The organism is Paraburkholderia sp. J10-1 (genome assembly GCF_905220165.1).
GTDB lineage: Bacteria > Pseudomonadota > Gammaproteobacteria > Burkholderiales > Burkholderiaceae > Paraburkholderia.
Window position 1 is genome coordinate 170,273 of sequence record NZ_CAJMYW010000004.1, and the last position, 115,068, is coordinate 285,340.

The 115,068-nt window shown below is 65.1% G+C and carries 100 protein-coding genes, 1 tRNA gene and 2 pseudogenes (2 of these 103 only partly in view); 54 read left to right on the forward strand and 49 right to left on the reverse strand.

Annotation, left to right across the window (positions count from 1 at the left end; translation table 11 throughout):
• The 5 genes from metX to argB all read right to left on the reverse strand — a co-directional run.
• Positions 1-445, reverse strand: partial view of a homoserine O-succinyltransferase MetX gene (metX, locus tag U5A65_RS15920; RefSeq protein WP_321907337.1) — the 5' portion only. It extends 701 nt beyond the left edge of the window; only the first 445 of its 1,146 coding nucleotides appear in the window; it begins with the start codon at positions 443-445; the stop codon falls past the left edge of the window.
• A 312-nt stretch (positions 446-757) separates the two neighbouring features.
• Entirely contained in the window at positions 758-1,348 is a 591-nt protein-coding gene (locus tag U5A65_RS15925; RefSeq protein WP_321907339.1) for an HdeD family acid-resistance protein, read from the reverse strand.
• Positions 1,349-1,408: 60 nt separating this feature from the next.
• On the reverse strand, positions 1,409-2,095 hold the full coding sequence (gene slmA / locus U5A65_RS15930) for a nucleoid occlusion factor SlmA (protein ID WP_321907341.1): 687 nt from the start codon (positions 2,093-2,095) through the stop codon (positions 1,409-1,411).
• Positions 2,096-2,125: 30 nt separating this feature from the next.
• Entirely contained in the window at positions 2,126-2,926 is an 801-nt protein-coding gene (locus U5A65_RS15935) for a pyrimidine 5'-nucleotidase (RefSeq protein ID WP_321946784.1), read from the reverse strand.
• A gap of 52 nt (positions 2,927-2,978) precedes the next feature.
• Positions 2,979-3,878 carry an acetylglutamate kinase gene (argB, locus tag U5A65_RS15940; protein WP_233878880.1) on the reverse strand — a complete coding sequence of 300 codons (900 nt, stop codon included), beginning with the start codon at positions 3,876-3,878 and terminating at the stop codon, positions 2,979-2,981.
• A gap of 334 nt (positions 3,879-4,212) precedes the next feature.
• On the opposite strand from argB, the gene U5A65_RS15945 reads away from it, so the two are divergent.
• Complete coding sequence (locus U5A65_RS15945) at positions 4,213-4,449, forward strand: cysteine-rich CWC family protein (protein WP_415764966.1); 237 nt, start codon at positions 4,213-4,215, stop codon at positions 4,447-4,449.
• Here the strand turns inward: U5A65_RS15945 and U5A65_RS15950 are convergent.
• Entirely contained in the window at positions 4,439-6,112 is a 1,674-nt protein-coding gene (locus U5A65_RS15950; protein ID WP_321946785.1) for a hypothetical protein, read from the reverse strand. The genes U5A65_RS15945 and U5A65_RS15950 overlap by 11 nt on opposite strands.
• Before the next feature lie 117 nt (positions 6,113-6,229).
• Between U5A65_RS15950 and U5A65_RS15955 the strand changes: the two genes are divergently transcribed.
• Together U5A65_RS15955 and U5A65_RS15960 are read left to right on the forward strand one after the other, a co-directional pair.
• On the forward strand, positions 6,230-7,675 hold the full coding sequence (locus U5A65_RS15955) for an ATP-binding protein (protein ID WP_321907346.1): 1,446 nt from the start codon (positions 6,230-6,232) through the stop codon (positions 7,673-7,675).
• A gap of 18 nt (positions 7,676-7,693) precedes the next feature.
• Positions 7,694-8,236: a response regulator transcription factor gene (locus U5A65_RS15960; protein WP_321907348.1), complete on the forward strand. Its 543-nt coding sequence runs from the start codon at positions 7,694-7,696 to the stop codon at positions 8,234-8,236.
• Between the two features lie 67 nt (positions 8,237-8,303).
• On the opposite strand, the gene hslU is transcribed toward U5A65_RS15960, so the two are convergent.
• From hslU to U5A65_RS16005, 9 genes are all read right to left on the reverse strand, one after another.
• Positions 8,304-9,653 carry an ATP-dependent protease ATPase subunit HslU gene (hslU, locus tag U5A65_RS15965; RefSeq protein ID WP_321907350.1) on the reverse strand — a complete coding sequence of 450 codons (1,350 nt, stop codon included), beginning with the start codon at positions 9,651-9,653 and terminating at the stop codon, positions 8,304-8,306.
• A gap of 36 nt (positions 9,654-9,689) precedes the next feature.
• Positions 9,690-10,226 (reverse strand): ATP-dependent protease subunit HslV, encoded by a 537-nt coding sequence (gene hslV, locus U5A65_RS15970; protein ID WP_321907352.1) that lies wholly within the window; start codon positions 10,224-10,226, stop codon positions 9,690-9,692.
• A 378-nt stretch (positions 10,227-10,604) separates the two neighbouring features.
• Positions 10,605-11,024 carry an RNA polymerase-binding protein DksA gene (gene dksA, locus U5A65_RS15975; RefSeq protein WP_028203189.1) on the reverse strand — a complete coding sequence of 140 codons (420 nt, stop codon included), beginning with the start codon at positions 11,022-11,024 and terminating at the stop codon, positions 10,605-10,607.
• A gap of 604 nt (positions 11,025-11,628) precedes the next feature.
• Positions 11,629-12,723 (reverse strand): GTP-binding protein, encoded by a 1,095-nt coding sequence (locus U5A65_RS15980; protein WP_321946874.1) that lies wholly within the window; start codon positions 12,721-12,723, stop codon positions 11,629-11,631.
• A 230-nt stretch (positions 12,724-12,953) separates the two neighbouring features.
• The gene (locus tag U5A65_RS15985; RefSeq protein WP_321946786.1) at positions 12,954-14,156 is read right to left on the reverse strand and encodes a class I SAM-dependent rRNA methyltransferase; all 1,203 of its coding nucleotides are present in this window, start codon (positions 14,154-14,156) and stop codon (positions 12,954-12,956) included.
• A 75-nt stretch (positions 14,157-14,231) separates the two neighbouring features.
• Positions 14,232-15,134, reverse strand: coding sequence for a tyrosine recombinase XerC (gene xerC / locus U5A65_RS15990; protein WP_321907808.1), 903 nt, complete (start codon positions 15,132-15,134; stop codon positions 14,232-14,234).
• Positions 15,135-15,191: 57 nt separating this feature from the next.
• Positions 15,192-15,875 carry a DUF484 family protein gene (locus U5A65_RS15995; protein ID WP_321907356.1) on the reverse strand — a complete coding sequence of 228 codons (684 nt, stop codon included), beginning with the start codon at positions 15,873-15,875 and terminating at the stop codon, positions 15,192-15,194.
• 116 nt (positions 15,876-15,991) lie between these two features.
• The gene (gene dapF / locus U5A65_RS16000; protein ID WP_321946787.1) at positions 15,992-16,858 is read right to left on the reverse strand and encodes a diaminopimelate epimerase; all 867 of its coding nucleotides are present in this window, start codon (positions 16,856-16,858) and stop codon (positions 15,992-15,994) included.
• Positions 16,859-16,928: 70 nt separating this feature from the next.
• Positions 16,929-17,816, reverse strand: a complete 888-nt coding sequence (locus U5A65_RS16005; protein WP_321907360.1) for a lipid A biosynthesis lauroyl acyltransferase — start codon at positions 17,814-17,816, stop codon at positions 16,929-16,931.
• A gap of 262 nt (positions 17,817-18,078) precedes the next feature.
• Between U5A65_RS16005 and metK the strand changes: the two genes are divergently transcribed.
• Positions 18,079-19,269: a methionine adenosyltransferase gene (gene metK / locus U5A65_RS16010; RefSeq protein WP_321907362.1), complete on the forward strand. Its 1,191-nt coding sequence runs from the start codon at positions 18,079-18,081 to the stop codon at positions 19,267-19,269.
• 152 nt (positions 19,270-19,421) lie between these two features.
• On the opposite strand, the gene U5A65_RS16015 is transcribed toward metK, so the two are convergent.
• On the reverse strand, positions 19,422-19,790 hold the full coding sequence (locus U5A65_RS16015) for a hypothetical protein (protein ID WP_321907364.1): 369 nt from the start codon (positions 19,788-19,790) through the stop codon (positions 19,422-19,424).
• 539 nt (positions 19,791-20,329) lie between these two features.
• Here U5A65_RS16015 and U5A65_RS16020 point away from each other — a divergent pair.
• Complete coding sequence (locus U5A65_RS16020) at positions 20,330-21,091, forward strand: phytanoyl-CoA dioxygenase family protein (RefSeq protein WP_321946788.1); 762 nt, start codon at positions 20,330-20,332, stop codon at positions 21,089-21,091.
• 34 nt (positions 21,092-21,125) lie between these two features.
• On the opposite strand, the gene U5A65_RS16025 is transcribed toward U5A65_RS16020, so the two are convergent.
• Positions 21,126-21,332 carry a DUF3185 family protein gene (locus U5A65_RS16025; RefSeq protein ID WP_201698297.1) on the reverse strand — a complete coding sequence of 69 codons (207 nt, stop codon included), beginning with the start codon at positions 21,330-21,332 and terminating at the stop codon, positions 21,126-21,128.
• A 241-nt stretch (positions 21,333-21,573) separates the two neighbouring features.
• Between U5A65_RS16025 and mgrA the strand changes: the two genes are divergently transcribed.
• Positions 21,574-22,617: an L-glyceraldehyde 3-phosphate reductase gene (gene mgrA, locus U5A65_RS16030; protein ID WP_321907368.1), complete on the forward strand. Its 1,044-nt coding sequence runs from the start codon at positions 21,574-21,576 to the stop codon at positions 22,615-22,617.
• A 160-nt stretch (positions 22,618-22,777) separates the two neighbouring features.
• Positions 22,778-23,815 carry a fatty acid desaturase family protein gene (locus tag U5A65_RS16035; protein WP_321946789.1) on the forward strand — a complete coding sequence of 346 codons (1,038 nt, stop codon included), beginning with the start codon at positions 22,778-22,780 and terminating at the stop codon, positions 23,813-23,815.
• An 86-nt stretch (positions 23,816-23,901) separates the two neighbouring features.
• Here U5A65_RS16035 and U5A65_RS16040 read toward each other — a convergent pair whose 3' ends face one another.
• The 5 genes from U5A65_RS16040 to U5A65_RS16060 form a co-directional block, all read right to left on the reverse strand.
• Positions 23,902-24,087, reverse strand: coding sequence for a hypothetical protein (locus U5A65_RS16040; RefSeq protein ID WP_028203177.1), 186 nt, complete (start codon positions 24,085-24,087; stop codon positions 23,902-23,904).
• A 333-nt stretch (positions 24,088-24,420) separates the two neighbouring features.
• A complete protein-coding gene (locus U5A65_RS16045; RefSeq protein ID WP_321946790.1) occupies positions 24,421-25,662 on the reverse strand; it encodes an MFS transporter in 1,242 nt (413 codons plus the stop codon).
• Positions 25,663-25,755: 93 nt separating this feature from the next.
• A complete protein-coding gene (locus U5A65_RS16050) occupies positions 25,756-27,321 on the reverse strand; it encodes an efflux transporter outer membrane subunit (protein WP_321946791.1) in 1,566 nt (521 codons plus the stop codon).
• Positions 27,318-28,556, reverse strand: a complete 1,239-nt coding sequence (locus U5A65_RS16055; RefSeq protein ID WP_321946792.1) for an efflux RND transporter periplasmic adaptor subunit — start codon at positions 28,554-28,556, stop codon at positions 27,318-27,320. Before U5A65_RS16055 ends, U5A65_RS16050 begins: the two co-directional genes overlap by 4 nt.
• A gap of 10 nt (positions 28,557-28,566) precedes the next feature.
• Entirely contained in the window at positions 28,567-31,740 is a 3,174-nt protein-coding gene (locus U5A65_RS16060) for an efflux RND transporter permease subunit (protein ID WP_321946793.1), read from the reverse strand.
• 547 nt (positions 31,741-32,287) lie between these two features.
• Between U5A65_RS16060 and U5A65_RS16065 the strand changes: the two genes are divergently transcribed.
• Positions 32,288-32,500 (forward strand): hypothetical protein, encoded by a 213-nt coding sequence (locus U5A65_RS16065; RefSeq protein WP_321907377.1) that lies wholly within the window; start codon positions 32,288-32,290, stop codon positions 32,498-32,500.
• Between the two features lie 126 nt (positions 32,501-32,626).
• A complete protein-coding gene (locus tag U5A65_RS16070; RefSeq protein ID WP_415765062.1) occupies positions 32,627-33,688 on the forward strand; it encodes a serine/threonine protein kinase in 1,062 nt (353 codons plus the stop codon).
• Positions 33,689-33,710: 22 nt separating this feature from the next.
• On the opposite strand, the gene U5A65_RS16075 is transcribed toward U5A65_RS16070, so the two are convergent.
• The gene (locus U5A65_RS16075) at positions 33,711-35,669 is read right to left on the reverse strand and encodes a DUF3857 and transglutaminase domain-containing protein (protein WP_321946794.1); all 1,959 of its coding nucleotides are present in this window, start codon (positions 35,667-35,669) and stop codon (positions 33,711-33,713) included.
• A gap of 449 nt (positions 35,670-36,118) precedes the next feature.
• On the opposite strand from U5A65_RS16075, the gene U5A65_RS16080 reads away from it, so the two are divergent.
• From U5A65_RS16080 to U5A65_RS16090, 3 genes are all read left to right on the forward strand, one after another.
• Positions 36,119-37,519 (forward strand): OFA family MFS transporter, encoded by a 1,401-nt coding sequence (locus tag U5A65_RS16080; RefSeq protein WP_321907384.1) that lies wholly within the window; start codon positions 36,119-36,121, stop codon positions 37,517-37,519.
• 13 nt (positions 37,520-37,532) lie between these two features.
• The gene (locus U5A65_RS16085) at positions 37,533-37,661 is read left to right on the forward strand and encodes an MFS transporter small subunit (protein WP_321907385.1); all 129 of its coding nucleotides are present in this window, start codon (positions 37,533-37,535) and stop codon (positions 37,659-37,661) included.
• 185 nt (positions 37,662-37,846) lie between these two features.
• Entirely contained in the window at positions 37,847-39,253 is a 1,407-nt protein-coding gene (locus U5A65_RS16090) for a DUF308 domain-containing protein (RefSeq protein WP_321946795.1), read from the forward strand.
• Between the two features lie 19 nt (positions 39,254-39,272).
• Here the strand turns inward: U5A65_RS16090 and U5A65_RS16095 are convergent, their stop codons facing one another.
• The 14 genes from U5A65_RS16095 to U5A65_RS16160 form a co-directional block, all read right to left on the reverse strand.
• Positions 39,273-40,295: an XdhC family protein gene (locus U5A65_RS16095; RefSeq protein ID WP_321907387.1), complete on the reverse strand. Its 1,023-nt coding sequence runs from the start codon at positions 40,293-40,295 to the stop codon at positions 39,273-39,275.
• Positions 40,268-40,840: a carbon monoxide dehydrogenase subunit G gene (locus U5A65_RS16100; RefSeq protein WP_321907389.1), complete on the reverse strand. Its 573-nt coding sequence runs from the start codon at positions 40,838-40,840 to the stop codon at positions 40,268-40,270. Before U5A65_RS16100 ends, U5A65_RS16095 begins: the two co-directional genes overlap by 28 nt.
• Positions 40,831-42,063, reverse strand: a complete 1,233-nt coding sequence (locus U5A65_RS16105; RefSeq protein ID WP_321946796.1) for a VWA domain-containing protein — start codon at positions 42,061-42,063, stop codon at positions 40,831-40,833. Before U5A65_RS16105 ends, U5A65_RS16100 begins: the two co-directional genes overlap by 10 nt.
• A gap of 5 nt (positions 42,064-42,068) precedes the next feature.
• Entirely contained in the window at positions 42,069-42,956 is an 888-nt protein-coding gene (locus U5A65_RS16110) for a MoxR family ATPase (RefSeq protein ID WP_321946797.1), read from the reverse strand.
• A 78-nt stretch (positions 42,957-43,034) separates the two neighbouring features.
• Positions 43,035-43,832, reverse strand: coding sequence for a xanthine dehydrogenase family protein subunit M (locus tag U5A65_RS16115; protein WP_321946798.1), 798 nt, complete (start codon positions 43,830-43,832; stop codon positions 43,035-43,037).
• Positions 43,833-43,845: 13 nt separating this feature from the next.
• Entirely contained in the window at positions 43,846-46,236 is a 2,391-nt protein-coding gene (locus U5A65_RS16120) for a xanthine dehydrogenase family protein molybdopterin-binding subunit (protein ID WP_321907395.1), read from the reverse strand.
• Positions 46,237-46,250: 14 nt separating this feature from the next.
• Positions 46,251-46,748, reverse strand: coding sequence for a (2Fe-2S)-binding protein (locus U5A65_RS16125; RefSeq protein ID WP_321907397.1), 498 nt, complete (start codon positions 46,746-46,748; stop codon positions 46,251-46,253).
• A gap of 436 nt (positions 46,749-47,184) precedes the next feature.
• Complete coding sequence (locus tag U5A65_RS16130; RefSeq protein ID WP_321907399.1) at positions 47,185-48,603, reverse strand: amino acid permease; 1,419 nt, start codon at positions 48,601-48,603, stop codon at positions 47,185-47,187.
• A gap of 300 nt (positions 48,604-48,903) precedes the next feature.
• Positions 48,904-49,560 carry a response regulator transcription factor RqpR gene (gene rqpR, locus U5A65_RS16135; RefSeq protein WP_321907401.1) on the reverse strand — a complete coding sequence of 219 codons (657 nt, stop codon included), beginning with the start codon at positions 49,558-49,560 and terminating at the stop codon, positions 48,904-48,906.
• Positions 49,557-50,522, reverse strand: a complete 966-nt coding sequence (locus tag U5A65_RS16140) for a sensor histidine kinase (RefSeq protein ID WP_321934432.1) — start codon at positions 50,520-50,522, stop codon at positions 49,557-49,559. Before U5A65_RS16140 ends, rqpR begins: the two co-directional genes overlap by 4 nt.
• A 417-nt stretch (positions 50,523-50,939) precedes the next feature.
• Positions 50,940-51,710 carry a ferredoxin--NADP reductase gene (locus tag U5A65_RS16145; RefSeq protein ID WP_321907404.1) on the reverse strand — a complete coding sequence of 257 codons (771 nt, stop codon included), beginning with the start codon at positions 51,708-51,710 and terminating at the stop codon, positions 50,940-50,942.
• 660 nt (positions 51,711-52,370) lie between these two features.
• Positions 52,371-53,015, reverse strand: coding sequence for a LysE family translocator (locus tag U5A65_RS16150; protein WP_158756696.1), 645 nt, complete (start codon positions 53,013-53,015; stop codon positions 52,371-52,373).
• Positions 53,016-53,147: 132 nt separating this feature from the next.
• Positions 53,148-53,948 (reverse strand): endonuclease/exonuclease/phosphatase family protein, encoded by an 801-nt coding sequence (locus U5A65_RS16155; protein WP_321907407.1) that lies wholly within the window; start codon positions 53,946-53,948, stop codon positions 53,148-53,150.
• Positions 53,949-54,016: 68 nt separating this feature from the next.
• The gene (locus tag U5A65_RS16160; RefSeq protein ID WP_415765063.1) at positions 54,017-54,604 is read right to left on the reverse strand and encodes a hypothetical protein; all 588 of its coding nucleotides are present in this window, start codon (positions 54,602-54,604) and stop codon (positions 54,017-54,019) included.
• Positions 54,605-54,996: 392 nt separating this feature from the next.
• Here U5A65_RS16160 and U5A65_RS16165 point away from each other — a divergent pair, with 392 nt between their 5' ends.
• The 3 genes from U5A65_RS16165 to U5A65_RS16175 all read left to right on the forward strand — a co-directional run bounded on the left by U5A65_RS16165 (position 54,997) and on the right by U5A65_RS16175 (position 57,127).
• Complete coding sequence (locus U5A65_RS16165) at positions 54,997-55,314, forward strand: DUF4148 domain-containing protein (protein ID WP_321946799.1); 318 nt, start codon at positions 54,997-54,999, stop codon at positions 55,312-55,314.
• Between the two features lie 189 nt (positions 55,315-55,503).
• Complete coding sequence (locus U5A65_RS16170; RefSeq protein ID WP_321934429.1) at positions 55,504-56,610, forward strand: NAD(P)/FAD-dependent oxidoreductase; 1,107 nt, start codon at positions 55,504-55,506, stop codon at positions 56,608-56,610.
• 205 nt (positions 56,611-56,815) lie between these two features.
• Complete coding sequence (locus tag U5A65_RS16175) at positions 56,816-57,127, forward strand: high-potential iron-sulfur protein (protein ID WP_028203157.1); 312 nt, start codon at positions 56,816-56,818, stop codon at positions 57,125-57,127.
• Positions 57,128-57,197: 70 nt separating this feature from the next.
• Here the strand turns inward: U5A65_RS16175 and U5A65_RS16180 are convergent, their stop codons facing one another.
• Positions 57,198-58,712 (reverse strand): amidase, encoded by a 1,515-nt coding sequence (locus U5A65_RS16180; RefSeq protein WP_321946800.1) that lies wholly within the window; start codon positions 58,710-58,712, stop codon positions 57,198-57,200.
• A gap of 182 nt (positions 58,713-58,894) precedes the next feature.
• The gene (locus U5A65_RS16185; protein ID WP_321907414.1) at positions 58,895-59,593 is read right to left on the reverse strand and encodes a dienelactone hydrolase family protein; all 699 of its coding nucleotides are present in this window, start codon (positions 59,591-59,593) and stop codon (positions 58,895-58,897) included.
• A 266-nt stretch (positions 59,594-59,859) separates the two neighbouring features.
• Here U5A65_RS16185 and U5A65_RS16190 point away from each other — a divergent pair, with 266 nt between their 5' ends.
• Together U5A65_RS16190 and U5A65_RS16195 are read left to right on the forward strand one after the other, a co-directional pair.
• Positions 59,860-61,026, forward strand: coding sequence for a nitronate monooxygenase (locus U5A65_RS16190; RefSeq protein WP_321946801.1), 1,167 nt, complete (start codon positions 59,860-59,862; stop codon positions 61,024-61,026).
• Between the two features lie 569 nt (positions 61,027-61,595).
• Positions 61,596-62,741, forward strand: coding sequence for a branched-chain amino acid ABC transporter substrate-binding protein (locus U5A65_RS16195; protein WP_321907416.1), 1,146 nt, complete (start codon positions 61,596-61,598; stop codon positions 62,739-62,741).
• A 110-nt stretch (positions 62,742-62,851) separates the two neighbouring features.
• Here the strand turns inward: U5A65_RS16195 and U5A65_RS16200 are convergent, their stop codons facing one another.
• Complete coding sequence (locus U5A65_RS16200) at positions 62,852-64,072, reverse strand: MFS transporter (RefSeq protein WP_321934427.1); 1,221 nt, start codon at positions 64,070-64,072, stop codon at positions 62,852-62,854.
• A gap of 149 nt (positions 64,073-64,221) precedes the next feature.
• On the opposite strand from U5A65_RS16200, the gene U5A65_RS16205 reads away from it, so the two are divergent.
• The 3 genes from U5A65_RS16205 to U5A65_RS16215 all read left to right on the forward strand — a co-directional run bounded on the left by U5A65_RS16205 (position 64,222) and on the right by U5A65_RS16215 (position 67,098).
• Entirely contained in the window at positions 64,222-64,899 is a 678-nt protein-coding gene (locus U5A65_RS16205) for a HugZ family protein (protein WP_321946802.1), read from the forward strand.
• Positions 64,900-65,313: 414 nt separating this feature from the next.
• Positions 65,314-65,622, forward strand: a complete 309-nt coding sequence (locus U5A65_RS16210) for an H-NS family nucleoid-associated regulatory protein (RefSeq protein ID WP_069265202.1) — start codon at positions 65,314-65,316, stop codon at positions 65,620-65,622.
• Between the two features lie 294 nt (positions 65,623-65,916).
• Positions 65,917-67,098, forward strand: coding sequence for a cation diffusion facilitator family transporter (locus U5A65_RS16215; RefSeq protein WP_321946803.1), 1,182 nt, complete (start codon positions 65,917-65,919; stop codon positions 67,096-67,098).
• Positions 67,099-67,155: 57 nt separating this feature from the next.
• Here U5A65_RS16215 and U5A65_RS16220 read toward each other — a convergent pair whose 3' ends face one another.
• From U5A65_RS16220 to U5A65_RS16230, 3 genes are all read right to left on the reverse strand, one after another.
• Complete coding sequence (locus U5A65_RS16220) at positions 67,156-67,626, reverse strand: Lrp/AsnC family transcriptional regulator (protein ID WP_174479506.1); 471 nt, start codon at positions 67,624-67,626, stop codon at positions 67,156-67,158.
• Positions 67,627-67,703: 77 nt separating this feature from the next.
• Positions 67,704-68,336 (reverse strand): exonuclease, encoded by a 633-nt coding sequence (locus U5A65_RS16225; RefSeq protein ID WP_321907423.1) that lies wholly within the window; start codon positions 68,334-68,336, stop codon positions 67,704-67,706.
• A 14-nt stretch (positions 68,337-68,350) separates the two neighbouring features.
• Positions 68,351-68,995, reverse strand: a complete 645-nt coding sequence (locus U5A65_RS16230; RefSeq protein ID WP_158756708.1) for an MBL fold metallo-hydrolase — start codon at positions 68,993-68,995, stop codon at positions 68,351-68,353.
• A gap of 785 nt (positions 68,996-69,780) precedes the next feature.
• On the opposite strand from U5A65_RS16230, the gene U5A65_RS16235 reads away from it, so the two are divergent.
• The gene (locus U5A65_RS16235) at positions 69,781-70,380 is read left to right on the forward strand and encodes a septal ring lytic transglycosylase RlpA family protein (RefSeq protein ID WP_321934425.1); all 600 of its coding nucleotides are present in this window, start codon (positions 69,781-69,783) and stop codon (positions 70,378-70,380) included.
• A gap of 154 nt (positions 70,381-70,534) precedes the next feature.
• Here U5A65_RS16235 and rsmI read toward each other — a convergent pair whose 3' ends face one another.
• Entirely contained in the window at positions 70,535-71,437 is a 903-nt protein-coding gene (rsmI, locus tag U5A65_RS16240) for a 16S rRNA (cytidine(1402)-2'-O)-methyltransferase (RefSeq protein ID WP_321946804.1), read from the reverse strand.
• 37 nt (positions 71,438-71,474) lie between these two features.
• Here rsmI and U5A65_RS16245 point away from each other — a divergent pair, with 37 nt between their 5' ends.
• The 19 genes and pseudogenes from U5A65_RS16245 to U5A65_RS16335 all read left to right on the forward strand — a co-directional run bounded on the left by U5A65_RS16245 (position 71,475) and on the right by U5A65_RS16335 (position 93,639).
• The gene (locus U5A65_RS16245; RefSeq protein ID WP_415765065.1) at positions 71,475-71,951 is read left to right on the forward strand and encodes a YraN family protein; all 477 of its coding nucleotides are present in this window, start codon (positions 71,475-71,477) and stop codon (positions 71,949-71,951) included.
• A gap of 113 nt (positions 71,952-72,064) precedes the next feature.
• The gene (locus U5A65_RS16250) at positions 72,065-72,652 is read left to right on the forward strand and encodes a phosphoheptose isomerase (RefSeq protein ID WP_233878971.1); all 588 of its coding nucleotides are present in this window, start codon (positions 72,065-72,067) and stop codon (positions 72,650-72,652) included.
• Between the two features lie 28 nt (positions 72,653-72,680).
• Positions 72,681-73,460, forward strand: a complete 780-nt coding sequence (locus U5A65_RS16255; RefSeq protein WP_321907435.1) for a BON domain-containing protein — start codon at positions 72,681-72,683, stop codon at positions 73,458-73,460.
• Complete coding sequence (locus U5A65_RS16260; RefSeq protein ID WP_321946805.1) at positions 73,460-73,807, forward strand: c-type cytochrome; 348 nt, start codon at positions 73,460-73,462, stop codon at positions 73,805-73,807. Before U5A65_RS16255 ends, U5A65_RS16260 begins: the two co-directional genes overlap by 1 nt.
• A gap of 67 nt (positions 73,808-73,874) precedes the next feature.
• Positions 73,875-73,950, forward strand: a tRNA-Ala gene (locus U5A65_RS16265).
• A 177-nt stretch (positions 73,951-74,127) separates the two neighbouring features.
• Positions 74,128-74,292, forward strand: a pseudogene (locus U5A65_RS16270) (Arm DNA-binding domain-containing protein); the annotation flags it as partial.
• Positions 74,293-75,534: 1,242 nt separating this feature from the next.
• The gene (locus tag U5A65_RS16275) at positions 75,535-75,837 is read left to right on the forward strand and encodes a hypothetical protein (protein WP_321946806.1); all 303 of its coding nucleotides are present in this window, start codon (positions 75,535-75,537) and stop codon (positions 75,835-75,837) included.
• Between the two features lie 417 nt (positions 75,838-76,254).
• Positions 76,255-77,469, forward strand: a complete 1,215-nt coding sequence (locus tag U5A65_RS16280; RefSeq protein ID WP_321946807.1) for a hypothetical protein — start codon at positions 76,255-76,257, stop codon at positions 77,467-77,469.
• Between the two features lie 47 nt (positions 77,470-77,516).
• Entirely contained in the window at positions 77,517-77,846 is a 330-nt protein-coding gene (locus U5A65_RS16285) for a hypothetical protein (protein ID WP_321946808.1), read from the forward strand.
• Between the two features lie 16 nt (positions 77,847-77,862).
• On the forward strand, positions 77,863-79,935 hold the full coding sequence (locus tag U5A65_RS16290; RefSeq protein ID WP_321946809.1) for a class I SAM-dependent DNA methyltransferase: 2,073 nt from the start codon (positions 77,863-77,865) through the stop codon (positions 79,933-79,935).
• A gap of 203 nt (positions 79,936-80,138) precedes the next feature.
• Entirely contained in the window at positions 80,139-81,470 is a 1,332-nt protein-coding gene (locus tag U5A65_RS16295) for a hypothetical protein (RefSeq protein WP_321946810.1), read from the forward strand.
• Positions 81,467-82,648 (forward strand): hypothetical protein, encoded by a 1,182-nt coding sequence (locus U5A65_RS16300; RefSeq protein WP_321946811.1) that lies wholly within the window; start codon positions 81,467-81,469, stop codon positions 82,646-82,648. Before U5A65_RS16295 ends, U5A65_RS16300 begins: the two co-directional genes overlap by 4 nt.
• Positions 82,645-83,712, forward strand: coding sequence for a hypothetical protein (locus U5A65_RS16305; RefSeq protein WP_321946812.1), 1,068 nt, complete (start codon positions 82,645-82,647; stop codon positions 83,710-83,712). The genes U5A65_RS16300 and U5A65_RS16305 overlap by 4 nt, the downstream gene beginning before the upstream one ends.
• Positions 83,709-87,953, forward strand: coding sequence for a hypothetical protein (locus U5A65_RS16310; RefSeq protein ID WP_321946813.1), 4,245 nt, complete (start codon positions 83,709-83,711; stop codon positions 87,951-87,953). Before U5A65_RS16305 ends, U5A65_RS16310 begins: the two co-directional genes overlap by 4 nt.
• Positions 87,950-88,768: a hypothetical protein gene (locus U5A65_RS16315; protein WP_321946814.1), complete on the forward strand. Its 819-nt coding sequence runs from the start codon at positions 87,950-87,952 to the stop codon at positions 88,766-88,768. The genes U5A65_RS16310 and U5A65_RS16315 overlap by 4 nt, the downstream gene beginning before the upstream one ends.
• On the forward strand, positions 88,765-89,913 hold the full coding sequence (locus U5A65_RS16320) for a hypothetical protein (RefSeq protein ID WP_321946815.1): 1,149 nt from the start codon (positions 88,765-88,767) through the stop codon (positions 89,911-89,913). Before U5A65_RS16315 ends, U5A65_RS16320 begins: the two co-directional genes overlap by 4 nt.
• A gap of 12 nt (positions 89,914-89,925) precedes the next feature.
• Positions 89,926-91,611 (forward strand): ATP-binding protein, encoded by a 1,686-nt coding sequence (locus U5A65_RS16325; protein ID WP_321946816.1) that lies wholly within the window; start codon positions 89,926-89,928, stop codon positions 91,609-91,611.
• 1 nt (position 91,612) lies between these two features.
• Complete coding sequence (locus U5A65_RS16330) at positions 91,613-92,185, forward strand: hypothetical protein (protein WP_321946817.1); 573 nt, start codon at positions 91,613-91,615, stop codon at positions 92,183-92,185.
• Complete coding sequence (locus U5A65_RS16335) at positions 92,182-93,639, forward strand: protein kinase domain-containing protein (protein WP_321946818.1); 1,458 nt, start codon at positions 92,182-92,184, stop codon at positions 93,637-93,639. The genes U5A65_RS16330 and U5A65_RS16335 overlap by 4 nt, the downstream gene beginning before the upstream one ends.
• Positions 93,640-93,965: 326 nt before the next feature.
• On the opposite strand, the pseudogene U5A65_RS16340 reads toward U5A65_RS16335, so the two are convergent.
• Positions 93,966-94,382: pseudogene (locus U5A65_RS16340) on the reverse strand (Kiwa anti-phage protein KwaB-like domain-containing protein); the annotation flags it as partial.
• A 542-nt stretch (positions 94,383-94,924) separates the two neighbouring features.
• Here U5A65_RS16340 and U5A65_RS16345 point away from each other — a divergent pair.
• From U5A65_RS16345 to ggt, 5 genes are all read left to right on the forward strand, one after another.
• Positions 94,925-95,608 (forward strand): GntR family transcriptional regulator, encoded by a 684-nt coding sequence (locus tag U5A65_RS16345; protein ID WP_321946819.1) that lies wholly within the window; start codon positions 94,925-94,927, stop codon positions 95,606-95,608.
• Positions 95,609-95,670: 62 nt separating this feature from the next.
• Entirely contained in the window at positions 95,671-96,489 is an 819-nt protein-coding gene (locus U5A65_RS16350) for an ABC transporter substrate-binding protein (protein ID WP_321907453.1), read from the forward strand.
• Positions 96,490-96,504: 15 nt separating this feature from the next.
• Positions 96,505-97,272 (forward strand): amino acid ABC transporter permease, encoded by a 768-nt coding sequence (locus tag U5A65_RS16355; protein ID WP_321907456.1) that lies wholly within the window; start codon positions 96,505-96,507, stop codon positions 97,270-97,272.
• A gap of 13 nt (positions 97,273-97,285) precedes the next feature.
• Positions 97,286-98,086 carry an amino acid ABC transporter ATP-binding protein gene (locus U5A65_RS16360; protein WP_321907459.1) on the forward strand — a complete coding sequence of 267 codons (801 nt, stop codon included), beginning with the start codon at positions 97,286-97,288 and terminating at the stop codon, positions 98,084-98,086.
• A 70-nt stretch (positions 98,087-98,156) separates the two neighbouring features.
• Positions 98,157-99,749 (forward strand): gamma-glutamyltransferase, encoded by a 1,593-nt coding sequence (ggt, locus tag U5A65_RS16365; RefSeq protein WP_321946820.1) that lies wholly within the window; start codon positions 98,157-98,159, stop codon positions 99,747-99,749.
• A 46-nt stretch (positions 99,750-99,795) separates the two neighbouring features.
• Here the strand turns inward: ggt and U5A65_RS16370 are convergent, their stop codons facing one another.
• On the reverse strand, positions 99,796-100,242 hold the full coding sequence (locus U5A65_RS16370; protein WP_158756736.1) for an SRPBCC family protein: 447 nt from the start codon (positions 100,240-100,242) through the stop codon (positions 99,796-99,798).
• A 149-nt stretch (positions 100,243-100,391) separates the two neighbouring features.
• Here U5A65_RS16370 and U5A65_RS16375 point away from each other — a divergent pair, with 149 nt between their 5' ends.
• The gene (locus U5A65_RS16375) at positions 100,392-100,685 is read left to right on the forward strand and encodes a hypothetical protein (RefSeq protein WP_158756737.1); all 294 of its coding nucleotides are present in this window, start codon (positions 100,392-100,394) and stop codon (positions 100,683-100,685) included.
• A 253-nt stretch (positions 100,686-100,938) separates the two neighbouring features.
• Here the strand turns inward: U5A65_RS16375 and U5A65_RS16380 are convergent, their stop codons facing one another.
• On the reverse strand, positions 100,939-101,247 hold the full coding sequence (locus U5A65_RS16380) for a DUF4148 domain-containing protein (protein WP_233879016.1): 309 nt from the start codon (positions 101,245-101,247) through the stop codon (positions 100,939-100,941).
• Positions 101,248-101,520: 273 nt separating this feature from the next.
• On the opposite strand from U5A65_RS16380, the gene U5A65_RS16385 reads away from it, so the two are divergent.
• The 6 genes from U5A65_RS16385 to U5A65_RS16410 all read left to right on the forward strand — a co-directional run bounded on the left by U5A65_RS16385 (position 101,521) and on the right by U5A65_RS16410 (position 107,705).
• Positions 101,521-101,775, forward strand: coding sequence for a DUF2282 domain-containing protein (locus U5A65_RS16385; protein WP_321907464.1), 255 nt, complete (start codon positions 101,521-101,523; stop codon positions 101,773-101,775).
• A 19-nt stretch (positions 101,776-101,794) separates the two neighbouring features.
• Complete coding sequence (locus U5A65_RS16390) at positions 101,795-102,664, forward strand: DUF692 domain-containing protein (RefSeq protein WP_321934401.1); 870 nt, start codon at positions 101,795-101,797, stop codon at positions 102,662-102,664.
• Entirely contained in the window at positions 102,661-103,440 is a 780-nt protein-coding gene (locus U5A65_RS16395) for a putative DNA-binding domain-containing protein (protein ID WP_321934400.1), read from the forward strand. The genes U5A65_RS16390 and U5A65_RS16395 overlap by 4 nt, the downstream gene beginning before the upstream one ends.
• Before the next feature lie 335 nt (positions 103,441-103,775).
• A complete protein-coding gene (locus tag U5A65_RS16400) occupies positions 103,776-105,290 on the forward strand; it encodes a sensor domain-containing diguanylate cyclase (RefSeq protein ID WP_321946821.1) in 1,515 nt (504 codons plus the stop codon).
• 91 nt (positions 105,291-105,381) lie between these two features.
• The gene (locus U5A65_RS16405; protein WP_321934398.1) at positions 105,382-106,005 is read left to right on the forward strand and encodes a DUF2239 family protein; all 624 of its coding nucleotides are present in this window, start codon (positions 105,382-105,384) and stop codon (positions 106,003-106,005) included.
• A 395-nt stretch (positions 106,006-106,400) separates the two neighbouring features.
• Positions 106,401-107,705, forward strand: a complete 1,305-nt coding sequence (locus U5A65_RS16410; RefSeq protein ID WP_321907472.1) for a solute carrier family 23 protein — start codon at positions 106,401-106,403, stop codon at positions 107,703-107,705.
• Positions 107,706-107,780: 75 nt separating this feature from the next.
• Here the strand turns inward: U5A65_RS16410 and U5A65_RS16415 are convergent, their stop codons facing one another.
• Complete coding sequence (locus tag U5A65_RS16415; protein ID WP_321907473.1) at positions 107,781-109,448, reverse strand: Na+/H+ antiporter; 1,668 nt, start codon at positions 109,446-109,448, stop codon at positions 107,781-107,783.
• A gap of 545 nt (positions 109,449-109,993) precedes the next feature.
• On the opposite strand from U5A65_RS16415, the gene U5A65_RS16420 reads away from it, so the two are divergent.
• Together U5A65_RS16420 and U5A65_RS16425 are read left to right on the forward strand one after the other, a co-directional pair.
• Positions 109,994-111,259, forward strand: a complete 1,266-nt coding sequence (locus U5A65_RS16420; RefSeq protein ID WP_321907476.1) for an EAL domain-containing protein — start codon at positions 109,994-109,996, stop codon at positions 111,257-111,259.
• A 48-nt stretch (positions 111,260-111,307) separates the two neighbouring features.
• Positions 111,308-112,021 carry a copper homeostasis protein CutC gene (locus U5A65_RS16425; RefSeq protein WP_321934397.1) on the forward strand — a complete coding sequence of 238 codons (714 nt, stop codon included), beginning with the start codon at positions 111,308-111,310 and terminating at the stop codon, positions 112,019-112,021.
• 63 nt (positions 112,022-112,084) lie between these two features.
• Here U5A65_RS16425 and U5A65_RS16430 read toward each other — a convergent pair whose 3' ends face one another.
• Positions 112,085-115,068 carry the 3' portion of an indolepyruvate ferredoxin oxidoreductase family protein gene (locus U5A65_RS16430; protein WP_321934396.1) on the reverse strand. Its footprint extends 622 nt past the window's final position, so only the last 2,984 of its 3,606 coding nucleotides appear in the window; the start codon falls outside the window, past its right edge; its stop codon occupies positions 112,085-112,087.

A 115,068-nucleotide genomic window follows, 5' to 3' on the forward strand; every position in this document is an offset into this window, starting at 1 on the left:
CCATGACCGCGGCGAACTTGTCAATGCCGAAGCGATCGGCCACGCGCGCCTGGGCGTCCACCCAGTCTTCGACGGTCACGACCGGAAACTTCGCGCCATAGGGCTGGCCGGTAGCCGGGTCGATGCTCATCGGGCCGGTCGAGCCAAAGCACGAGCCGAGGTTGTTCACACCGATCACGAAGAAGCGGTTGGTGTCGAGCGGCTTGCCCGGGCCGACCATGTTGTCCCACCAGCCCACATTTTTGGGATCGTCCTCATAGACGCCCGCCACGTGGTGCGAGGCGTTGAGCGCGTGACAGACGAGCACCGCGTTGCTGCGCGCGGCGTTGAGCGTGCCGTAGGTCTCGACCACGAGGTCGTACCCGGCCAGCGCCGTGCCGTTCTGCAGTTGCAGGGGCTCGTCGAAATGCAGTGTTTGAGGAGCGACGATGCCGATCGATTCCATTCGTTCCGCCTTGGTTGTTCGGGCGGCTAAACGGTGTCGGCGGGCGCGGAGTGCGAAAGGGTTGGCGCAGCTGACGACCTCTTTAGCCGCATTTATATCGAACTCCAGGCCAGAGGCTCTGGGAGTTCACGCGCCCGCAATCGAGTCAGCAAATCGGCGCGTGGGTATTGCATAAGGAACGCAGAGTATATCGGAAAAAGTGCAAAGCGACGCGCGGCGCACAGGAAGGCGCGCCGGGCGGCGTGGTCTCGCCCGTCGCAGTTGCGTCTGCCCTTCACGTGTCCGCGCGCCGCGCGAGGCTGCGAAGCCTTATCACGTCTTCGGCGCGGAAGGATGTGCGTTGCGCCAGCGGCGCAGCTGCAAGGCCGCGATGATCATCAGGAGGCCGTAGAGTACCGCGTAAGCGGCGATCACCCAGATCAGCGAGAGCGCGCCCGCGCCGGGGAACATCGCGAAGAAAAAGCCCACCGTGGCCGAGAGCAGCCCCGAGATCCCGACCGCCCACGGATGGGCAATGGCGTGCCGGTACTGGATCGCGTAGACGATTTCGAAGATGCCCGTGAAGAACGCCCACACGCCGATGATCATTACGAGGACGATGGCGGTCTCGCCGGGCCAGAAGAACGCGACGAGCCCGGCGATCACGCCGATCAGACCGATGATGACGTAGGTCCAGCGCCGCGTGCCGCCGCCGCGCGCACCGTAGATGAGCGCGAACGCGCCGTCGACGATGGCGTAGGCGCCCCAGACGATGGCAAGCGTGAGCACGGTGAGCCCGGGCAGCGAGAAGGCGAGCACGCCAAAGACGATGGCGGCGATGCCGCGTGCGATGAGCCAGCCCCAATGGGCGGAGAGGCTCGTGAGGATGGGCGGCAGGCCGAAGGGAGGAACGGGACGGTTCATGCGGCGGTTCTCCTTGTAGCGACGCGAGCAGCCGCCACGGAAAAACGCCGCGCGGCCGCGCTATTGAAGAATGATGCGGATCTGCTCTTCGGCGTGCTCGCTCGGCGAACGCGTGAAACCGCTTTGCGCATAGCGATGCCAGCAGCCGATCACATAACGCACGACCAGATTCGCACGTACGGTTGGATCGTATCCCTTGGCGGCGGGCTTCGCGTTGACATGGTCAGACCCCGAGATCGCTTTACGCTCCGCCTCTTGTGCGAGGTCAACGCGCAGGCACTGGCGCAGCGACGCCTCGACGCGATCGAGCATCTGGTTCACGCGCTCGGCGAGGCGCTCGTGCTCGCCCACGAGGGCCTCGCAGGTCAGCACGCGGGTCATGCCCGCATTGCGCGTGGAAAAGTTGACGAGCATGAGAGCGATCGCGCGCGCCTGCAGGACGCCGCTCGGCTCTTTTTCGACGATCTGGTTGATGAGCCCGAAGAGCGTCTGCTCGATGAAATCGATCAGGCCCTCGTACATCTGGGCCTTGCTCGCGAAATGGCGATACAGCGCGGCTTCGGAAACGCCGAGGCGCGCGGCGAGTGCCGCCGTGGTGATTTTCTCGCCGCGCGGCGCCTCGAGCATGGTGGCGAGCGTCTGGAGAATGTGGATACGGCGTTCGCCCGGTTTCGGGCGGGGGGCGCGGCGGGCCGCGCCCGGCGATTCTGCTGCTTCGACTGCTTCACGCGTTTCTGTCGGCTGCATGGATATCGTCCCTGGCGTTGGCCCCTGGGCTTACGCTCCCCCGTTTGACTTCGAGCGTCCCGACTGCAGGCCTGGTTTCAGGGATTTTAGCGAACGAATGCGACGATCGACATAGTGAGGCCTGCCGGTGCCCGGCAGATGCGCCGGCAAATGCCCGGTGATCCAGACGGTGCGGATGCCAAGGCGCCGGTAACGCTTGAGGTGGCTGCGCGTGTCTTCGACCAGGATGGCGTCCGCGAGCGCCACGCCCGCGCGGCGCAGCGTGCCGCGCAACATCCCGCAGTCGGGCTTGGCGCGCCAGTGGCTGCGCGAGCGCATGCCTTCGATGGCGATCACACGTTCGAAGAGCCGCTCGATGCCGAGCGCTGCGAGCACCGCGTGCGCGTAGTCTTCGGGGCCGTTGGTGAGGACGATCTTGCGCCCGGGCAGCGCGGCGAGCGTGCGCGCGAGCCCGCGCTCGGCGTGCAGCATGCCGTGCAGGTCGTCGAACGTGTGCACGACCTTGAGAAAGTCGTGCGGGTCGATCGGATGGTGGCGCGTGAGGCCGAGCAGCGTCGCACCGTAGCGGCGCGTGTAGCTCGTGCGCAGGTGATTGGCTTCGTCGCGGCTCACGCCGAGTGCGTCGACGATGTACTGCGTCATCCCGGCGTTGATGGCTGGGAAGATCGCGCGCGACGCGTTGTGCAGCGTGTTGTCGAGATCGAAGAGCCAGACCGGGCCGCGAGAGGTGGGGGCGCCGTAGACCGGGCCGCGAGAGGCGACGCCCGGCGTGCGGGCGACGCGGCGCGGCCGATGCCGGACACGCCTGGCATGAAGGCTGGAGTCGGTCATCTCGTGCGTGAGACGCGACGGCGGCACGCAGCCGCCGCCGGTGGGCGCTCGCTTAATGCGAGCGGATCATCGTGCCGAACGGCTGTTCGGTCAGGATTTCCAGCAGCACCGAGTGCTCGATGCGGCCGTCGATGATGTGAACCGAGCGCACGCCGCTCTTGGCCGCGTCGAGCGCGGACGAGATCTTCGGCAGCATGCCGCCCGAGATCGTGCCGTCTTCGAACAGGGCGTCGATCTCGCGGGCCGAGAGGTCGGTGAGCAGATTGCCCGCCTTGTCCATCACGCCGGGGATGTTCGTCATCATCACGAGCTTTTCGGCGTTGAGCACCACCGCGAGCTTGCCCGCCACGAGGTCGGCGTTGATGTTGTACGAGAGGCCGTCTTCGCCGAAACCGATCGGCGAGATCACCGGAATGAACGCGTCGTCCTGCAGCGCCTTCACGACTGCCGGGTTGATCGCCTCGACTTCGCCCACCTGGCCGATGTCGATGTACTGACCGGGGTTGTCGCGGTCCGGCATCATCAGCTTGCGTGCGTGGATCAGGCCGCCGTCCTTGCCGGTCAGGCCGACCGCGTGGCCGCCGAAGTGGTTGATGAGCGTGACGATGTCCTGCTGCACCTCGCCGCCGAGCACCCACTCGACGACTTCCATGGTTTCCTCGTCGGTCACGCGCATGCCCTGGATGAACGTGCCTTGCTTGCCGATCTTCTTGAGCGCCGTGTCGATCTGCGGGCCGCCGCCGTGCACGATGACCGGATTGATGCCCACGAGCTTGAGCAGGATGACGTCGCGCGCGAAGCCCTGCTTGAGACGCTCTTCGGTCATGGCGTTGCCGCCGTACTTGATGACGACGGTTTTACCGTGGTACTGACGGATGTAAGGCAGCGCTTCGGCCAGAATTTCGGCTTTCAGGGTGGGTGCGATCTGCGAAAGGTCGAGAGGCTCGGACATGGCGGCGGAGACTGGACGAAAAACGGACGAAACTCGCGGACGAAGATCCGCGGACGAAAAACGCGGCCGCAAAACGGTCGAAACAGGCCGGATTGTACAGGACTGGCGCGGTGCAACAGGGAAAACGGCGGGGAAACGACGCACGTCGGACGGGCGGCGCGGCGCGTGCGCAACATGGACGCCATCGCGCCGGCAGCGCGGTAAAACGGGGCGAAATCGGGAGAAAGCGGCGGGTGGCGAAGGCGGCCCGTGGCGAACCCGGCGAAGGGCAAGCGCGCGGGCTGTGGCATCATCTCTGTGTCGCCAACCCATGGCTTCGAGAGGAGTGCGCGCCATGACCGCCTCCGCCGTGTCCGCCACAGGCATGAAAAGCGCCCGCTGCCCGCGCTGCGGGAAAAGCTTCGACTGCGGCAGGAACACCGAACCCTTCGATTGCTGGTGCAAGTCGCTGCCCGCCTTGCCTGTGAGCGAACTCGACCCGCGCGGGCGGTGCCTCTGCCCCGAATGCCTCGCGGCGGCGGCAGCTCCGGCCTTGGGAGCCGCGCCGAAGGGCAGGCGCGCTATGCCTTGACCCGCGCACCCGCTTGCGCACTGCGTTGCGAACCACGCGCAAGCGCCGCGAGATCGGCGCTGACCTCGTCGAGCACGGGCTCCCACTGTTTGAAGGTCTTTTGCCGGTACAGCCGGGTATTCGGATACCACGGGCTGTCGCTGCGATCGAGCAGCCAGACCCAATGCGGATTCACGTCGAGCAACACCCAGGTGCGCTTGCCGAGCGCGCCCGCGAGGTGGGCGCTCGACGTGCACACGGAAATCACCAGATCGAGCGAGTCGATGAACGCTGCGGTGTCGTCGAAGGTTTTCCACTGCGCGCTGAAGTCGTCCACCTCGAAGCCGGCATGGCGTGCCGCGGCGATGTCTTCCTCTGCGCCGGGCTGCAGCGAGTAGAACGCCACGCCCTCGATGCCTGCGAAATGCCGGGCATACCGGTCGAGCCCGACGCGACGAAACGGATTGCGTTTGTGCGTGAGGCTGCCTGTCCACGCAAGCCCGACCTTCAGGCGCTTTTCGCCCGCCAGGCGTTCGCGCCAGTGCGCCGCCGCCTCGGGGTCGGCCTTGAGGTAACCGGTGGGTCCGGGGATCGTCGCTTCCTGAGTGCCGAAGATGAGCGGCAGGCTCAGCAGCGAGACTTCGCAATCGTACGGCGGCAGGTTTTCGACGGGGCCGCCCACGCTGTACAGGTCGCAATGACTGCCCAGGCTGCGCTCGAGCAGCGCACCCATCTGCGGGAACGAATTCCAGACGAGCCGGCCGCCTTCGCGATGCACGCGCTCGGCGAGCATGGGCACGTAGCGGCAGAACTGCAGCAGGTCGCCCATGCCCTGTTCGCCCCATACCAGCAACGTGCGTCCCGCGAGTGGCTCGCCGCGCCACTCAGGCTTCGGAAAGACCGGGCGGCCCGCGGCCAGTTCGCTCGCCCCGCTCCAGCGCAACTCATGTCCGGGCCAGCCTTGCGCATAGTTGCCCCTTAGAAGCTGGGTCATCGACAGGTTCACGCGTAGCGATGCGTCGTTGGGCGCATACTGGCAACCGGCGCGCGCGGCGCGTTCGGCCTCGTCCCATTGCCGGGCTTCCTTGCAGGCCATCGCGTAGTTGTTCAGGGCAAGCGGGCTCTGAGGCGCGAGTTCGAGCGCCCGTCGGCTGGCTTCGATCGAACGCGCCGGGTCGCTATCCGTTGGGAATACGCGCGCAAGGTTGATCCAGGCATTGGCGTCACCGGGCGCTTCGGCAACCGTTTCTTCCAGCAGCGGCAGAATCTGGGCATCTCCAAAATTGATCTGCATCAAAGCCGTTGCAAGATTGTTGCGCAGATTTGGAAACGTACGCGCGATCGCCAGCGCGTGACGGTAAGGTTCTACCGCTTCGGCATGACGGTTTGCAAACTGCAGCGCGAGGCCCGCGGCGAACCACGCGGCGGCCCGCTCCGGCGCGAGCCGGGCGAGCGCGGTACTCACGCGCACGGCTTCTTCCGCCAAGGCGCTATCCTGTGCGCGGGCCGCGATGAGCATGAGCGTGTCGTCGTCGAAGCCACGCATCAAGGTGCGCGCGGCGGCCAGCAATTCGTGTGCGGACGCATCGGTTGCCTGCGCGGTCGCACCGGCGGCGGCCGCGTCGATGAAATCGAGAAAGAGACTGCGCACAGGTTGGAGCACGTCAGGAAGCGAGGTCTGCATGATTCGTTCTTGCTTGTCAGAAAGCGCCGACGCAAATGTCGTCGGCGGATGACATAGATTGAAGCAAACCTTTTCAAGATGATGAATCAGACAAGTCTTAACCGGTAAACTGACAGCATGCATCGCATAACCGTCAGTGCTCGTGTCAATCTCAGCCATCTGTTCTGGCTGCGCAGTCTCGCCATCATCGGCCAGCTCTGCACGATCGCGTTCGTGCAGCTCTTCATCGGCGTGCAGTTGCCGCTGCCCGCCATGCTGTTCGTGATCGCCATGGAAGTGGCGTTCAACGGCGTGACCTGGCTGCGCGTCACGCAGGATCGGCCCGAGTCGAATCTCGAGTTGTTCGGCCAGCTTTGGGTCGATCTCGGCGCGCTTTCCGCGCTGCTCTTCCTTTCCGGCGGCACGACCAATCCGTTCGTCTCGCTTTATCTGCCTTCGCTCGCCATCGCGGCCGCCGTGCTGCCGTGGTATCTGACCGCGTGGCTCGCGGCCTTCGCCGTGGCCTGCTACGTGCTGCTCGGCTTCGACAACGTGCCGCTCAATCTCGACAATCCCGCCAACCTGTTCGACTACTATCGCGCGGGCATGTGGGTGAACTTCATGGTGAGCGTGTGCCTGATCGTGTGGTTCGTCGCGCGTATGTCGCGCGCGCTGCGTCAACGTGACACAGCGCTTGGCGACGCGCAGCAGCGCCTGTTGCGCGACGAGCGCGCCGTGGCGCTGGGCGTGCAGGCCGCCACCGTGGCGCACGAGATCGGCACGCCGCTGTCGACCATCGCCATGCTCACCGAGGAACTGCGCGATGTCGCGCGCACCGACAAGGGCCTCGCGCCGTATTGCGCCGACCTCGAACTGCTCGACAAGCAGATCTCGCTTTGCACCTCGGCGCTCGCACGGCTCAGAAGCCGCGCTTCGTCCACGGGCGCGCGCCAGCTCGTGAGCGAATGGCTCGGGCCGTTCGTCGAGCAATGGCGCCTGCGCCATCCGCATGTGAAGTTCGAACTCCTCGACAATGGACCGGGCGACTTTGCGCTCGACGATACCGTCGCCGTTGGGCAGATTCTCACCATCCTGCTCGACAATGCCGCACGCGCCAGCCGCGATTTCGTGACCTTGCGCGCCTATGCGGCCGCGCGAGCCGGCTACGTCGATTTCGAAGTCTGCGATGCGGGGCCCGGCATTCCGTCATCGCTGCGCGCATCGCTTGGCGCCGCGCCTGTAGATAGCACCCAGGGCGGTCACGGCGTCGGACTGTATCTGGCGTTTTCGTCTGCGGCGCGGCTTGGCGGCTCGATCGAGCTCAACGATGTCACGTCGCCCGGCAGCGCGTCGGGCGACGTGAGCGGCGCAGACGACGAGACGCCGGCCGGCGCCGCGACCGGCAGCGGCATGCGCACGCGCCGCGCGCGCGGCACCCGTGCGGTGCTGCGCTTGCCGGCAAAGCAGGTCAAGGCGGGTGAGGCGGGTCAGGCGAACCCGGCAGCGGCGGCGCGAGAAGGCGCAGCGTCCGCGGGTTTGGAGATTGGATCAGGCGAGGGGCCTAGCCGGCCCGACGCCGCGTAACAACACGGAGAATTAGGCATGAGCGAAATGAGTTTTCTGGTCATCGACGACGACGAAGTGTTCTCGGACATCCTCACGCGCGGCCTCACGCGGCGCGGCTTCGAGGTGAAGCAGGCACACAATGCGGAAGAGGCGATTCGTTTCGCCAACCAGCAAAAGTTCTCGCAGATCACCGTGGACCTGCATCTCGGCAACGATTCAGGCCTGTCGCTCATCGCGCCGCTGCGCGAACTGCAGCCGGACTCGCGCATGCTCGTGCTCACGGGTTACGCGAGCATCGCCACGGCGGTGCAAGCCGTGAAGGACGGTGCGGACAACTATCTCGCCAAGCCCGCGAACGTCGAGATGATTCTCTCGGCACTCCAAAGCGATGCGAGCGCCATGCAGGCCGAAGAAGCCATCGAGCACCCCGCGCCGCTCTCGGTGGCGCGCCTCGAATGGGAGCACATCCAGCGCGTGCTGGCCGAGCACAACGGCAACATCTCGGCCACGGCGCGCGCGCTCAACATGCACCGCCGCACGCTGCAGCGCAAGCTCGCAAAGCGCCCGGTGCGCCAGTAAGCACGCCAGACGCGGCAAAAGAAAAGGGACCCCGCGGGGTCCCTTTTTCATGCGTCATGTTTCGCGCTTAGAGCACGTAGCGCGACAGGTCTTCGTCCTGCGCCACTTCGCCGAGCGCCTTGTCGACATAGGCCGCGTCGATCGTCACGCTCTTGCCCGCGTGATTGCCCGCTGCGAACGACACGTCTTCCAGCAGCTTTTCGATCACCGTGTACAGACGGCGCGCGCCGATATTCTCGGTCTTCTCGTTCACGGAGTAGGCGATCTCCGCGAGGCGGCGAATACCGTCTTCGGCGAAATCGAGCTGCACGTCCTCGGTTGCGAGCAGCGCCTGATACTGCTTGACGAGGCTCGCATCCGTCGCGACCAGGATCGCTTCGAAGTCCTTCACGGAGAGCGAGTCGAGTTCCACGCGAATCGGGAAACGGCCCTGCAGTTCGGGGATCAGATCGCTCGGCTTCGCGAGGTGGAATGCGCCACTCGCAATGAACAGGATGTGATCGGTCTTCACCATCCCGTACTTCGTGTTGATGGTCGTGCCTTCCACGAGCGGCAGCAGATCGCGCTGCACGCCCTGGCGCGAAACCTCACCGCCGCTGCCTTCGTTGTTGCGCGAGGCGATCTTGTCGATTTCGTCGAGGAACACGATGCCGTTCTGCTCGACGTTCTGCACGGCCTTGGTCTTGACCTCTTCGTCGTTGAGCATCTTCGACGCTTCTTCGTCGGTCAGGACCTTGAGCGCTTCCTTCACCTTGAGCTTGCGCCGCGTTTTCTTGCCGCCGCCGAGGTTGGCGAACATCGAGCGGATCTGCTCGGTCATGTCTTCCATGCCCGGCGGCCCCATGATGTCCATGCCCACTTGCGGCTGCTCGACATCGAGCTCGATTTCCTTGTCGTCGAGCTGGCCTTCGCGCAGGCGCTTGCGGAAGGTCTGACGTGTGGCATTGTCGCTGCCTTCGGCGTGGCTCGTTGCGTCGGACGAACCGAAGCCTACCGGGCGCGCGCTCGGCAGCAAGATGTCGAGGATGCGGTCTTCGGCCTGGTCGGTGGCCTTGCTGCGCACCTTGCGCATTTCCGTTTCGCGCGTCTGCTTCACCGAAATCTCGATGAGATCGCGCACGATGCTGTCCACGTCGCGGCCCACGTAGCCCACTTCAGTGAACTTGGTCGCTTCGATCTTGATGAACGGCGCATCGGCGAGTTTCGCGAGGCGTCGCGCGATCTCGGTCTTGCCGACGCCCGTCGGCCCGATCATGAGGATGTTCTTCGGCGTGATTTCCTGGCGCAGCGGGTCGGCGACCTGCTGGCGGCGCCAGCGGTTGCGCAGCGCGACGGCCACGGCCTTCTTCGCGTTCGCCTGGCCGATGATGTGCTTGTCGAGTTCCGAGACGATCTCGGCGGGGGTCATGGTGCTCATCCTGATTCCTTCTCGTCTGTCCGGCGGTTTCGCGAGTTATTCGATGGTTTCGATCACGCGGTTGTGATTCGTGTAGATACACATGTCGCCCGCGATTTCGAGCGACTTTTCGACGATCTCGCGCGGCGAGAGTTCGGTGTTGTCCACGAGCGCGCGTGCCGCGGCCTGCGCATACGCGCCGCCCGAGCCGATCGCGCAGATGCCTTCTTCGGGGTCGAGCACGTCGCCGTTGCCGGTAATCACGAGCGTCGTGGTCGCGTCGGCGGCGATCAGCATGGCTTCGAGGCGGCGCAGCATGCGGTCGGTGCGCCAGTCCTTGGCGAGTTCGACAGCGGCGCGCGTGAGGTTGCCCTGATGCTTTTCGAGCTTGGCTTCGAAGCGGTCGAGCAGCGAGAACGCGTCGGCGGTGCCGCCGGCGAAGCCGACCATGACCTTGCCGCCGTAAATGCGCCGGACCTTCTTCGCGCCACCCTTCATGACGATGTTGCCGAGCGTGACCTGGCCGTCGCCGCCGAGCGCGACCTTGTCGCCGCGCCGCACGGATACGATCGTCGTGCCGTGAAATTGCTCCATGTGCGTTCCTTTTTACCGTTGATGCCGGGTTGGATGCGTAGGTGGAATGCCTGCCGCTTTCGGTGGGCGCAGCGGCGCTCGCGCGTTTTGCATTAGGGCGCCACTGCCCTGAATCCGGGTGCGCCGCGCGCGCCTGTGGCGCGCTGCGAGCGCATATCACCTGGAGTTTAGGGCGGCGCTGGGCATATCAAGGGCTGCGGGCGCAGAAAACGGCGCGGTGGCCTTGTGTGCAACGGCGCGGGCACGCACGCGCAACGGGCGGCGACGGCCGAAGAAAAACGCGCGCGCAAAAGAAAAAAGCGCACGGGGCTCCGTGCGCTTCGACAGGGAAGGCAAGTCGCTAGCCGCGCAAGCAGCGCTTCGCGGCCAGAAAAAAGCTCAATCGCCGAACAGCTTCTGGCGCAGTTCGCGCCGCTCCTGCGCTTCGAGCGAGAGCGTGGCGGTCGGGCGCGCGAGCAGACGCGGGATGCCGATCGGCTCGCCCGTTTCTTCGCACCAGCCGTAGTCGCCGGAATCGATGCGCGCGAGCGATTGCTGCACCTTCTTGAGCAGCTTGCGTTCGCGGTCGCGCGTGCGCAGCTCGAGCGCATGCTCTTCTTCGATCGTCGCGCGGTCGGCCGGATCGGGAACGATCACGGTTTCGCGCAGATTCTCAGTGGTCTGGCCCGCATTGCGGAGGATTTCCGCCTGCAGCTGTTCGAGCCGGTTCTTGAAGAAGGCGAGCTGATCCTCGTTCATGTAATCCTTGTCGCTCATCTTCAGGATTTCGGCTTCGGTCAAGAGTCGTTTCGTCGTCATCTGGCTTGCTTCTTCAATGAGTGAGGCAAAACTGGCACATCTTGCCTGCACTTTTGTGTTGCCCGCAGTGGCCGCGGTGGCCGTTACCAACCTTTACCACTTTGCCAGGCGCAGTTACCGCGCCGTTATTGCGCGCTGGCGGGCACGGACGATGAACTGTCGTGACGCCCGAAGCGCCGCTGCGGGGCCGAACTCCTCTGGAAACCGGTCTTCAGATGCTCCTGAGGCATATATCGTACCGACTGCGCGCTGCGACGCGATGCGCTGCCGGCGGGGCGTCCCTCGGCAGAAAACCGGGGCACCTCTCTTCCAGTGGGGCCGTATTGTAACCGAACCGCAAACTTGCGCCGCAAGCGGGAAATCCCTGCAGTGGCCCGCCTGTCACCAGGCCGTTTGCGGACCGGTCGATATCCAGAAAATATAACGCGCCAATCGTGAAAAAGCGATGGTCGGGTACGTTATTTGGCGCACGAAGCGGGAAGAGATCGTTGCGCAGGCCGCAGACGCAGCGCTAGCGCCACGTTGCGGCGCGCAAAATCCAGACGAAAACGCCCGGCTGTGGGCCGGGCGTATCTGAAAAAGCCTGGAAAACGGGAAGATTCCGTCAGGCGAGGCAGGCGTCGAGCCCGTCGGTGATGAGGTCCTGCGGCAGCTCGATGCCGATGAACACCATCTTGCTGCTTTTCTTCTCGATCGGCAGCCACTTGGCGGCCAGGTCGCTGCCCATCATCTGGTGCACGCCCTGGAACACCACCTTGCGGTCCACGCCCTTCATGTAGAGCACGCCCTTGTAGCGCAGGAGGCGCTCGCCGTAGATCTGCAGGATGCCGCCGAGGAAGTCCTCCAGGCGGTTCGGATCGAACGGGCGGTCGCTGCGGTAGACGAACGACTTGATCTTGTCGTCGTGGTGCGCGTGATGGTGGTGGCCGTGGTCGTGGCCTTCGTGGCTGCACTGGCCGTGATCGTGGTCGCAGTCGGCGTGATCGTGATCATGCGCGTGATCATGCGCGTGCGCGTGCGCGTGCGCGTGACCGTGGTCGTGATCGTCTTCGGCGAGGAAGTCCGGGTCGATTTCGAGCTTGGCGTTCAGGTTGAAGCCGCGCAGGTCGAACACTTCCTTGATGTCGGCCTCGCCGAAATTCACCTGGCGGATCTGCGCCTTCGGGTTCATGTGCAGCACACGATGACGCAGGTCGGCGAGTTCCTGTTCGTCGACGAGGTCGGCCTTCGTGATGAACAGGCGGTCGGCGAAACCGACCTGGCGCTGCACCACTTCGTGTTCGTCGAGCTGATGGTTGCCGTGCTTGGCATCCACGAGCGTGATGATCGCGTCGAGCAGGAATTCGTCGGCGATCTCGTTGTCCATGAAGAACGTCTGTGCGACCGGGCCCGGATTCGCGAGGCCCGTGGTTTCGATCACCACACGGTCGAAGTCCAGCTTGCCGTCGCGCTTTTGCTGCGCGAGGTCGCCGAGCACGCGCGAGAGATCGCCGCGGATCGTGCAGCAGATGCAGCCGTTGCTCATCTGGATGATCTGCTCGGTGCTGTCCTGCACGAGGATTTCGTTGTCGATATTCTCTTCGCCGAACTCGTTCTCGATCACGGCGATCTTCATGCCGTGCTTCTCGTTCAGGATGCGCTTGAGCAGCGTGGTTTTGCCGCTGCCGAGAAAGCCGGTCAGGATGGTGACGGGAATCATGCTGGTTGCCATGCTGTCTGCCTGGTAGGTGTTCGGGGTACGTTCGGGCGCGCCGCTTCATGCTGTCGCGGCCTTCGAGTGTTACAACATAACTTCCTATTGAAACATATCTGCGCCGCGCCCGCATGCGGCGGCCGGGTGCGAGACCGGCGAGCGCCATTCGGGGCGGGAACAGACGCCGTGAAAGCGGCGCTGCGGCGCGCCGCCGAAAGGGCTCAAATAAGGCCGCTTCAGGCGATTTGCAACAGCAGGCCCTTCAGATATTCGCCTTCCGGAAACGCCGTGAGCAGCGGGTGATCCACGCCGGCGCCCAGGCGCTTGAGGATGCGCGCGTCCACTCGGGCGTCGGCGGCGGCGCCCGCCACGATCTTCTGGAACAGCGCCGAATCGATCGCGCCCGAGCACGAATAGGTGAACAACAGACCGCCTGGACGCAGCAGCTTGAAACCCGTGAGATTGATGTCCTTGTAGGCGCGCGCGGCGCGGTCCACGTGCTCGCGCGAGGCCGCGAACTTGGGCGGATCGAGCACCACGAGATCGAAGCGCTCGCCTTCGTCGTAGAGGCGGCGCAGCGTCTTGAAGGCGTCGGCGTCGAGCCAGGTGGCGAGCGCCGCATCGAAGCCGTTCGCCTCGACGTTTTTCTGCGCCGTGGTGAGCGCTTCGCCCGACGAGTCGATCGACACCACGCGTTTTGCGCCGCCCTTCATGGCCGCGAGCGAGAAGCCGCCGGTATAGCAGAAGCAGTTGAGCACCTCGCGCTCGCGCGCGTAGGTCTGCACGAGCGCGCGGTTGTCGCGCTGGTCCACGTAGAAGCCGGTCTTGTGGCCGTTGCGCACGTCCACGTGATAGCGCACGCCGTTCTCGCTCGTGATGATCGTTTCAGGCGGCTCGCTGCCGGCGAGCAGGCCGGTGATCTGTTCGAGCCCTTCCTTTTCGCGGATCGACACGTCCGAGCGCTCGTACACGTTCGGGCAGCCCGTTGCCGAGGTGAGCGCCGCCACGATCGCTTCCTTCCACGCCTCGACGCCCGCCGCCATGAACTGGCACACGAGCTGGCCGCGGCTCTCACCGCCGTCTTCGATGTAGTAATCGACGATCAGCCCCGGCAGGCCGTCGGCCTCGCCGAAGATGAGGCGCACCGCGCCCGTGCCGCTCACCATTGCGCGGCGGTCGGCCACGGCGCGCTGCACGCGGCGCTTGAAGAACGCATGGTCGATCGGCTCGCTTTCGTCGAAGCTCCACACGCGCGCGCGGATCTGCGAATGCGGGCTGTAGGCGGCGCGCCCGAGAAAGCGGCCGTCGGCCGCGCGCACGATGACGGTCGCGCCGGGCGCGGGCTTGCCTTCCACGCGCTCGATCGCGTTCGCGTAGACCCACGGATGGCGGCGCAGCAGGGATTTTTCTTTGGACGGCTTGAGGGTGACGATATTCATGATGGCTTCAATGCTGGGTGACGGAGCATGCGCCGCGTGGCGTTGCAAGCCACGTGGCGCGAACTCCGACGCGCTTTAATCGCGCTTCTTGGCGCGCGGATGCGCGGTGTCGTAGACCTTCGCGAGGTGCTGAAAGTCGAGCGACGTGTAGACCTGGGTGGCCGCGATGCTCGCGTGGCCGAGCAGTTCCTGCACGGCGCGCAGGTCGCCGCTCGACTGCAGCAGATGCGTGGCGAACGAGTGGCGCAGCACGTGCGGGTGCACGTTCGCCGGAATGCCCGCCGCGATGGCGGCGCGCTTCACGCGCTCGCGCACCACGCCCGGCGCCATGCGGTTGCCGCGCACGGAGAGAAAGAGCGGGGCGTCGTCGTGCTTCACGAAGGCGCTGCGGGCGGCGAGCCAGGCGTCGAGCGCGTCGAGCGCCTTGCGCCCGACCGGTACCATGCGGTGACGGTTGCCCTTGCCCAGCACCTCGACTTCGGCGGCGTCGCGCTTGAGCCAACCCGCCGATTCGTAGCCGTCGCGCTTCACGTAATGCACATCGAGCCCCACGAGTTCCGCGAGACGCAGCCCCGACGAGTAGAACAGCTCGAGCATGGCGCGGTCGCGCAACGCCTCGGGGCCGCCTGCTTCCACGCCGGCGATGGCGGGCGCTTCCATGAGATGCGTGGCATCGTCGACGGAAAGCGCCTTCGGCAGCGTTTTGGCGCGTTTGGGCGCACGCACGGCGGCCACGGGATTGGCGTCGATTTCGATGCGGCCCGCGAGCCAGCGATAGAAGGCGCGCCAGGCCGACAACCGGTGCGCGATGGAGCGCGCCGAAAGGCCACCCGCATGCGCGCGCGCCACCGCGCCGCGCACTTGCGCGGGCGTGACCGATTCGAGCGGCTTGCCGCCCGCGAGCTTCTTCAGCTCGTCGAGTTCATGCGTGTAGCCGCGCAGCGTGTGCTCCGAGAGCCGCCGCTCGTGTTCGAGCATCGCGAGGTAGTCGGCGATCGGATCGGTCGGGTTCACGTTGGGCGGCCTGGATGAGCGTCAGTGCGGCAGCAGGCGCGAGAGCGCCGCGCTCGCGAGTGCGCCGATCTGCGTGAGAAAGTCCGTAGCCATGCCGTCGTGGAAGCGGCGCGGGTCGGGCGAGCCCATCACCAGCAGGCCGAAGGCTTCGCCCGCTGGCGCATCGTTCGAGGCAACGGCGGGTACGCGCAGCGCGATGATCGCGACCGATTCAGCGGTGCCGTCGGTCGAGTCGAGCCATTGCGCGGCCTCGAAGCCGGTGTTCGCGCCGCAGTACGGCGTTTCGAGGCTGTTCGCGAAGATGCGCACTTCCTCGCCGGTCTGGCGCGCGAAATCGGCCTGCCCGTAGGCCTCCGCCACGTCCCACAGGCGCAGCGCGGCCTGCGGCATGTCGAACACGTCGCGCAGATTCTGCGTGATGGAGCGCGGCAGCGCGTGCGGGTCGCGCTCGGCGATCATGCGCGTGGTCCAGCGGTTGAACTTCGCGGCGATCGAATCGTTCTCGTGGCCGTAGCGCAGCAGTTCCGAAAGACGGCGCTCGAGATGCTTGTTCTTCTCGCGCAGCATTTCCATCTGGCGTTCCTGCAGCGAAACGGCAGCCTTGCCGTGCGGATTGCCTAGCTTGATCGTCGCGAGCAGTTCGGCGTGCTCAACGAAAAAATCGGGGTGGGCGAGCAGATAGTCGGCAACTTCGCGATCGTTCATGTTGTGGACGCGTTGTAGTTGTAAGGCGCGCACGGTGGCGCGCAGTCTGTCATGCGTTTGAGTTTTCGTGCGGCGCGACGTTCTCTCATTACGTGCGCCGCACGGCCCGAAGCGGGCTAGTCGGCCAGCTCGATCTCGCCTTCGAACACGGTGGCGGCCGGGCCCGCCATGGTGAGCGCGGCGGATTCGTCGCGCGCGCCGTCCCAGGCGATGGTCAGCATGCCGCCATGCGTGTGCACCTTCACGGGCGAGTCGAGCAGCCCGCGGCGAATGCCCGCCGCGACGGCCGCGCACGCGCCCGTGCCGCACGCGAGCGTTTCGCCTGCGCCGCGCTCGAATACGCGCAGCTTCACTTCGTTGCGCGAAACGATCTGCATGAAACCGGCATTCACCTTGTTCGGGAAGCGCGCATGCGTTTCGATGACCGCGCCTTCCGCCTTCACCGGGTACGCTTCGACGTCGTCGACGACCTGCACCGCGTGCGGGTTGCCCATCGAGACGACCGACACCCAGCGCCGCGCACCATTCACGTCGAGCGGCCAGAGCGTGTCGTTGCCTTCGCGGCGGCCTTCCAGGCCGTTCGCGTTGAACGGCACGAGCGCGGGTTCGAACTCGGGACGATCCATATCGACGACGACTTCACCGTTTTCCTGCACGACGAGCGTGATCGTGCCCTTCTGCACCTGCACTCGCACACGCTTCGAATCAGTGAGCTTGCGGTCGCGCACGAATTTCACGAAGCAGCGCGCGCCGTTGCCGCAGTGCTCGACCTCGCCGCCGTCGCAATTGAAGATGCGATAGCGGAAGTCCACGCCTTCCACGGTCGGCTTCTCGACGATCAGCAACTGGTCCGCGCCGATGCCGAAGTGGCGGTCGGCGAGCGCGCGCACACGCTCGGGCGTGAGCGCGAGGTCCTGGCTGTAGCCGTCGAGCACGACGAAGTCGTTGCCCGCGCCGTGCATCTTGGTGAATTTGAGTTTCATGCCGTTATTGTAAGCGAGGCCCGGGCGAAAACCCGGGCCTCGAGCGTGGGCGCAACGTTCAGCGCATCGTTCAGCTGTAGACGCTGGGTTCGCCCGGCGGCCGCGTCTTGAAGCGCTTGTGGACCCAGTAATACTGCTCGGGAATGCGCGGAATCTGTTCTTCGAGGAAAGCGTTCATGCGGCGCGCGTCGAGATCGTCGTCGCCGGTTGGATAATTTTCCCAAGGTTTGAACACTTTCAGCCGATAACCCTTGTAATTGGGCAACACCTCGCCGATGAACGGTACGACCTGCGCATGACCCACCTTCGCCAAACGCCCGACCGCCGTGAGTGTGCACGCCGGCACGCCGAAGAAGGGTACGAACGTGGAGTTGCGCATGCCGTAGTCCATATCGGCGCCGAGCATCACGGGCTTCTTGTCGCGCAGCCAGCGCAGCACGGCGCGCGCGCTGTCCGCGCGGCTGACCATTTCCGCGCCGAAACGGCTGCGTCCCGCCTTCGCCGCGGCTTCGAACTCGGGGTTCGAGAACGGCTGGTAGAGCGAGCCGCAGGGCCGGTGCAGCGAGTAGTTGAGGAACATGGAGCCCGCCTCGATGCCCACGAAATGCAAGCCGAGGAAGAGCGTGGGCGGCAGGTTCGGATCGGTGAGATCGATCTCGCTGTCGAGCTCGACGATCTTCTCGAGCTTCTTCGCCGACGCGAACCATTGCACGCTGCGCTCCATGTAGCTGCGAATGGCGTGACGGAAGTGCTGCCCCGCCACTTCCTCGCGCTTTTCGTCGCTCCACTCGGGAAAGCACAAGCGCAGATTCGTATGAACAACGCGCTTGCGGCGGCTCGGAATCTTGTAGAGCAGCCAGCCGAGGCCGTCGCCCAGACGCGCGACAAAGCCATAGGGCAGGATCGCGAACAGCTTGAGCAAGCCGATGGCGAAACGGGAGCCGAGTTTGCCTAGCATGCGTGAACTCCGCTGCAAGGCTTGCAAACGATGAGGAAGGAAACGAACGGCACGCGGGAGTACCCTGCGACAATTTAAGGAAGTCGCTATAATAAGGGCTTCGCCGAGTTAATAGACAACTTGCGGGGCGAAGCCGGATGCCAGTCAATGACTGAGTCACTGACAGCAACCGGGCAGCAATTCCGCTAAAGCGTCGCCGCTTCAAAGCTCCCGAAGCTGGCTACGTGAACTCAACCGTCACCAGCTACAAGGAGCCTGACACGTGGCAAACGACTATTTCTTCACCTCCGAATCCGTCTCCGAAGGCCATCCGGACAAGGTCGCCGACCAGATCTCGGACGCGATCCTCGACGCCATCCTCACGCAAGACAAGTACTCTCGCGTTGCAGCGGAAACGCTGTGCAACACGGGTCTCGTCGTGCTCGCCGGTGAAATCACCACCACGGCCAACGTCGACTACATCCAGGTCGCGCGCGACACGATCAAGCGCATCGGTTACGACAACACCGACTATGGCATCGACTACCGCGGCTGCGCGGTGCTCGTCGCTTACGACAAGCAGTCGCCGGACATCGCCCAGGGCGTGGACCGCGCGCACGACAACAACCTCGACCAGGGCGCCGGCGACCAGGGCCTGATGTTCGGCTATGCGTGCGACGAAACGCCCGAGCTGATGCCGCTGCCGATCCACCTTTCGCACCGTCTGGTCGAGCGCCAGTCGAACCTGCGCCGCGACGGCCGTCTGCCCTGGCTGCGTCCGGACGCGAAGTCGCAGGTCACGATCCGCTACGTTGACGGCAAGCCGCACGCCATCGACACGGTCGTGCTCTCCACGCAGCACTCGCCGGACATCGACCTCGGCACGCTGCGCGAAGCCGTGATCGAAGAAGTCATCAAGCCGGTGCTGCCGTCCGAACTCATCAAGGGCGACATCAAGTTCCTCGTGAATCCGACCGGTCGCTTCGTGATCGGCGGCCCGCAGGGCGATTGCGGCCTCACGGGCCGCAAGATCATCGTCGACACGTACGGCGGCGCAGCCCCGCACGGCGGCGGCGCATTCTCGGGCAAGGATCCGTCGAAGGTGGACCGTTCGGCCGCCTACGCAGGCCGTTACGTCGCGAAGAACATCGTGGCCGCCGGCCTCGCGTCGCGCTGCCTGATCCAGGTTTCGTACGCGATCGGCGTGGCTGAGCCGACTTCGGTCATGGTCAACACGTTCGGCACCGGCAAGGTGTCGGATGCGACCATCACGAAGCTCGTGCGCGAGCACTTCGACCTGCGTCCGAAGGGCATCATCCAGATGCTCGACCTGCTGCGCCCGATCTACGAAAAGACCGCCGCTTATGGCCACTTCGGCCGCGAAGAGCCGGAATTCTCGTGGGAAGCGACCGACCGCGCACTCGCGCTGGCCGAAGCCGCCGGCACGGAGCCGGTGAGCGCAGCCATCGCGTAAGCATTCGCAAGGTGGCATCGCGCTGGCCGGCGGCAACGCCGGTCAAGCGCGATGCGGTGCCGAAAAAAACCCCGCAGGGCGCAAGCCCGTGCGGGGTTTTTGTTTTTTGCGGTGCCTGCTGCGAACCGCGCAGCGTGGGCCTGGCGCGGGTCTTAGCGCATGGCGAAGCCGAACCAGCCCGTGCTGCTCGCGCCCATGCGGCGCGGCTTGCGCGTGCTGCGCGCCACATGCACCGTGGTGGGCGCGGCGAGCGTGCGCAGCGGCGCGTTCGGGCGATAGAGCAGCGTGCGCAGCGAGAAGTGGCGCGAGCCCGAGCGCATGCGCAGTACGGCGAAGAACGAGTGGAACCAGGTGCGCATGCCGTCGACGGGCTTCGTCTCCCGAACCTGTTGTGCGAGCGCGCGGGTGCGCGCGGCGTGGTGTCGCAGTGCACGCACCAGATGACGGCGGGCCGGGCGGGCCGCTTTCAGGGCGGTGTGGGCGGCGTGAGACATGCGTTGAGTATCGAAGAGGGTATGCATGGCGGTTGAGCAATCGGGTTCGAGGTGCGCCTCGCGCGACGCTTTGCGTCGAGCAGCAAACGTGCCTGTCTTCCAGGGCATCACGAATTGGGTGGACGGGAGACGGGCCGCATGGCGCGGCGTGGGACGCGAAGCGACGGATTCTTCTGTTGGAGCGCCTTGTGCGGCAAGGCGTTCACGGCGATCGGTCGATGCGAAGAGAATTCGGCAATGTAAAACAACATGCGCAACAGGCTACACGCGAATCATGACCGCAGAAAGTCGGTTAATACCCGGCCCTGCGCGCCTTTGATGCACACGATCCCACCCTTTGTCCTCATCGCGGTGCGTGCGCGCCATTCGCGTGCGGCTCGCTCGACGCGGCGCATGGAGCCACCTCGTGTGGCCGCGTGGTCCTTCCCGCCGTGCCGGCACGCTTTACAATCGAAGCGTCGGCGCGCGCCGACGCCTCAGCCTCTTCGTTTCGCGTCATCGTGTAATGAAGCCACGAACGCAGGCTGCGGCCCTTGCTCGCATCGAGATCGCATAACGGAAGTCCCATGTCAGTCCAGTCAAAGAAAGAACAGGTGCAGGCGCTGCGCGAGCGCGGCTTCGTGGTCGTGCCGGGGCTCGTCTCGCCCGAGCGCTGCGAGGCGATCAAGCGGGTTGCGCAGGAGCAGTTGCAGGCGGCTGCCGCGCCGCTCGAATTCGAAGCCGATTTGCGCTACCCGGGCGCGCCCGAATCGAAGGACGCCCCGGGCGGCCATACGGTGCGGCGCCTGCTCGACGCTTACTCGCGCCACGCGCTGTATCGCGAATGGGCCACGTCGCCGGAAATCGCGGGGTGGATGGAGTTGTATTTCGGCGAGGAGCCGGTCCTCTCGTGCGCGCATCACAACTGCATGATGACGAAGCACCCGCACTACGGCAGCCTCACGGGCTGGCACCGCGACGTGCGCTACTGGTCGTTCGAGCGCGACGACCTCGTTTCGGTCTGGCTCGCGCTCGGGCCGGAGAAGATGGAAAACGGCGGCCTGTGGTTCGTGCCGGGCTCGCACGAGGCGCCGTTCACCTCGGAGCGCTTCGACGCCGCGAAATTCTTCCGCGCCGACCTGCCCGAGAACCAGGCGTGGATCGACCGCGCGATCGCCCCGACGCTCGCCGCCGGCGACGTGGTTTTCTTTCACTGCAACACGCTGCATTCGGCGGGGCAGAACCAGAGCGATCAGGTGAAGTTTTCGCTCGTGTACACGTACCACGGCGCGAGCAACGTGCCGCTGCCGGGCACGCGCTCGGCGGCCAAGCCCGAGGTGAAGTTCTGAGTAAAGTTCCGGGCCGGCGCTGCGTGGCGTTCGCCTAGCGCCGGCGCCCCGACATCGTGAGGCCGGTGATGCCCGCGAGCGTTGCCGCGATGCCGCCCCCGATCAGGAGGATCGTGCGGTTGGTGGGCGCGCCGGTGAAGAGACGCGACATGTCGTTCGCGAACGAATGGAGCGACTGGCCGCCGAAGTACAACAGGACGACGCCACAGGCGATAAGCGCGATCGAAATCGCTTTGGCCATGAACAACCTCTCGCAAAGGATGGACGCCGCAGTGTAGGCGAGCGGCCGCGGCGCGTCCAGGGTACGGTTTTCTGGCAGCCCGGCGTGCGCGCTCGCCTACCTTACATCGCCTTTCCCGCATAGTGGGCATCTGCACGGCTCGGGCGGATTGGCTAACATAGCTGCCTCACGCGAGCAGCACGCCCCACAGCGCGCCCGCGCCCATCCCTTCGCTCACTACCCGTTTTCGCCGAGGATCACCATGGCTTACGAAGCAGCCTCAGAACGCTATTCGGACATGCAGTACCGCTTTTGCGGCAAGTCGGGGCTCAAGCTGCCCGCACTGTCGCTCGGTCTGTGGCACAACTTCGGCGATACCACGCCGATCTCGACCCAGCGCGACATCCTGCGCACCGCGTTCGATCTCGGCATCACGCACTTCGACCTCGCGAACAACTACGGCCCGCCGTACGGCAGCGCCGAAACGAACTTCGGCCGCATTTTCAAGGACGATTTCCGTCCGTACCGCGACGAGTTGCTGATCTCGTCGAAGGCAGGCTGGGACATGTGGCCGGGCCCGTACGGCCAGGGCGGCGGCTCGCGCAAGTACGTGCTCGCGAGCCTCGACCAGAGCCTGCAGCGCATGGGCCTCGACTACGTCGACATCTTCTACTCGCATCGTTTCGACGTGGAAACGCCGCTCGAGGAAACGGCTGGCGCGCTGGCGACGGCCGTGCAGCAGGGCAAGGCGCTGTATGTCGGCATCTCGTCGTATTCGCCCGCCAAGACGCGCGAAATGGCGAAGCTGCTCGCCGAATACAAGGTGCCGCTGCTCATTCACCAGCCGTCGTACAACATGCTCAACCGCTGGGTCGAGGAAGAACTGCTCGACACGCTCGAGGACCTCGGCACGGGCAGCATCGCGTTCACGCCGCTTGCGCAGGGCGTGCTCACGAACAAGTACCTGAACGGCGTGCCCGAAGACGCGCGCGTGAACCGCCCGGGCGGCGGCTCGCTCAAGAGCGAGCATCTGAGCACACAGAACATCGAGCACGTGCGCAAGCTCAACGACCTCGCGCTGCGCCGCGGCCAGAGCCTCGCGCAAATGGCGATTGCCTGGACGCTGCGCGGCGGCCGCGTGACCTCGGCGCTGATCGGCGCGAGCCGCGCGGAGCAGGTGCGCGAGAACGTTGCGGCGTTGAAGAACCTGGAGTTTTCGAAGGAAGAACTCGCGGAGATCGACCGCTATGCGACCGAAGGCGGCGTGAACCTGTGGGAGAAGCCGTCGACTGATCAGCACATCTGAACGGCACGCTTCCCGGCACAACGAACCGCCTCCTTGCGAGGCGGTTTTTTTATGCGCGAAAGATCGGCAAAGTGCGTGCGGCGGCAGCGAGGCGCGCCATTCTTCGGTTTGTCATGTGGCCCTGCTAACGTCGCGGCAGCCTTTGCCGCGAGGAATTTCCATGGAGTCCTTGAGCGCCGAATCCGAAGCGCTTTCCCCCACCGCCACGCGCACCGAACCCGCCGGGTGGCCCGAACGTGCGATGCGCCCGCCGCAGCCCGCAACGTCGGCTCGCGCAAATGCCGCAATGATTGCGTTCGCGTTCACGGCGCTGTGCTACGAACTCGTGGGCTTGCCGCTTTTGCTGGACGCGGCAGGCGGCCCGACGTTCGCCCTGCTGGCAACGCTTGCGCCCGTCGTGCTCGCCACGCCGATCCACTGGGGGCTCATCCACGAAGGCATACACGGACAACTTTCGCGCGACCGGCGCGTGAACGAGTGGCTCGCGCGGGTGCTCGCGATCGGCCTGGCGATGCCGTTCGACGCCGTGCGTTTCGGACACCTGATGCATCACCGCTTCACGCGCGAACCGTTCGACCGCCCTGATGTGCACGACCTGCACGACGCGAGCGGCCCGCGCTGGCGTCGCCGTGTTTTGTACTATGCGCGGTTGATGGGCGGCCTGTACGCGGCCGAATTGCTGCTGCCGCTGCTGGCTTTCATGCCCGTGCGCCTCGCACGCGCCATCATCGAGCGTGGCGTGGGGGCGCACGGACGCGAAGGCGTGCAGGTGCAGCGACTCTTCGCGAACCACGCCGCCGATCCCGTGAGGCGCAGTCGCGCGCGGCGCGACTGGCTCGCCTCGCTCGCGCTGTACGCCGCTTCGTTCGCGCTGTACGGCAAGGCTTGGCCCGTGCTGCTCGCGGCGATGTACCTGCGTGGACTGTGGCTATCGGTAGCCGATAACCTGCCGCACTACGGCGTCGCGCTCGACGAACCGGGCCGCGCGCGGGATTTCCGTGTGCCGCGCGTTCTGGGCGTGCTGCTCATGAATCATCACCTGCATCGCCAGCATCATCTGCATCCGACGCTGCCGTGGACGGCGCTGCCCGCAATCGCGCACGCCGAAGAGGCCGCAGGCGCGGCGGCGCGGGCGGACTATCTCGCCGCCGCGTTGCGTCAGTTCAAGGGATTGCAGCCGGGCGTCGATCCCGGCTGAGGTGGATGGTGCGAGCGAATGGCGCGCGTACGCGCAAACCGCGGCGCGTTGCGCCGCGAGGATGCCGCTTCGTCAATTTGCGCCGGCTACATCAGCGCCGGCAGCGTCTCGACAAGCGCAACGGCTGCGAGCACGCCGATCAGCGCGCCGATCACGCGTAGCGTGTTGTGTCTGAATTCCGTCGCGCACGGCACCGCGCCAAGAAAGAGCGCGCCAGCGAGGGCCATCGGGATGATCATCACGAAATCGCCAATCGTGAAATAACCTTCCATGCTCGTCTCCTTATCGTATGGGCGACGCGGGCGCGCAATGGTTGTCGTTCTCGTTGCCATGCCAATGGCATGACGTTGCGGCCCCGGGCCTGAAATCGAGTATAGGTGAGGGCGGCGAGCGCGGCGGCGCGTGTGTGTGCCGTGACGCGCATCGTGAAGCGCATGTCGCGCCGCAAAAGCCCGCCAGAAGCGGCGTTGCGCTGCAGTGCGATGCGCGCGGGGCGCAATTCGCCAGTCGTCTAAATATTACGGACGCCTTTCGATTGCCGCGGCGCGCGGCACACAACGATGCAAGTGCGCATGTCGTGTTCCGCGTCGGGCGATATCGCGAACTCAGGCCGCCCCAGTGCGTTCGCGTGCCCGCAACCTGAGCGCCAGCGCGAGCCCCACGACCAGCAGCACGATCACGAGGCCGGCCACGCCGGCCCAGCCCGCCGCAGTCCAGAAGTGCCCGCCGATGGAACCCATCACGCTCGAGCCGACGTAATAGGCCAGCAGGTACAGTGCGGCGGCCTGGCCCTTCGCTTCGCGCGCGAGCCGTCCAACCCAGCCGCTCGCCACCGCATGCCCGGCGAAGAAGCCAATGGTCAGGCACGCGATGCCGGCTGCAATGGCCGCGAGCGGCGCGAACAGCGTGAGCACGACGCCCGTGAGCATCAGCGCGAGACTGGCGACCAGCACGCGGCCGCGCCCGAAGGTGTCGGCCATGCGGCCCGACCACGGCGAGGCGACCACGCCGGTCAGGTAGACAAGGAAAATCGCGCCGATCGCTGCCTGACTCATGCGATAGGGCGGCGCGATCAGCCGGTAGCCGATGTAGTTGTAGAGCGTGACGAAGCTGCCCATCAGCACGAAGCCCATGGCGAACAGCATGGGCAGCCCCGGCCGCGCGAAATGGCGCAGCAGCGCGGAGCGATGATGCGTCAAGCCGAGGCCGCTCTTCGGCACGAAGTGTCGCGAGGGCGGCAGGAGCGAGCGGAACGCCAACATGGAAGCGAGCCCGAGCACGCCGATCACGGCGACTGCCGCACGCCAGCCGAACAGGTCGGTGACGATGCCCGTGATCACGCGCCCCGCCATCCCGCCGATGGCCGTGCCGCCCACGTAGAGGCCCATCGAAAGGCCGAGGCCGTCCGGGTGCATTTCTTCGGCGAGCCAGGCCATGGCCACGGCGGGCACGCCACCGAGCGCAATGCCCTGCAGCGTGCGCAGCACGAGTAGCTGATGCCAGTGCGGCACGAAGGCGGTGGCGAGCGTGAGCAGCGACGACGCGCACAGCGACGCGGTCATCATGCCGCGCCGGCTCCAGCCTTCGGAGACAAAGCCCGCAATGAAGATCGCGATGGCGAGCGCCGCCGTGGTGAACGAGAGCGAGAGGCTGCTCTGCGCGGGGCTCACGCCGAAGGTTTCGGAGAACGCAGGCAGCAGCGGCTGCACGCAGTAGAGAAGCGAAAAAGTGGCGTAGCCGGCGAACAGAAGCGCGAGGCTCGCGCGCCAGAATTCGGGGGTGCCGCGTTCGATGTACGGAACGGCGGAGGGCGCGGAATTGCGCGAGGCGCCCGGTGATGCAGTCACGAGTGAATCTCCAGCAATATTACAAAGGCGCAACGATACGCCTGTTGGGCGATCAGCGTGGTCGAGCGCCGCAGGAGAGGCGGCGCCGGCGGCTTAGCCCGGCGAGCGGGCGGCGCCCGGCTGCGCGCCGCGAGCGGCGCTTGGTGCGCTCGCCGAAGCGCCTTGTGGCCCGCTGGCGGGCTGCGCTTTTTGCAAGTCGTCCGGATGCACGAGCGCCGCATCGCTGGGCAGATCCGCCGCGCTCCAGCCGCCGCCCAGCGCCTTCACGAGCGCGACGCTTGCCGCCATGCGCCGGCGCGAGATCGCCACGGCCTGGCGTTCGTTGTTGAGCGCCGTGGTTTGCGCGACGACCACGTCGAGGTACGTAATCGCACCGCCGAGATAGCGATTGTTGATGGTGACGAGCGTGCGCTGCGCGGCGTCCACCGCGCGGTCCTGGGCCGTCGCCTCCTGCTCCAGCACGCGCAGCGCCGCGAGGTTGTCCTCGACGTCGCCAAAGGCGTCGAGCACCGTTTGGCGGTACTGCGCCACGTTCTCGTCGTACTGGGCGCGCGCTTCGTTGCGCACGGCCTCGCGCCCGCCGAAGTCGATCAGCGTGCCCGCGAGCGTCGGTCCGAGCGACCAGAAGCGCGCGGGCGCGACGAGCCACTGGCTGAAGTTGGTGGCCTCCAGGCCGCCCGTGACCGCGAGCATGAGGGTCGGGAAGAACGCCGCCGTCGCCACGCCCACTTGCGCGTTCGCGGCGGCCACGCGGCGCTCGGCAGCGGCAATGTCGGGGCGCCGTTCGAGCAGCGTGGATGGCACGCCCGGCGGGCTCGTGATCGCGCGCACCGTGTAGGCCTCCTTCGGTGCGACGGCGAGCGTAAACGTGGAAGGCGACTGCCCGATGAGAATCGCGATGGCATGTTCGAGCTGCGCGCGCTGCACGCCGAGATCGATCGCCTGCGCCTCGGTGGTCTGCAGCTGCGTTTGCGCCTGGCCCACGTCCGCGTCGGTGGCGATGCCGCCTGCGTAGCGATGCTGCGTCAGTTCGAGCGATTCGCGATAAGCCTGGATCGTGTCGTCGAGCAATTGCCGTTCGCGGTCGAGGCCGCGCAGCTCGAAGTAATCGGTCGCGAGTTCGGCCTGCATGGAGAGCAGCACGGCCTGCATGTCGGCAGCGCTTGCCTGTGCATTCGCCTTCGCGGCCTCGACGTTGCGCGCGACGCGGCCCCAGATATCGGGCTCCCATGTGGCGTCGATGCCGACGGCGTAATCGTTGATCGTTTGACCGGCCTTCGACGTGTACAGCACATTCTGCGAGGTGCGGTAGCGCGAATAGTCGCCGCTCGCCGTCACGAGCGGAAAATAGCTCGAGCGCTGCTGCGCCACGTTCGCGCGCGCCGCGCGAAAGTGCGCCTGTGCGGCTTGCACGTTCTGGTTCGCGCTCTCGACCTGGGCTTCGAACTTGTCGAGCGTGGGGTCCTCGTAGATCGTCCACCACGCGCCGCGCGGCACGTTGTCGGCAGGCTGCGCAATCGTCCAGCCCGTGCCTTCGAGCTCCTTGAACGTCGCGGCCACGGGCATGCTGGGGCGTACGTAGTCGGGCCCGACCGTGCAGGCGCCGAGCGCCCCGAGCAGGGCCAACGCGAGAAGTCGAACGCGTGCGCGCCTCATCATTCGCCCTGCGCCTGCGTGTTGCTACCCGCACCGCTCGCGCCATGCGCCGCACCTGCCTCGTGCTGCGGCTGCACGATGCGCACGGGCGTGCCGTCGACGATCGCGTCCTGCGGATTGACGATCACGCGCTCGTCTCCCGCGAGCCCCGCGGCCACAGCGACGCGGGTGCCGAAGTCGGTGCCGAGCGTGACCTTCACCAGCTTCACGCGGTTTTGCGCGTCGACGGTCGCCACCTTCACGCCGTCCGGGCGGAACAGGAAGGCGTTGCCGGGCAGTGTCATCGGCGTGCCCGAGCCGTCGAGCGCGAAGTGCACCTGCGCATACGCGCCGGGCAGCAGTTCGCCGCTGCGGTTGTCCACATCGACTTCCACGAGCATCGTGCGCTGCTGCGTATCGACCGCGCCCGCCGTGCGCGCGACGATGCCAGGGAAGGGCTTGCCCTGTTCCTCGTTGAGCGTGAGATACGCATGCTGCTGCACGCGGATCTGCTGCGCGTAAGCCTGCGGCACGTTCGCGTACACGCGCAGCCGGTCGGCCTGCGCGAGATGAAACAGCTCTTTCTGCGAGCTGCCGCCGTTGCCCGCGTCGATGAGCGCGCCCACGTCCACGTTGCGCGCGGTGACGATGCCGTCGAAGGGCGCCGTCACGCGTTCGTACGACTGCAGTTGCGAGAGCCGCGAGACGTTGAAGCGCGCGGAATCGAGCGTGGCCTTTTTCGCGAGCATGTCGCCGACTTTTTCGTCGGCGTCCTGTTTCGCCACCGAGCGCGTTTGCAGCATCTGCGTCCAGCGGTCGGCCGTGGTTTTCGCGAGCGCGTAATTGGCTTCGGCGTTGGCGAGATCGGCGCGCGCGGCACGCAGCTGGTCATCCACTTCGGGTGCGTCGATTTCGGCGAGCAACTCGCCCGCCTTCACGTGCGCGCCGATGTCGAAGTACCACTTGCGCAGATAGCCGTTGGTGCGCGCGTAGATCGGCGTGTCGAGAAACGCCTGCACATTGCCGGGCAACACGAGGTCGAGCGCGCGCGCCGAGCGCTGTGGCGTGACCACCTGCACGGAAAGCGTGCTCGCGGTTTTCGCGTCGCGCTCGAGCGCCGCATGCGCGCTATGGCGCGACCAGATGCCTTGCGCCGCGAGCCCGATCACGATGAGCGCAGCGAGCACGATGGGCCAGCGCCGTGCTTTATGCGGGCTATGCGGCGCTTGCGGCGGAGGCGTTTGCGAATGATTCGTCATGACAGGGTATTCATGATTTGGGCACCACGTTTTCACTGGCGCGCTGGCGGCGCTCGCCGAGCTTGCGGTAGATGAGCGAGAACACCACGGGTACGAAGATCAGCGTGGCGAGCGTGCCCACCGCGAGGCCGCCGATCACGGCGCGCCCGAGCGGCGCATTTTGCTCGCCGCCTTCGCCAAGGCCAATGGCCATCGGCACCATGCCGATCACCATGGCGAGCGCGGTCATGAGCACCGGGCGAAAACGCGTGTAGCCCGCTTCGATCGCGGCGCGCGCCGCGTCGCCGTGCAGGCGCAACTGCTCGCGCGCGAAGCTGATGACGAGAATGGAGTTCGCCGTGGCAATGCCGATACACATGATCGCGCCCGTGAGCGCGGGAATGGACAGCGTGGTGTGCGTGAGGAACAGCATCCAGACGATGCCCGCAAGCGCGCCCGGCAGCGCCGTGATGATGATGAACGGATCGAGCCACGACTGGAAGTTCACGACGATCAGCAGATACACGAGCACAATCGCGAAGACGAGACCGCCTAAAAGTCCGGAGAACGAATCGTTCATCGTCTGCACCTGGCCGCGCAGCTTGACGGTGGAGGTTTTCGGCAGCGCGTCGCGCGTCTGGTCGATGATCTTCGCGATGTCGTCGGAAACGGCGCCGAGGTCGCGCCCGTCGGCGGTGCCGTAAATTTCGATGGTGGTCTGCGCGTTGTAGTGCGTGACCACCGCGTCGCCCGCCACGCGCTGCATGCTCGCGAGCGAGCCGAGAATATTGCTGCGGCCGTTCGCGGTGAGCGGAATGTTGGCGAGCGACTGCAGCGAATCGATCGTGTATTGCGGCGCTTCGGTCACGACGTTGTAGCTCACGCCGTTGACCGGGTTGAGCCAGAACGTGGGCGTGGTCTGCTGGCTGCCCGAGAGCGTGATGAGCAGATCGCTTGCCACGTCCTTCTGCGTGAAGCCCGCCTGCTGTGCGCGCGTGCGGTCCACGTCGATGAAGATGCGCGGCAGGTCCGCGGGCTGCTGGATGCGCGCGTCGACGAAGCCGGGCACGCCGCGCAGTCGCGCGAGCAGCTTCGCCGCGAACGCGCGGTTTCCCGCCACGTCGCGGCCCACGATCTGCACGTCGATAGGCGAGGGCATGCCGAAGTTCAGCGTCTGGCTCACGATATCGGCGGGCAGGAAGGCGAACTGCACGCCCGGGAACTCGTCGTTGAGCGTGCGGCGCAACAGGCGCACGTAATCCGCCGTGGCGTGATGGTCCTCGTTCAGCGAGATCAGCACGTCGGCGTCGGAGGTGCCGATGGTGCCCGTGTTGCTGTACGACAGGTTGATACCCGAGACCGGCAGGCCGATGTTGTCGATGATCGAATGCAGCTCGCCCGGCGGAATCAATGTGCGTACGCGCTTGTCGATCCGATCGACGAGCACGGCCGTTTCTTCCACACGCATGCCGGTTTTCGCGCGCACGTGCAGCGCGATGGTGCCGGCATCGACTTGCGGAAAGAAGTCTCGCCCGAGGAATGGCATGAGCAACAGCGAGGCGCCACAGCAGGCGAGAAACGCCACGACGAACCACACGGGGTGCTTCACGCGCGCCGCGAGAAACACGCGGTAGCGCTCGCGCAGCCCCTCGAAGCCGCGCTCGAACGCGAGGTGCACGCGCATGAACGGATTGCGCGTCGTGCGATGCAGGTCGGCGGCCTTGTGATGATGGCGCATCAGGTACTTCGCGAGCGTGGGCACGAGCGTACGCGAGAAGAAGTACGAGGCCAGCATGGCGAATACCACGGCTTCCGCGAGCGGGATGAAGAGGTAATGCGCCACGCCCGTGAGCAGGAACATCGGCACGAACACAATGCAGATGGAGAGCGTGGAGACCAGCGTGGGAATCGCGATCTGGTGCGCGCCGTCGAGAATCGCCTGTTCCAGCGTCTTGCCTTGCTCCAGCTGCTGGCTGATGTTCTCGATGGCGACCGTTGCGTCGTCAACGAGAATGCCCACCGCGAGCGCAAGCCCGCCGAGCGTCATGATGTTGATGGTCTCGCCGAGCGCCGCGAGCACGATGACCGAGGTGATCATCGAAAGCGGAATCGAGACCGCGATGATGAGCGTGGCGCGCCAGTTGCCGAGAAATAGCAGGATCATGAGCGCCGTGAGCGCGGCGGCGATGAGCGCCTCGCGCAGCACGCCCTGCACGGAAGCGCGCACGAAAAGAGACTGATCCGCGACCGGATCGATATTGAGCGACGACGGCACGAGATTGCGCAGCGTCGGCATCATCTCCTTGATGCGATCGACGATTTCGAGCGTGGACGTATTGCCGCTCTTGTTGATGGTGAGGAGCGAGGCGCGCTGACCGTCCACGCGCACGATGTTGGTTTGCGGCACGTAGCCGTCGCGCACGTGCGCGACGTCGCGGATATAGATCGTGCCGCTTGCCGTGGTTTTCACAGGAATGTCGTTCAAGCCCGCTAAGCTGTTGGGGCTTGCGTTCATCGTGACCGAATATTCGGTCGCGCCTATTTTCGCCGTGCCGGAGGGCAGGATGAGGTTCTGCGCGCTGATCGCGTTCACCACGTCCATGGGCGAGAGATTGTGCTGCTGCAGCGCGCGCTGGTTGATGTCAACCATGATTTGCCGCTGCTTGCCGCCATAGGGCAGCGGCGCGGAGGCGCCCGGCACGGTCGCGAGCTGCGTCTTCAGGAAGTTGTTGCCGTAGTCGAACAACTCCTGCTCGGTAAGTTGCGGTGAGGAAAGCGACAGGCGCAGGATCGGCACAGTCGAGGCGTTGTAGCGCAGAATGAAGGGCGGCTGGATGCCAGGCGGCAGCGAGCGCAACTGCGCTTGCGAAAGCGCCGTGACTTCGGCGAGTGCTTCCTGGATATTGGCGTGCGGCTGGAAGAAGATCTTCACGACCGCGATACCGTTAAGCGAGGTCGATTCGGTGTGCTCGATATCGTTGACCGCCACGGAAAGGCCGCGCTCGTAGTTGAGCACGATGCGCTTTTCCATTTCGTCGGCGGGCAGGCCCGTGTAGGTCCAGATCACCGAGAGCACCGGGATGTCGATGTTCGGGAAGATGTCCGTGGGCGTGCGCAGGATCGTCAGTGGCCCGACGATCAAGAGCAGCAACGCGAGCACGACGAATGTGTACGGGCGCTTGAGCGCGAGTCGAACGATCCACATGGAACGACGGGTTCCTTCGCTGGTGGCGGAGTGTGGCTCGCGCGGCTGGTCTGGCCGCGATGGCGAGCGTTTAGGTTATCGGTATCGTGGCCGGCTATGATGGCGCGCTTGAGGTCTTTGCCTGTGCTGCGCCTGGCCTTTGTGGTGCACGGTTGGGACAGGACTATAGCGCCAGTCACGAGGCATCAGCGTACTTTTTCAGGGACTGCCCTAGCAAGGGCGCTGAGAATGGGGTTTACCATCTGTTACAGTCAGCTTTTCGTAAGTTGCGCGAACGAGGCAGGGCGGAGCAGTGACGGTGCAAGGCGGCGTCTGCACGGCGTCGTTGATACACCCCCCTATTTTTTCGCTTTGCGCATGCGCTCAAACAAGCAACAATGGGGATGCCAAGGGTCCGGCCGTGCTTAAGCGCGCGGAACGAGCGGGTCGCCCGAGGCACGTTTGGATGCGCGCGCAACCGTTGGTGCGCATCGGTTTTTTTGTCAGCATGCCGACCGGTTTTCCTTCGAGGGAGCCGGCGAAGGTAGCGAGGTAACGGGGAAACATCATGCAAATCGGTTCTATCGTCCGTTCCGTTCATATCGCCGTGCCACAGGGCGCGCGCGGCATCGTGATGCGCATTCTCGGCGACATGGCGATGGTGACCTGGTATGCCGGGGAGCCTGGCTCGTCGAAGCAACTCAGCACCGAGCCCTTTTTTCTCGAAGATCTGATCGATACGGGCGAGCACGTCATGCCCGCAGGCGCGCAGATCCACTGAGCCTGGGCTCTGTGACACGCTGACGAGGCGCGCCGCGCCTCGTCGCAGGGTTGCGCGCCGCGTTTGTGTTCATCGTGCCCGCCGTGGCGCACCGCGTGCTCGCAGCCACTGCCCGCAAGAGGCACAATTGCGGGTATGAATTACGATCCTTCTCCTCTTCCGGGCGAACCTTCCGGCCCCGGCGATTCCAGCGACCCGCAAGCCGCGCCCTACGCGCGTCTCACGCCTGAATGCGTGCTCGACGCCGTGGATGGCGTGCTGATGCCGGCCAACCGCCGCACGGATGGCCGCATGCTCGCGCTCAACAGCTACGAGAATCGCGTGTACCAGGTGGGCGTGGAAGACGAGGCGCCGCTCATCGCCAAGTTCTATCGCCCCGAGCGCTGGAGCGACGAGGCGATCCTCGAAGAGCACGCCTTCGTCGCCGAACTCGCCGCGCGCGAGATTCCCGCTGTGCCCGCGCTTGCCTTCGAAGGGCGCACGCTGCACGAGTTCGACGGGTTTCGCTTCTCGCTTTTCGAGCGCCGTGGCGGCCGCGCGCCGGATCTCGACCGCAGCGACACGCTCGAATGGCTGGGCCGTTTCATCGGCCGCATTCACGCGGTGGGCGCGACAAAACCTTACGCAGCACGCCCCACGCTCGACATTCAGACGTACGGCTACGAGCCGCGCACGTATCTGCTGGAACATGGCTTCGTGCCCTCCGATGTGCGCGAAGCGTGGCAGGCCGCGGTCAATCTCGCGCTCGAAGGCGTGGAGGCGGCATTCGAGCGTGCGGGCGACGTGCGTTCGCTGCGCCTGCACGGCGACTGCCATCCGAGCAACGTGCTCTGGACCGACGCCGGCCCGCATTTTGTGGACTTCGACGACAGCCGCATGGGTCCCGCTATCCAGGATTTGTGGCTGCTGCTGCCCGGCGATCGTGCGGGCGCCTCGCGTGCGATGGCGGATCTGCTCGCCGGTTATGAGGACTTCTGCGAATTCGAGCCGCGCGAGCTGCATCTCGTCGAGGCGCTGCGCACGCTGCGCCTCATCCACTACTCGGCGTGGCTCGCGCGCCGCTGGCACGATCCAGCGTTTCCGGCCGCCTTCCCGTGGTTCAACACGCAGCGTTACTGGGAAGAGCGCATTCTCGAACTGCGCGAGCAGATCGGCGCGATGCAGGAAGGGCCGCTCTGGCCCGTGTGAACGCTGAACGCGGCGCGCAGGCTCACTGCGCGCTCGCCGGACTGCCGGGCGAGGCGCCCTGAGCAGATGGCTTGACGATCAATTGCGCGCGCAGGTCGCGCGCCATCGTCTCGAACGCGGGGCGCATCTGTGCGAAATCGTCGGCGCTGCACACGTCGCTGGCGAAATGCGTCTGGCCCGTACGCGTGACGCGCAGCACGTTCGCCTCTGCGTCGAGCGCGTACTGCGAACTGAAATCGATGAAACGGTTGTCGGCGTGCTGCGGCATGGGCACGTCGAGCACGCGCATGCCCGGCGGCAGGACGATGCGCGTGCGCTCGGTCATCACCACGTTGCGGCACATGAACGGCTGCGTGCGCCGCGGCTCGCCGAGCCAGTAGCGCAGATTCGCGTCGAGTCCACCCACGAAGCTCGTGAGCGTGGGCACAGGCGTGGTCATCTCAGGGTCGACGAAACCGTCGAAGGTGCCCGTGAGCGTGAGCACGAGCGGGCCCGCCGTGGCGTCGAGCGGGCTGGAGGCGAGCGTGGCGTTGCCGCGCAGGTTGGCGTTGTGCAGCTCCCATTGCAGCGACTCCTCGCGCTGCGCGGGCGTTTGCAGGCGCAGCACGCTGCGTGTCTGTTCGGCGGACCAGCCCTGCGCCTGCAAGCGGTAGATGAAATGCGCCGAGCCGTCGGGCGCGACCGTGATGTCGAGATCGCTTTCGCGCGTGGTCGAGGCCGTGGCGGGCGTGCGGACCTGCGTGCCGTCGCTGGCGAGCACGGCCACGCGGTCCATATCCGTCGACGGCAGGTAGCCGAACTCGATGTTGCTCGCGGTGGAGTCGGCGAACATCTGCAGATCGGGCAGCCAGGTGATGACGTGATTGATCACGCCGAAGCCCGGCACGCTCGGCAGCGTGTAGACCGTGCCGCTGTTCACGAGCGCCGGCATGCTGCGGATGCCGACGGCGTCGAGCAGCGCGCCGTAGAGCGCGACGTGGTCCTTGCAGTCGCCATAGCGGTTTGCGAGCACATCGCTGGCGCGGTGCGGCACGATCTCGCCGCGCCCGATATTCATCGCCACGTAGCGGATGTTGCGGCGCACCCAGTCGTAGAGCAACTGCGCCTTCGCGCGCGGCGTGTCGTCGTGCGCCGTGAGCGTGAGCGCGAGACGCACGATGGCCGGGTCGCGCACGGTCGGATCGGCGGCCGCCTCGCGATAGACCTTTGCGAAGGCCGCGTAATCGGGGAAGGTGGACACCATCAGCCGGTCGCCGTAGCTCACGTAGGCCACCGAGCCGTATTCGAGGCGCTGAAAATTCGCCTTGTCGTAGCGATACTCATAGTGCGTGCGGCCGTTCACCGTGGCCGGCGGCAAAACGGTAAAGCCGCGCGCGTCGGCGTAGAGCGGCACTTTCGCGGGCAGGTCGTAGATCACGCGGAAGTTGTGCGTGGGCGCGAGGTCGGGCGGCGTGAAGTCGCTGAACCAGCCCGGCACGAGCGGCACGCGCTGGATCTTGCGCCACGTGAGATGCACGCGCGCGCCGGGCTCCACGGCCGGGAACACGATCACCTTGTCCTGCACGTCCTGGAACATCGGGGCGTCGAACGAGCGCACTTCCTGCACGTCGCGGATCTGCTCGGGCCGCACGTCGTGGCGGCCGCCCTGGGCGTCCTCGGTCCACGCTTCGAGCACCTCCACGTGGGCCATCTCGCGGTTGAACCACACGTAGTACTGGCCCGCGCGCGCAATGCCGGCCTCGGTGTTCACGCGCAGCGTGAGCGAGTCGAGCTTGGTGTACGAGCCGTCCGCGTTGACCGTGAAGGTCTGCGTTTCCGATTCGTTGGTGTATGGCGCCTGCGCGGCGCTGCCCGCCGGATTCAGTTCTCCCGTTTCGAGGGGCACGGGCGTGAGCTGCGCCACGCCCGGGCGCAGGTCGGCGGCGAAGGTTCCCGTAGCGGGGCCGAGCACGGCTAGACAAAGAGCGAGAGCGAGGCGCATTGGGGGGCTCGGCAGGGGTCGGGTCGCGGATGGGCGCTACTCCCGTCACTTAAAAGTCATGCAACCGGCTTGTCAAGCGGATGGCCCGCACACAGCCCGCAGGGGGCCCTGTATCGAGCATTGAGTCTAAATGCTGGGCCGCGCCATGAAACGCCCGCCTGCGTTGTTGTCCCTGGCGTCCTGCGGCGCCGCCGCCAGTTTGCTGCGCACGCAACAATCGGCCGAGCGCGACGGCGCGCGGGCCGCTGAAGGCCATATGTATGTTTACCTCATATTGCCAAGGCAGCGCCTGGGGTCTAAGGTTCGTGCAGCCGTCAAGCGGCAAATAAGTGTTCTGTGCGCTAACGCACAAAAGAGCACGTAAGACCACGCCTACCAACAGCCATTTTGGATGGGACCAGAGAGAGCGCCCACCCCTCGCTCCACCTCTGGTTGATTCGGGAGATCCCATGAGCAGCGTTGCAGATTCGACGCGCGGTGCGCAAAGCGCACCTTTCTTTTCCAAAGAGGCGACCGTCGCCCCGCCGGGCTTTTCGCGCTGGATGGTGCCGCCCGCAGCGCTGGCCGTGCATCTGTGCATCGGCCAGGCCTATGCGTTTTCCGTGTTCAACGCGCCGCTCACGAAGGTGATCGGCATTACGCAGTCCGCGCCCGATGACTGGTCGCTCACCACGCTTGGCTGGATTTTTTCGCTGGCCATCGTGTTTCTCGGCCTTTCCGCCGCCTTTGGCGGCAAATGGCTCGAACGTGTGGGCCCGCGCCGCACGATGTTTACCGCGGCATGCTGCTTTGGCGGCGGTTTCCTCGTTTCCGCGCTTGGCGTGTATCTGCATCAGATCGCGCTGCTCTATCTCGGCTACGGCGTGATCGGCGGCATCGGCCTTGGGCTCGGCTACGTCTCGCCGGTTTCGACGCTGATCCGCTGGTTCCCCGACCGCCGCGGCATGGCAACGGGCCTCGCGATCATGGGCTTCGGCGGCGGCGCGATGATCGCCGCGCCGCTCTCCGTCATGCTGATGAAGCACTTCGCGAGCGACACGAGCGCGGGCGTCGCCCAGACCTTCGTGGTGCTCGGCGTGGCGTATTTCATCTCGATGTCGATCGGCGCCCTCGCCATTCGTGTGCCCGCGCCCGACTGGAAGCCCGCGGGCTGGACGCCGCCGGTCGTCGCGAAGAAGCTCGTGTCGAACCAGCACGTGCACATCGACCAGGCGCTCAAGACGCCGCAGTTCTACCTGATCTGGCTCGTGCTGTTCCTCAACGTGACGGCCGGTATCGGCATTCTGGGTCAGGCCTCGGTCATGATTCAGGAAAGCTTCAAGGACACGGTGACCGCCGGAGCGGCGGCGGGCTTCGTGGGCCTGCTCTCGCTCTTCAACATGGGCGGGCGCTTCGTGTGGGCTTCGGCTTCCGACTGGGTGGGCCGCAAGAACACCTACTTCATCTTCTTCGTGTTCGGCGCGGTGCTGTATTACGCGGTGCCGCAGTTCGCGCAGAGCGGCAACATTGTCCTGTTCGTGCTGGCGTACTGCCTGATTCTCTCGATGTACGGCGGCGGCTTCGCGACCGTGCCCGCGTATCTCGCGGACATGTTCGGCACGGCGTTCGTCGGCGGCATTCACGGCCGTTTGCTCACCGCGTGGGCGGCGGCAGGCGTGGCGGGCCCGGTGCTCGTGAACTACGTGCGCGCCTATCAGGTCGCCAACGGCGTGGCGAAGGCCGACGCGTACACGATGACTGTGCACATCATGGCTTCGCTGCTCGTGCTCGGCTTCATCTGCAATCTGCTCGTGCGCCGCGTGGACGCGAAGCATCACATGAGCGAGACGCAACTCGCCGCCGGTAAATAAGGAGGAACGCGCAATGTCTAGTCAAGCTGCCCCGAAATCGTCAAACACGGCGCTGATGGCGATCTTCTGGCTTTACGTGCTGGTGCCGCTCGTGTGGGGCGTGACCAACACGCTCACGCAGGCGATGAAGCTGTTCGGCTGATGCCTCGACGTTGAAGTGAAGCGAGGCGGCGCGAGCCGCCCGCGAAAAACCCGTACTGCGGGCCGCCGACGCGAGTCGCGGCCCGCAGTTTTTTTGGGGGCGCGTAGTCGCGTGCACGCTTGTGGCGATCCCTCGCCGCACGGCAGTACGATGCGTTTTCGTAACGCGGCATCCGGAGACGGACGATGGTGCGGATCATGATGATCCTGCTGGGCGTGGAGTATCTGCGCGAGCGCTGGCGCGGCGTGATGGCCGTGGGCGTGATGAGCGCGCTCGTGGGCGCGGCGCTCTTTATCGACGCACTCGACGGCGTGCTGTATTTCCATATCGCGCCGTTCGCGTGGCTGCTGCTGATCGAAGGCCTCGCCACGCTCGCGGTGGCATGGACCGGCATGGGCGGCCAGCGCACGCTGCGCTATGTGAAGGGCTTCGGTTTTTGCATCACGGCGGTGCTCGTGCTCTCGGGCTACCGGCACGCGTCGTTCATCATTTCGATGGTGTTCGCCACGCTCTTTCTCGCCGATGGCCTGCTGCAGATCGCGTCGGCCTGGGTCGTGCGCTATCGCACGTGGCGTCTCGCGCTGGCGGGCGGCGCGCTGCAGATCGCCATCGCCATCTTTCTCTACCAGCCTTATCCCACGCACTACAAGGGCACCGTGCCGTACTGCCTCGGGCTCATTCTGATGTTCGCGGGCTGGAACCTGCTGCTGCTCGCGTTGCGCGCGCGCCGGCTTGCCGTGAATCCGGCGGCGGCGCAGGGCGGCGCGGCAGCGCTCGTGGCGAGCGCGGTGGGCGCGGCGAATGCGGCCAAAGGCCAGGCGCAGAGACTCGCACAAACCGTGTTCGACGGGCCGCCTGCGCCGCACGAGCACGCGCTCACGGTACATGTGTGGACGCCAGTGGGCACCTCAAGAGCCGAGGCTCGGCGCCAGCCGCTCATCGACCGTTATATTGCCGCCGTCGATCGCGATGGCGTGATTTCCACGGGGCACGCCGCGCTCGAATCGCCCGAGCGCGTGTACATCAGCCTCTATCCGGCCGTGGAAATCGATCGTTCTCCCGATGAATTCACGCGCACGCTGCGCGCGACCCGCGAGAACGACGTGCCGGGCCTTTTCCAGCCCGACTACGTAACGGAGTCGCAGGCGTGGTGTCCGTCCACGCGTCAGGTGCGCATTCGCAACTACGATCCGCTTCGGCTGGAAAGCTTCTGGCAGCGCTATCGCGAGGACACGACCTATAACCTCACGCACCGCAATTGCTCGAGCACGGTTTCGCACGCGCTGGAGGCGGCGCTCGAAGGCGCGACGCCGCGTGTGTGGGGCCACGGGTGGCTCGCGTTCGCGCGCATGCTCACGACGCCGGAGCTATGGGTGGCGGCGCAGGTGCGCAAACGCGGCCAGACAATGGCGTGGACGCCGGGACTCACGCTCGACTACGCTCGCGCGCTGAGCATGCTGGCGGACCCGCGTCCTTCGGGATGGACGCGCATGCTCAGATCGCTGCGCGCGCGGATGTTAAGACGGGAGCGCAGGCACGAGCGCGAGCGCAAGCACGAGGCCGATCGCGACGGGCGCTCGCCTCACGCGTGAAGCTACCAACAAACCGGCCTCACACGTCGCACGTCGATCCCGCACCCGCGGCATGTTCGCGCGCGGCCTTGGCGCCTTCCACCTGGAGAATGGTCGGCAGGGACACACCGTTCTTCGCCGCCGTGACTTCCGCGAGGATCGACACTGCGATCTCCGGCGGCGTGCGGCTGCCGATGTAAATGCCCACCGGGCCATGCAGCCGCGCGAGTTCCGCTTCGCTCAGGTCGAACTCCTTGAGCCGCTCGCGCCGCGCTGCATTGTTGCGCCGCGAGCCCAGCGCGCCCACGTAGAACGCGGGCGTCTTGAGCGCTTCCATTAGCGCGAGGTCGTCGAGCTTGGGGTCGTGCGTGAGTGCGATCACGGCGCAGCGTTCGTCGAGCTTCATGTCGAGCACGGTGTCGTCGGGCATGGTGCGCACGAGCGCCGTGCCGGGCACGTCCCAGATGTCGGTGTATTCCTCGCGCGGGTCGCACACGGTCACCTGGTAGTCGAGCCCCACCGCGATCTGGCAAAGATAGCGCGAGAGCTGCCCCGCGCCGATCACCAGCATGCGGTAGCGCGGGCCGTGAATCGTGAGCAGACGCGCGTCGTCGAAGTCCACGCCATCGGTCGCTTTTGCGGGGCCGAGCGTGGCGCGACCGGTCGCCATATCGAGTGTGCGCGCAACCAGATCGCCGCGCTCGACGGTTTCAAGCAGTTCGCGAATGCCCGAGGCCTCCGAGAGCGGTTCGAGCACGAGCTGGATCGTGCCGCCGCATGGCAGTCCGAAACGATGCGCCTCTTCGGCCGTGATGCCGTACTTCACCGCCTCGGGTCTGGCGATCGTGACGCCTTCGCGGCGCACGCGGTCGATCAGATCGTCCTCGATGCAGCCGCCCGAAACGGAGCCGACCACGTGGCCATCGTCTCGCACCACGAGCATCGCGCCCTCGGGGCGCGGCGACGAGCCCCACGTTTTCACCACTGTCACCAGCAACGCGCGGTGCCCTGCGTCGAGCCAGTTCACGCTGGATTTCAGGACTTCGAGATCCACGCTGTCCATGATCGTTTCCTCTTCGGTGTTTCCTCTGCGCTTTCGCCTTGCTGTTCGCCTTCTGCGTCGCTTCCGGCAGGCGTCGCCGCTTCGTCGGTATTGTGCTGCGCATCGCCGCCGAGCTGTTCCCCGAAACGCTTGAAAAACTCGCCTGCGATCTTGCGCGCCGCGCCGTCCACGAGGCGCGAGCCGATCTGGGCGAGCTTGCCGCCCACCTGGGCGTTCGCGGTGTACGTGAGCGTGGTCGACTCGTCGCCGGCGGATTCGAGCTTCACGTGCGCGTCGCCCTTGCCGAAGCCCGCTGCGCCGCCCTGGCCCTCGAAAACGATCGTATAGCTGTTCGGTGCTTCGATGTCGGCGAGCTGCATGCGGCCCTTGAAGCGCGCCTTCACCGGACCCACGGCGGCGGTCAGCGCGACGGCGTAGGCGTTCTCGCCATCGGCTTCGATGCTTTCGCAGCCCGGTATGCACGCCTTGAGGATCGCCGTGTCGTTGAGCGCTTCCCAGGCGCGCTGTTGCGGCACCGGCAGCGTGTGGCTTTCAGTCAACTCCATCGTGTGTCTCCTTGCGTACGTGCAACCGGCGCGGCTTCGCACAGGCTGCGCGCGAACGCTTCGAGGCTGTCGAGATTGTGGACGGGGTAATGCGCGTCGACGTGCGGCAGCATTGCCTGCACGCCGCGCGCTTTGGGGGTGAAATCGCGGTAGCGCAAGAGCGGATTGAGCCAGGTCACGCGGTGCGCGAAGCGGTGCAGGCGCGCCATCTCCTCGCCGAGCAGGCTGCATTCATCGTGATCGAGCCCGTCGGTGACGATCAGCACCGTCGCGCGGCCGCCGAGCATGCGGCGCGCCCAGCGGCGGTTGAATTCGGCCAGCGTCGCGCCGATGCGCGTGCCGCCCGACCAGTCCGCAACCTGAGTGGCGAGCTGCGCAAGCGCGACATCGGGGTCGCGTTCGCGCAGCGCGCGCGTGGCGTGCGTGAGGCGCGTGCCGAACAGAAACACCTGCAGGCGTTCGCGCGATTGCAATAACGCGTGGCAGAAGTAGAGCACCGCGCGCGAATAGCTGCTCATGGAGCCCGAAATGTCGAGCAGCAGCACGAGCGGCAGCTTGCGCTCCACGGGCGCGCGATATTTCCACACCGTCCAGTCGCCGCCCGCGCGCACCGCGTGGCGCGCGCTCGCGCGCAAATCGGCATGCGTGCCGTGCGACGATGCCTTCAGGCGCCGCGTGCGTTCCGTGGCGAGCGGCAGGCGGCGCGCGCGGATCAGGTGGCGCAGCGCGCGCCATTCGTCGGCGGAAAGCGTGTCGAAGTCGCGCTGGCGCAGGCGTTCTTCGGCGCTGAACGTGGCGTGCGCGCGCAATTCATGTTCTTCGTGCGAGGGCGGCGGCTTCGCGCCGGGGCGTGCGGCCGGGCGTGCGGCGAGCGCGTCGGCGAGGCGGTTGTTGCGGCGCGGCGGCGGCACGCCGCCTTGCACCTTCGGTAACAAGAGCGCGCGCAGCTTGCCTTCGAAATCGGGATCGCGCCAGAAGAGGGCGAAGGCGGCGTCGAAGATCTCGCGCTCGTCGGGCGCGCTCGTGAGGAGCGCGGCGAGCGCCGCATGCACGTCGTCGCGGCGGCCGAGGTCGATATGGCGCAGCGCTTCGATCGCGTCGACGGCGCGCGACGGCGACATCGGCAGGCCCGCGCCGCGCAGCACGCGCACGAAATGCACGACGTTGCGCGCGAACGTGGGCAGGGTGTTGATCGAGGCGGTTTCGTTCGCGGCTGCGGACATCGTGCTCACTCCGCGAGCGCGAGCGTTTGCGCGATGCGTTGCGCGTCGAGCTGAGCGAGGTCGTCCTGATACTTCAGCAGCACGCCCAGCGTGTCCTGCACCGATTGCGGATCGAGTTCCGTCACGGCGAGCGCGGAAAGCGCGCGGCACCAGTCGATCGTTTCGGCAATGCCGGGCGCCTTGAAAAGGTCCATGGTGCGCAATTGATGCACGAACGCCACGGCGCGATGCTGCAATTCCGGGGCGGTTTCAGGCGCGCGCGCAGCCACGATCGCGAGTTCGCGCGCGCGGTCGGGGTAGCCGAGCCATTGATAAAGACAGCGCCGCTTGAGCGCGTCGTGCACTTCGCGCGTGCGGTTCGAGGTGATGATGACAAGCGGCGGCGTACTCGCGCGCACGGTGCCGTACTCGGGAATCGATACCTGGAAGTCCGAAAGGAGTTCGAGCAGGAAAGCTTCGAACGGCTCGTCGGCACGGTCGATTTCGTCGATCAGCAGCACGCGGCGTGCAGAAGGGTTCTGCGGATCGGGTTGCAGGGACTGCAGCAGCGGGCGCTTCAACAGAAATTCGTCGCGGTAAAGCGTGTCGTTGCGTGGCTTTTCGCCGGCGGCTTCGGCAAGACGCAGCGCCATGATCTGGCGCGGGTAGTCCCACTCGTACAGCGCGCTTGCCGTGTCGAGCCCTTCGTAGCATTGCAGGCGCAAAACCGTCGTGCCGAGCATCGCCGCGGCGGCCTTCGCGAGTTCGGTCTTGCCCACGCCCGGCTCGCCTTCCAGAAAGAGCGGACGCTCCATGCGCAGCGCGAGAAAGAGCGCCGTGGCGAGCTCGCGGCTCGCGAAATAGCCGCGCGCTTCGAGCTGCGCGAGGGTGTCGTCGATCGAGGCGGATTGCATGAGTCTGTCGTGCTGGCGCGGATCAAAGGCGGCGAGCGCTTCCGTGCAAAAGAGGAAGCGCTCGCCCTCGAGACAAGCCTAGCCGTTGGCCTTCGCCACCGCGCGCGCCGCGAGCACCGGTATGAGGTGCGCGCGATACGCCGCGCTCGCGTGCAGGTCGGTGTTGAGGTCGTCGTCGGCGACTTTTACCGCGCGTGCGGCTTCTGGCGCGAAGTTCGTCTTCAGCGCGCTTTCCAGCGCGCCTTCGCGGAACACCGAAGATCCGGCGCCCGTGACCGCCACACGCACCTCGCCGGGGTATTTCGCGACGAACACGCCCGTGAGCGCGAAGTGCGAGGCCGGATTGCAAAACTTCTCGTAGGCCGCGCGTTCGGGCACCTGGAATTCGACGGACACAATCAGCTCGTCGGGCTCCAGCGCCGTTTCGTACATGCCGAGGAAGAAGTCGTCGGCCGCGATGCGCCGCCGGTCCGTCACCACCGTCGCGTTCAACGCGAGCACCGCAGCCGGATAATCGGCGGCGGGGTCGTCGTTCGCGAGCGAGCCGCCGAGCGTGCCGAGCGCGCGCACCTGGCGGTCGCCGATCATGCCCGCGAGGTCCGCGAGCGCCGGCAGCGCGTTGCGGATCTGCGCATTTTCGGCGACGTCGGCATGGCACACGGCCGCGCCTATCTTCACCACCTTGCCGTCCACCTGCACGGCTTTGAGCTCGGGAATGCGGGTGACATCCACGAGCGTGGTGGGCTGCGCGAGGCGCAGCTTCATCGCCGCGAGCAGGCTCTGGCCGCCGCCGAGGAATTTAGCGTCGGCATCGGCCGCGAGGGCTTTCACGGCGCCTTGCGCGTCAGTCGCGCGCTGATAGTCGAATGCGTACATGGAGCGCCTCCGCTCAAGGTTGTGAAGTGGCCTGCGCGGCCTGGATCGCTTGCCATACCCGATGCGGCGTGGCCGGCATCTGCAGGTCCTTCACGCCTAACGGCGAGAGTGCGTCCAGAATCGCGTTGATGACGGCGGGCGGCGAGCCGATCGCGCCGGCTTCGCCGCAGCCCTTCACGCCAAGCGGATTGTGCGTGCACGGCGTGCCTTTCGCGGTTTCCACCGTGTACGAAGGCACATCCGACGCGTGCGGCATCGCATAGTCCATGTACGAACCCGAGAGCAGCTGGCCGCTTTCGTTGTCGTACACGCACTGTTCGAGCATCGCCTGGCCGATGCCTTGGCCCAGGCCCCCATGCACCTGGCCTTCGACGATCATCGGATTGATGACGTTGCCGAAGTCGTCGACGGCGGTGAAGCGTTCGATGCGCGTTTCGCCCGTCTCGGGATCGACTTCGACTTCGCAGAGATACGCGCCCGACGGATACGTGAAGTTGGTCGGGTCGTAGAACGCGCTTTCGTCGAGGCCCGGTTCGAGCGTCTCCAGCGGATAGTTGTGCGGCACGTACGCGGCCAGCGAGATTTCCGCAAAGGTCTTCGTGCGGTCGGTGCCCGCCACGCGGAATACGCCGTCGACGAACTCGATGTCCTCCACGCCCGCTTCGAGCATATGCGCGGCGATCTTCTTCGCCTTCGCTTCGATCTTGTCGAGCGCCTTCATGATGGCCGAGCCGCCCACCGAGATCGAGCGCGAGCCGTAGGTGCCCATGCCGAACGGAATGCGGCCGGTGTCGCCATGCACGATCTCGACCTGCTCGATCGGCACGCCTAATCGATCGGATACGACCTGCGCGAATGTTGTCTCGTGGCCTTGGCCGTGGCTGTGCGAGCCCGTGAACACCGTGACGGAACCGGTTGGGTTCACGCGGACCTCGCCCGCTTCGAACAGGCCCGCACGCGCGCCAAGCGCGCCGGCGATGTTCGATGGCGCGAGCCCGCACGCCTCGATGTAGCACGAGTAGCCCAGACCGCGCAGCAAGCCTCGCGCCTTCGATGCGTCGCGGCGCGCCGCGAAGCCCTTGACGTCGGCGAGTTCGAGCGCGCGTCCGAGGCATGCTTCGTAGTCGCCTGTGTCATAGGTAAGGCCCACAGGCGTGGCATACGGGAAGCTCGTGATGAAGTTGCGGCGGCGGATCTCGGCGCGATCGATGTTCATCTCGCGTGCGGCCGTTTCCACGAGACGCTCGACCACGTAGGTGGCTTCCGGGCGCCCTGCGCCGCGATACGCATCCACCGGCACCGTGTTCGTGAACACGGCTTTCACTTCTGCGTAAATCGCGGGCGTGGTGTACTGGCCCGCGAGCAGCGTGGCGTAGAGAATGGTCGGCACGCTGGAAGCGAACGTCGAGAGATACGCGCCCATGTTCGCCGTGGTGTGCACGCGCATGGCGAGGAACTTGCCGTCCTTGTCGAGCGCGAGTTCGGCTTTGGTGACGTGGTCGCGGCCGTGTGCGTCGGATACGAAGGACTCCGATCGTTCGGCGGTCCACTTCACCGGACGGCGGATTTTCTTCGCGGCCCACGTGAGCGCAACATCTTCGGCATACAGAAAGATCTTCGAGCCAAAGCCGCCGCCCACGTCGGGCGCGACGATGCGCAGCTTCGTTTCGGGCAGCCCGAGCACGAACGCGGCCATGAGCAGGCGCTCGACGTGCGGGTTCTGGTTGGACACGTACACGGTGTAGCTGTCGTCGTGCTGCGAGTAGCTCGCGTTCACGGCGCGCGGCTCGATGGCGTTTGGAATGAGCCGGTTGTTGACGATGTCGAGCGTCGTTACGTGCGCGGCCTGTGCGAACGCGGCGTCGGTCGCGGCCTTGTCGCCGTGGCCCCACGTGTAGCAGGTGTTGTTCGCCACGCCGTCGTGCACGAGCGGTTGGCCCGCGTCGGCTGCGTGCGCCGTGTCGACGATGGCCGGCAGCTCTTCGTAATCGACTTCGATCAGTTCAGCGGCGTCCTTCGCGGCCTTGACCGAATCGGCGATCACGAGTGCGACCTGGTCGCCCACGTGGCGCGCTTTCTCGTGCGCGATCACAGGATGCGGCGGCTCGTTCATTGGCGTGCCGTCGATGCTGTGGATGAGCCAGCCGCACGGCAGGCCGCCCACGTTTTCCGCCGCGAGGTCCGCGCCGGTGAAAACGGCAACGACGCCGGGCGCGGCCTTTGCCGCGTTGGTGTCGATGCTCTTGATGCGCGCGTGCGCGTGCGGCGAGCGCACGAACACCGCGTAGGTTTGTGCGGGCAGCACGACGTCGTCGGTGTACTGGCCTACACCGGTGAGGAAGCGGTAGTCTTCCTTGCGCTTCACGGGCGCGCCGATCATGCGATTGGGTTCGGGTGCGTTCATGGTGGCCTCCCGAGTCACGCCGTCGTGGCGGCAGCGGTTGCGCCCGCGCGCATTTCCTGCGCGCCCGCGACCACGGCCTTCACGATGTTGTGATAGCCCGTACAGCGGCAGAAGTTGCCGTCCAGGCCTTCGCGCACGTCCGCTTCGGTGAGGTCGGGCTTGTCGGCGGCGAGCGCGGTCGCGCACATCACCATGCCAGGCGTGCAGAAACCGCATTGCAGGCCGTGGCATTCGCGGAACGCGGCCTGCATCGGATGCAGCGTGCCGTTTTTCGCGAGGCCTTCGATCGTCGTCACTTCCATGCCGTCGCACTGCACGGCGAGCTGGTTGCACGACTTGATCGCGCGGCCGTTCAGGTGGACAGTGCAGGCCCCGCATTGCGCCGTGTCGCAGCCGACGTGCGTGCCGGTGAGACGCTGCTGTTCGCGCAGGAACTGGACGAGGAGCGTGTGGGGTTCGACCTCGGCGGTCACGGGCGCGCCGTTGACCGTGAGGCTAATACTGATCGTCATTGATTGTCTCCAATGTCGACCGGAGCCGGTGCTGCGCGTGACTCCGGTCCCATACCATGTGATGGGATAGAGACCTGCCTGGGCCCGCTTTTTTACACTGAATCGACCGCCATAACCGCCCGCAATCGAACTTGCCCGTCTCACGCATTGCGCCTCATTGCGCGCGCAACGCATGCCGCCGCGCAAAACGCGCGAGGCGATTCGGGCGAGTGGAACAAGTGCGGGTGGAGCGGAATCGGGGTCCGGCTGGTGCCTTGCTGTTCAGTGAAGCCTGGGGGTGACGCCCGGACAGTAAAGCACACTTTGCTGAATTCCGCTGCGCGGGGTTTTACCCTCCAGAATGCTTGCGAAGCGCGTAAAAAAACGGCCCGCCTCGATGACTCGGGGCGGGCCGTTTGCGTTGCAGTGCAGCGATTAAAGCAGGATCACGCGCTGATCAATCGTGATGCACCGACTCGTGCGGTGCATGCGCGAGGCGCGAATGCCGGCGCGAATAGCCGAAGTAGACGATCAGGCCGAAGCCGGTCCAGACGAGGAACGCAACCCACGTGAGCGGCTGGAGGTTGATCATGAGAAAGAGGCACGAGGCCACCGCGAGAATCGGCACCACGGGCACGCCCGGGCAGCGGAACGCGCGCGGCAGGTGCGGGTGGGTCTTGCGCAGCACGAGCACGGCGATCGACACCATCGAGAACGCGGCGAGCGTGCCGATGTTGATGAGTTCGGCCAGCACGTTCAGCGGCACGAGCGCGCCGATCAAACCGAAGAAAATGCCCACGAGCCAGGTCGTGAAGAACGGCGTGGCGAAGCGCGGGTGCACCTTCGACAGTTTGGCGGGCAAGAGGCCGTCGCGCGACATCGCGTAGATGATGCGGGTCTGGCCGTAGCTCATCACGAGGATCACGGTGAGCATGCCGAGCACGGCGCCGAGATCGATGAAGCCCGCAACCCAGTTTTCACCCACCACCTGCAGCGCGAACGAGACCGGGTGGCCAACATGGGCGAAGCGCGGCGACGGCACGATGCCGGTCACGACCGCCGCCACGGCGACGTACAGCACCGCGCACACGGCGAGCGAGGCGATGATGCCGATAGGCAGATCGCGCTTGGGGTTCTTCACCTCCTCGGCGGCGGAAGACACCGAGTCGAAGCCGATGAACGCGAAGAACATCACGGCCGCGGCGCCGAACACGCCGCGCCAGCCGTTGGGCATGAACGGATGCCAGTTCGCGGGGGTGACGTGGAACACGCCCACGGCGATCACGAGCAGCACCACGGTCACCTTGATCGCCACCATGATGTTGTTGATGCGGGTGGATTCGCGCACGCCCACGGAGAGGAGCGCCGTGATCGCCATCATCACGAGGAAGGCGGGCAGGTTGAAGAGCGTGTGCACGCCGGGCACGGCGCCGGGTGCGGCCGTGAGCGCCGCGGGCAGCGTGAGGCCGAAGCCGGAGAGCAGCGACTGCAGGTAGCCCGACCAGCCCACCGAGACCGCCGAAGTGGCGAGCCCGTACTCGAGCATCAGGTCCCAGCCGATCACCCACGCGGCCAGTTCGCCGAGCGTGGCGTACGAGTAGGTGTAGATCGAGCCGGCCACGGGAATGGTCGAGGCGAACTCGGCGTAGGCGAGCGCGGCGAAGCAGCAGGCCACCGCCGCGAACAGGAACGAGAGCATGAGGGCCGGGCCGGCCTGCACGGCGCCCGTGCCGGTCAGCACGAAAATGCCGGTGCCGATGATCGCGCCGATGCCGAGAAAGGTGAGGTCGAGCGCGCCGAGTGCTTTTTTCAGGCCGGCGCCCTTGGCGCTCGCCTGCAGCATGTGTTCGACGTTCTTCTTGCGAAAGAGGGACATTTGGCGGGGAACTCCACGTAAAACGCGCGAAGGCGAGGAACCGGCGCGGTGGGTCGACCCACCCCCGCCTTCGCCGGCTTCGCGTGCCGGATGTCTGGGGGAAACCCTAAATTTTAGCGGATGTACTGTGGGAGACCGGTTGAGCAGGGTCGCAAACGTACGTTTTGCGCGGACGATTCCGCCGCAAACCGGGACGCGCGAGCGCGATCCTTGCCGGGAGCCGCGCAAACGGCGAATTTCATTTCCGGATCAACGGGTTGTGGCGAGAAGGCAGCCTTGATGCCGCCATGTCGGCTGGGATCAGGCGCTGACGGTAGGCGAGAGGTCGACGAGCCGGTTGCTCATCACGTAGAAGGTCAGCTCGGCGTTGTTGGTGAGCTTCATTTTTTCGAGCAGGCGCGTGCGGTAGACGCTCACCGTCTTCACCGAAAGCGAGAGCGCGTGCGCGATGTCGGTGAGACGTTTGCCTGAGGCGAGCATGCACAGCGTCTGGTATTCGCGGTCGGAGAGCTTCTCGTGCGGCAGTTGTTCGCCGTCCACCAGCACGTAGTCGGCGAGTGCTTCGGCCATGGCCGGGCTCACGTACTTGCGGCCCGCGGCGACCTGCTGGATCGCCCCGATCATCTGCGCGGCGTCCACGGTCTTCGAGAGATAGCCCGCTGCACCCGCCTTGAGCGCGCGCACCGCGTATTGATCCTCGCGATACATCGAGAACATCAGCACCGGCACGCGCGGCGCCTTTTTCTTGGCGCGCTTGAGCACCTCCACGCCGTTCATGTCCGGCAGCGAGATGTCGAGCAGGACCACGTCGCACACATGCTTCGCGATCGCGGCGAGCGCTTCGGCGCCCGTTTGCGCCTCGATGACCTCGGTGGCGATGCCGCGGTCGAGCAGCAGCTGGCGAACGCCCTGGCGCACGACGGCATGGTCGTCGACGAGCAGGATGCGATGGGTCATGAGCGGGCGCCTTCTTTCATAAGGAGGGGCGAGGCGGAATGGGAGACGGCAAGCAGCGCGTCCCAGGCAAAGCGCGCGCGCACGGTCGTGCCGCGCTGGGGGGCTTCGTGCTGTGCGCCGTCGTGAACCGCGCGCGCGAGGCCGCCCTTGACGGCGCGCAGCGAGCCGCCGAAGGCGGCGCAGCGCTCGCGCATGCCGGCGAGGCCGTAGTGACCGGAGCGGGCGTCGCGCTTTTCGGTGCTGCCGTCGTTCTGACCGTACGCCGGGTTGCGGCGCGTGCGGCCGGCGCTGCGCACGAGGCCGATGCCGTCGTCGGCGACGGTGAGCGTGAGGTGGCGCGCGGTGCTTTCGAGCCGCACCTCGGCGCACGTGGCCTGCGCGTGGCGCGCCACGTTGGCGAGCGCTTCCTGGGCGACCCGGAACACGGCGAGCGCGGCCTCGGCAGGCAGACGCGCGAGGCGCGCGTCGTCGCTGGCGTTGGCCACGCGGGCGGCGAGGCCCGTGCGCGCGGCGAAGCCTCGCACCCAGCCCGAGAGCGCGGGGGCAAGGCCCGCATCGAGTTGCGGCGCGTGCAGGCCGTCTAGCACGTGGCGCATCGCGCCAGTCGCGGCTTCGAGCGAGCGGGCCACGAGCGCGAGCGCCTCGGCGCATTGCGGCGGGGCGTTGGCGGGCAGCCAGGTGTGAACGTTGGCGAGCGCGAAGTGCGTGGCGGCGAGCTCCGCGCCAACGCTGTCGTGCAGGTCGCGCGCGAGACGGTGGCGCGCGGCTTCGTCGGCGTGAATGGATTGGGCGGCGCTGCGGTGGGACAGCGTCCTGTCGAGGTCTTCGAGCGCGGCCACCGTGGCCGCTTCGTCGGCGGCGGACCATGCGAGGAAAGCGAGAACGTCGACGCCATGAGCGGCGCGCGGCGCATCGCCGGCAGGCGTGCGCGCGTTCGGCGCGGCATATCTCGACGTTTCCATCCATCCCCCGTTCAGGAACCGGTTCCTGCTGTCAGACATCCGTCGGTATTGGACTCTCCGGCGTGACGGCAAACAGCACGGCGCAGCGTAACGAAATTTACAACCAGTAACAACCTGGCTCTGCCCCTGGACACGGTGCAGTGTATCCAATGTTGCGCTGCGATAATATCTTAAAAATAAAAAAACTTCAGGCTGGACAAGGGTTAGCGACAAAACCTCAGGTGTAGCATGAGGTCGCATGTCTTTGTCATGTAGGAAAAATACTGACAGGAAAGGTATCGTATTTGTGTGACAACTGTAACTGCCTTCTCGGCAAATCCCCGACAAAATAAGGGGCCAAATTAAAGCGCGCGGGCGAAAAAAAACCGGAGCGCAAGGCTCCGGTTTTTCGAGTCGCGGGCGACGAGGGCGCGGCGCTCAGCCGACGAACGCCTTTTCCACCACGTAGTGCCCCGGCTCGTTGTTGCTGCCTTCCTTGAGGCCGGCCTGTTCGAGCAGCTCGACGGTGTCGCGCAGCATGTGCGTGCTGCCGCAGAGCATGATGCGGTCGCGCTCCGGCGAGAACGGCGGCAGGTCGAGGTCTTCGAACAGCTTCTTCGTGTCGATCAGCTCGGTGATACGACCGCGGTTGTCGAACACTTCGCGCGTGACGGTCGGGTAATACACGAGCTTCTCGCGCACGATCTCGCCGAGGTATTCGTGCTCGCGCAGCTCTTGGGTGATGAAGTCCTTGTACGCGAGTTCGTCGACGAAACGGCAGGTGTGCGTGAGCACGATCTTGTCGAAGCGGTCGTAGATGTCCGGGTCCTTGATGATCGACATGAACGGGGCGAGGCCCGTGCCAGTCGACAGCATCCATAGCACCTTGCCGGGCAGCAGGTTGTCGGCCACCAGCGTGCCGACGGGCTTCTTGCCGATCAGAACCTTGTCGCCGACCTTCAGATGCTGCAGGCGCGACGTGAGCGGGCCGTCCGGCACCTTGATGCTCAGGAACTCGAGATGCTCTTCATAGTTCGCGCTCGCGAGCGAGTACGCGCGCATCAGCGGCTTGCCGTCCACTTCGAGGCCGACCATCGTGAACTGGCCGTTGTCGAACCGCAGGGCCTGGTCGCGCGTGCAGGTGAAGCTGAAAAGCGTGTCGGTCCAGTGATGGACGCTCAGAACGGTTTCTTCGGTGAATTTGCTCATGGTTCCTGAAGTGCGAAACAAGCGCCGCCTGACTGCGGCGATCCTGCCGGCCTGCTGTCCAGTACAGCGTAGTCTTTGACGATATGCCCGGGACCCGGATGCGCGAGTCCCTGTTGTGTTGCCAGTTCGCTTCGCTGCGAACGAAGCGCAATCCGCTATTTTACCGCGCTCGAGCCGCGAAGACCTGCGTGATCCCGCTCGATCCCGCTTGTCGATCCGCCTGAACCGGGTTGGGTTCCCCAAGCGCTGCAAGGGAGGGTGGCTCGCTGCGGCAGTGTGTGCTGGCTCCCGCACGCGGGCGCACCACGTATCGGCGCGCATCGGCGGGGTCTGCTGGCGACGGCAAAAGGTGGCGGCGGGGTCAGCCGCGCGCTCACGCGGGCCCGCGCTGCATCTTGCCAGGACCCGCGAGAGCAGGTTTGTGCCGCTGGCAACGCGCGCCAGATCCCGATCAGGCGACCGGCGCGTGCGAATTTTCGGCTAGATGATACCGGAAGCTCTGACAGCCCGCAGCATTGACCCTGTTGGCGGGGCAGTTTCGGCGCCACTTTTAGGCGCCGATGCGTGCGTAATGGCGCCATTTTCGACGCTGCAGCAGTGGTGCGGCAGTGCGCCGCGGCGCGTGAAATGCATGAGGCGCGCGAGACCTGTGACCGCGCCCTAGCGGTCGGCCGCGAGCTTCACGCCGAGCCCGATCAGCGCAGCGCCGCAAAACGCGTCGATGGGACGGCGAAGGCGGCGGTAGCCGCGCTGGGTGCGGTCGTCGGCGAACAGGAAGGCGAGGCTGCAATGCCAGCCGAACGACATCGTGGCGACCGTGGCGAGCGCGACACCGTAGAACCACAGCGGCGGGTGCGCCGGAAACACGGCCGCGAACACGCTGGTCCAGAACACGCACGACTTGGGGTTCGTGAGGCAGGTAATGAGTCCGGCGCGCCAGGTGCGCAGCCAGGCGCGCCGGTCGGCAGGCGGCGGCGGTGCGACGACGGCTTGCGCCGCGGCAGCCAGTTCGCGCCGCACGCCCGAGCGCAGCAGCTTGAGCCCGAACCAGACGAGATAGAGCGCACCCGCCACGCGCACGCCGTTGTAGAGCCAGCCAATGTGCTGCAGCACGGCCGCGAAGCCGAGCATGGCGAGCGCCGCCCAGAGTGTGGAGCCCACCCCCACGCCCGCCGCCGACGCTACGCCGAGGCCCCGTCGGCCGGCGAGCGAAAGCTGCGTGACCATGAAGAAGTTCGGGCCTGGGCTGATGAGCGCAAACAGATAGACGACAACGATCTGCAGCAGCGTGGCGAGGTAATGCATCTGAGGACACCTGACGAAACGCGCGGCGCGCGCGACCCGACATCTTAGCGTGGGCTCGCGCGGGCCGCTGGCCGCGATCGGGTGAGTGTCGCGCGGATGCTTCGGCTGGGCGGCGCGCCCAGGTTCAGCGCGTCAGTCTTCGAGGCGCAGGCGTGCCATGTACGGCAGGTGGTCGGAGAGCCAGGCGGTTTCCTGCGCGGGCTGGATCAGTTCGACGGGCTTCAGGCCCCGCACGAACATCTTGTCGAGCGCGAGCGCCGGGGAGAACGCCGGGAAAGTGCGCGCCGGTTCGCCAAGCAGCGTCGCGACTTCCTGCAGGCCATGCTCGGCAAACAGCGGCACGGAGTCGTTGCGCCAGTCGTTGAAGTCGCCCGCCAGCACGAGCGGCCCCTGCGGCGCCTCCTTCACGATCCAGTGCGCGATCCAGTTCATCTGCCGCAGCCGCGCGCTGCGCGTGAGCGCAAGATGCGCGCACAGCAGCGTGACGGACTGTCCGGCGACGTTTGCGCGCGCAACGAGCAGCCCGCGACGTTCGAAGCGGTGCGCGGAGATGTCCCAGCGTCCGCCCAGATCGAGCGGATGCGGCGAGAGGATCGCATTGCCGTGCCGCCACGACGGCTTGAACACGTTGGGCCCGAGGGCGATCTGCAATTCGAGCGCGGTGGCGATTTCGGTGGCCTGGCAGTGCCAGACGTCGTCGAGCGGGTCGCCCAGCTGCGCGCCGAAGGCGGAGGCCAGCACCGGCTGCGGCAGGCGGCGCGCCATCGCTTCCTGGAGAAACCAGGCGTCGGCGTGGGTGGACTGCACCCAGCGCCGCATGGCCTCCCAGGCCTCGAAGCCCAGCGGCGAGCGGCCCTTGTGCAGATTCCAGCTCACGGCGACGAAGTCTTTGCTCTGCGAGGTGTCGATGAGCGGTTGTTCGGGATTTCGCATGCGTTTTTTCTAACGGATTGGGTCACGCCGGGTCGTGCTTAGCCTCTGCGCGTTCTCACTGTGCGGTATCACTGCGCGGACGCGGACGGCGGCGCCAGCGTTGCGCGCACCCGGTACGCAAGCGAGGGGTTCTGGTCGACGATCTGCCAGCTCACCCATTGCCCGTCCGGCACGATCAGTCCCGGATGGCTCGCATTCACCTGGCGCGGCTGCGGCGGCAGCCGGCAGCCTTCGGGCGTGCTCGGCGCGGCGTCGGTTTCGAGCGTTTCCTGCGCGTCGATCGACAGGATGACCTGATTCGCGCGCACCTGCAGCGGCGAAACGGTGATCGTGCGCGACAGATCGATACTGCCTGCCGGCTGGTCCTTGCAGCCCACGCTGTGCGAGACGACCTTGTGATGCGTGTCGGTGTGCGCCTGGCCGATCGAGGTCGTGGCATTGAACGCGTCGATTTGCTGGCCGTCGCGCATGACTTGCAGTTCCCACTGCACAGCGCCCTGCGTGACAGGTGCGGTTGCTGGCGCCGCAGCAGACGCAGCGGAGGCGGTTTGCGGCGGGGGCGGCGGCGGTGAGGCCGTCGGGGCTTGCGCCGGCGCGCACGCGCTCGTTCCCGCGAGGGCGGCGAACAGCGTCACGGCAAGGCGATGTTTCCACAACTTCATAGGACTGGCTCCGTGCACGGCGCCGCGCGAAGCGACAGTGTCGGCAACGCTACGGTGGGGCGGATACGTTCTGACCATCGATCCTATACCGGGTTCGCAAACGCCGGACCGCAGCAGTTCACCCAGAGATGGGGACGCGGCGGGCACGCTTCAACCGTGGCGCACCAAGCGATTAGTTATTGAAGTGCAACAACCATAAGTCCGATGGGGTAATTCGCCGGATATTGTTGTCGTGACTGCAACGCAGACTTGTTCCTTATCGGGATGGTTTTTCGATAGCTCGTGTTTACACTGGCCTCGACGTGTCCAACACGTTGTTCGGATTGCACCGGCTGGCCGGCATGGGTTGCAAAGCTTGCCGGGCATCGCCACGAAGGAGTCTCGCCATGAAGAAGTCCGTCACGCTTGCTGCCCTGCTGGTCAGCGCCGCCACCGTCCTTGCCGCCGCGCCCGCATTCGCGAGCGGCGAGTCGGCGCCTGCAGCGGTTCAATCGCTGTCCGTCGCGGCCGTCGCCACGAACACCGCCCCGAAGACGCGCGCCGAAGTGAAGGCCGAACTGGCCAGCGCCCGTGCTCACGGCGGCGAACTGAGTCTGGACCCGAATTCCCCGGCGTATCCGCAGCAATATGCGATGGGCGGTTATACCGCGCCGCGCGAGCAGGTCGCGGCGGGCTTCTTCCACGTTCGCGGCGCCGCCAACTGACGCTCCAGCTGCCGCGTTCTTTGTTCCCTTCCGCTCTTTCCAGGCGAGAGTCTGGCGTAGCCTCGCCGCCGGGCAGCGTACAATTTTTGTCATACGGCGGCGCGATTTTTGCGCCGCTGGCCCCATGGCAGAGAGGATCGCGACGCAGCCGGCCAGTCTGCCGGCGCGGCGAAGGCGGGACGCAGGGACATGGACCAGATCGAATGCGTGGTGATCGGCGCGGGCGTGGTCGGCCTCGCCGTAGCGCGTGCGCTTGCCGCGCGCGGGCGCGAGGTGATCGTGCTCGAAGCCGCCGAGGCTATCGGCACCAGCACCAGCTCGCGCAATAGCGAGGTCATTCACGCCGGGCTCTACTACCCGCGCGGCTCGCTCAAGGCGACGCTCTGCGTGCGCGGGCGCGAAATGCTCTACGAGTACTGCGCGTCGCGCAACGTCGCGCATGCGCGCTGCGGCAAGCTGCTCGTCGCCACGGCGGCGAACCAGATTCCGCAACTCGAGGCGATTCGGGCGCGCGGCAAGGAAAACGGCGTGTTCGACCTCACGCGCATCAGCGGGAGCGAGGCGCTCGCGCTCGAACCGGCGCTCGAATGCGTGGCCGCCGTGTACTCGCCGCAAACCGGCATCGTCGACAGCCATCAGCTCATGCTCGCACTGCAAGGCGACGCCGAGCGCGACGGCGCCGTGATCGCGCTAAAGTCGCCCGTCGAGTCGATCGATGCGCTCGGCGGCGGGTTCACCGTGAGGACGGGCGGCGACGCGCCGATCGACATCCGCGCCGCCTGCGTGGTCAACAGCGCGGGCCTTTATGCCACGAAGCTCGCCAAGCGCATCCGCGGGCTCGACGCGCGCCACGTGCCGCCGTTCTATCTTGCGCGCGGCAATTACTTCAGCGTTTCGGGGCGCGTGCCGTTCACGCGCCTCATCTACCCGATGCCCAACGACGCCGGCCTCGGCGTGCATCTCACGCTCGACCTGGGCGGCCAGGCGCGCTTTGGCCCCGACGTCGAATGGATCGATGCGATCGATTACGACGTCGACCCACGCCGCGCCGATTCTTTCTACGCGCAGATCCGCACCTACTGGCCCGCGCTCCCCGACGGCGCGCTGCAGCCGGCCTACGCGGGCATCCGCCCGAAACTCTCCGGCCCGGGCGAAGCCCCCGCCGACTTCATGATCCAGGGGGCGGCGTCGCATGGCGTGCGCGGGCTCGTGAACCTGTTCGGCATCGAGTCGCCGGGGCTCACGGCGTCGCTCGCGATCGCGCAGCGCGTGTGCGAGATGGCTTCGTTCGATTGATCGGTGGGCGCGTCATTGCCGCCCAAGCGGCATCATGCCGCTGACTTATCTCCGGCATTGCAGCGCCACCGGGGCTTGCTTCGTTGTTAAGCTTCTTCGCGACGCCGCCACCAGAGCGGCTCAGAGGCATGCGCGGCGCGCGCCACACGAAAATCGCCGCGCGAAAACCCAGCGAATGAATCGCCACAATACTGGAGTGAGTCACATGAAATCGTCCCGCCGCAGCTTTCTGATTACGAGCATCGGCGTCGCTTCGACGCTCGCGCTTTCGCGCCAGGCCTTCGCCGACGCGCCCAAGGCTGCAGAATCCGATCCCACCTCCCAGGCGCTCGGCTACAAGCTCGACGCGACCAAGGTCGACAAGGCGAAGTTCGCGAAGTATGCCGCTGGCCAGGACTGCAGCAACTGCACGTTCTACCAGGGCAAGGCCACCGACGCGTTCGCGCCGTGCCCGATGTTCGGCGGCAAGCAGGTCGCGGGCAAGGGCTGGTGCAGCGCCTACAACAAGAAGGCGTGATGAAACGGCGCGGGCGGCGCAGCGCGTAGACCCCACACGCCCCGCCGCCCGCGCGTCGTCCGTAAGCGCGCTAGAGTCGCGCCTGCAGCAACGGCGGGCGGCGGTTGAACCACGGCCGCGCCGCCTCCAGTTGCGCAGCGAGGCGCAGCAACAAGGCGTCGTTGCCCTCGCGGGCGGCGAACTGAACGCCAATCGGCAGCCCGCGAGCGTTCCACGCGAGCGGCACCGACATCGACGGCTGGCCCGTCAGATTGAACAGCTCCGTGCACCCCGCCCACGCGAACGCCTTGTTCGAGGCTTCGGTCAGCAGCTTTCTCATCAGTACTTCCATCGGCATGGCCGTGACCGCGCGCATCTGGATGCGCTCGCTCTGGCTCGGCTTCAGTTCGCCGATCTTCACCGGCGGCGCGGCGAGCGTCGGGCACAGCAGCACGTCGTAGCGCTTCATCAGGTCGGCGAGCTGCGCCGTGATGCGCTGCTGCACGTCGAGTGCCGCAGGCAGCTCGCGCTCGCCGAGCTTCTGGCCGACGTGCGCCATGGCCCACGTCGAGATCTCGAACTCGCGGCGGCGCGGCTTCGTGCCCGTGATGTCGTCCGCGTGCAGCACGTACTGTTCGGCCACCACCGACCACAGCATGAGGAACGCCTCGCGCGCCTCCGAGTAATTCACGGGCAGCGAATACGGCTCCACGCGGTGGCCGAGCGAGGTGAGCAGGGCGGCGGCATCGTCGAGCGCGCCGCGCACTTCGGGCGAGAGCGTGTCCGCGAACATCGGCTCGGTCAGCAGCGCGACGGCGAGCGGCTTCGAGCCGTCTAGCGGCGTGCGCGCGGCGTCGAGGAAGGTGCCGGGCGCACCGGCAGGCAGCGCGGGGTCGCCGGCGATCAGGTCGAGCATGAGCGCGCTGTCACGCACGCTGCGCGAAACCGCGAGATCGACGCCGAGCGCACCGGGCGGCGGCGGCACGTCGGACGCCGGCTGGAACGCGCGCGACGGTTTGAAGCCGAAGAGCCCGCAGCACGACGCCGGGATGCGGATCGACCCGCCGCCGTCGGACGCGTGCGCGAGCGGCACGATGCCCGCCGCGACCGAAGCGGCCGCGCCGCCGCTCGAGCCGCCGGGCGTGTGATCGAGGTTCCAAGGGTTGCGGCACGGGCCGAACAGCTCGGGCTCGGTGTACGGCATCTGCCCGAGTTCGGAGGCGCTCGTCTTGCCGAAGATGTTCAGGCCCGCAGCGCGAAATCGCGCGACCACGGGCGCATCGGCGGTAGGGATGTAGTGGCGGTAGTGGCGGCTGCCGAGCGTCATGCGCAGCCCGGCCACCGCCGCGCCGAGGTCCTTCACGAGAAACGGTACGCCTGCGAGCGGGCCTTCGGTTAGCGCGTTCACGCCGTTGCCGGACGCCTCGATGCGCAGCGCACGCTCGCGCGCGGCCTCGTAGTCCTTGAGGACGATGGCGTTGATTGCGGGATTGGTGGCTTCCGCGCGGGAGATGGCGGTGTCGAGCAGTTCGCGCGCGCTCACTTCGCGGCGGCGCACGAGATCGGCGAGGCCGATGGCGTCGTATTCCAGATAGTCGGACTGCAAGGCGCGCACTCCTCGTCGTCGGGTTGGGGCTGGGTTTGCTCGAAACGGGCAGCGTACGCAAGGAGTGTAAGCGGGCGGCGCGTTCGCCGGGTGTGTCGTTGCGCGCGCATCGACGCATCAACGCGCGCGCATGACGACAGACGGGCGGCGGCAAGACGGCCGCCGCCCGCGAGACAACGGTATTACAGATGCTCGGCGAGGAAGCTCAGCGTGCGGCCGTGCGCGAGCGCCGAAGCATGCTGGTTGTACGACGCGCGCACCGAGCAGTTGAAGCCGTGATCGGCGTTCGGGTACAGGTGGAATTCGGCGTTCGGACGGCCCGCGAAACGCTCCTTCACCTGGCCCACCGCCGAGAGCGGAATGCCGTGATCGAGTTCGGCGTAGTGGAAGAGGATCGGCTTGGTGACCTTGTCGGCGAGGTCGAGCTGATTCTGGATGCCGCCGCCGTAGTAGGACACCGCTGCATCCACCGAGCCGCTCGCGGCCGCGAGATAGGCGAGACGCCCGCCGAAGCAGTAGCCGATCGCCGCGACCTTGCCCGTGCACTCGGGCAGCGCGCGCAGCGTGGCCGCCGTCGCGGCGATGTCCTCGACCACGAGATTGACGTCCGTCTTCTGCATCAGCGCGATGCCGCGGTCGCGGTCCGCGCCCACGTATTCGAGCTCGACGCGCGGGGCCGCACGCCAGAACACGTCGGGGGCGATCGCCACGTAGCCGTCGAGCGCGTATTGCTCGACGACGTCGCGGATGTGCCCGTTCACGCCGAAGATTTCCTGCAGGATGACGATGCCCGGGCCCTTGCCGCCCTTGGGCAGCGCGAGATACGCGCCGAAGCTGTCATTGCCGGCGGGAATGTCGATCCATCTGGTCGAAACGCTCATGTTGTTTCTCCGTCTTCATTAAGGAGTCGTGCAACGCGCCGCGGTGGGCTGGCCGTGTGCAGGCAGCGGGTCAGCGCGCCGCCCGCGGCGCATCGCGAAATCGGGGAGCCAGTTTGCCATAGGCCCTTGACCCTCTGCAGCGCAGGTCAATCTCGCAAGCGGATCGTAATGATCTCGATTATTCATTTTTCGGGCAGGCGGGGTTTGGCTAGAGTCGGGAGCGATTTGCATCGTCACGCCTCATTCAGCCAGACAAGGATCGCGTCATGAATTCTGTTCCCGCGTTGCGCACGTCGCCCGACTTTTCCACCCCGTTCAGCCGCCGGTTCGGTTTGCGCCTGCCGCTCGTGCAAGGGCCGATGGCGGGCGGTCCGACCACGCCGGCGCTCGTCGCGGCGGTTTCGAACGCGGGGGGACTCGGCTTTCTCGCTGGGGCGGCGCTTGCGCCCGAGAAGATCGCGAGCGAAGTCGCCGCGATTCGCGCGCTCACGGACAAGCCCTTCGGCGTGAATCTCTTCGTGCTCGAGCCGGCGAATCCCGACGACGCCACGGTGCGCCGCGCACTCGAAGCCATCGATCCGGTGGCCGCGCACCTTGGCCTGCCGCCAGGCGAGGCGCTCGCACGCTACGCGCCGGACTTTCGCGCGCAGCTCGAAACGGTGATCGAGCTGCGCGTGCCGGTCGTGAGCTTTACGTTCGGCCTCTTGCCAGCAGCCGACGTCGCGCGCCTGCACGCGGCGGGCAGCTACGTGTTGGGCACGGCGACGCACGTGGCTGAAGGTCTCGCTTGGCGCGACGCGGGCGCGGATGCCATCGTCGCGCAAGGCGCCGAAGCGGGCGGCCATCGCGGCACGTTCATCGGCGAGGCGCCGCACGCGCTCGTGGGCACGATGGCGCTCGTGCCGCAGCTTGTGGATGCGGTGGATGCCGCCGGCCTGCCCGTGCTGGCGGCGGGCGGAATCATGGACGGGCGCGGCATCGTCGCGGCGCTCGCGCTGGGTGCGCAAGGCGTGCAGATGGGCACCGCGTTTCTTGGCAGTGCGCAAAGCGCGATTCCCGCCGACTGGAAGGCGCGGCTGCGTGCATCGACGGATACGGCGACCTCGGTTACGCGCGCGATCACCGGGCGCCACGCGCGCGGCATTCGCAACGCACTCATGCAGCAACTCGAAGCGAAGCCCGAGACGGTCGCGCCGTACCCCGTGCAGAACGCGCTCACGCAACCGTTGCGGCAGCACGCGGCGCGCGCTAACGACGGCGATTATCTTTCGCTGTGGTCGGGCCAGGGCGCACCGCTCTCTCTCGCGCGCGAGGACGGTCTTGGCGCAGGCCAGATCGTCGAAGCGCTCGACGCCGAATGGCGCGCGGTGCTCGGCAAACTCAGCGGCGAAATCAGTGGCGAAATCAGCGGCAAACCCAGTCACGAATCGTGAGGCACGTAGCCGCATGAGATGGGCGCGGGCAACGCATCGGCATCCGAAATTAATCGAATACTTACTTGAACCGGCACGCGTCAAAAACGCGTGCCCGGCAGCAATACAACTCGCAAACGTTATCGCGAATGCGAGGGATTTTCATATCGTCGTAATGCGTCCTGGTGTATTCCCGGAACGCGTGCGCTAACACACCAATAACTCCCGTCAAATAATCTCAAAAATGATTCGCGCCGCGCGCCTCAGGGAATCTCCCAATAATTGGATCCAAAGTCGGGATGCCTTATTACATAAGCCTTGCGGTCGATTGATCAGGGTTTCGAACTGTTGTTGCAGGACGCATATTGGTACTCGCACCAATATCTGAAAAAAGTCCCCCAAATTAATTTGATCACCTACACTTGCGCGCAAGTATGGATGGGCGGCCCGCCATGAACGGGTCATTCGACATACTGGCCAGGTGCATCAAGGATGCATCCTGCGTGGTCGTCCGCACGGGGAGCGACACGTTCGGGGCGCGGGAGCACTGGGCGATTACGTAGCTTTTGGGTTCGAAACTGGAGACTTACATGAATATCAAGCTTCACAAGCTGTTGCCGATCAGCGCGGCGGCCATGCTGGCAGCGTCGTTCGCAACGGTGTCGAGCGCCGACGAAACGATCAAGATTGGTCACGTCGCGCCGCTTACGGGCGGTATTGCGCACCTCGGCAAAGACAACGAAAACGGCGCACGTCTCGCAGTCGAAGAGATCAACGCGAAGGGCCTCACGATCAACGGTCAGAAGATCACGCTCGTGCTCGACGCACAGGACGACGCAGCTGACCCGCGCACGGCTACCCAGGTTGCGCAGAAGCTCGTCGACGACAAGGTCGTTGCCGTTGTCGGCCACTTGAACTCGGGCACGTCGATCCCGGCATCGAAGATCTACAGCGATGCGGGCATCGTGCAGATCTCGCCGTCGGCCACGAACCCGGCCTACACGCAACAAGGCTTCAAGACGACCTATCGTGTCGTGGCGACCGACGCCCAGCAAGGCCCGGCGCTCGCGAACTACGCGGCGAAGAACCTGAAGGTCAAGACCGTTGCCGTGGTCGACGACTCGACGGCTTATGGCCAGGGTCTCGCGAACGAATTCGAGAAGACCGCCAAGGCGCTCGGCATGAACGTGGTGTCGCATGACGCGACCAACGACAAGGCCGTCGACTTCCGCGCCATTCTGACGAAGATCAAGGGCGAAAACCCCGACGCGATCATGTACGGCGGCATGGACGCCACCGGCGGCCCGTTCGCGAAGCAAGCCAAGCAGCTTGGCCTGCGCGCGAAGGTGCTCGCGGGTGACGGCGTCTGTACCGACAAGCTGGCCGACCTGGCCGGCGACGCGACCGACAACATCGTGTGTTCGGAAGCCGGCATGGCGCTCGAAAAGATGCCGGGCGGCAAGGAATTCGAAGCCAAGTTCGAGAAGCGCTTCGGCCAGCCGATCCAGATCTACGCACCGTTCACGTATGACGCCGTGTACATCATCGTCGACGCGATGAAGCGTGCGAACTCGACCGATCCGGCCAAGATCCTCGCCGCCATGCCGACGACGGATTACAAGGGCGTGATTGGCGAGACGACCTTCGACTCGAAGGGCGACCTCAAGCACGGCGTGATCTCGCTGTACAACTACAAGTCGGGCAAGAAGTCGCTGCTCGACGTCGTGAAGATGTAAGTCGCGTTTCGCGATTTCGCTCACGCGATTGGAAAAGCCCGCGGGTTTCGGCCCGTGGGCTTTTTTTCGTCCGGAGTATCGCGCGACGCTTGAGTCGATGCGCTGCGCTTTTAGATCCCCAACCGCCGCAACACCTTCGGCCCTGCAAACGCCACGAGCGCCGCGCACAATGCAACGACGGCGAGCCCGACCGTGAGATTGGTCACCTGCGTAATGCCGCCGATCACCACCGGCCCGAACAGCAAGCCGAAATACGCGATGCCCGCCACGTGCGCGAGCCCTTCGGCTGCGTGAATGCCTTTCACGCGCGCGGCGGCCGCGAACAGCACCGGCATCATGTTGGCGAGGCCGAGGCCCATGAGCGTGAAGCCCGTGAGCGCCGTGAACGAGAACGGCAGCAGCAGCGCGCCGATCATGCCCGCGCATGCCAGCGAGGCGCTCGCCATCACGAGCTGCGGCGCGCCAAAGCGTGCGCGCACGGCGTCGCCGGCGAAGCGCGCCGCGGCCATGCCGCCCGAGAACGCCGCGTAAGCTGCGCTGGCGAGGGCAGGCGTTGCGAGCACGACGTCGCGCATATAGACCGTGGCCCAGTCATACATCGCGCCTTCGGCGATCAGCGCGATGAGCGCGATGGCGCCAAGCGCCCACAGCGCGGGCGTGCGCCAGCGGTTGCCGGTTTTTGCGTGCTCGCCGTGCGTGGCGTGCGGCACATGCGGCAGGACGGCCGGGCACGAAACAAAGAGCACGAGCGCCGCAAGCGCCGACGCCAGAAAGAGGTGCAGCGCCGGCGCCATGCCGTGCGCGAGCAGCGCGCCGCCAATCGCCGCGCCCGCCATGCCGCCCAGGCTGAACATGCCGTGCAGCCCCGACATGATCGGCTTGCCGACGGCTTCTTCCACGGCACTCGCTTCGGCGTTCATGGCGACGTCGAGCGTGGCCATGCCCACGCCGAAAAACGCGAGCACGACGATCAGCATCCAGTAGTACGGAACCACCAGGATCAGCGCGCCGCACACGGACATCGTGAGGCCGCCTGCGAGGCACGCGCGTCGCGAACCCACGCGCGCGATCCAGCCGCCGATGGTCGTCATCGCCGCGATCGAGCCGCCTGCCACCGCGAAAAGCGCGTAGGAAAGCAGCGCCGCGCTCAAATGGAACTTGTCGCGCACGGTCGGCACGTGCACGCCCCACGACGCGTACATCATGCCGGCGATGAAAAAGAGCGCCATGGTCGCGATACGCGCGCGATGACGCGTGGCGGCGGGCAGCGCCCGATGGTGGGCGGCGGGGCTCGCCACGGAGATGGCGGGATCGGTCGTTCGGTCGGACACGGGAATTCCGGGCAGAAGGAAGAGAGGAGACCAGGAAGGCGTCTGAAAGCAAACGATGATTCTAGCGAAGGTGCGACTCGGCTGTCGGAGCGCGTTTGCCGAGGCAACTGCTCTAATATCGAGAGGATCCGCCGTTCGAGGACGCGCCCTTGAAGATTCCTGCCCACGCCCCGCTGCATTTGCTGCATCAAACGCCCACCGGCACGCTCGCCACGCACTCGCGCGAGCCGCGCGGCTTCCCGTATCCCACGCTGCTGCCATTCGCACCCGACGCGCGGCACCGCCCGGTGATCCTCGTGAGCCGCCTCGCCGAGCACACGCGCAATCTGCTCGATGACCCGCGCGCGGGCTTTCTCGTCGCGCACGCGCCGGACGCCGACGTGCTGAACGCGCCGCGCGCCACGCTGCTCGGCCGCTTCGAACCGGTCGATGCTGCCGACCGCGAAGCGAACGAGGCGCTGGCGCGGCGCTACGTGCGCTATCACCCGGACGCCGAGCGTTATCTCGCACTCGGCGACTTCACCTTCTGGGTCATGCAGGTTGAGCGGCTGCGTTATATCGGCGGGTTTGGCGCGATGGGCTGGATGGAGGGCGCCGATCTCGACACGCTGGAGCCACTCGCACCCGCCGACGAAACCACGCTGATCCGCTTTTTCGAAGCCCACCCCGCGCGCCGCGCCGGACTCGATCTGGCAGGGGTGGACCGCTACGGCGCCGATCTTGTGATCGACGGCGCGCGCACACGCTTCGTTTTCGATGCGCCGCAGTTTGATTTGCAAACCTTGCATGCGGTGCTAGCGGACTGCATTGAGCGCCATATGCCCTGACGGGATTTTGTGTTCCGTGTGGGCGTTATCCGCCCGTGTATATAGCGTGTCGTCTCATGCTGCTTCGCAGCAACCCGTTTCTGTCCCCGTTGATTGGCCCAAAGTTGTCATGGGATGAAATGTTTGACGTATTTCAAAGCATTTAATTTTCATCCGCTGCTAATTATGAGATGGGGATTTATCTGGCAAATGCGAGATTTAGTAAAAATACCGATTTGCACGAAATGACAATGAGTTAGACGCTTGCTGGAAGCGACAGGATTCGAAATTTGGTTTAAATTATTTTTATTCCTTACGCGCATCCCGGCATTCAATTCTGTGTTAATCTCGCCACCGATTTCCGAGGCGCGCATCTATCAATCGGCATACTGGCGCGAGATCAGTAGCCATTAAGATCAAACCACAAGGGCACCTATGTCTTCCTACAAGGAACTCCTCGCTCAGCGAGAAAAGCTGGAAAAGCAGATTGAAGAGGCGAAGGCTCGCGAATATGCCGAGGTCCTCGACGAAATCAAGCAGAAAATGGCCGACTACGGCATCACCCTGGCAGAACTCGGTGGCGGCCGCGCCAGCGCCAAGGCCGCAAAGGCAGCCAGCCGCTCGCGTGCAAGCGTCGCGCCGAAATACCGCGATCCCGACAGCGGCAGCACGTGGTCGGGCCGTGGCAAGCCGCCGCGCTGGATCGCCGGTCAAGACCGCGATCGTTTTCTGATCCAGAAGTAAATCAACTTGTCAGTGGCGCGTTTGAACGCGCTGCGCATGAGTCGAAGCAGAAGCGGAATCAGGCAAGGTATCGCCTGATTTCCGAAAACAAGAAGCCGCGCAGTCCGGGGACGCGCGGCTTTTTGATTTTCTGCGCCGCGCCAGGTGGGAACGCGCAGTATCCGCGGCTTGAATGAGAATGCTTCCTGGTATTGTAGGCATCTGATTTAAAAGAGATTTTTAGGGGAATCCATAAAATCGACGCATCCGGTCGCTACAATCGCGGTTATTCCCTAATTTGCTCTCTCGCCGCGCATGACTGCTTCCGTCGCCCCACCGTTATCAGATAAACACGCAGTCGCGCGGCGGACCACGTGGGTCAGCGTTGGCGTCAATAGTGTTCTGGTGGTGCTGCAAATCGTCATCGGCGTGATTGCGCATTCGCAGGCGTTGATTGCCGACGGCGTACATTCACTGGCCGATATTGTTTCCGACTTTGTCGTGCTGCTGGCCAACCGGCATAGCGGCGCAAAGCCGGACGCCGATCATAACTACGGCCACAGCCGTTATGAAACGGTCGCGTCGTTATTCCTCGGCGCATTATTGATTGCGGTGGGCGTGGGCATGCTGGTGCGCGCCGGCACGCGCATCATGAATCTCGGCGATATTCCGGCGCTGCACGTGAGCGCGCTGGTCGTTGCACTCCTCGTGCTGGTTTCCAAGGAAGGGCTCTTTCGCTACATGCTGCGCGAGGCGCAGCGCGTGCGCTCGGCCATGCTGATCGCCAATGCGTGGCATGCGCGCTCGGACGCGGCTTCGTCACTCGTGGTGGCGATCGGTATTGTGGGTAGCCTCGCGGGCGTGCGGCTGCTCGATCCGATCGCGGCGGCCATTGTCGGCTTTATGGTCGCGCGCATGGGCTGGGTGTTCGGCTGGGACGCGCTGCAGGACCTCTCCGACCGCGCGCTCGACGAAGCCGCGGCCGCCGACTTGCGCGCGCTGCTGATGGGGACGCCCGGCGTTCTCGACGTGCACGAGATGCGCACGCGCAAGACCGGCGACCTCGCGCTCGTGGATGCGCACATCCTCGTCGATCCGCTGATTTCAGTTTCAGAAGGGCATTACATTGCGGAGACGGCGCGCGCTCGCCTGCTCACCGATCCACGCGTGCTCGACGCGCTGATACACGTCGATCCCGAAGACGACATGCATGTGCGCTCCGTGGCCAATCTGCCGCCGCGCGACGACGTGTCGGAGCGCTTGCGTAATGCGCTGGCGCAGCACGACGTGCATGTCGAAGCGGTGACGCTGCACTACTTGAGCACGGGGCTGGAAATTCAGGTGGTGCTGGCGGCGGCCGACGACGCGCGCCGCCTTGCCTCAGTGGACCTGGATGCGCTGCGCGCGCGCCTGGGCGCGAGCAAGCTCGACGTGATGCAGTCGCTCGATGCACACGGCACGCTGGCAACGCACGACAAACCGCGCGAGACAGATTGAATCGCGAATCGCGAAGAGTAAGCGGCGCGGCAAAAACGCCGCCGCGCCTTCGCGGCTTCAAAGCGGCAATTGCGTGTCGAACTTGATTTCCCGCAGCACGACGCTCGTGCGCACCTGCGCCACGGCGGGAATGCGGAAGATGCGCTCGTGCAGGAAGGCGTCATAGGCCTTGATGTCGGGCGCAACGATCTTGAGGATGTAGTCCGATTCGCCCGTGGTGCTGTAGCACTCGGTGACTTCGGGGCAGGTGGCGATCTCGCGCTCGAACGCTTCGACGCCGCCTTCGGTGTGTCGCGTGAGATGGATATGCGCGAGCGCGCAGACGTGCAGGCCGAGCTTCTCGCGATCGAGCAGCGCCGTGTAGCGCTGGATCACGCCCGACTGTTCCATGTCCTTGATTCGGCGCCAGCACGGCGTGCTGGATAGCCCCACCTGGTCGGAGATTTCCTGCACCGAGCGGCGCGCGTCGAGCTGCAGCAGGCGCAGGATCTTCTGAGAGAACGTATCGAGTGTCAACTGCGCCTCCATTGCGTCGCTGTATTCCTGAATGTTAGAGGCCAGGAGAACAGAACGCAATGCGAAGCGCAAATGATGAGGGAGATTACCTAATTTGCCGGAGCGCTCGCGGCGTTTTGCCCTGAGTCGTCCCCATCAGCGGCGAGCGCGGCTTGCTGCGCGCGCAGGTCGGCCAGCATGTTGCAGAAGAGGGCGCCTTGCTCGATCGCGTCGTCGAGCGCGACGTGCGTGTGCGGATGGTCGTCGAACCAGTGCTTCGGAAAGCGCGGCTTGATGCACTTGCGGTACGGCAGGCCCGTCATCGCGAAGGCAAGTGTCTTGATGTCGAGCGCCGACCACGAGAACGGGCAGCGCCCGGCGAAGCGCATCATGTACCAGAACATGAAGGTGAAATCGAAGCCCGCCGGCATGGCCACGAACACGGGCTTGCCGGGCAGCGCCTCCACCCATTCCACATAGGCGACGAGCGCCGCCGCCGGATCTTGCAGATCCTTGCGGCAAGCGGCCCACGCCTCGGGCTGCGTCTCCCACCAGGCGGCTTGCACCGGGTGCGGCGCGGCGCCTTCGAGCATCTCGAGATTGGCCGAGAACGTGGCGATCAAACGCTTGTCGGCGGTGTACGCCGCCGAAGCGAAACTCAGCATCGAGTGCGGGCCGGGAATGGGACCATCGGCCTCGACGTCGGTGCTGACGTAAATCTCCTCAATGGCAGCTTGATTCATCGTACTTTTCACTCTCATCCAGGTACGCCATCTGCGACGTAGGGGTTGGAGCGGCGCTCCTCGCCGAATGTCGAAACCGGGCCGTGGCCCGGCACGAACGTGACGTCGTCGCCGAGTGGCCAGAGCTTTTCACGGATCGAACGAATCAGGTCGGCATGATTGCCGCGCGGAAAGTCCGTGCGGCCGATCGAACCCGCGAACAGCACGTCGCCCACCGTGGCGACCCGGTGCTTGCGGCTAAAGAAGATCACATGACCCGGCGTGTGCCCGGGGCAGTGATAGACCTCGAGTTCTTCGTCGCCAAAACGCACCGTGTCGCCGTCATGAAGCCAGCGCGTGGGCTCGAACGCCTCGGCGTGACCGAAGCCGAAGCGCACGCTCTGCTGCGGCAACTGATCGATCCAGAAGCGCTCGTCTTCCTGCGGTCCTTCGATCGGCACGCCGAACTTTGCAGCGAGCGCCTTCGCGCCGGCGCAATGGTCGAGATGGCCATGCGTGAGCAGCACCTTTTCCAGCTGCACGCCCTGGCGCTCGATCTCGGCCTCGATGCGCTCGAGATCGCCGCCCGGATCGACGACGGCGGCACGGTTCGTCGTTTCGTCGACGAGCAGCGAGCAGTTTTGCTGGAACGGCGTGACGGGAATCAGCGTGATTTTCATGCGGGGTTCGTGGGCGGTTTTGTGCGGCTTAGGTCTTGCGGAGCGCAAGCCGCGGCGCTTCGAAAGCGACGGTGCGCGCCGGTGGCCACAGCCAAAGGATCGATTGTACCGGGGTGCAGGAAGCGCCGCCGACGCTGCTCGCGGTGGCCTGAATCCCTTGTCAGACAAGGGATGCGGCGGCGCAAGACAAACGGCTTTGTTACATCAATAGTGAAAAATCATGGAGTTTTGTGGGGCATCGGCGTGACAGGAATAACTTTTGGGTATAATGCGATCCATCACGCACGGAATTCGTGCTTTCAAAGGGCGGTGTGACCTTCGCAAAAAAAGAGGTCGCGTACACCGCCGTCAAGCAGTGCTGTCGTTGAAGACGGGCCGAAGAAGGCTGCCTTACAACAAGATAGCAAATCAGGTGTCGAATCCGTTCGACGCCGCACGTCTTGCCCAGCCAGGTGCCACGCGCCTGCAACGGCCTACATGCCGTGACGCTGGGTGGGGCCTACGCCGCCGTTCCTGTGCGCCGAGAGTTTCCGGCGCGCCTGAACGAGTTTCATCGTTCGATGGCGGCATGTGGGGTCTGGTCAGGCTGCCGGGGACAGGTTGCGCCAGACGTGAAAGATAACTAGCGGTTAGCGGCTAAATAGGGCTGCATCCGGGCATTGGCACGCGTTCGCCTTTTTCATTCCAGGCGAGCGATGGCGTAGCTTTGCCCGCGACCGCCGAAGCCTTTCCGACAACGCGCACACATGGCGCGGGACAGGCTTCGAACACGTGATGGCAATGTTATGAACCTTAGACTGACTCGACGAAGACTCGGGAGTCTCGCAGCCGTGTCCATTCTGGCCGGTTGTGCCATGCCGCCTGCCCAGCAGGACCAGGCATCCAGCGACGCTCTTCGCACGAAGGACGCCGCCTTCACCGCGCCGCAGGGCTACGGCTCCGCGCTCGCCGCGCTGCCCGCATCGGGCACCGCCAAGGACAACTCGCTCGCGAACGCCGATGCGATCGACGAGAACAGCCCGGACGTTCACTCGTTCCACCAGACCGGCCGCGCCTCGTGGTATGGCCGCGCGTTCCACGGCCGCCGCACCGCAAGCGGCGAGCGCTTCAACATGAAGGCGCTCACCGCTGCGCACCGCACGCTGCCGCTCGGCTCATACGTGCGCGTGAGCGTGCCCGGCACGTCGAAGTGGGTGGTGGTGAAGATCAACGACCGTGGCCCGTACGCTCGTGGCCGCGTGCTCGACCTCTCGTATGCCGCTGCCAAGCTCCTTGGCGTGCAGCACGCGGGTACGGCGAAGGTGGACATCGAAGGCCTCACGCGCCAGGAAGCGAAGGCCGCGCAAGCGGAGATGGTTGCCGCGAACTCGAGTATCGACAACTAAGCGCGTTCGTTTGGGCGTGGCGCTGAGTGCCCGCGACGCGCCTGAGACTGAACCGCCTTGTAGCGTTGGATGTATATACGAAGGGCCGCCTGATTGACGCAGGCGGCCCTTCGGTTTTTCTGGCTCGTGTTTTTGGTTGTTATCGGCTGGCGGCTCAGTCGTCCGCGTCTTCCTCGCCTTCACCCTTCAATTCGAGCGCACGCGCGTAGAGCGCGTTACGCGACGCGCCCGTGAGCGCCGCCGCGATCTTCGCCGCGCCCTTCACCGGCACTTCCTGAAGCAGCACACGCAAGAGCGCGTCGTGATCGGCTTCGCCTTGCGCCTGCTCGCTCGCGCCTTCCACTGCCAACACGAACTCGCCGCGCTGGCGGTTTGCATCCGCTGCCAGCCACGTTGGCGCTTCGGCCAGGGTGCCGCTCCAGAGCGACTCGTGTAGCTTCGTCAATTCGCGGGCGATGAGGATGCGGCGCGCGGGGCCGAACGCATCGGCGAGCGACTGCACGGTTTCGACGATGCGATGCGGGGCTTCGTAAAACACCATCGCGTGCGTATGCGCGGCGAGCGGCTGCAAAGCGGCTGCGCGTTGCTTGGGCTTGGGCGGCAGAAAACCGAGGAACGTGAACGTCGACACCCAGTCGCCGGCCGCAGAAAGCGCCGTTGCGAGCGCGCTTGCGCCGGGCAGCGGCACGACGTTCAGGCCGGCGGCGCGCACGGCGTCCACGAGCTTGGCACCCGGATCGGAAATGCCGGGCGTGCCCGCGTCGGAAACACAGGCCACGCGCTCGCCCGCGCGCAGAAACTCGATCACGCGTTGCGCCGCTTCGCGCTCGTTGTGCTCGTGCACGGCGACGAGCGGCTTCGAAATGCCGTAGCGCGCGAGAAGCTGGCCGGTGTTGCGCGTGTCCTCGGCGGCGATGCGATCGACGAGACCGAGCACGTGCAGCGCGCGCAAGGTGATGTCGGCGACATTGCCAATGGGCGTTGCCACGACGTACAGCGTGGCGGCCGGATACTGCTGGGCCTGTGCGAGTTCGAAGGGGGACGAGAGGGACGTCATGACACGGAACGCGCGAATGCAGGAAAAGAGGCCGACATTGTGCCACGCGGGCGCGAACGCACCCGAGCGAAGCGGCGCGAACGAACGCGTACGCGCAGACAACTTTAGTGCGCGAGCGCAGTCGAATGCCAAACGCCGCGCGACAGGTGCGCGTTTCGAAGCGCATGCGCTAGCGTTTTTGCGGCGCGAAGGGTTGGAGCTTGTCGCGCGCAACGTGAATTGTCGAGGTGGCGAACTCGATCTCGTGATGCGCGAGCGAGACGGCACGCTGGTGTTCGTGGAAGTCCGCGCACGCGCGCGGCCGGAATTCGGCGGCGCGGCGGCAAGCGTGGGGTGGCGCAAACAGCAGCGCGTTCTGCGCGCGGCGCGCTACTTTCTAGCGACGTGGCAACCCGCCGATGCAAGTGGTGAAGTGCTGACGGCGCCCGCGTGCCGCTTCGACGTGATCGCGTTCGAGAGCGGCCGGCTCGTGTGGCTGCGCGACGCGTTTCATGCAGAAGCCCACGACAGCTAAAACTGAGGCAATAAAAACAAGGGTGAAAATGAACGCCCTCGAGTGCGCTAAACTTGCGGCACGCCGCAATACGCGGAAATTTTGCGATACCCGCAGTACAGATTAGAGAGTCGATGTCCGTCGAACGCATTCAACAGCACTTCCGCGATAGCGCAGCCATTACGCTCGCGGCCATGGAAACCCTGGCGGTCCCAATTGCCGCCGCGGTCGATACGATGTTCGCCGCGCTGGCGAACAGCAACAAGATCCTTGCATGCGGCAATGGCGGCTCCGCTGCCAACGCCCAGCAACTCGCCGCCGAACTGATCGGCCGGTTCGAGCGCGAACGCCCGGGCCTGCCAGCGCTCGCGCTGACCACCGACGCCTCGGTGCTCACCGCCGTTGCCAACGACTACGCGTACGAGCAGGTATTCGCGAAGCAGGTGCGCGCGCTCGGCCAGCCGGGCGACGTGCTGCTCGCCATCACGACCTCTGGAAACTCGGTGAACGTGCTGGCCGCCATTCAGGAAGCGCACGAACGCGAGATGGTCGTGATCGCGCTGACCGGCAAGGGCGGCGGCGACGTGAACAGCGTGCTCGCCGATACCGACATTCAGCTGTGCGTGCCGAGCGATCGGACGGCGCGTATTCAGGAAGTGCATCAGTTAACACTCCACTGCCTGTGCGATGGCATCGACGCGATGCTGCTGGGCGAAGACTGACACCGTAAGACGAAGAGAGGGGAAGTTGATGAGCAGATACGGCATGACGCGCGCGCTGGCACGGACCACGCTCACGATCGGCTTCGCAGCCTCGCTCTGCGCAAGCCTGCAGGGCTGCTTCCTGGCGCTGGCGGGCGCGGCGGGCGGCACGGCGCTGGTGGCAACCGACCGCCGCACGGTAGGCTCGCAAACCGAGGACCGCGAGATCCAGGTGAAGGCGCTGGCCGATCTCGGCAAACAACTGCCCGATACGGCGCACGTGAACGTGGCGGTGTTCAACCAGCGCGTGCTGCTCACGGGCGAAGTGCCTGACGACGCCTCGAAGCAGAAGGCCGAGAGCATTGTGCGAGCCGTGACGAATGTTGGTTCGATCGTGAACGAACTGGCGGTGCAGCCGGCTAGCTCGTTTTCCTCGCGCGCGAACGACTCGTACCTCGAAGGACGCGTGAAGGCGGAGCTGATTGCCTATAAGGACATCTCCGCGAACAATTTCAAGGTGGTGAGCGAGCGCGGCACGGTTTATCTGATGGGGCTTGTGACGCCCGACGAAGGCAACATCGCTGCCAACGCGACCGCCGGAGTGATGGGCGTGACGCAGGTGGTGAAGTGCTATCAGTACATCGATCCGCAACAGGCGGTGGCGACGGCGGCTGCGGCCAGTGCGCCGGCGGCGGCGCCTGCCGCCGATGCGCCGACGGTGGGAGCGGTGCCGGATTCGGGGGTGACCTCGCAGCCTATTGAGCACCAGGCGCCCGCGCCAGTGACGAATTCTTCGGCTACGCGGCCGGGGAATGCGGGGGCTATGTGATGCGAGGTTTTGTTGGTGGTTTTGTTGCGGCGGTGGTGGTTGCTGGGGCGGGTTTTGGAGTCGCTTCGCCGGCTTTTGCTGCTGTCGCGGATGGGTTGAAGGTGGCTCAGGCTAATGCTTGCATGGGGTGCCATGCGGTGGATCGCAAGCTTGTTGGACCCTCGTTCAAGGATGTCGCTGCGAAGTACAAGGGCGATGCCGCCGCGCAGGCCAAGCTGGAGAAGAAGGTGCGGGACGGTGGGGCTGGGGTTTGGGGGGCTATTCCTATGCCCTCTCATCCTGGGATGAGCGCTGGAGATATTCAGTCCGTCGTGGGCTGGGTGCTCGCTGGGGCGCCTTCGAAGTAGGTTTGCGTGGGGTCAAATTTGACGCTTGGCAAAACTGATTTTGTGTGGGTAGAATCGGTAGTTCGTTGGGGCGGTAGCTCAGCTGGGAGAGCGTCGCGTTCGCAATGCGAAGGTCGGGAGTTCGATCCTCCTCCGCTCCACCAAGAACATGTCTGAAGTTGTACGAGAAAGTCATGAAACCCGCGTAGCTGAAAGGCTCCGCGGGTTTTTTGTTTCTGGCGATGTCTGAGAGTATCTGTTGACAGCTGCCCCCAAGCGGGGAAGACTTTGGGGGCAGCGGGTCATCTTGCAAAAGCAGTATTCCCCAGCCCGGTTCCCGTATGCCGCTAACCGAAGCATCCATCAGGAGCACCGGCCCCGTCGAAAAACCGAGGAAGCTCTTCGATAGCGGTGGACTGTGCCTGCTCGTCACACCGCGGGGTGGCAGGTTGTGGCGGCTTAAGTACCGATTCGGCGGTAAGGAGAAAAGCCTGTCGCTTGGCATCTAGCGTAATCAAACATTGGAATGCGGATTGGAGTATGCGGCGCTGAACCATGGAACCGACTACGCCCTGATGGAGAGCGGACGCGACGCCTGTATCGTTCACCTGCTCTTCAATCACGCGATCCTCGCAGATCTCTCCGACTGCAGCTATGGTGATTACCGGTGCTGCTCATCCCACGGGAACGCCTCGCGCAGCGGTAGGGCCCGGCGGGCCTGCATGCTCGATCACCGTGGTCATTGATTGATTCCTCATGTCAGCGCTATCCGCGCCCTGTGCGGCTGTGCTCCGCCACATAAGGGAGGATGCATTCGTGCGCATGGCGTTGCTCGGCTCGATCGAATCAGGCGCGCTTGAGGGAACGAAGCAACAGTTGCTACGACAAATTCAACGGCTCGAGCAGGGTATGGTGCGTGGCGTGCGCTTTGTGCGATGATCGTTGCGCAGTTCTGCTTGTGGGCGCGCGGCTTACGCAACGGGTGAATCAGACAGACGCCCGTACGATGTTCACGCCCGCCACCCTTGTCCAGATCGACACGGGCAAGGAGTCGACGAAGCAGGTGACATGTACCGGCGCCGGGGCTGAAACTCATGGAGCTGCTCGAGCTCTTTCATAGCATCATCCACCACCCAATCCGCCTTCGGTTCCCGTCGAAGGATTTTGTTTTTATGCCGTCACCTTCACATGTTCGGTCTCTTCAGAGTTATCGGACTACGATAACCTTTAAAATCAATCGCTTGGATTTTTGAATCCGCAGCGAGCGCCTCACGATGCTCGCGGATCGCGCCCTGTTCGCTCGGGGCGATCTCTTCCGACGGGAATTCCAGTCGCATCACATTCTGCGCGCGACGAATGCCACCGTCTTGCTTTAGAGCAGCTGGACATCGCGACCGCCAAGGACCTCGCGCTCGACGTTGGCGAGCATGAATGGGATCGTCGGATGTCATTGCAATCAGCGTTGCCGGCGCACTTGCCTGCGAGCAAAACCGCAGACGCGAGCTGGTACGCACGCATGGCATCCATGCCGGGTGCCGCAGAGATTCTATCGGCATTGCGCGCGCACTCGGATATGGTGCTTGCCCAATTTGGCGCGGGCGTAGCGCCGAGATCGGACAGCGATCACTTGTAAGTCCGCCAACCCTTCTTTCCCTGTCCGGCGTCTTGCGCCAGCTTCTCTTCATTTCATAACACGCATCCGGCCAATTCTGGGGGAACCTGCTCGCCCGGTTTTTTTGGGAGTGGACGTGAGGCACTCCCCACGCCTCAAGCCGTTGTTTCATCCTGGCAGGCTGCTCATCACTACGCCTTCCGCCCTTGCGGCACTGCGCGAAAACGGCGTTCCCATCATCAGCGTCATGCTCCGTCACATCGCAGGTGACTGGGGCACAGTTTCCGACGACGACAAGCGGCAGAACGACCTGTCGATTACGGCGGGCCTGCGCCTGCTGTCGATCCATCCCCTGCCGGATCAGACCCGTATCGTAGTGGTGACTGAGCGGAGCCGCGTGAACACGATAGTTGAACGCCTCGACACTCGTAATCGGTAGCGAGGTACAGCCAGACTCGATGCGCCATGGTGGCAATCGTGCATTGCGTGAGAAACACAGGGGATTAGGCGGAAAGCGAACTGGCCCTACTGACTGGCAAGCGATTGCTAGATGCGCTCCCAGGTGCGGTATCAGTTGCGATATCATGATTTATACGTGTGACATCACAAAGTGGTTGACGAGACGTCTTTCGTTTTATATTCTCGTCAATGTGAGGTTGCACGTACAAACAAATCGCTTGATTTTTTTATTGTGATTTCCCGCATATCAACAACCTTCGTCCCTCCCGGCTTCCTTGGCGCAGCCCCCGGATGGTCGCCGACGTATTTCGTCGGTCCGGCGGCGGCGGCCCTCCGAGCTGGCGCCACCGGTCAGTCAATCAGCGACTTAGGAGGGCAAGTCCTCGAGGGCTGGCGGGTGAGCGAGACTCAAGGTGCTCTTGCCTACGACCCTAGAGCGGCGACGACGCCTGTCTACCGTCAGGCCAACATAGGCCGCCTGCACTTGGTGCTTAGAGAGCAGCACTGGGGGGCGCCGCAGATCAGCGGCAGGTGGTGCGTTCAGCCCGACGACATCGTCCTGAACAAGCTCGCTCCCGTCCGCGCCGCGTACGTCTCACTGAACGCGAGGCGGCACCCGGTTGACGGCAACTCCCTCATCGTGCGCGGGCTCTCGAAGGCTGCGGCCGCGTGGGTGGCGCTGTGTCTGAACGAGGCTGGCTACGAGCAGCTCCTGTTGACCGAGTCCGGCGTGTTAAGGCGGGTCGGAATTGGCACGCTCGCTTCCCTGCGGGTGCCGCCGGTGCCGTCGGAGATGGAGGGGCTTGCCGCGCGCCTCCGCGATCTCATCGACGAATCCACGTTGGCGATTGAGTCTCTTCACCGCGTCCGCGATGAGGCCGACGCGGAAGCGAGTGCCGCGCCGCATCAGGAGCACGACCTGTCCGCTGGGGTGTTCTTCGAGCGCGAAGCGATGTCGAACGAGAGCTGGTTGCCGGCTGCCGTTGCGCTTCGTGCTGAGCTGTCGACTCTCGAAGCCGAGGTTGGCTGGGTGAAGCTTGCCGACCTCGCCACGTTCGAGGACCGCGCTCGCCTTAGCCAAACGCACGAGGGAGCCCGAGCACTTCGACTGGGTGACGTCGCCGATGACCTTCTCGTCGACGGTGCTCCGAGTTGTGATCTCATTCCCAACCGCACGCTGGCGAAGCCACTCTTGCACGGCGAGGTACTGCTGTCCACCCTCGGCAACAGCTTTCGGACGGCCTTCGTCGACGAACACGTCCCGCCGGACACGCACCCCGTCGATGGCTGGGTGCGGCTGCGGTTCCACGAGACGCCGGCTGCATGGGCGTTGCTGCTCTCGACGGGGTCGCTTCGTTCGCAAGCCGCACGCCTCACAGTGGGGGCCGTACAGCAGTTCGTTCCGCCCGACGCGCTGCGGTCGCTGCAGGTGCCGACGCCGCCGCGCGATGTGCGCGACCGCTGGCAACGCGCTGTCGAACAGCATCACGCTGCGCGTAGGTCAATCGACCGCCGGTGGGCTGCGCTCGTGGGCGAATTATCAGCGGTATTCGATGCGGCCCACAAGCCGTTCACCTCGTCTCACCCGCTCGGCAAGGAGGTTATCCAGTGACGCCCCGACATGCCGAAGAACTTCTGAACACGCTGAGGCAGAGGACTTTGAGCCTCGACGATGCGCACGAGCGCACACGGCTCTCTGGTAGCACGTGGAGCCGCGATCAACTGCAGCTTTTCCTTCTCTGCGCACCGGGAGTAGAGCGCGACGAAAGTGGGTGCTTCCACGTCGGCGCTGGTGACACCGCGGACGACCTGCAGGCTGCCATCGTCGAGGCGGTGCAGTCGTTTGCCGGCAAGCCGGTTCCGGTGGCGCACTTGCGCGCCCGCCTTCCTAATCACTTCGTGACGACCGACGAGCAGATCTTGGCTGTCGTTCGTCATACGGCTGGGCTCGAAATCTTCGGCCCGAAACTCATTCGCATCACTCAGTAGGCACAGGAGAACACAAATGGCCCGTCCGAAGAAGGCCCCGACCACCACCGCAGCGCCGGAGGCGACGACTGTCAGCTCCGAAGAGAGCAGCGTCCTCAACTCGCTCGTCCGTTCGCTCGCGAGCGCTGGCTTTGACCAGAAGTTCGAGCTCAAGGCTAGCGAGGCGGGCATGTCGGCCGCCGTGGTGTGGGGGCGCCACGAAGGCGTGGCGACGCCGCGTGTGCTGGCCCTCGTGCTACCCGTTGGGGCTTGGAGTCGCAGCAACGCTGACGAAGTGCAGATGTTGTCGTGGACCTTGCCGCCGCCCGACACCGCGCAGGATCACTACCCGCAGTTCGCCGTCGTGAAGGACGCCGAGGGCACGCTCGAGGCGATTTTCGACCTCGCACCCGGTGCGCCGCACCAGATCGATAGGCTACCGAGCCTTCGCGAGATTAATGAGTACAAGCGCATCAAGGCCGATCCGACCTACCGCTGGTCGATGCGTATGTACGAGCGCCTCATGAAGGGTTTCAACGCCCTGCACGAGCGCATCTACCAGACGCACAAGGATCGGGTGAACGGCAAGAACGACATCATCGAAGAGGTGGCGAAGCTTCTCTTCCTTGAGTCGTTCCGCCTGCACCATACCGACGGCGCACTGAACTTCGACCACAACGATAAGAAGTTGAACCTGAAGGACGTCTTTTCTGCCGGGCACGTGAAGACAAACGGAGCTTCTGCGGTAGCCGAGATCCAGTCGGCCTTTGAGCACTTCAAGCTGCATCCCGACTACGTCGTGACTGATGACGCGGGCGAGAAGCATCCCATCTTCGACAAAAACGCGCACCTGCGGCTGGCGCAACCGGGCAACTACGAAGCGGTCCTCTCGCTCATCCAGGATCTTGGGCCTGTCACCGACAACCGAGGCGAGGTCGTGAAGAGGCAGGGCACGCTCGCCGACATCGCTGCCGATGTGCTAGGTCGCGCCTTCGACGTCTTTCTGCGCGCCAACTTCGAGTCCAAGGGGGGGCTTGGCATCTACCTCACGCCGGCCCCGGTGAAACAGGCGATGCTGTCCCTCGCCTTCCACGATATCAAGGAGAGCACCGAGGACGCTGCACGCCTCGTGGCGCGCGATGGCAAGGGGCGGCCCGCGTTCCGCTTTTGCGATCCCGCCTGCGGCAGCGGCGGCTTCCTTTCGGTGGCGCTCAGCCATTTGCGTCGCACGCTCGATGAGATCGGTGGTAAGGCCACGGCGACCGATGAGGCGAGGAGGAAGCTTTTCGAGGAAATGTGCGAGCATAGCTTCGTCGGCGCTGATGCCTCTCCTCAGATGGTGATGCTGGCGCGCGTGAATATGGCGCTCCTCGGTGCGCCGAAGGCCCGGATCTTCTACACGCAGAATTCGCTCATCAGCCCGCAGCTCCAGCCCGGCACCTTCGATCTCATCTGCACCAATCCGCCGTTCGGTACGCCCAAGTTCAACAAGGGACAGGAGGAGGCGAAAAAGGCGCACGAGGAGGCGATGGAGAAGATCCTCGATACCTTCCGCTCCGATCTCATGCCGCGCAACGGCCGCGGCGGCGGGTACGACTACTCGCCGACGATTACCGGTCTCGCCATGGGGGGCTCACCAAACAGCAAAGGTGTGTGGAAGGAGGCGTCGACGAACACAGATCCCGCGGTTCTGTTCATTGACCGGTGCCTGCAGCTACTCAAGCCGGGTGGCCGGCTCCTCATCGTCCTGCCTGACGGCGTGCTATGTAACTCGGGCGACCGCTACGTCCGTGAATACATCATGGGTGCGAAGGACGATGCCACGGGTGAATTCCACGGCGGCAAGGCCATAGTGAAGGGCGTCATCAGCCTGCCCGCCGACGCGTTTAAGCTTTCGGGCACGGGCGCCAAGACCAGCGTGCTTTACTTACAGAAGCGCCAAGCGCGGAAGGACGACCCGGAGCAGTTCCTGGACGAGGCGCAGACCGACGTGTTCATGGCTGTCGCTGAGACGCTCGGCTACATCGTGAAGAACAACGTCGAAGATTACAGCGCAGGCGTTCCCAATGACCTCGCCGCCATTGTCGGCGCATATGTGCGGGGGGAGTGATGGAGACGAACCGAGTCGCAGCCGTAGACACAACTTCGGCCCGACTGGATGCGGAGTACTACAGACTGGCGTTTCGCCGAGCCGCGTCTGCAGTCCGAAGCCTTGGCCCTACGACAAATCTTGAGGCGGTGCGGTCGGCGTCCGTTCCAATCCGGCGGGGCATCGACATGCCTCAATTCGTCGCTGATCCACAGGCTCCTCGGATGGTGACGATCGCCTCCTTCTCCGACCCGGGTATCGACTTTTCCAGTCTCGAAGGTATAGATCCAGCGCAGCATGCGGACTTCCGCGCCAGTGAGCTCCAGGCCGGCGATCTGGTTGTTGCGATGGGCGGATACGTAGGTCGCGCCGCGATCTGCCCCCCGCATCCGCCAACGGCGAACATCGGACGCCACTCCGCGCGCGTTGTTGTGGATCCCTCGAAGGCCGACGCGTACTTCCTTTGGGCCTTCTTGACGAGCCCGATCGGGGAACTTCAGTTGCGTCGGCAGGTCACTGGCTCGGTTCAGGCCGGCGTTAATCTCGAAGACCTCCGCGTAATTGAACTGCCAAGCCCCTCTTCACTCGCCCAACGCTATATCGGCGACAAGGTTCGACAGGCAGAAAGGCTGCGCGAGCGGGCATGGAGGCTTGAGAAGGACGTCGCAGCGATCCACGCGAAGCACATCGTCCTGCCGGATGGCATTGATTTTGCCAAGCGCACCCGTCGTTTGGCATTTCGATCCTTGACGGAGCGCCTCGACGCACACTTCTATCCTTCGGCTGTTGAGCAGTACTTCCGGGAGCTCGGCGGAACCACGCGCTCGCTCGACGATTTGAGCACTGTCGTCATCAACGGCCAGAGTCAGCCGGAATCCGAAGGCGGGGTACTCCAGGCGACGGTCGCAAACCTGGGACGGAGCTTCGTCGAAGGGGCGTTGCGCACGGTCAAGCGTCCCACAGATGGCGCGCGCGCCCTCGCTCTTCACGACCTCTTGTTGTGTAACGCTGCCCACAACAAGAGCTACATCGGACGGGACGTGACCTACTCACAGCTCGAGGGGCCGTACCCCTCAACGGAGGTGATGATCGTTCGTCTGGACCGAGAGCAGGTCCCGGCGTCATTCATTCGTCAATACCTCAAGACCCAGATCGGATACCTCCAGATCCAGTCGACAATTCGCGGCATAACCGCTCACTCGTATCCCGGTGATGTGAAGGGCATCGAGATCCCGATTCCGTCAGTGCCGGACACGGAGCGGGAGGCTTGGTTTGCAACGGATGACAAGATGCTCATCGCCGGACGATGCGCAGACGCCGCCAAGGTACTGACAATCATCGCCACGCTGCTGGTTGAACAACTCATTGGGGGCCACCTCACCGAAGCCGACCTCGCTGATGCGCAGAAGGCACTGGAGACGGGCGATCGCAGTGCCGACCAGACCATCCTGCAGTCGCTCCAACGGAACGATGGCCTCAACGTGAAGCCTCTCATTGCGGACCTCGACGGCCTCTACGCGCTCCTCGACGAGCCGGATGGGGAGAAGGACCGATGACGCCCGCGGTTCTCCAGGGGCGCGCCCTTGTGCGCACGGTCGAGGAGACGCGCAACCTGCTCACGCACGGCGAGTTGCAATCGTCTGGCCTTAGTGGCCTGGAGGACTTTGGCGCCAAAGGCCTTTGGCGCGAGCGGGGGGAGGCGCTCGTGGCCACGCCCGCCGTCGTCGCGCTGGGCGATCGGCTGCCCAATGCCGCCGAGTCAGTTCCTGCCATATTCTCGCTCCTGCCGGAGGTGCGCGCCTCGTGGCTACGCGTGGTTCGTGCGCGGCTCGCCGAAATGGGTGAGCGCAAGGACGTCGCGGCGCTGGCCGACGCCGTCACGGCCGCCGGCGTACTCGCGACAGGGCTTGTAAATGTGGACAGGCCGTCGCTTTCGCCCACGTCCTTCAGTGAGTTGGAGCGTGCTGTACTCTCCGCCGCCGCGCACGAAGCCTCCGCGTTTCCAGTGCTGCTGCGCGCGCTGGCTGCGACTGCCGCTGTGCGGATCGGCGTGCCACCGGTTTGGCTCCCCGACATCACCTTCGACGATCCGTCGACGGCATGGCGGCCCGGGCGGCTCCTGCGCCTGCCGACGTCGACCGACGCCGTGCCTGCTCACGCGGTCCTGAGCGGCGCGCTCGACGGCCGGAGCGGCGGCGACTCGATGCTTTGGGCGCTCCACCATCCGTGGGCCTTCCTGCTCGCTCAGATGACCTTCACCAAGGAAGCGTGGGAGGCCGAGCGCGTCTCGGGCGGCATCGCCTTCGAGCTCGAGCCCGCACACGTCCCACTGTTCCAGAGCCCGCCGCGCATCGAGGTCGTGGTGGCGCTGCCGAGTGGCGAGGAGGTTCGCTGTGGCTCCCTCGGTGAGCTGGTGCAGCGCACGCTCGCGCAACTCGGAGTAACGATCCTCGGGCATCGCGTTACGGCCCGCACGCTCGACGACCATCTCGGCCTCGTCATCGAGGCAGTACAACGACGAGACGTCTGGCGTTTCGAGCATGGTTCCGGCAGCCGCCATCCCGCGTACTCCATCCATCCTTCATTTTCCGATGCCTGCTACCGCGCGCTCGGCAGTCGCGCGTTCTATCGGCTTGGTTCGCCCGTGACTGCCGCCATCCGTCGTGCCGCCGAAACCTGGGCGCGCGAGCGAATTGCGCGCGCGAGCGGAACGAGCATTGAGGAGGCAGCATGACGGTTTCACCCGTGCTGTACCTCGAGCGACCGGCTTTCTGGACTGAGACCGGCGATCCGGAGTCGTGGTTTCGCGCGCTAGAGGTCTTCGCCGGTGCTGCGCAGCGCGCGCCGCAGACCGGCACGCCACGAGCGGCGGCCGATCGCACCCTGGTCGGTGTCATCGCCCGACGAGGGGCGGCCGGGCTCTTCGGTGTGTTCCAGCGCGAGGGCCGCGCCCTGTTGCCCGGCGTGGGCCTCATTGCATGCGATGAGGAAGGACTCTGGGACCTGACCGACGAATCCCGTACCTTGCTCCGGCGCTGGAAGGAAGATGCGCAGCAGGGGCTCGAACTGCTCGCAGCCTATCTCGTTCGCGAGAGCCCGTGGCTGCGGCTGTTGTTGGCGCGACTCCAGCGAAGTGACTGGGAGCTCGCGCGTTGGGCTGAGGTGCGCAGCGGGCGCGCGGGGCTCAAGGCGGGCAACTCACTCCTCCTGCGAAACCATGTCGAGCCGGAGACATGGTTCGACGGACTTACCGAATATACGGCGGCCCGTTGGCTCGCGCGCGCGCACTGCGAGGTTCTGGCCTACGATCCTAATGTCCTGACGCGCAAGAAGGGCAAGGACGACCTCTCGCTCACGCCGCTCACGGCGCCCCTTCACCTCCTCGAGTCCGTGGGCTGGCTCAGTCGAACGGGCCAGGTGACGCTGCCGAGCGCGCTCGCGGCTGACTTCGTCGGGAAGGCAACGCCGGCGCAGGCGCTTACCGACATTACCAGTGGGCACGCCGACGTGCGCGGCTTCGTTGCCGCCGAGCCGGTGTTGCGCGAGCTGCTCCTGACCTTCGGCATTAGCCCGAGCGACGAGGTCTTCGCACGCTGGATGGATGCACTCATCGACCTAGCCATGAAAAAGGGCGCCTTGGAGCTGCTCGATGCACAACCCGGGCAGGCGCGTCACGGGCGGGGGCTGCACGCCGACCCCACGCGCAAGCTCGTGCGTTGGGTCGTTCATACCGAATTCAACGAAGCTTTCCAGAACGCGTGGGCCGCGCTGGAGACCGAACGAGAGCTGATACGATGACCAACAAAACGACGCACCAGTGGGCCGCAACCGGCGTCTCGAGCTACCCCCTCGCCCATCCCATCGTGGGACAAGGCCGCTTCTTCGAGACGTTCCGTCACTTCATCCACCTCGTCGACGACGAGGCCGAGAAGTTCGCGCACGTCTTCGCGGTCATTGCGCAGTGGGGCGTTGGTAAGTCGCGCCTAGGGTACGAGCTGGTAGCGCAGATTAACGACACGTCGCGCGGTTGGTGGGTGCGCAGTGACGATGGTGCGCTGGTGAAGGCGAACCTCTTCCACGACGACAAGGACCGCGACCAATACCTCGGGCTTTACATACGCTACAGCCAGGTCGCGAACGACTACAACAACGTCGACAACTGGTTCGCCTACGGCCTCTACAAAGCGCTCCTGCCGCTAGCACGCAGCACATTCGACGGCTCAATCCAGGGGCAGATTGCGAAAGAGGCGGCCGACCGCCTTATCGTGGAGGGCTTCGACCCGAAGAAGCTCGCGGTGGCGCTCGAGGCGTCGACCAACCACTCCGACGAGAAGCTCTACGAGGACCCTGAGCTCGCGACCCGGCTCTGCCAAGCTGCCTACGAGTACCTGCACTCGCTCGGCGTCAAGTACGTGCTCGTCGTGCTCGACGAACTCGAGACCGCAGCCGAAGCCGCGACGTTCGGGCTCGACTCGACTGACATCAAGCACCTCGACGGCCGCGCCATCAAACTGATGGGAAAGGCCATCAAGGAGGAGGATCCGCGCCGCAAGCTCCCTTGGCTGCGCTACGTCGCCCTCTGCTCGCCGGCCATCGGCGATGAGCTGCGCGAAATCCAGTCCACTGCGCGCCGCTTCGAGCTCACCGAGCTCCAATCGAACGCGTTCTCCGATGTCAGCGACTTCGTGCAAACGCTGGAGAAGGATGGACGGCTGGCTGAGTCGTACCCGCAGGGGCTTGTCGAAGCCGCCTACGCGATGAGCGCCGGGAACTTCGGCTGGTTCAATGTCGTCATGGCAAGCATCGATGAACGTCTTCGCGATAAGCGCGTGCGCGGCGAGAAGGACGCACCCACGGTCGGTTCCCTGTTCGACGAGCTGGTCCGGGTGTCTGGACGCGTGCAGCAGCACGTCCTCGATCACCATGCGATCGAGATGCTGAAGATCCCGGACCGAGCGCAACTTACTACCGCCCGCGACCTGCTCTATGGTCAGCTCCCGGTTCCGCTCGACGCATACTCGCCTGAGATCCGCAGCGCCATCCTTGCTGCTCGGAACGAGTACGACGAGCCGATCGCGACGATCTTCCGCCGCGTCGAGTGGGACGAGCTCGAGGCCGCCGAAGCGCTGCGCTTCTCCAAGTTCACGCGCGATCGAGGCGTTTGGAGGCTCGGTGGCGTCGACCAGCCGCTCGACCTTCGCCAGCTCCTGTCGAATCTCGGCACTTACGCCATTCACGAGACGAAGGGCCAGCGCCGCACTGACGGCAAGCACACACTGGTCGTACCGCTTCGCCAGTCTGACTTCGTCCATCTCGTGTCGCTGCTCTATCCGCACGCAGCTGCGGAGGACGCGGCGCGCGCGTTGTGGCGTCGCTTTATTGGGCCTGAGGATCTCGAGCCCGATACGGCTACGCACGTGGGGCCGAGCGTGGAGATGATCGCCCGACTCGACTTGCGCCACCGTAAGCAAGGCCAGACGTCGCTTATCTTCCGCGACCCGGACCAAAACTCGGCTCATGAAAAGGCCCTCTCCGCGCTTCGCACGCAGACCGAGCAACAGCGGGCCGTGCAGGTGCTAGTCGGGGCGATGCGCGTCATCGACCAGCACTGGGTGTACGACGCGGCGCACTCGGGCATCCGCGACGACTCGCTGAAGGTCATCGGGACGTCAGCGGGTAATCGGGGTGCTTCGGGGGGCGGGCTCGTCACATTCGATGGTCTGAAGCTACACCCCAAGGGCCGAGTGCTCTTTGCGTGGGTGAAAAACGTCGATGATCTGGAGCGCCTTTGCAAGGCGACGAGCGCCCAGTTCGGCGAAGAAGGCCGCACGCCCGTGATTGCCTTTACTGCCTCGCGTGCGCTAGTTGACGTAATGGCGAATCCCCCTAGCGGTACCCTAACGGGCGCGAAGAGCTTTTTGCTGCTCTACCAGCTCACATCGACCGAGGAGTACATTCTCCACCAGGTCGGTGTCGCGACGCAGGCAAGTATTGGCTTTCGCCTCGACGGACATGGCTTCACGACTGCGTTCAGCAACCGTCTGCAGAGCCTCGTGCGCCCGTTCTCGGATGAGGTGGGACGTTTCCGTCAACAACTAAACGACCTCGGCCGCATCGCGTGGCCGCTCCGGTCATCGGGCAAACTCAAGGAGTCGGAACAGGAGCTGCTGACGCGTGCCTGGCGCGTCCTCGCGATTGATACGCTCGCCCCAGCCTCTCTCGCAAACCTCGACGACAAGTCGGGCGTGGACGTTGAGGCGTTGAAAACGTTGTTCGCCAAACTTGGCGTGACGCCGAAGGCGCGTGCGGCCGGTTACGGAGACGGCGAGCGAGCCGGCTTGTACTCGAGCCTCGACGACGCAGCCGAGCCGCTGTTTCCTGCGTTCCTCGTCGAGGCCATCCGGCGCCTGTTGAACGGCGATTGCACGCTCGCGCTCGCAGAGCGGGAGTGGTTCTGGGGTTACACCTGGGAAGGGGTGAAGCCGAAGGACATCTATTTCGAGTGGATGTCCATCATCCGCGAGCTGGGCTTTGGAATGCAGCAGCCCGGTGCGAGGACCGCCGACGCTTATACCCCAACGACGCGCGCCGAGCTCCGAGGTGCCATGCAGGAGGCGGACAACTGGCTGAGGCAGGACTACCCGAAGCTCATTGGGGAGATGGAGGCCGTCTTCGGTGCCGGGCGGGTGCAGGATCTCTTCGCGCCGGAAGGGGCGGTATCTCCGGGCACGAAGACGGTTACGGCGCGCAAGAAGCTCAAGGAGAGCACCGCCGACCTCGACTTGCTCGACAAATCCGAGACGCAGCCGGCGACGGCCGATGGTTTCCGCGTTGCTGCGCAGCGCCGTCGCCGGGTTCTGAGCAACATCGACTGGGTCTACCGTCGAGAGGACTACCAGGCAATTCAGCAAGACGCGAACGTCAAGACACTCGACTTCGAATCGGACAACGTTCCCCTGTGGCAGCGCATCCGGCGTGCGTCGTTGTTCGTTGCCTTCGTTCGCCGCGCGGAGGGGCGGGTGCGCGCAAGGACGGTATCGCTGGCGGATGACATGCGCTTGGATGTGATGTCAATCCACGGCTTCCCGATCGCGCTTTTCACGCTCTCCCTGGAGAAAATCGTGCACATCATCGACGGCGCGCTTGCGGTCGGGGCGATGGCCGGTGCCACTGAAGTCATCCAGGCAAAGGAACCGGGGACGTTGCGCCAGAATTTGCGGGATTTGAAAGTCGCCGACGCGACGATGCAGTTGGAGAGCCTCGCGCGCGAGGTTGGCATCGACCTTACGACGTGGACAGAGGCCCCGTTGGCGGAATGCGACGGCCAAATCGTCACCGCGTTCCGCAGCCTGAAGACGGTCCACGAGAAGCTGCAGTCGGACCTGCGCGAAGCCGTCGAGCGCATTTCGACCCTCCAGACGGTGCTCAAGGAGGTACCTGCCGACTTTCAATACCCAAAGAGCGTACCCGAACTTGACAAGCTGCAGGGCCGTCCGACGTTCATCGAGGGGGCCTTGGAGAGCGCGTGCGGCGAAGATGTCGACCGACTGCGCTCAGAGTTCGACGCTCCGGCGCGGCTCGGAAACTTTCAGCCCTTGATGTCGAAGGCCCGCGAGCTGCTCGAGGAGCCGCGCAGTTACCTGGCGCAGTTGCTCGGCCATGTGTTTTCGGTCGAGAACGCTGTGACGGAATACCGAAAGCGTCTCGTACAGGGCCCCGACCTGCTTCGATCACAGCGCGGGCTCGACGCTTTGGCGAGTGCCAAAGGCACGACCACACCAAAGCCGCTTGGAGTGAAGGACGTCGAAGACGTAGGGGCGCTTACGGAGGCGCAGGCGGTCGTCAACGCGCACGTTCACGAGATTAGTGTCGTGGCCGGCAAGCAGCTCGAAGGTTCCGGGGTGAGCTTCGACCGTTGGTGCGCCATCGTGGCAGCCCTCGACGCCGGCCGCGACCCGGGGCTCGAGCCGCAGGAAGCGGATGCGCTCGTGAAGCGTGAACTCGTGCAGCGAACTTACCGGCTCGGAGCGCGGTCGTGACGGTGCCGATTTTTCTCCACGGCCTGCTCGCCACGCACCGTCGTGGCAGGATCCTGCAGGAGGTGCTCTCGGCCACGCCAAACGCCGAGCTGCCGGATGGTCGCGCCGTCGTCCTCGCTTTCGGCGAAGTTTTCCAGAGCGCCGAGGAGGCGGAGCAGATACGGCTCATTGAGTGGACACGCGTGCCGGGGCGCGTGCTGTTGCTGCTACCGCCATTCGCGGGTGGGGGCTGCGAGCAGCCTGTTTCGTGGGAGGCGGAGCGCGTGGAGTCCGCTCCGCGTGGAGGTGAAGGACTCGCCAAAGTCCTCGCGCATGAAGTAGGTTACCGGCTGGTAGGTAAGTTGCAGACCCCGGCGCTGCCCGGCGCAACGTGGAGCGACCTCAGCGTCTCCGTGGGCTCGTATCGCCTCCACCCAGCAGCAGGTCTGTTCGCGGTCACCTGTCTACCGCTGTGGTCGTTGGCGGTGCTTGACGCTCCAGAGGAACTCGAGAGGTGGCTTGCTAGTCTTGTTTCGCTCGCGGGGGAGGGCCAGCCAGCCAAGATGGCCGCGGCAACGGCGCTCTCGCCCGACCATTACGGGTTCTTGGTCTTCCTCCTGAGCCAAACGTTCGCTGACGAAGAGCAGGCCATTGCAGGATTGCGTTCCTCGTCTGTCTTTCGCTTTTCGCTCGAAAGAGGACGTTCGCTCTTGAAGGAGCTAAGCGATCGAGGCCTCGTCGATGGCGCCATGCCGACGAGCGTGGCGTACGAACTTGTAATGCAGAGCCCCTACGCGCCCTACGTGGGTGCGCTTCGAGAGGTGTCCAACCGATGAAGACACACAATCGTACACTCGCGCAGACGCTCGCGATTCAGTCGCAGGTTCACCTGCCCGGAACCGTTGGGCGACTGCTCAAACAGATTCGCGACCTCGAGCGAGTCGCGCCGCTGTTTGTGAAGGCGGGTCTCGTGCGCGCAGTCGAGAGGCCCAACCCGATCAATGCCCGGGCCTCCGGTATCGCGACGCATGCCTCCATCACTAGGACCATCGGCGGCTTCCTATATGGCGCGGCGGCGGCTCGATGTGACCTCCTCGTCGAACACAACGCCATCTCGACCGCCGGCCAAGATAGCACGTGCGAGATCGATGACATCAACTACGAAAATCAGTCAAAGCGCCTCGCTCTCGCTGCGATTCGCCAGGCCTACGAGCTTGCTGACCGCGCCGTCTCCGAAGAGCGCGCCCGACTCATCTACCTCGACACGCCGCTGGTTATGGACCGGAGCATGGTTCCTCCCGCGAATCGAGCTGGCGACGAGGGATACCAGGCAGCGTATGCGATGACGCTCAACGCCGTCGAGTCATTTTGGGAACATCACCGTGAGCGGCTCTTCCCGTGGAACCCGACCGGGCCGATCATCATCGGGCTCGCGTCGCAGCGCTTCGGTGCTATCGTGCAGTCGGCGCAACAAGACTTGCGCCAGCATGAGGGAAGAAGCCAGCTCCTGCCGACCGAGGAGATCGATTGTGATCAACTCGCCGCGCTCGATGGCATCCGTGATGCGATCCTCGGCGTGGGTGAGCGTCGATTCGTGCACGGGATCCTCGGCAGCTTTACCAGGACTGCCGCGTTCCGGATGAACGTCCACGCGCCGCGCATGGAGCCGGGCTCGGTCGTCGACATGGGCGTCATCGGGCTTCACTTCCGCGCTGGTCAGACGAGTGAGCCGCGCTTGATGCAGCTCGTTGGCGATGCGCCAGCGTGGACCAGCACTGCCATCGACGAGATAGTCGGCACGACTATGGCGCTTACGGCGGTGGGCGGCGCGTTGTCGGCGCCGCTACCGGTCCAATTGGCCGAGCGAGAGCTGAACGCACTCGGGCCCTTCCTTGAACATTACAGCCGTAGCGTCGCCGGAGAGCTCAAGCGGCGCGAGCTCGAGAGCGTCTGGCTTTCGGACTGGGACCTCGGGACGTAAGGAGACCTCTTCATGACTACACACATCCTCGGCAGACTCGTCGGCAACACAGGCGACCCGACGAACCTCACCATGGTGCTCAATTCGTCCTTCGCCGGCAGGCGCGGCGAGTTTGTGCGCGTCCGTCACCGCGAACAGGAGGATGGCCCTACGACCGACGTTCTTGCTCGAATCGTGAGCATCAGTCGCAGCAACGTCCTTTACAACTCCGGGCTCGGCCAGGCCGTGACAGAGCTGGAGCTCCTCCCGGGCGCGCATGTGACGGGTGAGCAGGTGATGGGCAAGCTCGAAGCGATCGGATTCCGCGATCCGGACACGGGGCAGATCAAGATGCCGCGCCGCGCGCTTGACCCAGGTGCTCCGGTGGAGCCGGTTGACTTCCAGTTCTTGAGTGCGTTTTACGAGTTTCAGGAGCACTCGAGCTTGCACATAGGTAACCTCGTTGGCTACGAGCGAGGTTCCACGGCGGTGCCGGTCTATCTGGAGGTGAATCGCCTCGTGACCGAGCACCTCGCGGTGCTTGCAATGACGGGCTCGGGCAAGTCCTACACTGTTGGGCGGGTCATTGAGCGCCTTGTCGCCATCAACAACGGGACTGTCGTCGTCTTCGACCCTCACGGCGAGTACGGACGTGCGTTGCAGGGCGGCCAGATGCGCTTCAACGAGAGGCCCGACGAGCTCGACGACCAGCGAGACCGAGCGGCGCTCCCAGCGATCCGCGAGTCGTTCACGCGTCTGCGTGAGGCAGGGGCCGGCATCTCGATCTACAGTCCGCAAAACGCGTCGTTCCGTCAGAAGTACGCGGGTGCCAACCAGGAGCTCGCTCTGCAGTTCGACCACTTCGAGATGGACGACCTCAGCGAGATTCTGCCTGGGCTCACGGAACCGCAGCAGCGGGTGCTGGACGTCGCGATTCGGTACTGGATTGCGCACGAGGCGACCACACCAAGAGACATCAACCGTCTGCGCTACTACCTCGGCGACGGCATCGACGAGGTTCGCCAGTGGGATGAGCTGAGCCAAGCCGAGGCCGCGGCGCTGAATGGTCGCAGTGCTGCGGTTACCTCGATGAAGCTCTCGCGCGTGCTGCAAGAGGCTCAGAGCTTCTACCACTCGGGTCTGCCTGGCGCGACGGACACCTACGACATGGTCGGCAGACCCACTGATCGTCGAGGACGCCTGGTAATCGTCGATCTCCAGGGCCTCAGCGATACGGCGAAGCAGGTGATTACTGCGCTGATCTCGAGCGAGATCTTGCGCGCTGCTTCGAGCAAGACCGACCGCATCCGCCCGTGTTTCATCGTCTACGAGGAAGCGCACAACTTCGCGCCGGCTGGCGAGCCCGCCGTGAGCCACCGTATCATCAAGAAGATAGCGGGCGAGGGGCGCAAGTTCGGTGTCGGTTTTGCGGTCGTGAGCCAGCGGCCTTCGAAGCTCGACCCGGACGTGACGTCACAGTGCAACACGCTGATTGCCATGCGGCTCCGGAATCCTGACGACCAGCGCTTCATCGCGAAGACTTCCGACATGGTGAGCGCGGCGGACCTCGAGCAGCTTCCCGGGCTGTCGACGGGCGAGGCGCTCATCTGCGGACGATCGATTCCGGCTCCACTGCTGGTTCGCGTCGGAACGAAAGCGTTGATCCACGGCGGCGAGTCGCCCGAGGTGCTCAACGTTTGGGGGAGGTTTGGTGGCTAACGTGAGCGATGCCCCAAGCCGCCTCACAGTTGAAGCCGCATCGTCCCATTTGCCGATGTGGACGGAGTGGGGTGTTCGTGACGTTGGACACTTGGTTCACAGCCTTGGCTGCACATTCCTTACGGCGGCTGGCCACGATCTTGGCTTCGCTGCAGTCTCGGAGGTGCCCGCTCCGCGTGAAGGGCCGCTTGCCCACGTCGAGGAGGACGTGCGCTCGGATTCCGTCTGGTTCGATCGGGCGACGAGGCGCGTGGCGCTCGTGGCCGAGTTCGAGCGGTACGCGGGGAAGCAGAAGGATTTGAGCCCGAAGATCGAGACGCTGCTCCTCGCTCAGCAGAGGTGGGGCTGCGACGACGCGACTCTGCTGCTGGCATACTGGAGCGTTGGGTTGGTGACGCTGCCGGATCATGACTATCTTCGCAGCATCGTGTGTGGAGGCTTCAGCGCGATGGGCGGCGTGCGTGTCCCTGGCAACCCGAAGGCGCGCCTCATCTTCTACCAGTTTGTTGTTCGCGCCGGACAGGACGGGCTGCTTCGGCTCGAGGACATCATTCGGCGAGGAGAATCAAGATGACTAAGTTCTTCGTTCCTAGAGCCGATCGGCGCCTCGGTGAGCGTTACGAACTCATCGAGTGCTTGGGCGACGGCTCTTACGGATGGGTCTGGCGAGCCCAGCGACTCACGGACGGCGCGATCGTCGCGGTGAAGATTCCCAAGTCCCAGAGTAAGCGCAACGAAGAGCTGGCCGAAGGCTCGCCGCTCGTCGGTCAGCCCCCGCACCCGTGCGTCGTCGACGTCTATTGGATGGGGCGCGTCCCGCCGGAGCGCGAATGGTACGCGATCGAGATGGAGTACTTCCCCTCGATCACGCTGGCGCAGCTCTTGGATAAGGGAGAGGAGGGATTCGTCGCTAGCTATCACAAGCTGCTTGACGTTTTTGAGCAGGTCCTCGAAGGCTGCGCTCACCTGCATCTCTTGGGAATGTCCCACGGAGACATCAAACCGCAGAACATTCTCGTCTCCGCAGAGCGAGTGAAGCTGACTGATTTCGGTTCGAGCGTGCTGCCAGAGGACATGTACGCGCGCACCCGTGAGAATGGTGGGACGATTCTCTACTCCGCGCCGGAGATTGTCGGCGCAACGCTCTCGACGAGAGACAACTCGTCCCGATTCCTCAGCGACATCTACAGCCTCGGTGTGCTGCTCTACCACCTCATCACCGCCCGGCTGCCGCACGACACACTGAGTCAGGTGGCCCGCCACGTGCCGTTCCCGCGAGCGCGCGAGGTCAACTCGACGGTGTCCCAGCCGCTCGATGACTTCATCGATCGCTGCCTGAAGCTCGCACCGGAAGAGCGCTGGCCGAGCATCGACGCGATGCTAGAAGCGTTGCGTGAGGTGAGGCGCGCGCAGGTTCAGTTCACGCCTACGCGGGCTCTCGCGGTCGCACGCGCACCTGATGAGGACTGGTCCACGCAGGCGGTACGCCTCGTCGAGCGCGGCGACTACCGCGACGCGGAGCTAGTTGCTCGCGCTGAGTTCGAGTCGTCGAGGGACGCGCAAGCCTTCCTGATCATGGTCCAGGCGTCATACCGGGAGGGACGCTACTTCGACTGCATCCGTGACCTCGAATCCCGGCCCGACGTGGTCGATGCGCAATCGCCCACCGGCGCCGAACTCCGGCGTCTGGCACTGTCGGCATACCTCGAGGTGCGCCAGGTGGATCGCGCTAGGAGCTTCGTGGTAAGGTGTCTGGCTGAGGCCCCGGACGTCCCGGACCTCCTGCTGAAATACGCGTCAATTCTCGCGCTTGATGCAAAGTACGAAGCGGCAGCGGAGCAGCTCTTGGCGCTGCACCGGCGACTGCCGGGCAAACCAGCGATCCTGCGGAGGCTCGTCGCCGTCTTCGAACAGATGCGCGACATAGGAAAGGCCGCGGCATTCCTGCGGGCATACCAAAAGGCAGTGCCTAACGATCCTTGGGCCGTCTCGAAGGCCGAGCACTTCCGCGCGCTCGGCCTCGCGTGAAGCGCTGCGCAGCGGCGGCGACATTCAGCCCATAGGCTCGCTGAGATTTAAACGCTTTCGGTTACTCGCTCCTCGGCGGCACCGTCGGACAGAAGAGAATGCGAGGGGTGCGTCCAGAACGTCGTTGTACCCACTGTTGGCTCGGTGTCTTCGGGACAAGTACGGTATTCAAACGAAGCGTGTCGGCGAGAAGGGCCCATCCAATATGCGAGGACAACGGCAACTGCCATAGCGAGACGTGCTTTTTTTCGAATCGCACACGCGATGCGGAATGCAATCAGTGGCGGCGGCCAGTTATACGAGTCCGCTGCGAACGCTAGGGGTTGCTACACGGGGACGGTGTCCGGCACATCGTAGATATTCTGGGTGACCTCGCTAAGCAAATGGTGATCAAGCAGAACCTGCAGAATCGTGCGTGCGGTTTGTTCGCATGGAATCAGCTGGTTGCTGTGCGGATCGAAGTTCAGCCCCCAGTCGCGCGCATCACTGACTGCTTGAAGGGTGGTCAGGAAGTTTGGATTCGCGGAAAGCGCTTTCTGTTCGACCACTGCCATGCGTCGCAGCTGTATGGAGTTGGTGCCCACGTAGTCGATGAGCGTCTGCATGTCGGTGAAAAGCCCCGAAGAGGTGGCGTCTCGCTGCAACTCGGAGAAAGCATGTGCGTATGCTTCACGATAGTGCGTCGTCGATTCGAATGCGCGCTTGCCAGCGACGAAAATAATACCGTTCAGGTAGTAGAAATCGAAGTTCCGCTGATCGAGAAACTCCTGTCTTCTGCGGCTGAAAGCTCGCCATTATGGAAGATGATGTTGATGTACCCGTTCGGGTACTTTGTCTTCCACGTTGCGGTGGAGCGTTTTACGGCGTAGACCGTCTGGCCGCCGTGAACGAGCAGCGTTTGGGTTGCGTTTTCAACGCCAGACGAAGATGGTGAGACATGTCTTTAGCACTTCTGGACTGGGGGCAACTTTGGGGGCATTTTTAAATACCAAAATTGCCTCCTCTCTGTCTGATGGGCGATTGCCAGGCTACTTTCAATGTCCTCCGCGCAACATAATCCGCGCTCACCGTCCCATGCAGGTTGAAGGTAGTGAATCCTTTGATTCACAGCCTTCTTCCTTTGATCGCTCGAATTTGCGAGCAGCGTGTCCAGAGATCTTCGCATTTGAGAGGCCGAGCTCGCCCCCCCGCAAATCTTTTTTGAAAGACTGGATCCAAAAATCCACTCGTAGTACGCTGCCTCACAACAGCAACCCAAAGCGACGTCCTCCCGCACCGCACAAAAATGCCTGCCACCAGCGTCCGCACTACCACCGGCCTAGCCTTAACGGCCGAAGAAGAGGCCTACCGCTTCCTGCTGGAGGCCATCATCGAAGGCCGCTACGCAGCAGGCCAGCGCATCGTCGCCGAAACGGTTGCCGAAGAACTCTCAATGAGCCGCATGCCGGTACGCGCAGCACTCAAAAGGCTCCACACCGAAGGCCTGATCATCCAGCGCCCGAACCGAGGCGCAATCGTCCGCGGCCTCACAGTAGAAGAAGTCCAGGACATTTTCGACATGCGCATTGCGCTCGAATGCCTGGCCATGCGCGTAGCCGCGCCGCGCTGCACCGAAGCGCACCTAACCAAACTCCAGCGTCTGCTGGAAGACATGGACGCTTGCGTAGGCGACACAGACACCTGGGTCCAACGCCACTGCGCGTTCCACGAATATCTGTGTGAAATCAGCGGCCGCACGCGCCTCTACCAGCAAATCCACTCGCTCTACACGTTGATAGAAGGCCCCATGCGCCTGTGGATCGAGCAAGCCACCTTCAGACGCAAACGCGCACGCGACGCCCACCAGATCCTCATCGACGCACTGCGCACCCGCGACCCAGCACAAGCCGAGCAAGCACTACGCGAGCACCTCGAATCAACCGTTCCCCAGATCATCCAGTTTCTAGAATCGCCCGCGTCACGAGCATGACGTGTCGGTATCCTAACTGTCGTCGCACCTCAAGCAGCTCACTTTCAGCCAGGAGCCTCTCGATGTCAGCAATTCAGTTCAAGCGTCTTCGTCTCGCCGCCTGCGCAGGCTTGGCGGTTCTGGCACAAGCAGCCGGAGCATCAGCAGCGCACGCCGCCGATCTGGGCCTCGTGAAAGGCGGCACGCTCACCTACTGTTCGAGCATGGACGCGCCGCCGCTCGCGTCCTACGACGAGAACCAGCAGCCGCGCGGCTTCTCCGTCGACGTGGCGCAAGACATCGCGAAGCAGCTCGGCAATCTCAAGGTCGAGTGGAAGGTCATGTCCTTCAGCGGGCAGATTCCCGCGCTGCAGGCAAAGCAATGCGATCTCGTGATCGGCCAGCTCTTCGACAAGCCGGAGCGCCGCCAGATCATCGACATCGTCGACTACATGTATTCGAGCCAGTCGATCATGGTGCCGCGCGGCAACCCGCGCCACGTGCGCTCGCTCGACGATCTCTCCGGCAAGAAGGTCGCGGTGCTCAACGGTACGACCATCAGCACGCTGCTCGACAAGGAGAACGAGAAGCTCAAAGCCGCAGGCAAGCAGCCCATGAACATCGTTGTCTATAGTTCGGATGCCGATGCATTTCAGGCCTTCCGTCTGAATCAGGTCGACGCTTACGGCACCACGGCGGAAAGCGCCGCGCACTTCCAGCAGGTCTCGGGCGACATGTTCGAGGAGGCGGTGCCGGGCTTCAATCGCATCGCAACGGGCATTGGCGCGCGCAAGGGCGAGCCGCTTTCTCCGGCGGTCGCGAAAGCCGTGGCCGATCTCGTGAAGAGCGATCGCTACAGCAAGATGCTCGCCACCTGGAAGCTCGAAAACGATCGCCTGTGAGCGCGGGGTGACGCCATGAATTTCAGTTGGGAAATCTTCCGGAAATTCCTGCTAGACCCGAGCCCGGCGTATCTGCACGGCTTGTGGCTCACGTTCTCGATCAGCGCTTGCGCGATCGTGTTCGGCGCCACGCTCGGCCTGATCGTCGCGCTCATGCGGCTTTCGTCGAGCTTGCCGGTGCAGTATCTCGCGCGCGGCTATATCTGGGTCATGCGCGGCACGCCGTTGCTCATGCAGATCGTGTTTCTGTACACCGCATTTGCCGCGGCGAACATCTTTCACTTTCACGATCTCGACTTCGGCATCATCTCGCTGCCGGGCAACATTCAGGCCGCCGTGCTCGCGCTCGGCATGAATTCGGCGGCTTATCAGGCGGAAATCATTCGCGCGGGCTTGAGTTCGGTGGACAGAGGCCAGTACGAAGCGTCGCGCTCGCTTGGCATGACTTCGGTGCTGCTCATGCGCCGCGTCGTGCTGCCGCAAGCGTTCCGCATCATCGTGCCGCCGCTTGGCAACGAGTTCAACGTCATGCTGAAAAACACCACGCTCGTGAGCGTGATCGGCGTGCCGGAACTGCTGCTCAGCACGCAGATGATCACATCGGTGAACTTCCGCGTGTTCGAGCTGTATCTCGTGCTCGGCATTTACTTCCTCGCGCTCACCACGCTCTGGGGCTTCGTGCAGCGGCGGCTCGAAGCGCACTTCGGCCGCGGCGAAGCGAAGCCGGCTGCGAATACGCGTCTCTTTGGCGCGCAAACGATGAAACTGCTGCGGGGACGTTGACATGAGCGTTGACATGAACGAAGCACGCGAAATCGTCATCGAGGCGTCGGACATTCACAAGTCGTTCGGCGCGACCAAGGTGCTCAACGGCATTTCGTTGAGCGTTGCGAAGGGAGAGGTGGTGGTGCTGATCGGCTCGTCCGGGTCGGGCAAGACCACGTTCATTCGCTGCCTCAATCTGCTCGAGTCGTACGACAGCGGGCGGGTGCGCGTGAACGGGCATCTGCTCGGCTTTGTCGAGCGCCCGAACGGCACGCTGGTGCGCGATTCCGGGCGCCAGCTTGCACGGCAGCGTCGCGATATCGGCATGGTGTTCCAGCGCTTCAATCTGTTTCCGCACATGACGGCGCTGGAGAACGTGATCGAGGCGCCCATTCACGTGCTGAAGATGCCGCGCGAAGAAGCGGTCAAACAAGCAAAAGCGCTGATCGCGCGCGTGGGTCTTGCCGATCGCGCCGACCACTATCCGTCGCAGCTTTCCGGCGGCCAGCAGCAGCGTATCGCCATCGCTCGCGCGCTCGCCATGCAGCCGAAGGTGCTGCTCTTCGACGAGCCCACCAGTGCGCTCGATCCGGAAACCGTAGGCGAAGTGCTGCAGGTGATGAAAGAGCTTGCCGAAGACGGCATGACGATGGTCGTCGTCACGCACGAAATGGGCTTTGCTCGCGAGGTGGCCGATCGCGTGGTCGTGCTCGACCAGGGCGAGCTGATCGAAGAGGGACCGCCCGAGCGCATCTTCACCGCGCCTTCGCATCCGCGCACGCAGACGTTCTTGAAGCGCACGTTGCGCACTGCGATGCCTGCATCCGCGTAAAAGACGTAGCCGCGATGCAGCGTCACGTGAAATAAAACATCATCAGGACACCAAAGAGGAGAACGCTTCGATGCGTAACTTCGAAACGCCGGGCCGCTCGCTCGTCATGGCTCGCAATGGTATGGCCGCAACCTCGCATCCGAGCGCCACGCTCGCGGCCGTGCAGATTCTCGCTGCAGGCGGCAACGCCATGGACGCCGCAATTGCCGCGTGTGCGGTGCAGTGCGTAGTCGAACCGGGTTCAACTGGCGTGGGCGGCGACTGCTTCGCGCTCTATTCGCGCGGCGGCACGGATGACGTAATCGCCTATGACGGCTCGGGCTGGGCCCCCGCCGCAGCGAGCGCAGAGCGCTTGCGCGCAATGGGCATAGAAACGATTGCGCGCCACTCGCCGCACGCAGTCACGGTGCCGGGCGCGGTGGACGCATGGACCACGCTTCATCGCGACCACGGCCGCCTGCCGCTGCGCGACGTGCTCGCACCGGCAATCCGCTTCGCGGAGGAAGGCTACGCCGTCGCGCCGCGCACCGCGCACGACTGGGCCGCAGAGGTAGAAACGCTTTCGCGTGACGCCGTAGCGCGCACGACCATGCTCGTGGATGGCGCCGCGCCGCGCGCCGGCTCGACGCATCGTCAGCCGCGCCTCGCAAACACGCTGCGCGCCATCGCCGAAACGGGCCGCGACGCGTTCTACCGAGGCGCGGTCGCTGCCGATCTCGTCGCGCAACTTCAGGCGCATGGCGGCTTGCACACGCTGGAAGACTTCGCGCAATTCCACGGCGAGTACGTCACGCCGATCCGCGCGAAATTCCAGGGCTATGACGTGATCGAATGTCCGCCTGCGGGGCAGGGCGTCATCGCGCTGCTGTTGCTCCGCCTGCTCGACAAATACGACGCCGAAGGCAGCCCGCTCGACGCCGACCGTCTGCATCGCGAGATCGAGGCGGCGAAGCTCGCGTACGCGGTGCGCGACGCCGTGCTAGGCGACCCGCGTCATGGTGCCGTCGACGTCGATCGCCTGCTGTCCGACGAATACGTCGACAAACTGCGCAGCCGCATCGACCTTGAAAGCGTGCTGGACCCGGCCGCCGCGATCTCCCAGGTCGAGCACCGCGACACGGTCTACATCACCGTGGTCGATCGCGACCGCAACTGCGTGAGCTTCATCAATTCGTTGTTCTATCCATTCGGCAGCGGGCTGATGGGCAAGGAATCCGGCGTGATGCTGCACAACCGCGGCATGAGCTTCTCGGTGGAGCCGGGTCATCCCAACGCCATCGCGCCGCACAAGCGTCCGCTGCACACCATCATCCCGGGGATGGTTGCACGCGACGGCCGCGTGCAGATGAGTTTCGGCGTGATGGGCGGCCACTATCAGGCGATGGGCCACGCGCATTTCCTCTCGAAGGTGCTGCATTACGGCCTCGACATGCAGGCCGCGATGGATCTGCCGCGCGTCTTCCCGCGCCCGGGTACCGGGACTGTGGAAATCGAATCGACATTGCCGGACAACACGCGTGCGGCGCTTGCCGATCGCGGCTTCAAGCTCGTGCCGGCAGCCGGCCCGATTGGCGGCTCGCAGGCTATTCGTATCGACTGGGAGCGTGGCGTGTTGACCGGTGCATCCGATCATCGCAAGGATGGCTGCGCGCTCGGGTATTGAACAAGCACGCGGTCGAGAAAAGAAAGGGGCGCGAGCCCCTTTCTACTTACTGGCTGATTTCGGCTTCAACGAGCTTCGCAAGCAACCCCAGCGACTCCTGCCAGCCGAGATAACACGCCTCGACCGGAATGATCTCCGGTATGCCTTCCTGCACGACGGTCATTTCCGCGCCGAAAAACACCGCGCGCAATTCCACCGTCGTTTGCATGGTGCCGGTCAGGTGCTCGTCCTCGAACACGCCGGTGTAACGCAATCGCTCGTTCGGCACGAGTTCGAGATATTCGCCGCCGAACGAATGACCGTGGCCGGCCGTGAAATTCTTGAACGACATCCGGTAACGGCCGCCGACTTTCGCGTCGAGTTCATGGACGGTGCACGTGAAGCCGTTGGGCGGCAGCCATTTCACGACCGCGCTGGCGTCGAGGAACGCGCGATAGATGCGCTCGGGCGGTGCGCGCAGCACGCGGTGCAGGCGGACGGTGTTCGATGCCATGGCTAAGCTCCCAGGGTGGTGGATCGCCATGCAATAGTAGGCCACCCGCCCGGGGCCCATCGCCTAAACTTCCCAATACCGAACGCCCGGCTGCACACCCATCGGCCGGATAGCCCGCAGCCGCTCACCCGCGGCACCCGGAGGTCACCATGAGCGCTCAACCGCTTGCGATGCATCAGGTCGACTACGAAGGCTTCGAGATCCACGTCAGCGCCACGCCAACCGAAGAGGGCGCGAACCGCTACACCTATACGGCCTACGTGTGCCATCCCGGCGCGAATCCCGCGAAGCCGGGCCACACGGTCACCTATCACGCGGACGGCGACGAAACCTGGCGCAGCGAGCAGGACGCCACCGAAGAGGCGGTGCACGTGGGCCGCAGCATCATCGACGGCACGCACCCCGATCTTTCCGTGCTCTCGCTCGTGACCCACGGCTTTTGAGCCGGGCGGCCGCGCTGGGAAAGCGGGCCGCATGCGACGCGAGAGGGAAGGAGGAAAAAGGCCCGGACCGCAGTCCGGGCAAAGCCACCGGATTTCCGGCGGCGGAGGTTTTCGTGGGCGTGCCGCTCTTTCCGCCGGGCGCGTTGCACGCGCGGCTTAGAAATGAACGGCGGGCCCGCTCTCTCTCAATTGGGAGAGCGGGCCCGCCAAGCGAAGCTACGCGTCGTGCACTGGCACCACGCGTGCGCCGCGATTACTGGCCGAAGTAGGTCGGCTTGATGTTCGGGGCGCGGGTGCCGGACTGGACGCTGCCGTTCGTCGATGCGCCGTAAGCCGTGGCTTGCGCTGCGCCGTTCTGCTGGGCGACGCGCGCCTCGGCAGCCTGCAGGTCTTCCGGATAGTACGGGCTCGACAGGTTCGGACGGTAGCCGGCCTTTTCCAGCTGGACCAGTTCGGCGCGAACTTGAGCGCGCGTCACGGGCGCTTGCTCGGCTTGTGCGAACGACAGGGCCGGAGCGGCGAGGACGGTAGCGGCGAGTGCAGCAGCAATCAGATTCTTCATGGTAACAACCTCCGAAAATTATGTGGTCGGTTCGTAACAATCTTGTTGCTCGAATCGTTGGTGAGACTTTATTGCAGTGCACTTCAAAGAAAAACACCGCAATCCAGCAAACATCATTACTTGAACTGCAATAATTCCGTGAGCCTGCGGCGCTTCGGCCGGGCCGGGCGTCGCGTGGTGAGGCAAAATAGGGCGCGCGAGGCCGCGCGTTGCGACGGCTGCGTATCCCAATTGCTTGCTGCGAAACCATTTCGAAGTTCAAGGAGAAACGCAATGAAGAACTCTCTCGGCCGCCAGGCACTGATTGCCGCCGCGCTGGCGGGTCTTGCGACGGCCGGTGCGGGCGTGGCCCACGCGGACGACACCGTGAATTGCTACGGCGTCGCTAAGGCCGGCCAGAACGATTGTTCGAGCAAGACCGGCGTGCACGATTGCGCGGGCCAAGCCAAGGTCGATCACGACAAGGGCGACTTCAAGACCATGCCGAAGGGCACGTGCGCGAAGCTGGGCGGCACGCCGGAAAAATGAGCCTCGAGGCTGAGCGGGTGTGCCAAAAAGCGGGCGCAAGGTGAGCGCGCGAGGCGCATTGAGTGGCGTGGGCATCGGCCTGCGTCACGCGCATTTCGAGGCCTTCATGGCGGGGCCGCCTGCCGTCGACTGGGTCGAGGTCCACAGCGAGAACTACTTCGGTGATGGCGGCTACGACCTGCATGTGCTCGAAACCGTACGGCGCGATTTGCCGGTGAGCCTGCACGGCGTGGGGCTCGGACTTGGCTCGGCTGCGCCGCTCGATACGGCGCATCTCGCGAGGCTTGCGCAGTTGGTGGCGCGCATCGAGCCCGCTTTGGTGTCCGAGCATCTATGCTGGGGCGCGAGCGCACAAGGCGCGCTGCACGATCTGCTGCCAATGCCGCTCACGCAAGTCTCACTTGATCACTTGAGCGCGCGCGTCTCGCAGATGCAAGACGCGCTGGGCCGCGCTGTACTGATCGAAAATGTTTCGACCTACGTACGATTTCGCGGCGATACCCGCAGCGAGGCTGAATTCCTTGCGGCGCTCGCGCAGCGCACGGGCTGCGGCGTGCTGCTCGACGTGAACAATCTGTACGTGAATCAATGCAACCACGCTGAAGATTCACTGGCGGCAATGGCCGCACTGCCGCCGCAGATCGTCGGCGAGATTCATCTGGCGGGGCATCGCGCAACGCCTGCCGCCGTGATCGACGATCACGGCTCGCGCGTCGCGCCGGCGGTTTGGTCTCTGTATGAGACCGCACTCGAGCGATTTGGCGCGACGCCCACGCTCATCGAGTGGGACACGGCGGTACCGTCGCTCGAGGTGCTGCTCGACGAGGCGCGTCTCGCGCGCGAACGGTTCGCGAAGCACGCACAAATCGCGAAGGAGTTGCGCTCATGACCGCGCGCGACACACTGGAAGCGATGCAGCAAACCTTCGCCGCCGCGTTGGACGATCCCGACGGCGATGCGGCGCTCGCCAACGAGATGCTTCCCGCCGATGCAGCACTGCTGCACGAGCGCATGGGCCTTTATCGCGGCAACGCTCGCGCGGCGCGGCGGCTTGCGCTCGCGAACGCCTATCCAGTCCTCGCGGCCCTAACTGGCGAGACCTACTTCGAAGCACTCGCGCTAGCGTACGCGCGCGCGTATCCTTCGCGCGATGCGGACCTGAACCGCTTCGGTGCGGAGTTGCCTGAATTCATCAAGCGTTACGAGCCTGATGCGCGCTACGCGTATTTCGGCGATGTCGCGCGACTCGAATGGGCGTTGCATACGGCCAACTATGCAGCGAATGCTGCGCCGCTCGACGCGCAGCAATGGCAAGCGCTCGGCGCAGAGCGTCTTGCGCAATCGCATCTCGTGGTGCACCCGGCATGCGCTGCGCTCGCCTTGCGCTTCGACGCCGTGGCGATCTGGCGGGCGCATCAGCCGGACGGCGTATGGCCTGAGCGTGTGGACGTGCCCTCGTGGGCGCTCGTGGTCCGGCCGCAATGGCGGCCCACGGTGCTCGTGCACACGCACGCCGCGCACGCAGCGTTCGTCGCACTGCAAGACGGCGCCACGCTCGACAAGGCGCTTGCCGAGGCATTCGACATCGACCCGGCTTTCGACTTCGGTGGTCAATGGCGCGCGTGGATCGAGGCGCACGCAATCGTCGGCGTGCGCGGCGACTGACCACGCGGCATGACACGCTCATACGGAGTCTCGCCATAAAGCAGAGGAATCCAAAATAACAAAAACAATGCGCCTCTCGAAACCACACTTTATTCAGGAGAATAGGGCGCAAAAAACGAGCCCCGCCCCAAACAACCACCCCCAACCGGACTTGCCCGCATAGCAACGCATCACGCGGCATGCGAGGATGAATGCATACGCACAGCATGCGTCCGCCGGCCGTTGTACACTCGATTGCACCCCGGCGCGCGGGGCGCCGGACATCGTCCGCGGTCGGGCGCAGGCAAGCGCCTGGCAACCGGCGCCCGTGCAAGGCCAGCCCCCGAAGGCCCGAGATGATCATCCGCCGACCGAACGCCGTGCTTGCCATCGGCATTGCGCTCGCCGCAGTGCTGACGCTGGTCGCCGCGTGGGTCATGGCGCAAATGCGGCACGACGCGCTTGCGAGCGCCCGCGCGTCCGCCTCCAACATGGCACTGCTTTTCGAGCGCGACACCGCGCGCAATTTCGACGTCTACGACCTTTCGTTGCAAGCCGTCATCGACGCCATTGACGATCCGCGTCTCGCCGCGCTGCCCGCCGACATTCGCCAGAACGTGCTGTTCGACCGCTCGGCCACGGCAAAGAATCTCGGTGCGATCTTTGTCACCAACGCGGCGGGCGATGTGGTCTTCGATTCGCGCTCGGTGCCGCCGCGCGTGCTCAATGTGGCCGACCGCGACTATTTCATCGCGCAGCGCGACTCGCCGCACGCGGGACTCTTTCTGAGCCATCCGTTCATTCCACGCGACGGTCCCGCCAACGCGACGATCGGCATGAGCCGCCGTCTCTCGAACCCCGACGGCTCGTTCGCGGGCGTCGTGGTCGGCACGATGCGGCTCGATTATTTCCGGCACCTGTTCGGTGGCGTGAACATTGGCACGAACGGCACGGTGGCGCTCACGCTCGCAGACGGCACACTGCTCATGCGCCGCCCGTACGATCCACAACTGATCGGCAAAAGCATCGCGGAATCTGCGTTATTCCAGCGTTTCCAGCGGTCGCAGGCTACCGGTTTTTTCTCGCTCGGGCCGATAGACGGCGTGCGGCGCTGGTTCGCGCTGCGACGCGTGGAAGGCTATCCGCTCGTGTTCAGCGTGGCCGTCGCGGCGGACGACATCTACCGCGAATGGCGCGTGCGCGCCTGGATCATCGGCACGCTCACGGCGGTGCTCGACGTTTCGCTGATCGCGCTCGCGTTGATGTTCACGCGCCAGTTGCGCCAGCGTGGCGCGGTCGAGGCGGAATTGCGCGTGCAGGCGGGCACCGATGCGCTCACGTCGCTCGCGAACCGGCGCGCCTTCGAAACCCGCGCGGACCACGAATGGGCGCGCGCACGCCGCTCGGGCAGCCCGCTCGCGCTCGTGCTGATCGATGTGGACCGCTTCAAGCGCTACAACGACCGCTACGGCCACCTGGCGGGCGACGACGCGCTCGCAGCCGTTGCGCATGCGCTCGGCGCGCACGCACGCCGCGCGGCGGACTGTGCTGCGCGCTACGGCGGCGAGGAGTTCGTGCTGCTGCTGCCCGAAACGGGCGAGGCCCAGGCGCTCGCGCTGGCCGAGAAGGTGCGCGCCGCGATCGAGGCGCTGGCGCTGCCGCACGCCGATAGCCCCAACGGCGTGCTGACCGTGAGCGTGGGCGTGGCGTGCACGACGCAAAGCGGGTTTGCAGACTGGCGCGCGCTGACCGACGCCGCCGACGCGGCGCTTTACACGGCCAAGCGTTCGGGCCGCAACCGCGTAGCGGCATGGCTGCCGGCAGCGACCAACGACGCGCGCGGCGCGGATCTCGAAGGCCGCACCGGCTGACCACGATCAAATTTTACCCGGATGATATTGCGCACCGTAATTTACCCGGGTAATATTCGCCCATCATTGGAAATCAAGAAGGAGAAAAACGATGGTGGTGGCGAACAGTTGCACGGCATTTGCGGGCACGCGTCTGATTGCGCGGGGCGCGCCGCTTCAGGTGGCGCTGGCGGTCAAGGCGGAACTCGAGCGTGAAGGCAACGAAAACGGTGCGGCAGTGCTGGTTTTCGACGACCGCGACGCGCGTCCGGTGGAGTTCGATCTGCGCGGCACGAAAAGAGAGATCGAGGCGCGACTCGTCGCGCAGGCAAGCAGCGAGCAGGCCGCAGCGGCGCTGAATGCTGTAGACGAAGAAGCGCAGGAAGACGCCCCGCGCGGCCGCGGCCGCCCGAAGCTTGGCGTGGTCGCTCGCGAGGTGACGCTGCTGCCGCGTCATTGGGACTGGCTCGGCGCGCAGCCCGGCGGCGCCTCCGTGGTGTTGCGCCGACTCGTGGATTCGGCACGCCACGCGAGCGAGGCACGCGAACGCGTGCGCGCGGCCCAGGAAGCCGCGCATCGCTTCATGACCGCGCTGGCCGGCAATTTGCCAAACTATGAGGAGGCGTTGCGTGCGCTCTACGCGGGCGAGCGAAGCCGTTTCGAAGCGGCGAATGCACCCTGGCCGGAAGACGTGCGCGACTATGCGCGGGCGTTCGCGCAAGCCGCATTCGCTTGAACGCACGAACGGCCAAAGTGGGGCAAAGAGGAACTCAGATTGAGCGGGCAAAAAAAAACCGCTCAAGCGGGGGAGCGAGAGCGGAGAAGTCGGAGAGTTTACAACTTACAACCTACAACCTCTGCATGAACTGTCATGGGGTCACGCAGCAACGAAAGTCTAGGTCTCGTATCCTGCCCCGAATATAGGAGGAGTCTGAAACTCCATTCGGCATTCACTTAAGACCTCGTATCGGCGAACGCCGGCATGGTTTCGGACGCCTGACATCCGGCTTGCCACGCGGATTGCGGCTCCGTACACTCCCGCCTGATCTGCATCAAGGGCGGCCATTGCTTCGAGGCGCCAACAATCAAAACCAGAACCAAAACCGCAAATCACGCCGACAAGAGGAACCCATGTCCGACTCCTATTTCCCCCGCTGGCGCGCGCAGACGGGTGACACCCGCGGTGTCGTCGCCCCCGACGAGCGCCTCGCCTGGCCGCAGATGTTCGCCATGGGCGTGCAGCACGTCGTCGCCATGTTCGGCTCGACCGTGCTCGCGCCGCTGCTCATGGGCTTCGACCCGAACCTGTGCATCTTCATGTCGGGTGTCGGCACGCTGCTGTTCTTCGTGGTGGTGGGCGGCCGCGTGCCGAGCTATCTCGGTTCGAGCTTCGCGTTCATCGGCCTCGTGATCGCCGTGACGGGCTACGGCGGGCAGGGCGCCAATCCCAACATTCCCGTGGCGCTCGGCGGCATCATCGCGTGCGGTGTGGTGTATACGCTGATCGGCCTGCTTGTTTCGGCCGTCGGCACCAAGTGGATCGAAACGCTCATGCCGCCCGTGGTGACTGGCGCGATCGTCTGCGTGATCGGGCTCAATCTCGCGCCCATCGCCGTGAAGGGCGTGAGCAGTTCGACCTTCGACTCGTGGATGGCGATCGTCACCGTGCTCTGCGTGGGCGGCGTGGCCGTGTTCACGCGCGGCATGCTGCAGCGCCTGCTGATTCTCGTTGGCCTGCTGATCGCTTATGTGATTTACGCGATCATCACGAACGGCATGGGCCTCGGCAAGCCGATCGACTTTTCGATCGTCGCAAATGCCGCCTGGTTCGGCATGCCGAAGTTCACCGCGCCCGTGTTCGACCCGCACGCCATGACGCTGCTCGTGCCGATCGCCGTGATTCTGGTGGCGGAAAACCTCGGCCACATCAAGGCCGTTTCCGCCATGACGGGCTACAACCTCGACCGCTACGTGGGCCGCGCGTTTATCGGCGACGGCCTCGCCACGATCGTTTCGGGCTTCGCGGGCGGCACGGGCGTGACGACCTACGCGGAAAACATCGGCGTGATGGCCGTGACGAAAATCTACTCGACGCTCGTGTTCGTGATCGCCGCGGTCATCGCGCTCGTGCTCGGCTTCTCGCCGAAGTTCGGCGCCGTCATTCAGACGATTCCGGGCCCGGTGCTCGGCGGCGTCTCGATCGTCGTGTTCGGTCTGATTGCCGTGACGGGCGCGCGCATCTGGGTCGTCAACAAGGTGGACTTCTCGGACAACCGCAACCTCATCGTCGCCGCCGTCACGCTCGTGCTCGGCGCGGGCGACTTTTCGCTCAAGCTCGGCGGCTTTGGCCTCGGCGGCATCGGCACCGCCACGTTCGGCGCGATCATTCTCTACGCTCTGCTGCGCCGCAAGCCGGCGCAGGAAGCGGCGGTCTAAGCTTCACCGCTATTCCCCGCTAATGCGGCGCCGGTCCTCGGCGCCGCGTTTTCCTCACTCTCATCAGGCTCGCGCTTAGCTGCGATTGCGTCCGCGCGTCGTCATCGCCGTTTCCGAGAGATCGACTTCGCGCATCAGCTTCGCCAGCGTTTCGTCGTTGATCTGCATCTGGTTGCGCAGCTTGAGCAGCGTCGCGCGTTCGGCGCGCATGCCCGCGAGGCGCATTTCCAGCTCCAGCGCGTCCGAGCGGCGCGCGTGCGCGCTGCGGTCGCGGTCGGCGTCGAGCGAGGCGAGGCGCCGGCGGTAAGTGTCCATCACACGCGCGGTCGTGTCGGCGGCGTAGGTGGCCTGCGATTCGTCGAGATCTTCGCTCACCTTTTCGTGCACCGCGTCCACGGCGCGGATGCCCGCCTGCGCCGCCTGGATGCGCGCCTGGCGCTCCTCGGCCGCGTGCGGCCCCTGCGCGCCGCGCCGCACGCCGCGCAGCAAGAGCGGCAGGCCGACGATCGCCACCAGCAGCGAAGCGAGGATCACGCCCGTCGCGATGAAAATGGCGCTGTCGCGCCCCGGCAGCGGGCTGCCGTTGGCAAGCGCCACGGGTAGCGAGAGCACGCCCGCGAGCGTGACTGCGCCGCGCACGCCCGCCACTGTGGTGATTGCCACCGTGCGCAAACCCGGCACCGCGTTCGCCACGCCGTGACGCGCCGCACCGCGGCTCGCCACCCAGCGCAGCAGCCATACCCAGCCAAAGCGCATGGCGTAGAGCGCCGCGAGCACGGCGGCGATATAGCCGATGAGGCGCAGCATCTGCACGTTGCTCGTGTGGTGCGCGTCGAGCAGCGCCTTGCCGAGAATGCCCGGGAACTGCAGGCCGAGCAGCGTGAACACCATGCCGTTGAAGACGAACTCGATCATCGACCACGTGCTCGTTGCGCGCACGCGCGTGGACACCGGTCCTTTGTGCGCGACGCTCGTGTAGTTCATCGTCATGCCGGCGGATACGGCCGCGAGCACGCCGGACACTTCGAGGTGCTCCGCGAACAGATACGCCGCGAACGGAATGAGCAAGGTCAGCACGACGCCGGGCGCGGGGTCGCCTTCTTCGGTCACGTTGAGAAAGCGCTCCGAAACGAAGCTGAAGAGCCAGCCGATCAGCGCCCCCAGCGCGAGACCGCCCGCCGCGATCAGCACGAAGCTCAGCGCCGCCGCGCGCAGCGAAAAATAGCCGGTGAGCGCGGCCGCCACGGCGAACTTGAGCGCGACGAGGCCCGAGGCGTCGTTCATCAGCGCTTCGCCTTCGAGAATGTGCATGAGCTGCGAGGGAATCCGGTCCTTGCCGGCAATGCCCGCGAGCGCCACGGCGTCGGTGGGCGAGAGCACGGCGGCGAGCGCGAAGGCGACGGGCAGCGAGATCTGCGGCACGAGCCAGTGCACGAAATAGCCTACGGCAACGACCGTCAGCAGCACGAGGCCGAGCGCGAGCATGAGAATCGCGCGGCGCTGCATGAAGAACTCGCGCTTGGGCATGCGCCAGCCGTCGGCGAACAGCAGCGGCGGAATGAACAGCGCCATGAAGATGTCGGGATCGAACGTGACGTGCGGATTCACGAGCGGAAACGTGAGCAGCGCGCCAATGCCGATCTGCACGAGCGGCAACGGCAGCTTGAGGGGCACGGTGCGCGCGATGACGCCGGACAGGGCGACAGCAAGCAGCAGAATGAGAACGGTGAAGAGGATGTCCATCGAAAAACTTGGCGGGGGCGAAACGGGACGAAAAACGGGACAAAAACGGGACGATGCGCAGGAGCGCCGAAGCGGGAAGCCGTGTTCTTCGTTCGCGCGCGGTACGGCACTGCGTTCTGGCGCGCATTACAGAGGGGCGGGCCGGTCGAGGGAGAGTGTAGCCTGACGCGTCTGTAAGCCGCCGCGAAGCGCGCAGAGTGTGTGCGTGGCGAGGCACACATCCAGCCTCCATTTGCCTGCGGCAAGGCGCCGGGAATGCGGCAATCTGTCCGCTGGAGCGCGTCACTACCGAAGCAAAGGCGCGTGGAAAGGCGCACGATATCGGTGCACCCCGCGATGCTTCGTACGGTGCATGGCGTGCCCAATCGCTGCGCACGCGACCGGCTAAAACGTATTTCGCGATGCGTGCCAGATCGCAGTGCGAGCGAGCACGGACCTTGCTTGATCCCTCCTGTGACGCAATGAAAAGCAGGCTACGGAGGAACGCGCAGACCGTGCAAAGGTTGTGCGGACGGCAGCGTCCTTCCTACGCGCTAGAGGATGGCATGATCACAGAGCAACAGGACAAAACGGCCGTGGCCCCTCACGGTTTCGATCTCAGCGTCACTTCGGGGCTGCAGCGCTACAGCGCACACCACGGCGACCTCACGCTCACGAGCGTGTTCCAGCCGGTGTTCAGCCTTTCGCACATGCGTGCGGTGGGCTACGAAGGGCTGCTGCGCGCGCACGATCCACTCGACCGCCCGGTTTCGCCGCTCGACGTGTTCGGCGACGCTGCGCGCGTGGGCGACGCGCTGCTGGTGGACCGGCTCGCCCAGGGGCTGCATCTGGAGAACTTCGCGCTGCTGGGCGCGGAGCGCGAGTGGCTTTTTCTCAACGTGCATCCGGGCACGCTGATCGAGGCGTATCACTCGGCGGCGCTGCTTGCGAACCTGCGGCGGCTGAACATCGCGCCGCGGCGTGTGGTGCTGGAAGTGCTCGAAGATGAAGGGACGGACCTCGAGGCCCTCGCGCAGGCCGTGGCGACGTTTCGCGAGCGCGGCTTTTTGGTGGCGCTCGACGACTTCGGCGCGGGCAACGTCGACATCGGCCGCGTGTGGCAGCTCAACCCCGACATCGTCAAGCTCGACCGCATCATGCTGATGCACGCGCAGCATCGCGCCGACATGGCCGCGACGCTGCCCGCGCTCGTGGCGCTGCTGCACGACGCGGGCAAGCTCGTGCTGATCGAAGGAGTGGAGACGGAGCACGAGGCGCAGCTCGCGCTCGCGTGCAACGCGGACTTCGTGCAGGGCTTTTTCTTCGCGCGGCCGGCGCCCGGGCTCACCGACGCCGCGCAGGTGCAAGGTGTGATCGCCGAAGCGACGGAGCGCTTTCGTCAGCAGACCGAAACGCGCGAGCGCGGCGAGACCAGTCGCCTCGCGCCCTACCTGCGGGCATTCGAGCGCGCGGCAGAACGCCTTTCGGACGGCGAGCCGATGGAAGAGGTGTGCTGGAATTTCCTCGCGCTCGATCACGCGGCGCGCTGCTATCTGCTCGATTCGAACGGCCGGCAGGCGGGTCGCAACGTCGTGCTGCGCGTCGATCGCGCGGAGCGCGACGCGCGCTTCTTGCCGCTGGAAGACGCACAAGGGGCGAGCTGGCTGCGCAGGCCATACTTTCGCAGCGCGCTCATCACACCAGGGCGCGTGCACGTGACCGGACCATACCTGTCGATCAACGAGGCGCTCCCGTGTCTGACGCTGTCGATGGCGGTGCAGGTGGGCGATCGCCTGTGCGTGCTGTGCGGCGATATCGACTGGTTCGAGTAGGCGTGCATCTGCGATCATGTCGTGTTCTTCACGACATGGCGCGCAAACATGCCAATCACACAACAGCGTGAACGGGTGGTGCTGGAAGTCATCGCGACCACGGTCGCCGACGCGCAAGCCGCCGCGCGCGGCGGCGCGGATCGTCTCGAACTCATTACCGCCATGGGCGAGGGCGGCCTCACGCCGAGCATCGGCATGATCGAAGCCGTGGTCGAGGCCGTGACGATTCCCGTGAACGTGATCGTGCGGCCGCACAGCCGCTCCTTCGTTTACGATTCGAACGATTACGAGGTGATGCTGCGCGACGTGCGTGGCGCGAAGCTCGTGGGCGCGCATGCGGTCGTGATCGGCATGCTTACGCCATCGCATGAAGTGGATCGCGACGGCTTGCAGCGCGCGATCGACGCCGCCGATGGCATGCCGCTCACGTTTCACCGCGCGTTCGACGAAGCGCGCGATCTGCAGGAAGCGTTCGACGTGCTGCTTGGTTTCGAAGCCGTGACGAACGTGCTCACCTCGGGCGGCAAGCCTTCGGTGCTCGATGCGCAGGCGCAGATCGAAACGCTCGTGCAGCGTGCGGCGCACACGCATTGCACGGTGCTCGCGGGCGCAGGACTTACGGTCGATCGCGTGGCGGATTTCGTGAGCGCGACGCGGGTGCGCGCGGTTCACTTCGGCTCCGGCGTGCGCGTTGACGGGAAGGGGCTCGCTCCTGTCGACGGAAACAAGGTGCGGCGCGTGCGGACGCTGCTCGACGTCTGATGAATAAAAAAACGCGCGCCATTCAGAAGATGAACGGCGCGCGCTTCCTGACTTCGCTTCGGCTTACTTCGCCACCACCACCGGGATGCCGCGCAACGCGCCCACGCCCTTGAACGAAGCGAGTGCTTCCTGCACAGCAGCGCTTGTCTTCACCTCGATGGCAAGGCGCGCAGCCAGTTCGCGCTCGCTGCGCTTCACCGCCGCGAGGTTCGCAAGCTTCACGTGCCCATAGCCACGCACACGCTGATGCAGGTTGGCGAGCTTGGCGATGTCGTCGGCGTTTTCGGCGGTGAGGCTGGCGAACGCACCGCGCAGCGTCGCCTCGTAGTCGCCGGCCAGTGCGCGCTCCATGCGGCGCTCCAGCGTCTTGCCGAACGGATCGAGCCACGTGCCGCGCACGCTGCGTCCCTTCTTCAGCAGCCCGAGCGCGCTCCACAGCCACTGGCCGAACTGCATCTTGCGCGGCGGCTGGCCGTTCTTCTCACGCGCGATGAGCGGCGGCGCGAGGTTGAACTTCACGGTGAAGTCGCTGCCCGCCGTGCCTTCGAACTGCGCTTCGAGCGCGGCGCGGAACGCCGGGTCGGTGTGCAGGCGCGCGACTTCGTATTCGTCCTTCACGGCGAGCAGCCGATAGAACGTGGTCGCGACGGCGCGAGCGAGCGTTTGCTCGGCGGTCTTGTCCGCGCTGCGAGCGGCATCGACCAGTGCGCGATAGCGCTTCACGTAGCTCGCGCCACCGTAGGCGAGCAGGCGCGTTTCGCGATCGGCGATCAGTTCGTCGAGCGTTTGCGTGAGCTTGCGCGCCGTGGCTTTGGCAGCCGCCGCGCGTTGCGTGTCGAGCGCTTCGAGCGCGGCCGGATCGGCGGCAGCCATGCGGCCGATGGAGAACGCGAACAGGTTCGCCTTCACGGCCACGTTGTTCAGCTCGATGGCGCGCGTGAGCGCCGCAAGCGATACCGGCACGAGGCCCAGTTGCCACGCAAAACCGAGCATCACGATGTTCGCGCCGATCGTGTCGCCGAGATAGCGCTGTGCGAGCGCCTGTGCATCGCACGCGGCAAGCGGATCTTGCGCGGGCGTTGCGCCGTTGGTCGCCGCGTGCCGCATCTTCGCGAGCAGCGCGTCGGCGTGCAGGTTCGCTTCGGGGTTCTGCACGAACGACGCATTCGGAATCTCATGCGTGTTCACGACAATGCGCGTGCGATCGTGACGCACCGTTTGCAGCGCGTCGGCGCTCGCGCCCACCACCATGTCGCAGGCGAGCAGCAGGTCGGCCTGCTGCGTGTCGATGCGCACCTGGTTGAGCAGCGCGTCGGTCGCCGCGAAGCGCACGAACGAGAGCACCGAGCCGCCTTTCTGCGCGAAGCCCATGAAGTCGAGCACCGAAGCGCTCTTGCCTTCCAGATGCGCGGCCATGCTGATGAGCGCGCCCACGGTCACGACACCCGTGCCGCCCACGCCCGTCACGAGAATGTCGTAGGGCGCGTTGTCCAGGTGCGTAGCCGGCATCGGCAGCGCATTGACGCGCGCAGTCAGCGCCTGCGGATCGAACGCGGCCCCCGCGGCCTTCTTGAGCTTGCCGCCCTCGATGGTCACGAAGCTCGGGCAGAAGCCGTTCACGCACGAATAGTCCTTGTTGCACGACGACTGGTCGATGCGGCGCTTGCGGCCCAGTTCCGTTTCCACCGGTTCGACCGAAAGACAGTTCGACTGCACGCCGCAGTCGCCGCAGCCTTCGCACACTTCCTCGTTGATGAAGAGGCGCTTGTCCGGGTCGGGGAATTCGCCTTTCTTGCGGCGGCGGCGCTTTTCAGCCGCGCACGTTTGATCGTAGATCAGCACGGTCACGCCCGGCGTTTCGCGCAGCTCGCGTTGCACGGTGTCCAGTTCGCTGCGGTGATGGAACGTCGTGCCCTTCGGGAACAGGCCGTGATGGCCGTCGTACTTCTCGGGCTCGTCGCTCACCACCACGAAGCGCGAGACGCCTTCGGCCTCCACCTGGCGCGCGATCTGCGGCACGGAGATGCTGCCGTCCACGGGCTGGCCGCCCGTCATCGCCACGGCGTCGTTGTAAAGGATCTTGTAGGTGATGTTGGTCTTCGCGGCTACGGCCTGGCGAATCGCGAGGATCCCTGAATGAAAGTAGGTGCCGTCGCCGAGATTCTGGAATACGTGCGGCATCTTCGTGAACATCGAATGCGCGGCCCAGTCCACGCCTTCGCCGCCCATCTGGATCAGGCCCGTGGTGTCGCGCTCCATCCACGAAGCCATGAAGTGGCAGCCAATGCCGGCCTGCGCGATCGAGCCTTCCGGCACCTTCGTCGACGTGTTGTGCGGGCAGCCCGAGCAGAAGTACGGTGTGCGGCGCACGGCATCGGCGGCGTTCGAGAGGATTTGCGGCGCGACGAGATCCACCACGCGCTCGCGGCGGTCGAGCGCCGGCCGGTGCTTCGCGAGCCACGCGGCGAACACCGGCAGGATGCGCGAGGGGCGCAGCTCGCCAAGCTCGGAGAGCAGCAGCGTGCCGTCCTCGGCGTGCTTGCCGATGACAGTAGGGCGCGCGCCTTCCTTGCGGTTGTACAGGTAGTCCTTGATCTGCTGCTCGATCACCGGGCCCTTTTCTTCGATCACGAGCACGTCGGTGAGGCCCGCGACGAACGCGTCGATACGCGACATTTCCAGCGGGAACGACAGGCCCACCTTGTAGACGCGCACGCCGGCTTTATCGAGATCCTCGATGGTGAGATCGAGGCGGCGCAGCGTTTCCATCAGGTCGAGGTGCGCCTTGCCGCAGGTGACGATGCCCACGTTCGCGTGCGGGCTCGGCGCGATCCACTTGTCGATGCTGTTCATGCGCGCGAAGTGGCGCACGGCGTCGAGCTTGGCGGCCAGACGCTGCTCGATGGCGAGGCTCGGCAGATCGGGCCAGCGGTTGTGCAGGCCGCCGGGCGGCGGCGTAAAACCTTCAGGTGCTTGCCAGTCGGTCTTGATGGCATCGAGATCGACGGTCGAGCCCGACTCCACCGTTTCCGAAATCGCCTTGTAGC

Coding starts and splice junctions, on each gene's coding strand:
- U5A65_RS16350 (WP_321907453.1), top strand. CDS start 95,671: ATGTCAGCAATTCAGTTCAAGCGTCTTCGTCTCGCCGCCTGCGCAGGC.
- U5A65_RS16395 (WP_321934400.1), top strand. CDS start 102,661: ATGACCGCGCGCGACACACTGGAAGCGATGCAGCAAACCTTCGCCGCC.
- U5A65_RS16225 (WP_321907423.1), bottom strand. CDS start 68,336: ATGAATCAAGCTGCCATTGAGGAGATTTACGTCAGCACCGACGTCGAG.
- U5A65_RS16110 (WP_321946797.1), bottom strand. CDS start 42,956: ATGCAATCCGCCTCGATCGACGACACCCTCGCGCAGCTCGAAGCGCGC.
- U5A65_RS16260 (WP_321946805.1), top strand. CDS start 73,460: ATGCGAGGTTTTGTTGGTGGTTTTGTTGCGGCGGTGGTGGTTGCTGGG.
- U5A65_RS16140 (WP_321934432.1), bottom strand. CDS start 50,522: ATGGAAACGTCGAGATATGCCGCGCCGAACGCGCGCACGCCTGCCGGC.
- U5A65_RS16255 (WP_321907435.1), top strand. CDS start 72,681: ATGAGCAGATACGGCATGACGCGCGCGCTGGCACGGACCACGCTCACG.
- rsmI (WP_321946804.1), bottom strand. CDS start 71,437: ATGACGTCCCTCTCGTCCCCCTTCGAACTCGCACAGGCCCAGCAGTAT.
- U5A65_RS16125 (WP_321907397.1), bottom strand. CDS start 46,748: ATGACGATCAGTATTAGCCTCACGGTCAACGGCGCGCCCGTGACCGCC.
- U5A65_RS16220 (WP_174479506.1), bottom strand. CDS start 67,626: ATGGAGGCGCAGTTGACACTCGATACGTTCTCTCAGAAGATCCTGCGC.
- U5A65_RS16150 (WP_158756696.1), bottom strand. CDS start 53,015: ATGCATTACCTCGCCACGCTGCTGCAGATCGTTGTCGTCTATCTGTTT.
- U5A65_RS16370 (WP_158756736.1), bottom strand. CDS start 100,242: ATGGCATCGAACACCGTCCGCCTGCACCGCGTGCTGCGCGCACCGCCC.
- U5A65_RS16250 (WP_233878971.1), top strand. CDS start 72,065: ATGTCCGTCGAACGCATTCAACAGCACTTCCGCGATAGCGCAGCCATT.
- hslV (WP_321907352.1), bottom strand. CDS start 10,226: ATGGAGCAATTTCACGGCACGACGATCGTATCCGTGCGGCGCGGCGAC.
- U5A65_RS16230 (WP_158756708.1), bottom strand. CDS start 68,995: ATGAAAATCACGCTGATTCCCGTCACGCCGTTCCAGCAAAACTGCTCG.
- U5A65_RS16410 (WP_321907472.1), top strand. CDS start 106,401: ATGTCCGACTCCTATTTCCCCCGCTGGCGCGCGCAGACGGGTGACACC.
- xerC (WP_321907808.1), bottom strand. CDS start 15,134: ATGCTCGAACACGAGCGGCGGCTCTCGGAGCACACGCTGCGCGGCTAC.
- U5A65_RS16145 (WP_321907404.1), bottom strand. CDS start 51,710: ATGAGCAAATTCACCGAAGAAACCGTTCTGAGCGTCCATCACTGGACC.
- U5A65_RS16425 (WP_321934397.1), top strand. CDS start 111,308: ATGCCAATCACACAACAGCGTGAACGGGTGGTGCTGGAAGTCATCGCG.
- U5A65_RS16375 (WP_158756737.1), top strand. CDS start 100,392: ATGAGCGCTCAACCGCTTGCGATGCATCAGGTCGACTACGAAGGCTTC.
- U5A65_RS16380 (WP_233879016.1), bottom strand. CDS start 101,247: ATGAAGAATCTGATTGCTGCTGCACTCGCCGCTACCGTCCTCGCCGCT.
- U5A65_RS16235 (WP_321934425.1), top strand. CDS start 69,781: ATGAACCTTAGACTGACTCGACGAAGACTCGGGAGTCTCGCAGCCGTG.
- hslU (WP_321907350.1), bottom strand. CDS start 9,653: ATGAGCACCATGACCCCCGCCGAGATCGTCTCGGAACTCGACAAGCAC.
- U5A65_RS16080 (WP_321907384.1), top strand. CDS start 36,119: ATGAGCAGCGTTGCAGATTCGACGCGCGGTGCGCAAAGCGCACCTTTC.
- U5A65_RS15960 (WP_321907348.1), top strand. CDS start 7,694: ATGAGCGAAATGAGTTTTCTGGTCATCGACGACGACGAAGTGTTCTCG.
- U5A65_RS15945 (WP_415764966.1), top strand. CDS start 4,213: ATGACCGCCTCCGCCGTGTCCGCCACAGGCATGAAAAGCGCCCGCTGC.
- U5A65_RS16100 (WP_321907389.1), bottom strand. CDS start 40,840: ATGGAGTTGACTGAAAGCCACACGCTGCCGGTGCCGCAACAGCGCGCC.
- U5A65_RS16290 (WP_321946809.1), top strand. CDS start 77,863: ATGGCCCGTCCGAAGAAGGCCCCGACCACCACCGCAGCGCCGGAGGCG.
- U5A65_RS16195 (WP_321907416.1), top strand. CDS start 61,596: ATGAATATCAAGCTTCACAAGCTGTTGCCGATCAGCGCGGCGGCCATG.
- U5A65_RS16020 (WP_321946788.1), top strand. CDS start 20,330: ATGTCAGTCCAGTCAAAGAAAGAACAGGTGCAGGCGCTGCGCGAGCGC.
- U5A65_RS16175 (WP_028203157.1), top strand. CDS start 56,816: ATGAAATCGTCCCGCCGCAGCTTTCTGATTACGAGCATCGGCGTCGCT.
- U5A65_RS16055 (WP_321946792.1), bottom strand. CDS start 28,556: ATGACGAATCATTCGCAAACGCCTCCGCCGCAAGCGCCGCATAGCCCG.
- U5A65_RS16310 (WP_321946813.1), top strand. CDS start 83,709: ATGACCAACAAAACGACGCACCAGTGGGCCGCAACCGGCGTCTCGAGC.
- U5A65_RS16035 (WP_321946789.1), top strand. CDS start 22,778: ATGGAGTCCTTGAGCGCCGAATCCGAAGCGCTTTCCCCCACCGCCACG.
- U5A65_RS15985 (WP_321946786.1), bottom strand. CDS start 14,156: ATGAATATCGTCACCCTCAAGCCGTCCAAAGAAAAATCCCTGCTGCGC.
- rqpR (WP_321907401.1), bottom strand. CDS start 49,560: ATGACCCATCGCATCCTGCTCGTCGACGACCATGCCGTCGTGCGCCAG.
- U5A65_RS16040 (WP_028203177.1), bottom strand. CDS start 24,087: ATGGAAGGTTATTTCACGATTGGCGATTTCGTGATGATCATCCCGATG.
- U5A65_RS16015 (WP_321907364.1), bottom strand. CDS start 19,790: ATGCATACCCTCTTCGATACTCAACGCATGTCTCACGCCGCCCACACC.
- U5A65_RS16405 (WP_321934398.1), top strand. CDS start 105,382: ATGGTGGTGGCGAACAGTTGCACGGCATTTGCGGGCACGCGTCTGATT.
- U5A65_RS16320 (WP_321946815.1), top strand. CDS start 88,765: ATGAAGACACACAATCGTACACTCGCGCAGACGCTCGCGATTCAGTCG.
- U5A65_RS16305 (WP_321946812.1), top strand. CDS start 82,645: ATGACGGTTTCACCCGTGCTGTACCTCGAGCGACCGGCTTTCTGGACT.
- U5A65_RS16400 (WP_321946821.1), top strand. CDS start 103,776: ATGATCATCCGCCGACCGAACGCCGTGCTTGCCATCGGCATTGCGCTC.
- U5A65_RS16385 (WP_321907464.1), top strand. CDS start 101,521: ATGAAGAACTCTCTCGGCCGCCAGGCACTGATTGCCGCCGCGCTGGCG.
- U5A65_RS16090 (WP_321946795.1), top strand. CDS start 37,847: ATGGTGCGGATCATGATGATCCTGCTGGGCGTGGAGTATCTGCGCGAG.
- U5A65_RS16155 (WP_321907407.1), bottom strand. CDS start 53,948: ATGCGAAATCCCGAACAACCGCTCATCGACACCTCGCAGAGCAAAGAC.
- U5A65_RS15925 (WP_321907339.1), bottom strand. CDS start 1,348: ATGAACCGTCCCGTTCCTCCCTTCGGCCTGCCGCCCATCCTCACGAGC.
- U5A65_RS16325 (WP_321946816.1), top strand. CDS start 89,926: ATGACTACACACATCCTCGGCAGACTCGTCGGCAACACAGGCGACCCG.
- U5A65_RS16095 (WP_321907387.1), bottom strand. CDS start 40,295: ATGGACAGCGTGGATCTCGAAGTCCTGAAATCCAGCGTGAACTGGCTC.
- U5A65_RS15995 (WP_321907356.1), bottom strand. CDS start 15,875: ATGAACGATCGCGAAGTTGCCGACTATCTGCTCGCCCACCCCGATTTT.
- dapF (WP_321946787.1), bottom strand. CDS start 16,858: ATGAAACTCAAATTCACCAAGATGCACGGCGCGGGCAACGACTTCGTC.
- U5A65_RS15955 (WP_321907346.1), top strand. CDS start 6,230: ATGCATCGCATAACCGTCAGTGCTCGTGTCAATCTCAGCCATCTGTTC.
- U5A65_RS16190 (WP_321946801.1), top strand. CDS start 59,860: ATGAATTCTGTTCCCGCGTTGCGCACGTCGCCCGACTTTTCCACCCCG.
- U5A65_RS16060 (WP_321946793.1), bottom strand. CDS start 31,740: ATGTGGATCGTTCGACTCGCGCTCAAGCGCCCGTACACATTCGTCGTG.
- U5A65_RS16120 (WP_321907395.1), bottom strand. CDS start 46,236: ATGAACGCACCCGAACCCAATCGCATGATCGGCGCGCCCGTGAAGCGC.
- slmA (WP_321907341.1), bottom strand. CDS start 2,095: ATGCAGCCGACAGAAACGCGTGAAGCAGTCGAAGCAGCAGAATCGCCG.
- U5A65_RS16025 (WP_201698297.1), bottom strand. CDS start 21,332: ATGGCCAAAGCGATTTCGATCGCGCTTATCGCCTGTGGCGTCGTCCTG.
- argB (WP_233878880.1), bottom strand. CDS start 3,878: ATGTCCGAGCCTCTCGACCTTTCGCAGATCGCACCCACCCTGAAAGCC.
- U5A65_RS15935 (WP_321946784.1), bottom strand. CDS start 2,926: ATGACCGACTCCAGCCTTCATGCCAGGCGTGTCCGGCATCGGCCGCGC.
- U5A65_RS16105 (WP_321946796.1), bottom strand. CDS start 42,063: ATGTCCGCAGCCGCGAACGAAACCGCCTCGATCAACACCCTGCCCACG.
- U5A65_RS16355 (WP_321907456.1), top strand. CDS start 96,505: ATGAATTTCAGTTGGGAAATCTTCCGGAAATTCCTGCTAGACCCGAGC.
- U5A65_RS16360 (WP_321907459.1), top strand. CDS start 97,286: ATGAACGAAGCACGCGAAATCGTCATCGAGGCGTCGGACATTCACAAG.
- U5A65_RS15950 (WP_321946785.1), bottom strand. CDS start 6,112: ATGCAGACCTCGCTTCCTGACGTGCTCCAACCTGTGCGCAGTCTCTTT.
- U5A65_RS16215 (WP_321946803.1), top strand. CDS start 65,917: ATGACTGCTTCCGTCGCCCCACCGTTATCAGATAAACACGCAGTCGCG.
- U5A65_RS16065 (WP_321907377.1), top strand. CDS start 32,288: ATGCAAATCGGTTCTATCGTCCGTTCCGTTCATATCGCCGTGCCACAG.
- mgrA (WP_321907368.1), top strand. CDS start 21,574: ATGGCTTACGAAGCAGCCTCAGAACGCTATTCGGACATGCAGTACCGC.
- U5A65_RS16050 (WP_321946791.1), bottom strand. CDS start 27,321: ATGATGAGGCGCGCACGCGTTCGACTTCTCGCGTTGGCCCTGCTCGGG.
- U5A65_RS16185 (WP_321907414.1), bottom strand. CDS start 59,593: ATGAGCGTTTCGACCAGATGGATCGACATTCCCGCCGGCAATGACAGC.
- U5A65_RS16415 (WP_321907473.1), bottom strand. CDS start 109,448: ATGGACATCCTCTTCACCGTTCTCATTCTGCTGCTTGCTGTCGCCCTG.
- U5A65_RS15980 (WP_321946874.1), bottom strand. CDS start 12,723: ATGATTCCCGTCACCATCCTGACCGGCTTTCTCGGCAGCGGCAAAACC.
- U5A65_RS16130 (WP_321907399.1), bottom strand. CDS start 48,603: ATGTCCCTCTTTCGCAAGAAGAACGTCGAACACATGCTGCAGGCGAGC.
- ggt (WP_321946820.1), top strand. CDS start 98,157: ATGCGTAACTTCGAAACGCCGGGCCGCTCGCTCGTCATGGCTCGCAAT.
- U5A65_RS16005 (WP_321907360.1), bottom strand. CDS start 17,816: ATGCTAGGCAAACTCGGCTCCCGTTTCGCCATCGGCTTGCTCAAGCTG.
- U5A65_RS16210 (WP_069265202.1), top strand. CDS start 65,314: ATGTCTTCCTACAAGGAACTCCTCGCTCAGCGAGAAAAGCTGGAAAAG.
- U5A65_RS16295 (WP_321946810.1), top strand. CDS start 80,139: ATGGTGACGATCGCCTCCTTCTCCGACCCGGGTATCGACTTTTCCAGT.
- U5A65_RS16335 (WP_321946818.1), top strand. CDS start 92,182: ATGACTAAGTTCTTCGTTCCTAGAGCCGATCGGCGCCTCGGTGAGCGT.
- U5A65_RS16300 (WP_321946811.1), top strand. CDS start 81,467: ATGACGCCCGCGGTTCTCCAGGGGCGCGCCCTTGTGCGCACGGTCGAG.
- U5A65_RS16085 (WP_321907385.1), top strand. CDS start 37,533: ATGTCTAGTCAAGCTGCCCCGAAATCGTCAAACACGGCGCTGATGGCG.
- U5A65_RS16170 (WP_321934429.1), top strand. CDS start 55,504: ATGGACCAGATCGAATGCGTGGTGATCGGCGCGGGCGTGGTCGGCCTC.
- U5A65_RS16075 (WP_321946794.1), bottom strand. CDS start 35,669: ATGCGCCTCGCTCTCGCTCTTTGTCTAGCCGTGCTCGGCCCCGCTACG.
- U5A65_RS16345 (WP_321946819.1), top strand. CDS start 94,925: ATGCCTGCCACCAGCGTCCGCACTACCACCGGCCTAGCCTTAACGGCC.
- U5A65_RS16420 (WP_321907476.1), top strand. CDS start 109,994: ATGATCACAGAGCAACAGGACAAAACGGCCGTGGCCCCTCACGGTTTC.
- U5A65_RS16115 (WP_321946798.1), bottom strand. CDS start 43,832: ATGTACGCATTCGACTATCAGCGCGCGACTGACGCGCAAGGCGCCGTG.
- dksA (WP_028203189.1), bottom strand. CDS start 11,024: ATGACGACGAAACGACTCTTGACCGAAGCCGAAATCCTGAAGATGAGC.
- U5A65_RS16165 (WP_321946799.1), top strand. CDS start 54,997: ATGAAGAAGTCCGTCACGCTTGCTGCCCTGCTGGTCAGCGCCGCCACC.